The sequence below is a fragment of the Peribacillus sp. NPDC055009 genome (genome assembly GCF_053608705.1).
This window is the reverse complement of sequence record NZ_JBSGVZ010000002.1, coordinates 1-115,343: the sequence shown is the minus strand read 5'-3', so window position 1 is coordinate 115,343 and position 115,343 is coordinate 1. Positions and strand designations below refer to the sequence as shown.

113 protein-coding genes, 1 tRNA gene, 1 rRNA gene, 1 pseudogene and 1 riboswitch (1 of these 117 running past the window's edge) are annotated in these 115,343 nt (G+C 41.3%); of the genes and pseudogenes, 70 read left to right on the top strand and 46 right to left on the bottom strand.

Annotation, left to right across the window (positions count from 1 at the left end; translation table 11 throughout):
- The 5 genes in view from ACWF5P_RS04320 to ACWF5P_RS04300 are tightly spaced (at most 6 nt apart) and all read right to left on the bottom strand, a layout consistent with a single transcriptional unit that may run on beyond the window.
- A protein-coding gene (locus ACWF5P_RS04320; protein ID WP_101223618.1) for a Na+/H+ antiporter subunit E crosses the window boundary here: on the bottom strand, positions 1–328 show its 5' portion. 149 nt of this gene lie to the left of the window's left edge; only the first 328 of its 477 coding nucleotides appear in the window; it begins with the start codon at positions 326–328; the stop codon falls past the left edge of the window.
- A gap of 6 nt (positions 329–334) precedes the next feature.
- Positions 335–1,816, bottom strand: a complete 1,482-nt coding sequence (locus ACWF5P_RS04315; RefSeq protein ID WP_402943792.1) for a Na+/H+ antiporter subunit D — start codon at positions 1,814–1,816, stop codon at positions 335–337.
- Positions 1,809–2,150: a Na(+)/H(+) antiporter subunit C gene (locus ACWF5P_RS04310; RefSeq protein ID WP_076368129.1), complete on the bottom strand. Its 342-nt coding sequence runs from the start codon at positions 2,148–2,150 to the stop codon at positions 1,809–1,811. Before ACWF5P_RS04310 ends, ACWF5P_RS04315 begins: the two co-directional genes overlap by 8 nt.
- Positions 2,150–2,572, bottom strand: a complete 423-nt coding sequence (locus tag ACWF5P_RS04305) for a Na(+)/H(+) antiporter subunit B (protein WP_098371445.1) — start codon at positions 2,570–2,572, stop codon at positions 2,150–2,152. The genes ACWF5P_RS04310 and ACWF5P_RS04305 overlap by 1 nt, the downstream gene beginning before the upstream one ends.
- A complete protein-coding gene (locus ACWF5P_RS04300; RefSeq protein ID WP_452444649.1) occupies positions 2,569–4,974 on the bottom strand; it encodes a Na+/H+ antiporter subunit A in 2,406 nt (801 codons plus the stop codon). The genes ACWF5P_RS04305 and ACWF5P_RS04300 overlap by 4 nt, the downstream gene beginning before the upstream one ends.
- A gap of 332 nt (positions 4,975–5,306) precedes the next feature.
- Here ACWF5P_RS04300 and ACWF5P_RS04295 point away from each other — a divergent pair, with 332 nt between their 5' ends.
- Positions 5,307–5,864, top strand: a complete 558-nt coding sequence (locus tag ACWF5P_RS04295) for a DUF5366 family protein (protein WP_434168037.1) — start codon at positions 5,307–5,309, stop codon at positions 5,862–5,864.
- A gap of 38 nt (positions 5,865–5,902) precedes the next feature.
- Here the strand turns inward: ACWF5P_RS04295 and ACWF5P_RS04290 are convergent, their stop codons facing one another.
- Positions 5,903–7,762: a transglycosylase domain-containing protein gene (locus ACWF5P_RS04290; protein ID WP_452444648.1), complete on the bottom strand. Its 1,860-nt coding sequence runs from the start codon at positions 7,760–7,762 to the stop codon at positions 5,903–5,905.
- Between the two features lie 261 nt (positions 7,763–8,023).
- Between ACWF5P_RS04290 and kapD the strand changes: the two genes are divergently transcribed.
- A complete protein-coding gene (gene kapD, locus ACWF5P_RS04285; protein WP_260358701.1) occupies positions 8,024–8,647 on the top strand; it encodes a 3'-5' exonuclease KapD in 624 nt (207 codons plus the stop codon).
- Positions 8,648–8,687: 40 nt separating this feature from the next.
- Here the strand turns inward: kapD and ACWF5P_RS04280 are convergent, their stop codons facing one another.
- Positions 8,688–9,074, bottom strand: a complete 387-nt coding sequence (locus ACWF5P_RS04280) for a kinase-associated lipoprotein B (RefSeq protein ID WP_101223613.1) — start codon at positions 9,072–9,074, stop codon at positions 8,688–8,690.
- A 178-nt stretch (positions 9,075–9,252) separates the two neighbouring features.
- Between ACWF5P_RS04280 and ACWF5P_RS04275 the strand changes: the two genes are divergently transcribed.
- The 4 genes from ACWF5P_RS04275 (at position 9,253) to ACWF5P_RS04260 (ending at position 11,505) form a co-directional block, all read left to right on the top strand.
- A complete protein-coding gene (locus ACWF5P_RS04275; protein ID WP_098371439.1) occupies positions 9,253–9,843 on the top strand; it encodes a peptidylprolyl isomerase in 591 nt (196 codons plus the stop codon).
- 135 nt (positions 9,844–9,978) lie between these two features.
- Positions 9,979–10,203, top strand: coding sequence for a hypothetical protein (locus tag ACWF5P_RS04270; protein WP_101223612.1), 225 nt, complete (start codon positions 9,979–9,981; stop codon positions 10,201–10,203).
- A gap of 170 nt (positions 10,204–10,373) precedes the next feature.
- A complete protein-coding gene (locus ACWF5P_RS04265; RefSeq protein ID WP_101223611.1) occupies positions 10,374–10,850 on the top strand; it encodes a GNAT family N-acetyltransferase in 477 nt (158 codons plus the stop codon).
- A gap of 40 nt (positions 10,851–10,890) precedes the next feature.
- Entirely contained in the window at positions 10,891–11,505 is a 615-nt protein-coding gene (locus ACWF5P_RS04260) for a PH domain-containing protein (protein ID WP_048687662.1), read from the top strand.
- A 40-nt stretch (positions 11,506–11,545) separates the two neighbouring features.
- On the opposite strand, the gene ACWF5P_RS04255 is transcribed toward ACWF5P_RS04260, so the two are convergent.
- Entirely contained in the window at positions 11,546–12,403 is an 858-nt protein-coding gene (locus ACWF5P_RS04255) for a manganese catalase family protein (RefSeq protein ID WP_230176213.1), read from the bottom strand.
- A 142-nt stretch (positions 12,404–12,545) separates the two neighbouring features.
- Here ACWF5P_RS04255 and ACWF5P_RS04250 point away from each other — a divergent pair, with 142 nt between their 5' ends.
- Positions 12,546–13,301 (top strand): TraR/DksA C4-type zinc finger protein, encoded by a 756-nt coding sequence (locus ACWF5P_RS04250; RefSeq protein WP_434168035.1) that lies wholly within the window; start codon positions 12,546–12,548, stop codon positions 13,299–13,301.
- A 40-nt stretch (positions 13,302–13,341) separates the two neighbouring features.
- Here the strand turns inward: ACWF5P_RS04250 and ACWF5P_RS04245 are convergent, their stop codons facing one another.
- Entirely contained in the window at positions 13,342–14,526 is a 1,185-nt protein-coding gene (locus ACWF5P_RS04245; RefSeq protein WP_452444715.1) for a MalY/PatB family protein, read from the bottom strand.
- 92 nt (positions 14,527–14,618) lie between these two features.
- Here ACWF5P_RS04245 and ACWF5P_RS04240 point away from each other — a divergent pair, with 92 nt between their 5' ends.
- Positions 14,619–14,879, top strand: a complete 261-nt coding sequence (locus ACWF5P_RS04240) for a DUF1871 family protein (RefSeq protein ID WP_101223607.1) — start codon at positions 14,619–14,621, stop codon at positions 14,877–14,879.
- Between the two features lie 92 nt (positions 14,880–14,971).
- Here the strand turns inward: ACWF5P_RS04240 and ACWF5P_RS04235 are convergent, their stop codons facing one another.
- Positions 14,972–15,814 (bottom strand): alpha/beta fold hydrolase, encoded by an 843-nt coding sequence (locus tag ACWF5P_RS04235; protein WP_434168033.1) that lies wholly within the window; start codon positions 15,812–15,814, stop codon positions 14,972–14,974.
- A gap of 305 nt (positions 15,815–16,119) precedes the next feature.
- On the opposite strand from ACWF5P_RS04235, the gene ACWF5P_RS04230 reads away from it, so the two are divergent.
- Together ACWF5P_RS04230 and ACWF5P_RS04225 are read left to right on the top strand one after the other, a co-directional pair.
- Entirely contained in the window at positions 16,120–16,620 is a 501-nt protein-coding gene (locus tag ACWF5P_RS04230) for an Lrp/AsnC family transcriptional regulator (protein WP_101223605.1), read from the top strand.
- Positions 16,617–17,786, top strand: coding sequence for an aminotransferase (locus ACWF5P_RS04225; RefSeq protein ID WP_434168032.1), 1,170 nt, complete (start codon positions 16,617–16,619; stop codon positions 17,784–17,786). Before ACWF5P_RS04230 ends, ACWF5P_RS04225 begins: the two co-directional genes overlap by 4 nt.
- A gap of 158 nt (positions 17,787–17,944) precedes the next feature.
- Here the strand turns inward: ACWF5P_RS04225 and ACWF5P_RS04220 are convergent, their stop codons facing one another.
- Complete coding sequence (locus ACWF5P_RS04220; RefSeq protein WP_260358697.1) at positions 17,945–18,298, bottom strand: helix-turn-helix domain-containing protein; 354 nt, start codon at positions 18,296–18,298, stop codon at positions 17,945–17,947.
- Positions 18,299–18,438: 140 nt separating this feature from the next.
- Positions 18,439–19,782, bottom strand: a complete 1,344-nt coding sequence (locus ACWF5P_RS04215; protein WP_260358696.1) for a sodium-dependent transporter — start codon at positions 19,780–19,782, stop codon at positions 18,439–18,441.
- Between the two features lie 350 nt (positions 19,783–20,132).
- On the opposite strand from ACWF5P_RS04215, the gene yugI reads away from it, so the two are divergent.
- A complete protein-coding gene (gene yugI / locus ACWF5P_RS04210; RefSeq protein WP_063234086.1) occupies positions 20,133–20,537 on the top strand; it encodes a S1 domain-containing post-transcriptional regulator GSP13 in 405 nt (134 codons plus the stop codon).
- A gap of 156 nt (positions 20,538–20,693) precedes the next feature.
- On the opposite strand, the gene ACWF5P_RS04205 is transcribed toward yugI, so the two are convergent.
- Positions 20,694–20,927, bottom strand: a complete 234-nt coding sequence (locus ACWF5P_RS04205) for a DUF378 domain-containing protein (RefSeq protein WP_063234087.1) — start codon at positions 20,925–20,927, stop codon at positions 20,694–20,696.
- Between the two features lie 203 nt (positions 20,928–21,130).
- Here ACWF5P_RS04205 and ACWF5P_RS04200 point away from each other — a divergent pair, with 203 nt between their 5' ends.
- The 3 genes from ACWF5P_RS04200 to ACWF5P_RS04190 all read left to right on the top strand — a co-directional run bounded on the left by ACWF5P_RS04200 (position 21,131) and on the right by ACWF5P_RS04190 (position 24,412).
- Positions 21,131–22,294, top strand: a complete 1,164-nt coding sequence (locus ACWF5P_RS04200) for an iron-containing alcohol dehydrogenase (protein WP_434168031.1) — start codon at positions 21,131–21,133, stop codon at positions 22,292–22,294.
- Positions 22,295–22,441: 147 nt separating this feature from the next.
- Positions 22,442–23,788 carry a glucose-6-phosphate isomerase gene (locus tag ACWF5P_RS04195; protein ID WP_452444647.1) on the top strand — a complete coding sequence of 449 codons (1,347 nt, stop codon included), beginning with the start codon at positions 22,442–22,444 and terminating at the stop codon, positions 23,786–23,788.
- 219 nt (positions 23,789–24,007) lie between these two features.
- Entirely contained in the window at positions 24,008–24,412 is a 405-nt protein-coding gene (locus ACWF5P_RS04190; protein WP_133351323.1) for a YugN-like family protein, read from the top strand.
- Here the strand turns inward: ACWF5P_RS04190 and ACWF5P_RS04185 are convergent.
- Together ACWF5P_RS04185 and ACWF5P_RS04180 are read right to left on the bottom strand one after the other, a co-directional pair.
- Positions 24,409–25,677 carry a potassium channel family protein gene (locus ACWF5P_RS04185; RefSeq protein ID WP_452444646.1) on the bottom strand — a complete coding sequence of 423 codons (1,269 nt, stop codon included), beginning with the start codon at positions 25,675–25,677 and terminating at the stop codon, positions 24,409–24,411. The two genes, ACWF5P_RS04190 and ACWF5P_RS04185, sit on opposite strands and share 4 nt — an antisense overlap.
- Positions 25,646–26,932: a glycosyl hydrolase family 18 protein gene (locus tag ACWF5P_RS04180; RefSeq protein WP_101223597.1), complete on the bottom strand. Its 1,287-nt coding sequence runs from the start codon at positions 26,930–26,932 to the stop codon at positions 25,646–25,648. The genes ACWF5P_RS04185 and ACWF5P_RS04180 overlap by 32 nt, the downstream gene beginning before the upstream one ends.
- 165 nt (positions 26,933–27,097) lie before the next feature.
- Between ACWF5P_RS04180 and ACWF5P_RS04175 the strand changes: the two genes are divergently transcribed.
- A complete protein-coding gene (locus ACWF5P_RS04175; protein WP_057278019.1) occupies positions 27,098–27,301 on the top strand; it encodes an alpha/beta-type small acid-soluble spore protein in 204 nt (67 codons plus the stop codon).
- 60 nt (positions 27,302–27,361) lie between these two features.
- On the opposite strand, the gene ACWF5P_RS04170 is transcribed toward ACWF5P_RS04175, so the two are convergent.
- The gene (locus ACWF5P_RS04170; protein WP_434168028.1) at positions 27,362–28,111 is read right to left on the bottom strand and encodes a glycerophosphodiester phosphodiesterase; all 750 of its coding nucleotides are present in this window, start codon (positions 28,109–28,111) and stop codon (positions 27,362–27,364) included.
- A gap of 147 nt (positions 28,112–28,258) precedes the next feature.
- Here ACWF5P_RS04170 and ACWF5P_RS04165 point away from each other — a divergent pair, with 147 nt between their 5' ends.
- From ACWF5P_RS04165 to ACWF5P_RS04150, 4 genes are all read left to right on the top strand, one after another.
- Complete coding sequence (locus tag ACWF5P_RS04165; RefSeq protein ID WP_101223595.1) at positions 28,259–29,086, top strand: undecaprenyl-diphosphate phosphatase; 828 nt, start codon at positions 28,259–28,261, stop codon at positions 29,084–29,086.
- A gap of 375 nt (positions 29,087–29,461) precedes the next feature.
- On the top strand, positions 29,462–30,784 hold the full coding sequence (locus tag ACWF5P_RS04160) for an APC family permease (protein ID WP_452444645.1): 1,323 nt from the start codon (positions 29,462–29,464) through the stop codon (positions 30,782–30,784).
- Positions 30,785–30,931: 147 nt separating this feature from the next.
- On the top strand, positions 30,932–32,122 hold the full coding sequence (locus tag ACWF5P_RS04155) for an MFS transporter (protein ID WP_230176222.1): 1,191 nt from the start codon (positions 30,932–30,934) through the stop codon (positions 32,120–32,122).
- A gap of 99 nt (positions 32,123–32,221) precedes the next feature.
- Complete coding sequence (locus ACWF5P_RS04150) at positions 32,222–32,551, top strand: hypothetical protein (RefSeq protein WP_101223592.1); 330 nt, start codon at positions 32,222–32,224, stop codon at positions 32,549–32,551.
- 109 nt (positions 32,552–32,660) lie between these two features.
- Here ACWF5P_RS04150 and ACWF5P_RS04145 read toward each other — a convergent pair whose 3' ends face one another.
- The gene (locus ACWF5P_RS04145; protein ID WP_157831056.1) at positions 32,661–32,804 is read right to left on the bottom strand and encodes a hypothetical protein; all 144 of its coding nucleotides are present in this window, start codon (positions 32,802–32,804) and stop codon (positions 32,661–32,663) included.
- 145 nt (positions 32,805–32,949) lie between these two features.
- Here ACWF5P_RS04145 and ACWF5P_RS04140 point away from each other — a divergent pair, with 145 nt between their 5' ends.
- The 3 genes from ACWF5P_RS04140 (at position 32,950) to ACWF5P_RS04130 (ending at position 37,035) form a co-directional block, all read left to right on the top strand.
- Complete coding sequence (locus ACWF5P_RS04140) at positions 32,950–33,813, top strand: STAS domain-containing protein (protein ID WP_434168026.1); 864 nt, start codon at positions 32,950–32,952, stop codon at positions 33,811–33,813.
- Between the two features lie 174 nt (positions 33,814–33,987).
- Positions 33,988–34,425, top strand: a complete 438-nt coding sequence (locus ACWF5P_RS04135) for a hypothetical protein (RefSeq protein WP_434168025.1) — start codon at positions 33,988–33,990, stop codon at positions 34,423–34,425.
- A 240-nt stretch (positions 34,426–34,665) separates the two neighbouring features.
- Positions 34,666–37,035, top strand: coding sequence for a penicillin acylase family protein (locus tag ACWF5P_RS04130; RefSeq protein ID WP_434168024.1), 2,370 nt, complete (start codon positions 34,666–34,668; stop codon positions 37,033–37,035).
- A gap of 54 nt (positions 37,036–37,089) precedes the next feature.
- On the opposite strand, the gene ACWF5P_RS04125 is transcribed toward ACWF5P_RS04130, so the two are convergent.
- Both ACWF5P_RS04125 and ACWF5P_RS04120 read right to left on the bottom strand, forming a co-directional pair.
- Positions 37,090–37,308, bottom strand: a complete 219-nt coding sequence (locus ACWF5P_RS04125; protein WP_101223589.1) for a hypothetical protein — start codon at positions 37,306–37,308, stop codon at positions 37,090–37,092.
- On the bottom strand, positions 37,301–37,924 hold the full coding sequence (locus ACWF5P_RS04120; protein ID WP_434168023.1) for a sigma-70 family RNA polymerase sigma factor: 624 nt from the start codon (positions 37,922–37,924) through the stop codon (positions 37,301–37,303). The genes ACWF5P_RS04125 and ACWF5P_RS04120 overlap by 8 nt, the downstream gene beginning before the upstream one ends.
- A gap of 156 nt (positions 37,925–38,080) precedes the next feature.
- Between ACWF5P_RS04120 and ACWF5P_RS04115 the strand changes: the two genes are divergently transcribed.
- The 3 genes from ACWF5P_RS04115 (at position 38,081) to ACWF5P_RS04105 (ending at position 39,976) form a co-directional block, all read left to right on the top strand.
- Complete coding sequence (locus ACWF5P_RS04115; protein ID WP_434168022.1) at positions 38,081–38,245, top strand: YvrJ family protein; 165 nt, start codon at positions 38,081–38,083, stop codon at positions 38,243–38,245.
- A 412-nt stretch (positions 38,246–38,657) separates the two neighbouring features.
- A complete protein-coding gene (locus tag ACWF5P_RS04110) occupies positions 38,658–39,476 on the top strand; it encodes a GNAT family N-acetyltransferase (protein ID WP_434168021.1) in 819 nt (272 codons plus the stop codon).
- A 41-nt stretch (positions 39,477–39,517) separates the two neighbouring features.
- The gene (locus tag ACWF5P_RS04105) at positions 39,518–39,976 is read left to right on the top strand and encodes a DinB family protein (protein WP_434168020.1); all 459 of its coding nucleotides are present in this window, start codon (positions 39,518–39,520) and stop codon (positions 39,974–39,976) included.
- A gap of 242 nt (positions 39,977–40,218) precedes the next feature.
- On the opposite strand, the gene ACWF5P_RS04100 is transcribed toward ACWF5P_RS04105, so the two are convergent.
- Positions 40,219–40,704, bottom strand: a complete 486-nt coding sequence (locus ACWF5P_RS04100) for a DUF2798 domain-containing protein (protein WP_434168019.1) — start codon at positions 40,702–40,704, stop codon at positions 40,219–40,221.
- A 452-nt stretch (positions 40,705–41,156) separates the two neighbouring features.
- Here ACWF5P_RS04100 and ACWF5P_RS04095 point away from each other — a divergent pair, with 452 nt between their 5' ends.
- Entirely contained in the window at positions 41,157–44,975 is a 3,819-nt protein-coding gene (locus ACWF5P_RS04095) for a bifunctional 2',3'-cyclic-nucleotide 2'-phosphodiesterase/3'-nucleotidase (RefSeq protein WP_452444644.1), read from the top strand.
- Between the two features lie 109 nt (positions 44,976–45,084).
- On the opposite strand, the gene ACWF5P_RS04090 is transcribed toward ACWF5P_RS04095, so the two are convergent.
- Positions 45,085–45,543, bottom strand: a complete 459-nt coding sequence (locus ACWF5P_RS04090; RefSeq protein WP_232782953.1) for a TspO/MBR family protein — start codon at positions 45,541–45,543, stop codon at positions 45,085–45,087.
- Positions 45,544–45,686: 143 nt separating this feature from the next.
- On the opposite strand from ACWF5P_RS04090, the gene ACWF5P_RS04085 reads away from it, so the two are divergent.
- Complete coding sequence (locus ACWF5P_RS04085; RefSeq protein ID WP_434168017.1) at positions 45,687–46,553, top strand: DUF4349 domain-containing protein; 867 nt, start codon at positions 45,687–45,689, stop codon at positions 46,551–46,553.
- A gap of 44 nt (positions 46,554–46,597) precedes the next feature.
- Here ACWF5P_RS04085 and ACWF5P_RS04080 read toward each other — a convergent pair whose 3' ends face one another.
- The 4 genes and pseudogenes from ACWF5P_RS04080 to ACWF5P_RS04065 all read right to left on the bottom strand — a co-directional run bounded on the left by ACWF5P_RS04080 (position 46,598) and on the right by ACWF5P_RS04065 (position 50,296).
- Entirely contained in the window at positions 46,598–47,965 is a 1,368-nt protein-coding gene (locus tag ACWF5P_RS04080; RefSeq protein WP_101223582.1) for an amino acid permease, read from the bottom strand.
- 373 nt (positions 47,966–48,338) lie between these two features.
- Positions 48,339–48,416: pseudogene (locus ACWF5P_RS04075) on the bottom strand (ribonuclease); the annotation flags it as partial.
- A gap of 241 nt (positions 48,417–48,657) precedes the next feature.
- Positions 48,658–49,005 (bottom strand): phage holin family protein, encoded by a 348-nt coding sequence (locus ACWF5P_RS04070; protein ID WP_452444643.1) that lies wholly within the window; start codon positions 49,003–49,005, stop codon positions 48,658–48,660.
- Between the two features lie 400 nt (positions 49,006–49,405).
- Entirely contained in the window at positions 49,406–50,296 is an 891-nt protein-coding gene (locus ACWF5P_RS04065) for a TetR/AcrR family transcriptional regulator (RefSeq protein ID WP_101223580.1), read from the bottom strand.
- 124 nt (positions 50,297–50,420) lie between these two features.
- Between ACWF5P_RS04065 and ACWF5P_RS04060 the strand changes: the two genes are divergently transcribed.
- The 4 genes from ACWF5P_RS04060 (at position 50,421) to ACWF5P_RS04045 (ending at position 55,364) form a co-directional block, all read left to right on the top strand.
- Positions 50,421–50,549, top strand: a complete 129-nt coding sequence (locus ACWF5P_RS04060; RefSeq protein ID WP_434168016.1) for a hypothetical protein — start codon at positions 50,421–50,423, stop codon at positions 50,547–50,549.
- Positions 50,550–50,898: 349 nt separating this feature from the next.
- Entirely contained in the window at positions 50,899–52,353 is a 1,455-nt protein-coding gene (gene katA / locus ACWF5P_RS04055) for a catalase KatA (protein ID WP_101223579.1), read from the top strand.
- Between the two features lie 204 nt (positions 52,354–52,557).
- The gene (locus tag ACWF5P_RS04050; protein WP_452444642.1) at positions 52,558–54,090 is read left to right on the top strand and encodes a glycosyltransferase; all 1,533 of its coding nucleotides are present in this window, start codon (positions 52,558–52,560) and stop codon (positions 54,088–54,090) included.
- 80 nt (positions 54,091–54,170) lie between these two features.
- Positions 54,171–55,364 carry a M14 family zinc carboxypeptidase gene (locus ACWF5P_RS04045; RefSeq protein WP_434168014.1) on the top strand — a complete coding sequence of 398 codons (1,194 nt, stop codon included), beginning with the start codon at positions 54,171–54,173 and terminating at the stop codon, positions 55,362–55,364.
- A gap of 441 nt (positions 55,365–55,805) precedes the next feature.
- Here the strand turns inward: ACWF5P_RS04045 and ACWF5P_RS04040 are convergent, their stop codons facing one another.
- Positions 55,806–56,132, bottom strand: a complete 327-nt coding sequence (locus tag ACWF5P_RS04040) for a hypothetical protein (protein ID WP_434168013.1) — start codon at positions 56,130–56,132, stop codon at positions 55,806–55,808.
- A gap of 268 nt (positions 56,133–56,400) precedes the next feature.
- Between ACWF5P_RS04040 and purT the strand changes: the two genes are divergently transcribed.
- The 10 genes from purT to rpsN all read left to right on the top strand — a co-directional run bounded on the left by purT (position 56,401) and on the right by rpsN (position 64,000).
- Positions 56,401–57,558: a phosphoribosylglycinamide formyltransferase 2 gene (purT, locus tag ACWF5P_RS04035; RefSeq protein ID WP_434168012.1), complete on the top strand. Its 1,158-nt coding sequence runs from the start codon at positions 56,401–56,403 to the stop codon at positions 57,556–57,558.
- A gap of 754 nt (positions 57,559–58,312) precedes the next feature.
- Positions 58,313–59,680, top strand: a complete 1,368-nt coding sequence (locus ACWF5P_RS04030) for an alkaline phosphatase (RefSeq protein WP_434168011.1) — start codon at positions 58,313–58,315, stop codon at positions 59,678–59,680.
- Positions 59,681–59,702: 22 nt separating this feature from the next.
- Positions 59,703–60,350, top strand: coding sequence for a DUF4352 domain-containing protein (locus tag ACWF5P_RS04025; RefSeq protein WP_230176236.1), 648 nt, complete (start codon positions 59,703–59,705; stop codon positions 60,348–60,350).
- Between the two features lie 103 nt (positions 60,351–60,453).
- Entirely contained in the window at positions 60,454–60,606 is a 153-nt protein-coding gene (locus tag ACWF5P_RS04020) for a YpzG family protein (RefSeq protein WP_072272311.1), read from the top strand.
- A 206-nt stretch (positions 60,607–60,812) separates the two neighbouring features.
- Positions 60,813–61,193 (top strand): nucleotide excision repair endonuclease, encoded by a 381-nt coding sequence (locus ACWF5P_RS04015; protein WP_170946990.1) that lies wholly within the window; start codon positions 60,813–60,815, stop codon positions 61,191–61,193.
- Between the two features lie 154 nt (positions 61,194–61,347).
- A complete protein-coding gene (locus ACWF5P_RS04010; protein WP_434168009.1) occupies positions 61,348–61,518 on the top strand; it encodes a hypothetical protein in 171 nt (56 codons plus the stop codon).
- 422 nt (positions 61,519–61,940) lie between these two features.
- Complete coding sequence (locus ACWF5P_RS04005) at positions 61,941–63,134, top strand: GTP-binding protein (RefSeq protein WP_434168008.1); 1,194 nt, start codon at positions 61,941–61,943, stop codon at positions 63,132–63,134.
- Positions 63,135–63,155: 21 nt separating this feature from the next.
- The gene (gene rpmG, locus ACWF5P_RS04000; protein WP_034310390.1) at positions 63,156–63,305 is read left to right on the top strand and encodes a 50S ribosomal protein L33; all 150 of its coding nucleotides are present in this window, start codon (positions 63,156–63,158) and stop codon (positions 63,303–63,305) included.
- A 66-nt stretch (positions 63,306–63,371) separates the two neighbouring features.
- On the top strand, positions 63,372–63,680 hold the full coding sequence (locus tag ACWF5P_RS03995) for a hypothetical protein (protein ID WP_434168007.1): 309 nt from the start codon (positions 63,372–63,374) through the stop codon (positions 63,678–63,680).
- Positions 63,681–63,730: 50 nt separating this feature from the next.
- Positions 63,731–64,000: a 30S ribosomal protein S14 gene (gene rpsN / locus ACWF5P_RS03990; RefSeq protein WP_402943918.1), complete on the top strand. Its 270-nt coding sequence runs from the start codon at positions 63,731–63,733 to the stop codon at positions 63,998–64,000.
- 338 nt (positions 64,001–64,338) lie between these two features.
- Here rpsN and ACWF5P_RS03985 read toward each other — a convergent pair whose 3' ends face one another.
- Complete coding sequence (locus tag ACWF5P_RS03985; protein ID WP_434168006.1) at positions 64,339–65,991, bottom strand: alkaline phosphatase; 1,653 nt, start codon at positions 65,989–65,991, stop codon at positions 64,339–64,341.
- A 165-nt stretch (positions 65,992–66,156) separates the two neighbouring features.
- The gene (locus ACWF5P_RS03980; RefSeq protein ID WP_101223570.1) at positions 66,157–66,561 is read right to left on the bottom strand and encodes a VOC family protein; all 405 of its coding nucleotides are present in this window, start codon (positions 66,559–66,561) and stop codon (positions 66,157–66,159) included.
- Positions 66,562–66,864: 303 nt separating this feature from the next.
- On the opposite strand from ACWF5P_RS03980, the gene ACWF5P_RS03975 reads away from it, so the two are divergent.
- The 3 genes from ACWF5P_RS03975 (at position 66,865) to ACWF5P_RS03965 (ending at position 69,561) form a co-directional block, all read left to right on the top strand.
- Positions 66,865–67,134, top strand: a complete 270-nt coding sequence (locus ACWF5P_RS03975; RefSeq protein ID WP_101223569.1) for a DUF1292 domain-containing protein — start codon at positions 66,865–66,867, stop codon at positions 67,132–67,134.
- A 384-nt stretch (positions 67,135–67,518) separates the two neighbouring features.
- Positions 67,519–67,947, top strand: coding sequence for a cell wall hydrolase (locus ACWF5P_RS03970; RefSeq protein WP_063234126.1), 429 nt, complete (start codon positions 67,519–67,521; stop codon positions 67,945–67,947).
- Between the two features lie 147 nt (positions 67,948–68,094).
- Positions 68,095–69,561 (top strand): PAS domain-containing sensor histidine kinase, encoded by a 1,467-nt coding sequence (locus ACWF5P_RS03965; RefSeq protein WP_452444641.1) that lies wholly within the window; start codon positions 68,095–68,097, stop codon positions 69,559–69,561.
- Between the two features lie 37 nt (positions 69,562–69,598).
- Here the strand turns inward: ACWF5P_RS03965 and ACWF5P_RS03960 are convergent, their stop codons facing one another.
- A complete protein-coding gene (locus ACWF5P_RS03960) occupies positions 69,599–70,591 on the bottom strand; it encodes an NADPH:quinone oxidoreductase family protein (protein ID WP_452444640.1) in 993 nt (330 codons plus the stop codon).
- Positions 70,592–70,753: 162 nt separating this feature from the next.
- Between ACWF5P_RS03960 and ACWF5P_RS03955 the strand changes: the two genes are divergently transcribed.
- The gene (locus ACWF5P_RS03955) at positions 70,754–71,194 is read left to right on the top strand and encodes a peptidylprolyl isomerase (RefSeq protein WP_095679904.1); all 441 of its coding nucleotides are present in this window, start codon (positions 70,754–70,756) and stop codon (positions 71,192–71,194) included.
- Between the two features lie 74 nt (positions 71,195–71,268).
- Here the strand turns inward: ACWF5P_RS03955 and ACWF5P_RS03950 are convergent, their stop codons facing one another.
- Together ACWF5P_RS03950 and ACWF5P_RS03945 are read right to left on the bottom strand one after the other, a co-directional pair.
- Positions 71,269–72,207, bottom strand: a complete 939-nt coding sequence (locus tag ACWF5P_RS03950; protein ID WP_434168004.1) for an oxidoreductase — start codon at positions 72,205–72,207, stop codon at positions 71,269–71,271.
- 105 nt (positions 72,208–72,312) lie between these two features.
- Positions 72,313–73,083, bottom strand: a complete 771-nt coding sequence (locus tag ACWF5P_RS03945; protein ID WP_137020268.1) for a sulfite exporter TauE/SafE family protein — start codon at positions 73,081–73,083, stop codon at positions 72,313–72,315.
- Between the two features lie 214 nt (positions 73,084–73,297).
- Here ACWF5P_RS03945 and ACWF5P_RS03940 point away from each other — a divergent pair, with 214 nt between their 5' ends.
- On the top strand, positions 73,298–74,080 hold the full coding sequence (locus ACWF5P_RS03940; protein WP_101223564.1) for a TrmB family transcriptional regulator: 783 nt from the start codon (positions 73,298–73,300) through the stop codon (positions 74,078–74,080).
- A gap of 63 nt (positions 74,081–74,143) precedes the next feature.
- Here ACWF5P_RS03940 and ACWF5P_RS03935 read toward each other — a convergent pair whose 3' ends face one another.
- Positions 74,144–74,497, bottom strand: coding sequence for a hypothetical protein (locus ACWF5P_RS03935; RefSeq protein WP_101223563.1), 354 nt, complete (start codon positions 74,495–74,497; stop codon positions 74,144–74,146).
- A gap of 183 nt (positions 74,498–74,680) precedes the next feature.
- Here ACWF5P_RS03935 and nagZ point away from each other — a divergent pair, with 183 nt between their 5' ends.
- A complete protein-coding gene (gene nagZ, locus ACWF5P_RS03930) occupies positions 74,681–75,919 on the top strand; it encodes a beta-N-acetylhexosaminidase (protein WP_452444639.1) in 1,239 nt (412 codons plus the stop codon).
- Between the two features lie 89 nt (positions 75,920–76,008).
- Positions 76,009–76,197, top strand: a complete 189-nt coding sequence (locus tag ACWF5P_RS03925; protein ID WP_034310424.1) for a hypothetical protein — start codon at positions 76,009–76,011, stop codon at positions 76,195–76,197.
- A gap of 177 nt (positions 76,198–76,374) precedes the next feature.
- Here ACWF5P_RS03925 and ACWF5P_RS03920 read toward each other — a convergent pair whose 3' ends face one another.
- Both ACWF5P_RS03920 and ACWF5P_RS03915 read right to left on the bottom strand, forming a co-directional pair.
- Positions 76,375–76,776, bottom strand: coding sequence for an SET domain-containing protein (locus ACWF5P_RS03920; protein ID WP_034310428.1), 402 nt, complete (start codon positions 76,774–76,776; stop codon positions 76,375–76,377).
- A gap of 274 nt (positions 76,777–77,050) precedes the next feature.
- Positions 77,051–78,676, bottom strand: coding sequence for a M4 family metallopeptidase (locus tag ACWF5P_RS03915; RefSeq protein ID WP_260358667.1), 1,626 nt, complete (start codon positions 78,674–78,676; stop codon positions 77,051–77,053).
- A gap of 443 nt (positions 78,677–79,119) precedes the next feature.
- Between ACWF5P_RS03915 and ACWF5P_RS03910 the strand changes: the two genes are divergently transcribed.
- From ACWF5P_RS03910 to ACWF5P_RS03900, 3 genes are all read left to right on the top strand, one after another.
- A complete protein-coding gene (locus ACWF5P_RS03910) occupies positions 79,120–80,601 on the top strand; it encodes an amino acid permease (RefSeq protein WP_101223558.1) in 1,482 nt (493 codons plus the stop codon).
- A gap of 239 nt (positions 80,602–80,840) precedes the next feature.
- Positions 80,841–81,941: a CoA transferase gene (locus tag ACWF5P_RS03905; protein WP_434168000.1), complete on the top strand. Its 1,101-nt coding sequence runs from the start codon at positions 80,841–80,843 to the stop codon at positions 81,939–81,941.
- A 483-nt stretch (positions 81,942–82,424) separates the two neighbouring features.
- Positions 82,425–82,949 carry a hypothetical protein gene (locus ACWF5P_RS03900; protein ID WP_191930761.1) on the top strand — a complete coding sequence of 175 codons (525 nt, stop codon included), beginning with the start codon at positions 82,425–82,427 and terminating at the stop codon, positions 82,947–82,949.
- Between the two features lie 118 nt (positions 82,950–83,067).
- Here the strand turns inward: ACWF5P_RS03900 and ACWF5P_RS03895 are convergent, their stop codons facing one another.
- Entirely contained in the window at positions 83,068–84,528 is a 1,461-nt protein-coding gene (locus ACWF5P_RS03895; RefSeq protein ID WP_434167999.1) for an aldehyde dehydrogenase family protein, read from the bottom strand.
- A gap of 115 nt (positions 84,529–84,643) precedes the next feature.
- On the opposite strand from ACWF5P_RS03895, the gene ACWF5P_RS03890 reads away from it, so the two are divergent.
- A complete protein-coding gene (locus tag ACWF5P_RS03890) occupies positions 84,644–85,522 on the top strand; it encodes a LysR family transcriptional regulator (protein WP_101223554.1) in 879 nt (292 codons plus the stop codon).
- A 53-nt stretch (positions 85,523–85,575) separates the two neighbouring features.
- Here the strand turns inward: ACWF5P_RS03890 and ACWF5P_RS03885 are convergent, their stop codons facing one another.
- The gene (locus ACWF5P_RS03885; RefSeq protein WP_452444638.1) at positions 85,576–86,679 is read right to left on the bottom strand and encodes a 5-methyltetrahydropteroyltriglutamate--homocysteine S-methyltransferase; all 1,104 of its coding nucleotides are present in this window, start codon (positions 86,677–86,679) and stop codon (positions 85,576–85,578) included.
- Between the two features lie 83 nt (positions 86,680–86,762).
- Positions 86,763–86,864, bottom strand: a riboswitch (SAM riboswitch).
- A 417-nt stretch (positions 86,865–87,281) separates the two neighbouring features.
- Between ACWF5P_RS03885 and ACWF5P_RS03880 the strand changes: the two genes are divergently transcribed.
- From ACWF5P_RS03880 to ACWF5P_RS03835, 10 genes are all read left to right on the top strand, one after another.
- The gene (locus ACWF5P_RS03880; RefSeq protein WP_434167996.1) at positions 87,282–88,226 is read left to right on the top strand and encodes an SUMF1/EgtB/PvdO family nonheme iron enzyme; all 945 of its coding nucleotides are present in this window, start codon (positions 87,282–87,284) and stop codon (positions 88,224–88,226) included.
- Positions 88,227–88,240: 14 nt separating this feature from the next.
- Entirely contained in the window at positions 88,241–89,251 is a 1,011-nt protein-coding gene (locus ACWF5P_RS03875; RefSeq protein ID WP_427573722.1) for an ABC transporter substrate-binding protein, read from the top strand.
- 100 nt (positions 89,252–89,351) lie between these two features.
- Entirely contained in the window at positions 89,352–90,128 is a 777-nt protein-coding gene (locus tag ACWF5P_RS03870; protein WP_452444637.1) for an ABC transporter ATP-binding protein, read from the top strand.
- A 14-nt stretch (positions 90,129–90,142) separates the two neighbouring features.
- Entirely contained in the window at positions 90,143–90,970 is an 828-nt protein-coding gene (locus ACWF5P_RS03865; protein WP_452444636.1) for an ABC transporter permease, read from the top strand.
- A gap of 16 nt (positions 90,971–90,986) precedes the next feature.
- Positions 90,987–93,242, top strand: coding sequence for a sulfatase-like hydrolase/transferase (locus tag ACWF5P_RS03860; protein ID WP_434167992.1), 2,256 nt, complete (start codon positions 90,987–90,989; stop codon positions 93,240–93,242).
- Positions 93,243–93,450: 208 nt separating this feature from the next.
- Complete coding sequence (locus ACWF5P_RS03855) at positions 93,451–93,870, top strand: hypothetical protein (protein WP_452444635.1); 420 nt, start codon at positions 93,451–93,453, stop codon at positions 93,868–93,870.
- A 165-nt stretch (positions 93,871–94,035) separates the two neighbouring features.
- Entirely contained in the window at positions 94,036–94,578 is a 543-nt protein-coding gene (locus ACWF5P_RS03850; RefSeq protein WP_452444634.1) for a glycerol-3-phosphate responsive antiterminator, read from the top strand.
- A gap of 226 nt (positions 94,579–94,804) precedes the next feature.
- On the top strand, positions 94,805–95,629 hold the full coding sequence (locus ACWF5P_RS03845) for an MIP/aquaporin family protein (protein WP_427573733.1): 825 nt from the start codon (positions 94,805–94,807) through the stop codon (positions 95,627–95,629).
- A gap of 22 nt (positions 95,630–95,651) precedes the next feature.
- On the top strand, positions 95,652–97,142 hold the full coding sequence (gene glpK, locus ACWF5P_RS03840; RefSeq protein WP_230176250.1) for a glycerol kinase GlpK: 1,491 nt from the start codon (positions 95,652–95,654) through the stop codon (positions 97,140–97,142).
- A gap of 312 nt (positions 97,143–97,454) precedes the next feature.
- Positions 97,455–99,107: an FAD-dependent oxidoreductase gene (locus ACWF5P_RS03835; RefSeq protein ID WP_434167990.1), complete on the top strand. Its 1,653-nt coding sequence runs from the start codon at positions 97,455–97,457 to the stop codon at positions 99,105–99,107.
- 336 nt (positions 99,108–99,443) lie between these two features.
- Here ACWF5P_RS03835 and ACWF5P_RS03830 read toward each other — a convergent pair whose 3' ends face one another.
- From ACWF5P_RS03830 to ACWF5P_RS03815, 4 genes are all read right to left on the bottom strand, one after another.
- Complete coding sequence (locus ACWF5P_RS03830; protein WP_452444633.1) at positions 99,444–100,664, bottom strand: PucR family transcriptional regulator; 1,221 nt, start codon at positions 100,662–100,664, stop codon at positions 99,444–99,446.
- A gap of 129 nt (positions 100,665–100,793) precedes the next feature.
- On the bottom strand, positions 100,794–102,263 hold the full coding sequence (gene putP, locus ACWF5P_RS03825; protein WP_452444632.1) for a sodium/proline symporter PutP: 1,470 nt from the start codon (positions 102,261–102,263) through the stop codon (positions 100,794–100,796).
- A gap of 166 nt (positions 102,264–102,429) precedes the next feature.
- Positions 102,430–103,971, bottom strand: a complete 1,542-nt coding sequence (gene pruA / locus ACWF5P_RS03820; RefSeq protein ID WP_452444631.1) for an L-glutamate gamma-semialdehyde dehydrogenase — start codon at positions 103,969–103,971, stop codon at positions 102,430–102,432.
- 57 nt (positions 103,972–104,028) lie between these two features.
- Complete coding sequence (locus tag ACWF5P_RS03815) at positions 104,029–104,946, bottom strand: proline dehydrogenase family protein (protein ID WP_137019574.1); 918 nt, start codon at positions 104,944–104,946, stop codon at positions 104,029–104,031.
- 410 nt (positions 104,947–105,356) lie between these two features.
- Between ACWF5P_RS03815 and ACWF5P_RS03810 the strand changes: the two genes are divergently transcribed.
- On the top strand, positions 105,357–105,521 hold the full coding sequence (locus ACWF5P_RS03810; RefSeq protein ID WP_230176254.1) for a hypothetical protein: 165 nt from the start codon (positions 105,357–105,359) through the stop codon (positions 105,519–105,521).
- A gap of 262 nt (positions 105,522–105,783) precedes the next feature.
- Here ACWF5P_RS03810 and ACWF5P_RS03805 read toward each other — a convergent pair whose 3' ends face one another.
- Positions 105,784–106,320 carry a cupin domain-containing protein gene (locus tag ACWF5P_RS03805; RefSeq protein WP_101223542.1) on the bottom strand — a complete coding sequence of 179 codons (537 nt, stop codon included), beginning with the start codon at positions 106,318–106,320 and terminating at the stop codon, positions 105,784–105,786.
- 25 nt (positions 106,321–106,345) lie between these two features.
- On the bottom strand, positions 106,346–106,984 hold the full coding sequence (locus tag ACWF5P_RS03800) for a methylthioribulose 1-phosphate dehydratase (RefSeq protein ID WP_397315661.1): 639 nt from the start codon (positions 106,982–106,984) through the stop codon (positions 106,346–106,348).
- A 979-nt stretch (positions 106,985–107,963) separates the two neighbouring features.
- On the opposite strand from ACWF5P_RS03800, the gene mtnK reads away from it, so the two are divergent.
- On the top strand, positions 107,964–109,196 hold the full coding sequence (mtnK, locus tag ACWF5P_RS03795) for an S-methyl-5-thioribose kinase (RefSeq protein ID WP_452444630.1): 1,233 nt from the start codon (positions 107,964–107,966) through the stop codon (positions 109,194–109,196).
- A gap of 188 nt (positions 109,197–109,384) precedes the next feature.
- Entirely contained in the window at positions 109,385–109,543 is a 159-nt protein-coding gene (locus ACWF5P_RS03790) for a hypothetical protein (protein WP_434167987.1), read from the top strand.
- Between the two features lie 40 nt (positions 109,544–109,583).
- On the opposite strand, the gene ACWF5P_RS03785 is transcribed toward ACWF5P_RS03790, so the two are convergent.
- Entirely contained in the window at positions 109,584–109,814 is a 231-nt protein-coding gene (locus tag ACWF5P_RS03785) for a helix-turn-helix domain-containing protein (RefSeq protein WP_101223539.1), read from the bottom strand.
- A 276-nt stretch (positions 109,815–110,090) separates the two neighbouring features.
- Between ACWF5P_RS03785 and ACWF5P_RS03780 the strand changes: the two genes are divergently transcribed.
- The 3 genes from ACWF5P_RS03780 to ACWF5P_RS03770 all read left to right on the top strand — a co-directional run bounded on the left by ACWF5P_RS03780 (position 110,091) and on the right by ACWF5P_RS03770 (position 112,392).
- A complete protein-coding gene (locus ACWF5P_RS03780; protein ID WP_101223538.1) occupies positions 110,091–110,486 on the top strand; it encodes a VOC family protein in 396 nt (131 codons plus the stop codon).
- Positions 110,487–110,510: 24 nt separating this feature from the next.
- The gene (locus ACWF5P_RS03775) at positions 110,511–110,882 is read left to right on the top strand and encodes an MmcQ/YjbR family DNA-binding protein (protein ID WP_434167986.1); all 372 of its coding nucleotides are present in this window, start codon (positions 110,511–110,513) and stop codon (positions 110,880–110,882) included.
- Positions 110,883–111,189: 307 nt separating this feature from the next.
- Positions 111,190–112,392 carry an aminotransferase class I/II-fold pyridoxal phosphate-dependent enzyme gene (locus ACWF5P_RS03770; RefSeq protein WP_434167985.1) on the top strand — a complete coding sequence of 401 codons (1,203 nt, stop codon included), beginning with the start codon at positions 111,190–111,192 and terminating at the stop codon, positions 112,390–112,392.
- Between the two features lie 286 nt (positions 112,393–112,678).
- On the opposite strand, the gene ACWF5P_RS03765 is transcribed toward ACWF5P_RS03770, so the two are convergent.
- Positions 112,679–112,751 (bottom strand) — tRNA-Ala (locus tag ACWF5P_RS03765).
- A 114-nt stretch (positions 112,752–112,865) separates the two neighbouring features.
- The gene (locus tag ACWF5P_RS03760; protein WP_101223535.1) at positions 112,866–113,573 is read right to left on the bottom strand and encodes an MgtC/SapB family protein; all 708 of its coding nucleotides are present in this window, start codon (positions 113,571–113,573) and stop codon (positions 112,866–112,868) included.
- Between the two features lie 151 nt (positions 113,574–113,724).
- Here ACWF5P_RS03760 and ACWF5P_RS03755 point away from each other — a divergent pair, with 151 nt between their 5' ends.
- On the top strand, positions 113,725–114,624 hold the full coding sequence (locus ACWF5P_RS03755; RefSeq protein ID WP_397315660.1) for a DMT family transporter: 900 nt from the start codon (positions 113,725–113,727) through the stop codon (positions 114,622–114,624).
- Positions 114,625–114,656: 32 nt separating this feature from the next.
- Here ACWF5P_RS03755 and ACWF5P_RS03750 read toward each other — a convergent pair whose 3' ends face one another.
- Positions 114,657–114,842 (bottom strand): hypothetical protein, encoded by a 186-nt coding sequence (locus ACWF5P_RS03750; protein ID WP_101223533.1) that lies wholly within the window; start codon positions 114,840–114,842, stop codon positions 114,657–114,659.
- A 434-nt stretch (positions 114,843–115,276) separates the two neighbouring features.
- Between ACWF5P_RS03750 and ACWF5P_RS03745 the strand changes: the two genes are divergently transcribed.
- A 16S ribosomal RNA gene (locus ACWF5P_RS03745) occupies positions 115,277–115,343 on the top strand; the annotation flags it as partial.

Genomic DNA, 115,343 nt, shown 5'->3' with positions numbered 1-115,343 from the left:
TTAGATTCGATAGTATCGTAATTTCCCAATCCTTGGTCAGCACGGTTTCAAATGCGAATATGCCGGGTCTCATATCCAGGTTCGGTTTAAGCACGGCCTTAAGGACGCTAATGTTGGAAAGTATGAGTTCCCTTGCGAATATGAGCAGCAATATAAAGACGGCATTCACCCTTTTTAAGTAAAAACGATCATTGAAAAAATGACGGAAGACGAACATGATGCCGAGCCCCAATATATATCCGATGATAAAAGTGCTCCCGTTAAACTCATTTTTCAAAAACATCCAGATAACCGCAAGGAACACATTCAGTAAAATTTGGAATGACATCAGGCACTACTCCTTTAAAACCGCTTTGTTATAGATTTCGGGATTCATTAATGAATCTACAGCTTGCGTTATGAATGGGTATATTGATTCTGTTCCTACTCCGAATAAAACGGAAATGATGACAAGGAGTACGGCAGGAACCAGCATTTTATTTACCGTTTTATTAGTTAAGGCATAATCAGCTTTTGGAGTTCCCCAAAAGCCATTCATGAATATTTTCATGACGGAATATAGGACCATCAAGCTCGAAAGCAAGACAACGGCCATTCCTAAGTAGGCCCCATTTTCTGCTGCTCCCTGAAGAATCAGGAGCTTGCCGGCAAAACCGCTGAACGGCGGAATTCCCGCCAATGATATGGCAGCTATGAAGAAGGTCCATGCGACGGCCGGGTATTGCTTGATCAGGCCGCCCATGTTCCGTAGATCATCCGATCCGCTGATTTTGATCATGATGCCAACCAGCAGGAAGAGTGCAGCCTTGATCAGCATGTCATGAATGATATATAGAATGGATCCCGATAAAGCCTGTTCATTCATGACGGAGATGCCGAATAGGATAACCCCGACTGCGATGATGATATTGTAAATGATGATTTTTTTTACATCCCAATAGGCTACCGCACCAATGACACCGATGATGATGGTCAAGATAGCAAGTATCGCAAGGAAAGTATGGGTGAAATCCTGGTCATGATAAAACATGAGTGTATAGGTCCTGAAGATGGAATAGATCCCGACCTTTGTCAGCAATGCCCCGAATAGGGCCATCACTGGAATGGGCGGAGCATAATAGGAACCTGGAAGCCATTGGAAGAGCGGGAAAATGGCTCCCTTCAAACCGAATACGATCAGAAACCCAATCGCTATCACCGAGATGATACCAGGCTGGTTGACTTCCGCTATCCTCTGGCTGATGTCAGCCATGTTCAATGTGCCTAGAACTGAATAAAGATACGCCACCATAATGACGAAAAAGGAAGAGGATAGTACATTGACGATGATATACTTCAATGATTCCCTCAGCTGGATTTTCGTACCTCCCAGTACCAGCAGCACGTAGGAAGCCATCAGCATGACTTCGAAAAATACGAATAGATTGAAAAGATCCCCCGTTAGGAAGGCACCGTTCACTCCAATCAGTAAAAATTGAAATACAGGATAATAATAATGTCTTTCACGTTCTTCCCCTATGGAGTAAAACGAGTAAAGCAGTATTGCAAATCCAATGACATTCGTGGTCAGTACGAGCAGCGAAGAAAGCATATCTGCGACGATCACGATCCCGAATGGCGCATCCCAGCTGCCGACACCTAAAGTCAGGATCCCTTGAGTATGGACCGTAAATACTAGATATAGGGAAATCACAATCCCGATAAGAGAGGAAGTAAGGGATATCCCTCTTTGCAGCTTGATTTTTTTGGCAAAGAAAATGAGAAGGATGCCTGTGAAAAGCGGCCATAAAACAGGCAGGAAAGTAAGATTATTCATTAGCTTCCGTACCTCTCATTTCTTCCATGTCATCCGTACCGAGTTCCTGGTAGGTCCGATAAGCAAGTACCAGCAGAAATGATGTGACTCCGAAACTGATGACGATCGCCGTCAAGATAAGCGCTTGCGGAAGCGGGTCGACATAGGATGCAGCTTCATCACTTAGCAATGGAACGGAACCGCCTTTCAAACCGCCCATCGTCAAAATCAAAAGGTGGGCGCCGTGACTTAGAAGCCCTGTACCGATTATGATTCTTAATATGCTTTTGGAAAGCATTAAATAGGTCGCACACATAAATAGTATTCCAATGACAATGGCCATTAAAAGTTCCATTATTCACTCTCCCCTATCGTTTGAATAATGGTCATCGTTACACCAACAACCACAAGATAAACACCAAGATCAAAAAGTACCGCGGTATGAAGCGAGATATGCCCAAGAAGCGGTAAATCAACATAATGATAAACATGTGTCATGAGGGGCACCCCGAACACCAGCCCGCCGGCCACGGTCAGGCTTGATATGAACAAGCCTGACCCGATCATTAATTTATAGTCAATCGGCAAGATGCCGGTGACGGTTTTAATGTCGAAAGCGAGCAACAGCAGGACTATGGCGGCTGAAGTCATTAAACCGCCGACAAACCCGCCACCTGGCGAATAATGCCCGCCTAAAAAGATGGCCACCGCAAACAGCAAGATAACAAAGGCGGCGACTTTCGTAACCGTTTGGAGAATCAGGTCATTTTGCTTCATGATTTATCTTTCCCCCCTGTCAAACGCAATTTGATCATCGCGAATATCCCGAGCGCAGCGATGGAAAGGACACTGATTTCAAACATCGTATCAAGTCCGCGGAAGTCAACGAGAATGACATTTACGACGTTTTTCCCGCCTGCTTCCTTATAAGCATTTTCAAGATAGTAACTGGAGATGGAATCAAATAGTTTATTGCTATGTGCCGATAAGGCAATCAATGTCACGATGACTCCTACACCAATGGATATCAGGGCATTATTCAACTTGAATGTCATCCGTTCTTCCTTTCTGCTTGCCATTAACGGAAGGTGGAAGAAACAGAGCAAAAACAGCGATACCGAAATCGTTTCGATGACTAGTTGAGTCAAGGCTAAATCCGGTGCCCGCAGCAAAACGAAAAATAGGGAAATCGTATAACCGACGGCTCCTAAGATGATAATGGAAGTTAAACGGGATTTTGCAAACAGAATGGCGATCGAGCCAATCACGATGATCGCAGCTAATATCAATTCATATATGCCGATCGGGGCAAAATTCCCTGTATCCAATTTAAATGCATCCTTCCGATAGAGCGAAAAGCCCAAGGAAAGAATGAAGAAAAGGAAGATTGAAAGCAGATAAGTCCGAATCGAACCTGTCATTAACACTTTCATGACGATGGAAGCTGAGCGTTCGAGCCCTCTAACCCCGTTATCATACAACGCATTCAGGGATATACGTTCAGGAATCCACTGGGTGATCTTTTGCCACTTCGGAAGCGTTTTGTATAAAAGGATTCCAAATGCTATGATGCCGATGGTCATCCATACTTCAGGTTGGAATCCATGCCAGAAGGCGATATGGACTTGGAAGTCCGGTCCCGCTAAGCTTGGCTGTATGCCGGCTACCGCAGGTTTAATGATTGATGAAGATAGCAAGTTTGGAAAAATACCGAAAACGATGACCAACGAAGCAAGGATGATCGGGGATATCAGCATCCCGATCGGCGCCTCGTGGGGCTTCTTGTCCAATAGTTGTAACTGAAGTTTGCCTGTAAAGGGTTTGAGCACGACGATCATGCTATAAATAAAAGTGAATACACTGGCTACCCATGCCACCACAGGGAACAGGACCCCCCATGTCTCCATATTGAAGATATTCAATTCCAATACATTCACCATGCTGGCCAAGAACATTTCCTTGCTCAAAAAACCATTGAAGGGCGGAAGTCCAGCCATTGAAAAAGCACCTATGACAGCGACGGTGAAAGTGATCGGCATCAACTGCATCAATCCGCCTAGCTTTCTGATATCACGTGTACCGGTTTCATGATCAATGATGCCTGCAACCATGAAAAGGCTGCCTTTGAAGGTCGCATGATTAATCAAGTGGAATACTGCTGCAACAGTAGCTGCCAAGTATATATTTTCCCCTAAAGATTCATAGTGAAGGGCCGCCGCACCAAGTCCCAAAAGCGACATGATCAATCCGAGCTGACTGATGGTGGAAAAAGCGAGAATCCCCTTTAAATCAGTCTGCTTGATAGCAGAGAATGAACCCCAGAACAGGGTGATCAATCCGGCGATCGAAACGAGCCAGAACCATAATCCTGATTCTGCAAAAACAGGGCTTAATCGGGCAACCAAATAAATTCCGGCCTTGACCATTGTGGCGGAATGAAGGTAAGCACTGACCGGTGTCGGGGCTTCCATAGCGTCAGGAAGCCAGATATGGAAAGGAAACTGTGCGGATTTAGTGAACGCGCCAAGCAGCACAAGCAAAAGTGCAGGAACGAAGAGCGAGTGGTCCATAAGTTCCCCGCTTTGGGCAATCAATTCACGTATGCTGAATGTGTTCCCCATAACGGAAAGGAGAATGATGCCACCAAGCATGCTTAAGCCTCCAAGCACAGTGATCAGCAGGGATTTCTGCGCTCCATAACGTGAACGCTCCCTTTCATTCCAATATCCTATCAATAGAAAAGATGATAAACTCGTGAATTCCCAAAACGAATAAAGGACAATTAGGTTATCGGATAGGACGACACCAAGCATTGCTCCCATGAAAAGTAAAAGGAAGACGTAAAATTGGTTCAGCTTTTCTTTCTCTTTCGATAAATAGAAAATTGAATACAGAACGACGAGTGAACCTATACCTGTAATGAGCAAGGCGAACAAAAGCCCTAGTCCATCTACATAGAAATCAACATGAATTCCGAGAGAAGGAATCCATGTTGCCCTTTCCATAATGATATCCCCTTGTTTGGTCAAGGAAATGAACCTTGAAAAATAGGTGAAAAGGAGAATCGGTAAAATCAAAACAAACCATCCTGTATGTATTTGTCGAAATAGTTTGTACAATATCGGTACAATAAGTGCTAATAGAAACGGTGATAATACCGCCCAATGAAGTAAAGACATAAACTCCCCCCTTTTTTAAAACGAAGTCAGTCGTCTTATTATGCTTTTTTCGCGCAATCCTAGACGTTAGGAAATCTTCGTTGAATATGTATTTTATTATCGAATGCTTGTCTCGCTTAAAAGTATAACGCAATTTATGTGGGTTTGCATGGCATTAAAAACGGTGAAGGCCAACTTGAATGATGTTTTATATATAGGTAGAAAAGGAGGGGAAACTGACCTGAAAAATTTATTGAAAAAAGTTTTTCCAGGGTGAATTAGTAGAGTATCCATTGTGAAATGATGGATTATCTTGCATAATATAGGATAAAAGACGCGTGGATGGAGAAATCATGAAAAACACATATTTACTTAGCTATTTACCAATCATTTCAATTCTACTATTCAGCCTCTCCTTTGCCATTTATGGGGAAATGCAAATGCTCTCTTTATTTGGGAATTTGGGAATCTACCAAGGGATGCTGGAGTTTTTTTCTGAAACGGGCATTAAGCTGGCGCTGCTGATCGTATTGCTCTTATTATTCTTTATGGTTTTTGCCGCATTGAAGCTGATCTCAGATACGATATTGGAGCTGTCTTTATTATTCTTTTCCAAGGATTCTGAAGGTAAAGCCCTGAACAGTTTAAGAAAGGGGTCTGTCATATATGTGATTGGCGGTGCCTGTTCATTGTTCAGTGTTCAGTTCATCATCGGGCTTGGGTCCATCTTTATCGCAACGAATGTCGTTGCTTTAATTTATTTTGTCAATAAGTTAAGCCCGAGCCTGAACTTGTCGAGGTTAGTTGGATTGGTTTTCTTTCCAATCTTCGTTTGGACGGCACTGATTTCAATAGTCACTTATGCAGGATTGAAGCTTTATAACAGCGTCATTGCAAGCATTCCCATATAGCCATAAAAAAGAAGGTGCCATTGCGGCACCTTCTTTTTTCACTCGGCAGTCTGGCTGATATCTTTCCAAATCAATACATGGGGTGTATGTGAATAAATGGATTGTAGATTGGATGGCTTGTCCCTTCCAATCCAAACCCCCGTTGTATAGTTTGCTGTCAGGCCGACAAACCACATGTCTTTCACATCATTGGTCGTACCGGTTTTACCGCCGACATATTCTGTAGGAAAGTAGGCTTTGCGGGCTGTCCCGGAAATGATCGTTTCATGGAGCAGCTGCCGCATCTTGGCTACGGTGCTTTGGCTCCAAATCTCCTTGGGGCGCTCTTTCCATTTATAAAGGACTTTACCTTCTTGATCGGTGACTTTAATAATGGCGCGGGCCGGCTGATAGTTTCCGTCATTGAAGGAAGTATAGGCATTTGTCAGTTCAAGGGGACTCATGCCATATTCGAATCCGCCTATGGCCGAACTCGTATGGTGGTCTTTTTTGCTCACCTTTTTAAAGTCTAAAGCATCGAGGTACTTGAAACTCGTTTCCACCCCCGTCTTTTCAAAAATTCTTATGGCAGGTGTATTATAGGACTGAGCGAAGGCAGTTCTTAGTGTGACCATCCCATAGCTGTCACCGCTATAATTCTTTGGACAATAGCTATTGCTGCAATAGCTTGCACCGCTAACTAGCTGATTGATGTCAGCATCCGTTTCCTCCAAATAGGGAGCATAATCGAGAAGCGGCTTAATGGCTGATCCTGGCTGCCTATAGCTTTGGTATGCACGGTTGAAAGAATTTTTTTTATAATCTTTTCCCCCAATCAAAGAGACAAGCTCGTGCGTATGATGCTGTATAACCACTAAAGCTCCCTCGATATCATTGACACCGATTTTTGATTGTAAGGCAGTCTTTGACTGTGATTGCAGCTTGGTATCGAGTGCGGTATGGATGGTTACACCGGAATTCAAAAGCTTTTTGACCTTTTTATCCAGCTCAGCTTCCGCTTTCTTACGGATGGCGACTTCAGGGCTTTGCAGAGATTTATCAAGACCCTCGGAGGATGCCACCAGGTTTTTCAATTCCTGATGAACATATGTCACATAATCGGGATATAAGTCGACCGGGGTGGACAAGTCTAATTTAATCGTACTTTTGATAAGCTTCTCGTACTCGGCCTGTTCTAAATCACCTTCGGCCACCATTTGTTTCAGTAATCTTTCCTGGCGCTTTTTCGTCGCATCGAAATGTTTAAGAGGGTTATAGTTTTCCGGATTATTAGGGATTGCGGCCAGGAAGGCAAGTTCCGCCTTGGATAACTCTTCAGTAGCTTTACTGAAATAATATTGGGAAGCAGCTTCGATTCCATAAGCTCCATTACTAAAATATATGGCATTCAAATACAGCTCCATGATTTCCGGTTTTGATTTTTTTCGCTCTATCTGATAGGCGTAAATGAGTTCACTGAGTTTTCGGTTATACGTCCTATCATGTGAAAGATAAACATTCCTGGCCAGTTGCTGGGTAATGGTACTGCCGCCTTGTTCGATTGTTTTATTTTGCGAATTGATAAGAAGCGCCCTGCTTATGCCGGATAGGTCAACGCCTGCATGATCATAAAATTTCTGATCCTCTGTAACGATGAATAGATTTTCCAGGAATAGGGGGATGTCTTCAAGTTTAAGGTAAGTCCGTTTCTCACCAGTGGAAATTTCACTGATGACCTTTCCGTTTGCGGCCTTTATGTAACTATCCTGAGCCAGTTCTATCGATTCAATAGGAATTCGCTCGTCGAGTACATGATAGGGAGATTGCGCTAAGGACCACTCCTGATAGGAAAGGAAAATGAAAAGGATCAAGACGGGAATCAAGAGGGAAATCGTGATATAACCAAGATACGTGCGCATAGTTCAACTTCCTAACTAATATATTTTTAGTATGTCCTAGGATTGAAGGAATGAAAAAGTGGTACTTTTGATTCATTCATCCATCATAATCCAAATAAGGTAGACAATAAAGAGTTTTGGATAAATTAGGTATGACGGCAATAGCTATCCGGATGGTGTGTTACGAAAAACTTTCTAAATCTTCTGTTATAATAGTCTATGAGAAAAAAAACCATTTTTTGTTTATATGTTGATGTCACGAATATGAAGGGGGTCATAAAAATGGAGGAACAACAGCAATATGTATTCATTGATTTTGAATTTACGATGCCGGAAGGAAAAGCCAACCCAGTAGGGTTTTATCCGGAAATCATTGAGGTGGGCTTAGTCACCGTCATTAATGAGACCATTCAGGAACAATTCTCATCTTTTGTTAACCCAATGAAATTTCCAGTCTTAACGGGAAGATGCAAAAAGTTCTTGAACATTACCCAGGATCAGGTGGACCAGGGGATTTCATTTGAAGAGTTGGTTAATTTATTGAAGAAAATAGATGAGAAGCACCCGACGACGATTGTTACCTGGGGAAATATGGATATGAAGGTACTTCGCCAGAACTGTCAGAAAGCAGGATTGGATTTCCCTTTTTCAGGGAAACAAAGTGATCTGTGCCTGGAGTATAAACGCTTTTTCGGGGATCAAAATCAAACCGGGCTTTGGAAGGCTGTACAGGCCTATGGCAAAGAAGGGACAGGCAAGCATCACCGGGCGCTGGATGATGCGATTACGACATATAATATCTTTAAGTTAGTGGAGAAAGATAAAAGTTATATGAAAAATCATGAACCGACGACAATTGGCGATCGCATTGATTTATCAAAAGTATTGAATCATTTAGCGTTATAAAAGCCAAATCATATACTACTGATTTGGCTTTTATCATGCTTTATTTAAAATAATCCGTCTCTAGATCTTCAAGCAACTGTAAGCTTTTATCATTCCATTCTGTTTGGACTTCGCTTAAAGTGCCTTTCATTTTCTCAACAGCTTCTCTTAAGGATTCCTTATACTCAGGAATCTCCTCATTAAAGTTCCTGACCATATTCTTTGGTACATTGGTTTGCTCCCGGTAAGCTAGAGCACGCCGCTGATGGAACATGGACACTTCCGTTTGCTTCGGGTTATGAAGATCTCCCTGCATGGGATGCTTCAAGACAGCCAACACTTTAACAAGATATGCAGCAGGTCTGATATCGGTGACTTCCCCGATGTATTTTCCAGTTTTATATATGGCGGTAACCTTATCGCCGATTTTAAAATCCTGTTCTGACATTTCCCTACCACCTTTCTTTTAACTTCCTTCATGATACATAAGAACGACGATTTTTCACAGCGAATTTGTTCAATTTCGTAAAGATGCTTTTTTTATGAAAATCGTGTAAAGTGTACAAATGAAGATGAAAAATGGTGTTTCATGCCATTTAATTTTAAAAAGAAAGAGGTTATGAACAATGACAAACTTTCCACAATTAACAAGTGAAGTTTTGGAAAATGAAAAAGCGGTCATCATGCAAACGACGATGGGCGATATTAAAATTAAACTATTCCCTGAACTGGCTCCGAAGACAGTGGAGAATTTCTTGACACATGCTGAAAACGGTTATTACGAAGGAATCATCTTTCACCGTGTCATCAAGGATTTCATGCTACAAGGCGGAGATCCGACAGGCACTGGAATGGGTGGAGAAAGTATCTGGGGAACTCCATTTGAGGACGAGTTCTCCATGCAATTATTCAATTTGCGCGGAGCTCTTTCCATGGCAAATGCAGGCCCGGGAACAAACGGCAGCCAATTCTTCGTCGTACAAGCCCAGCATGTAGACAGCAGGATGGGTGAGCAAATGAAGCAAGCCGGTTATCCGGAAGAAATCATCAGTGCTTATATGGAGCAAGGCGGCACACCATGGCTGGATCATAAACACTCTGTCTTTGGACAAGTGGTCGAAGGCATGGACGTTGTTGATACGATTGCTAACGTAGAGACAGTTGCGGGAGACAAGCCTGCAGTGGACGTGGTCATAAAAGGGATCACCATTTTATAAATAAAAGAGAAGCGAGGGGCTCAGTGCCTCTCTTTTTTTTCGGGATTTAGTGGATTAAGCCCACTAGTGGATTGTTCTGGTAATTGATATAATGGGATAATGCAGTTTAATTCCCTATCAGGAAGGATGTATCGGATGGATTTTCTCAATCATGCTTTACTAGGTTTGTTTCTTTACTTTCCGGAAGACAAGACTGAATATATCTCAGCTGGTATAACTTGCTTCATTTTTTTAGTGGCAGCCGTTTTTACGATGAGGGCAATTATAAGATATTCAAAGAAGGAAGAAATGAAAACGAAGCAATTCGAAGATGAGGTCACCAAAAGGAACCAGCGTTTAAAGGATGATACCATCTCTTGAACCCGGAAGATGCCGTGCATCACTAGGGTGCCCCGTTTTTGAATATTGATTATCTGAATATGAATGGTATTATGTTTTGTTAGAAGGGCGTAAAGAATTAAATGTTCCCTTATCAGCATAAGCATTTTATACTATAAGCATAGAGAGAAATTTTGGGGGCGTAATTGGTTATGCAAATCGTAGCTAAAAGAATGATTGCGGCAGATACGGTCAAGGATTTTTTCATTCAGCACTGGGAGACGACCCAAGTCGTTTTTTCAAGAGGCTTGTTTCATTATGCGGAACTTGAGGGCTTTGGGGTAATGGACGAGAATGAAAAAATCACGGGGTTGGGAACTTACAAATTATCCGACCATGTATGTCAGATCATCTCTTTGAACAGTGAGCATGAGAATCAAGGTGTTGGCTCATCATTGCTTTATGTGATGGAAAATATCGCTAAGGAAAAAAATTGCCATACTATTAAAGCGATTACAACGAACGATAATTTAAAGGCATTGAAGTTTTTTCAAAAGCGTGGTTATGTCATATCGGAAGTCGTTAAAAATGCCGTGGAAGAATCACGGAAAATCAAGCCGGAGATTCCATTTTACAGTTTTGATGGAATTCCGATCCGAGACGAGATAATACTGGAGAAATACTTATAAAAAGGTGTAATTCACCTGGATATTGATAGGGGGAATAGGGATGTTCAAGAAAATGGCGGCAGATGCCCTTGGTCTTAGTGATATTGGAAGTGTGATTAGTCCTGCTGATTATGACAAGGTAGATGCAGATGACTATATCATGCATGAAGATGGGGAAAAAATTTATTTCCTGATTAAATCAAAAACGGATGAGTACTGTTTCACGAATCAAGCGTTCATACATTTGGACGGCACTAGTGCGATAAGCAAAAAGCGTACACTTACAAGATATAGCTACAGCCAGTATACTATATCAAATGCCACGCTTGAAACCGCAGGGACCGTGGATTTGGATGCGGAAATTAAATTTTCGATTGGTGCAAAGACTTTCTCCATTGATGTTCATAAGAAATTCATAGAAGAATTAAAGGACTTGTTCAAATCACTCGTGAAAATATCGGAAATTTGCCATGAGAATGAGTTTGCCCTTCAATATGCCCAACAAAGCGTAAACCTTGCTTCTTCCACTTTGAACCAGGTTCGCACTGATGGAAGCCAAATGGCTGCAAGCTTCAAGGAAATTAATTCCGCAGCTTTCGAATGGTTGATGGATAGCCGGAAAAAGTACCATGTGAAAGATTTTGGCTTTGTTTTTGAAAAATATATCAATAATTAAAAAAGAAGGCGAACACAGTATGATGTGTCCGCCTTCTTTTTTAATTGTTCAAATCACTCAAGCCAGGGCTATGTTCATTTGGCATATCCGGCATTTCAGGTACCGGGAATCCTTTTGGCGGCTCTGTAACAGCAAGGTTTCCGCCATTTCGGCTCGGTGTTTCCCCTTTGAAAATATCGCCGATTTGAGTTGGGTCCAATCTGAAATTGAATTGGGCATTATGGTAGCCTAAATCCACATATTTGCGGCATTCAGGATATTTGTTCAAATCATAATTAGGTACAGGGAAGATTTTCCCCCAGTCGACCCCAAGTGTTTCCAATGCCTTGGCAAATGCATTTTGGTGGGCATTGTCGCGAACCATTAAAAATGCCAGTGTTTCGCGCATTGTTTTATTGGAACTCATTTCATAAATCCTGGACTTTTGCAGGACACCAGTAGATTCAAGCATGACATTGTTCAAAAGGTTTGCCACAAGATTACCGTGATCATAAACCCATGATCCATTCCATGGATTGCCGCCAGCATCGACAGGTAGGGAAGCTTTTGCTCCGATGATGAAATGGTGAGGGTTTGCGCCGCCTTTGATGACTTCATCCAATGGGGCGCCGTCGGTAGCGACATCTCCAGGCATATCCCCGCCAGCACCATTCAGCAGCTGGTTGATGGTTGATTGGACAAGTTCAACGTGGCTGATTTCTTCCAAGAAAACACCACGGAGTAAATCACGATATTGTTTAGCCTTGCCACGGAAATTGGCGCTTTGGAAAGAATACTGCATCATCGTCCGCATTTCACCGAATTGCCCTCCAAGTGTTTCCTGAAGTACTTTTGCTGCATTCGGATCAGGCTTATCGGGAACGATCATATTGATTAAATCTTCCTTATAGAAATACAAATGGAAGTCCTCCTTGAAATTAAAATTTCTAATTTAGCTTCTGTTATCTGAATTAAATTATTCCTAAGGTAAAAAGTACCTTTATGGAATGGCGGGAAGAGAGAAATACTAGAGGGAAGAACGATTTGAAAGGATGTTGCACATGCTATCCAATCAGCAGCTTAAAGAATTTCAACAGCAATTGCAGCAAACGAAGCAAGAGTTGGAAGAGCGATTAAATGATTCAGGCAACTATGATTTAAGAAGAAGCCTGGAGGATTCGACTGGTGAGTTATCGAGTTACGATAATCATCCCGGAGATGAAGGAACCGAGTTATATGAACGGGAAAAGGATTTGGCCCTTTCCGAGCATGATCGGGATGAAATAAGGGATATTGAAAGGGCGCTTTCTGCCATCAAGACAGGTGATTATGGAAAATGCCAGGTTTGTTCAAAGGAAATACCTCTTGAACGTTTGAACGCCATCCCTACTACGACTTATTGTGTCGAGCATACCCCATCACAGGAAACTTCGGACAATCGGCCGGTCGAAGAGGAAGTTTTGGGACCGCCGTTTGGAAGGTTTGATTTTGACGACCGTCACGAATCGGTTGCGTACGACGCGGAGGATTCTTGGCAGGATGTTGCCAGTTATGGAACATCTGAATCGCCTTCCGATTTTGTAAATCCGCCAAACGATTATGAAGATATGTATGTGGAGTCCGAGGAAAATGTCGGCTATGTCGAAAATTATGAAAATTTCGTTGGTGTGGATATATACGGTAAAGAGATAACGGTTTATCCGAACTCGCAATATGAAGAATTGAAGGAAGAACTTTTTGAAGAAAATATCCAAACCTCATTTGGGGATTTGCCCCGATATGAGCATGATCCTTATGTGGGTGAAGAAAAAGATTGAAAAAGAAGAACCAGGATTCTAAGCCTGGTTCTTTTTTTATTTAAGAAAAAGCCAATTTCAAACGGTTTAGCCCATCCATCAGAACGCTGCGTGAACAACCGAGATTCATTCTGACGAAACCTTCTCCGCCAGGTCCGTATTTAGAACCAGGCTCCAATGCGAGCTTCCCTTGATGGATAAGTCGATCCTTGATTTCCTTGTCGGTCAATCCAAGGTCACGGCAGTCAATCCATAAAAGGTAAGAGGCATCCGGATGCATGACATGCAGTGAAGGAATTTCGGCTGCAATGAATTCCTCTGCCACTTTTATATTCTCCTCAATGTAGCCAATCATGTCTTCAAGCCATTCCAAGCCCTCCCGATACGCAGCTTCCATTGCTGTTAAGGCAAAGATGTTAAGACCATGGAAGGCCAGTTTCGTTTGAGCCTTTTGCAAAAGCTTCTGCAATTTTTCATTACTTGTGATCAGGAATGAAGCCTGAAGGCCGGCAATATTGAATGTTTTGCTTGGCGCCATCAATGTAACGGTTATGTCCGCTAATTTTTCTGAAAGCGAGCCGATCGGATAATGCTTTGATGTTGTATGGAATAAATCAGCATGTATCTCATCACTGACGATGACTACATCATATTTTTCACATAGCTCCCCGATCCGTAAGAGTTCATCCTTTGTCCAAACGCGTCCGCCGGGGTTATGCGGACTGCAAAAAAGGAATAGTTTCACTCCGCTTTTCAGCTTGTCCTCAAAATCAGTGAAATCGATCTCAAAGCGGTCATTTTCAATGATAAGGGGACTATTGACCACTTCCCGGTCATTATTTTTGATCATATCAAAAAATGGTGTATAAACGGGAGATTGTAACAATATTTTATCGCCCGGGTTCGTGAATGCTTGGATCGTTGTACCGATTGCGGAAACTACGCCGGAGCTGAATGAAATCCAATCTTTATCGATTTGCCAGGAGTGCCGGTCTCTAAGCCAGCTTTGAATTTCAGTGAAGACCGTTTCAGAAGGGACGGTATAACCGAAAATCGGATGATTCAAGCGTTCCATCAATGCCTTTTGAATGCCCTCAGGAGATGGGAAGTCCAAATCGGCAACCCACATTGGCAGAACATCCTCGCGACCATATAAGGATGTGAGGAAGTTTTTATCCCATTTTGCAGACCCTGAATTTTCCCTGTTGATTTGTTCTTCAAATATTGACTTGTTCAAAATATCCACCACCGAATAAAATTTGTCGTCTTCGCGAAAAGCCTGTTGTTATGATACTATGATATCATGTTCTTTGAAAATATTGAGCAGGTGATGATTTTATGGATACACAGCAAATGAATTTAGCATTGGTTGCCGTTTTGCAAGAATGGGACCCTTTCAAGATAGGATGGGATCTATATGAGCCGGAAATTGCCGATACGGTCGTAGCAATCCGGAATATAGATGATCCAAAGGAACTGGCGGAAAAGATAAAATCCATTTACGAGTTCTCGTTCGATGAATCCGTTCAGATGGATAAGTGCCTGGAAATTGCTCAAAAGCTGCTGATCATTAAGAATGATGCCAGCTGTTCGATCTAAAGGTGACAAAGGGTGTACCCAGAAATCAGGGGCACCTTTTTTACGGTTTTTTTTGCTCTTTACTCGAGAGTTTTGCTGTTTTACTCGTGAGTTTACGTTGGGGTGGCCACCCCAAGAAACCCCTTAATTAGTTGATACACTTCTTCCGGTTTCTCCTCTGGAAGAAGGTGCCCGGAATCCTCAATGACAACAAGCTCGGAATTAGGAAGGTCTTCATGGAGCCTTTCGCCAATACTCAAAGGCACCACTCGGTCATGCCTTCCCCAAATAAGCAGGCATGGCGTATGAATACCACTAAGGTCCTCCTTCAACAAATCGATTTCCTTATCTCGAAGCATCCTCCCCAATGCCCGGAAAATATCATGCTTCTTAATGAATGGCCCTAGGTATCCCTGCCGCATTTCATCGTCAATCATCGCCGGGTCATGGACGACATTTTTCAAGTTCTTTTCGATACCTGACTTTTGCAGATACCGTTTTATCCCGTATGAAAAGAAAGGCAGGTAACTGACCATCTTCATTTTTTCCGAATAGCCGGGCTGATAGCCTGAACCGGCAAGTAGAATGGCATGGTCTGCAAGATCAGGATATGACTTGATGAGCTGCAGGGAAATCTGCCCGCCCATGGAATGGCCGATGATACTGAATTTCCTGATGCCTTTTCCCTCCAAGAATAGAACGACGGATTTAGCGATGTTTCGGAATGAATATATATATCGATAATCTTTTCCGCTTTGCCCGAATGGCGGGAGGTCGATGGAGATCACATTGTATTCCTTGATTAAATAGGGGACTAATTTACGGAAACTGAAGCTCGATGACAAAAATCCGTGAAGCAGGACAAGGGTGGGGAGAGAATCATCGATTCGGTCATATTCAAAATAGATTTCGATATCACCCACCCGTTCGACACCTTTGATTGTATGACTTTCCAAAAAAAGCTCCTCCTCCGTTATTGGTCAATGATAAAAACCCATGTTAACCTGAATATTCCAAAAAAGGTCCTTTAATACTGTTGCATAACAGTAATTGTAATAATAACGATGAAAAAATACAATTACTATAACAGGTCACCAGCCAATTTTGATATAATAGTGTAAGTTTATCCTGACAGCATAGGACTTATTAAATTATATTGTCATATAGGTTTTTTAAAAAGTCTAATAAGGTAATTCGTGAGACTATCTGCCAGCCAAACCATCACAGCTAAATTAGTGAATTCCAAAAGGGGGGTTTTCCAATGCACTTGAATGAAGAGGAATTGGAAGTCTTGAGAATCATTGAAAATAACAGCCGGATTGATCTGAAGGATTTGGCTAAAATGACCGATCAATCAGAATCGGACATTGAAATAACATTGAAGAAATTAGAAGATATGCGGGTCATTGTACGTTACTTAACAGTCATTAACTGGGCTAAAGTGGATGAATACCATGGTGTCACAGCGATGATCGATGTAAAAGTCACTCCAAAACGCGGCGTCGGTTTCGATGATGTTGCAAAAAGGATTTACAAGTTCAAAGAAGTCGAGTCCGTTTATTTAATGTCTGGGGCTTATGATCTTTCAGTCATTGTCGAAGGACGTTCGATGAACGAAGTGGCAAGCTTTGTTTCGGAAAAACTTTCGACACTGGATTCCGTCATTTCTACGACGACTCACTTCATTATGAAAAAGTACAAGCATGATGGCACCATTTTTGATCAAACTGAAGAAGATAAGCGGATAGTGGTGTCACCATGATTAAAACGAGTTATGTTTCAAAAACGATTGCAGAGCTTAAACCATCAGGCATCCGCCGCTTTTTCGACTTGGCAGCCAATTTGGAAGGGGTCGTCTCGCTTGGTGTGGGTGAACCGGATTTCGTTACATCTTGGGCAGTAAGGGAAGCGGCGATCAACTCCTTGGAGGAAGGATATACCTCATATACGGCCAATGCCGGATTATTTGAATTAAGGTCGGAAATCAGCCGGTATATGGAGAAGCAGTTCCATGTTTCGTATAGACCGGACGATCAAATCATTGTCACGGTTGGAGCAAGCCAGGCCCTGGATATTGCCCTGAGGACCATCTTGAATCCAGGTGAAGAAGTCGTTGTCGTCGAACCTTGTTTCGTCGCCTATGCACCGCTTGTGACCATGGCAGGGGGAATACCGGTCACAGTCCAAACATCCAAGGAAGAAGACTTTAAGTTGACTCCCCAACAACTCGAAGCGGCTATCACACCTAAAACGAAGGCCGTTTTAATCTGTTCACCGAATAACCCGACGGGAACCCAGCTTGGGCAGGAAGAATTAGTGATGCTTGCTGACATCGTTAAAAAGCATGACTTGCTGGTGATTTCCGATGAAATCTATGCCGAACTTGCTTATGATGAGGAATTCACTTCTTTTGCTGCCATTGACGGCATGCTTGAGCGGACAATCGTCATCAATGGGTTTTCGAAAGGGTTTGCGATGACTGGATGGCGTCTTGGGTTCGTTTGTGCACCTAAGGAAATTTCGGAAGCGATGCTTAAGCTTCACCAATATGCGATGATGTGTGCGCCGACCGTTGCGCAGCATGCTGCATTGGAAGCATTAAGGAACGGTATGCAGGATGTGGAAGAAATGCGTCGCAGTTATCGGAGAAGACGAAATTATATCGTGAAATCATTTAACGATATGGGGTTGGATTGCCATAATCCTGGCGGGGCTTTTTATGCTTTTCCATCAATCGAGAAGACGGGGATGACTTCGATGGAATTTGCTGAAAAACTTCTGACGGAAGAACTTGTTGCCGTTGTACCGGGAGATGTGTTCGGGGAAAGCGGTGAAGGCCATATCCGCTGTTCTTATGCATCCTCGATGGAACAGCTTCAAGAGGCGCTTCGAAGAATGGAACGTTTCATGAAGAATCATTGTCAATAAAAGCAAAAAAATAGGGATCCGGCCTTTAGCAGCCGGATCCCTTTCCATAGGGGGAATTAGAAAAAAGAGTTAATCTAATGGATTAACATAGAAAGTGTTAATCATAGTATATCCAGTACCGTGAAAAAAAATACACATACTACGACCCATTTTTTGAATTAAGCTTGTGTATTATATAAAGTATGCATAACTTTCAGAATTTGTTCTTCGCTAAAGTCCTTAGCTGTTCTTAGAATGAGCTCCGCTTTTTTGGTTCCGATTTCTTCAATCAGTTTTTTTATGTCCTCGTCGATACCAGCTGGGTTACCGGTTTGGGCATCTTTCAGGAATTCTGAAGCCGGAATGTCAAGAACGGTGGAAAGCCGTAAAATGGTTTGTGTATCAGGAACCGATTCACCTGATTCATACTTTTCGATTTTCTTCGTGCCGATGCGCAATTTCAAAGCCAGTTCCTGTTGAGTGAGGTTGTGATCTTCTCGGTATTGCCGGATATTCTTCGCGATATTTGACATGGTCAGACACTCCTTTTTCAGGAAATATATTTTTATTATGTAATTATTTTACCATATTATTACTTAGGGGAAGTAACGGAATATGTAGGTTTTGTGAAAAAAATGCCGCATCGATAAATATCGAAACGGCATGTTGAATGTTAAATGAGATTAGTTGACTTAAGGAATACGAGTATGATCATAATCGGCACGATGTAGCGAATCAGGAAGTACCAAAGTTTAAAAAGTGATCGTCCGGAATCAGCGCCTGATTCGAACTCCTTTTGTACCTCGATCCTTTTCATTTGATAGCCGATGAAAAGGGATATGAACAAGGCGCCGACTGGCAGCGCGATATTGCTTGTCAGATAATCAGCGAAATCAAATATGGATAAATTGAAAATCTTCACATCCGAAAGCACCCCGAATGATAATGCGCTTGGAATCCCAATTAAGAAAACTGTGATACCAGCTATCCAAGAAGCCTTCTTACGCTTTGCAGCATCACCCTTTATCATGGCGGCAACGACGATTTCGAGAATGGAGAATGCCGTCGTAAGGGTGGCAAATAATAATAATATGAAGAAAATGAACATGAAGATCCCACCAAGAGCCATTTCATTGAAAACGGCTGGCAACACGACAAATACCAGTCCAGGCCCGCTCGAAGGGCTGAAGCCTAGTGCAAAAACAGCAGGGAAGATGACTAAACCAGCCAGCAAGGAAATGAAGATATTCAGTCCAACTACCGAAAAGGCCGATTTTGTAATATCTTCTTTTTTGCTTAAATAGGACGCGTAGGTTACCATCACGGAAACACCGACACTTAGTGCAAAGAAGGATTGGCCCAGTGCCAATAGGATCGTTTCCCCTGTTAATGCGGAAAAGTCCGGCTTCAAGAAGAATTTAACACCCTCCATCGCTCCATCCAGAGTCAAGGAACGGATAAGAAGAATGATGAAAAGGATGAACAAGGAAGGCATCATATATTTATTCGCTTTTTCAATTCCCTTGGAAACGCCGCCTTGCACGACCCAAATGGTAAAGACCATGAATAATAACTGAGCGATGACCGTTTCATAAGGATTACTGATTATCTTATTGAAGAAGTTTCCATATTCTTCTTGAGTCAAGTTTGAGAGGGAACCTGTAAAGCTTCTCGCTAAATAAGAGATGATCCAGCCTCCAACAACACTGAAGAAGGAAAGCAGAATGATGGAAGCGACGACACCGCCATATCCGATCAATGCCCAAGGCTTCCCCGGGGCGATATGTTTATATGCGCTAATGGCATCTTTCTGTGCATTACGGCCAATCGTGAATTCCGCTATTAATATCGGTGCACCGATAAGCAGGGTGAATAAAATGAAGAGTAGGAAAAAGACCCCTCCTCCATTTAGCCCAGTCATATATGGGAGCTTCCAAATGGCACCCAATCCAATAGCGGATCCCGCGGCTGCCAGGATGAACCCGAGTTTTGAAGTCCATTGATCTTGTTTTGACATGATGGAAAATCTCCTTTAGATGTAAAAAAAATATCTAGCTGCATATTACTAAATTTTTAAAACATTTTCTCATCTTACTATGATTATGCGGAATTGAATAGTGTTTTAATATTACAATCTTTAGAAAAATAAGTGAATAAATTAAGGGAAATAGAGGTTATTTGCAAATTATTAGGATAAGTTATAAATAAAGATCTTATAATATTTATTATTTCCAAAAAACAAACATTTTTAATGAGTAAAATCCTAAAAAGTATGGTATACTTAACTTTGATTATTTTCCAATTATGTGATATAATTTTTTATTGCGTGAAAAGACGAAAAAATATATATAAAATAGGAGTGTTACCATGTCTGAAAAATTCGAAATTGGTGCGGTAGTTGCTGGTAAAGTAACTGGTATTCAACCATACGGTGCATTTGTTGCTCTAGACGATTCAACTCAAGGTTTAGTTCATATTTCTGAAATTACTCACGGCTTCGTTAAAGATATCAACGAACATTTAAAAGTGGGCGATGAAGTGAAAGTTAAAGTACTTTCCATCGATTCAGCTGCTGGAAAAATCGGCTTATCGATCCGCGCTACAGAAGAAGCTCCTGAGCGTACTGAAGCTCCGAAAAAAGCTCCGAAAAAACGCCAAGCATCTGTTAAAGCGACATCTCACATCGAATCTACTGAAGGTTTCAACACATTGAAAGACAAACTTCAAGAGTGGATTGAACAATCTCAACGCGAAGACTTAATCAAAAAATAATTTTTTTTGAACCGGCCGATCCTTAGATCAGCCGGTTTTTTTTGTCCATTGTCATGGCTGGTAGCGGGGCATATGAATGAAATAAAGCCGGGTCATGTGTTTATCCATGGTCCGGCTTTATTTTATCGAACAGAGACATTGTCCATTGTCATGATCTCAACGAGTCGGTTTGGTTTCAGGCTCTCTGGAAATTTCAGGACTTGGTTTGAAGAGAAGACCAAGATTAATGAGACCGGCAATTCCAACCAATCCATAAACGATACGGGCCAATCCAGCATCTTGCCCTCCGAAAATCGAAGCGACTAAGTCAAATTGGAAAAAACCTATTAAACCCCAGTTGATTGCCCCAATTATTGTAAGAACAAGTGCAGTTCTTTGTATTCCACTCATTGTACAGCCTCCTTTTTTTGAAAAAATCAGTTCTTTACTTATCATGCTTTTCCATCATGTAAATATACATCTACTCAAAAGTTGCGGGCGGATATTTTGTATTTAAATGGAACATTGGTCATAATGAATAAAAGAAAAACTAGCACTTGGCACTGTCGACAATTCAAAAACGGAGTCAATGTGTCATAAAGGAGAGATATCCATTGGAGAATTTCACTTATAAAAATCCTACTAAAGTAATCTTCGGGAAAGGTCAGCTTGAAAGCCTTAAAGCTGAAATTCCTGCGTATGGCGATAAAGTCTTACTTGTATACGGCGGGGGAAGCATAAAGAAAAATGGCTTATATGAAAAAGTGGTCAATGTCTTGAAAGAAATCGATGCAGAGGTGCACGAACTTTCCGGAGTTGAACCGAATCCACGCATCTCAACAGTCCGTAAAGGTGTTGACCTTTGTAAAGAATATGGTATCGACTTTGTCCTTGCCGTTGGAGGAGGAAGCGTCATAGACGCTACAAAGGCCATCGTTGCAGGTGCTAAATATGAGGGAGATCCATGGGATCTTGTCATCAAGAAGGCGCCAGTCGAAGAGGCCCTTCCATTCGGAACGGTACTGACTTTAGCTGCAACCGGCTCTGAAGCGAATTCCGGATCTGTCATAACAAACTGGGAAACGAAAGAGAAATATGGATGGGGAAGTCCGTTGGTATTTCCGCAATTCTCCATTTTGGATCCTGAAAACACTTTTTCGGTACCGAAAGATCAAACGGTATACGGAATGGTCGATATGATGTCACATGTATTCGAAACGTACTTCCATCCGGAAACGCATGCGCCGCTTCAAGACCGTTTTTGTGAATCGCTGTTATCGACGGTGATTGAAACCGCCCCTAAGTTATTGGAAAACCTGGAAGATTACGAGCACCGGGCCACTATCCTATATGCTGGAAATCTAGCCTTGAATGGGTCGCTTGGGGTTGGTTACAGCGGTGATTGGGCAACGCATAACATTGAACATGCCGTTTCAGCTGTTTATGACATCCCGCATGCAGGAGGATTGGCCATCTTATTCCCTAATTGGATGAAGCATGTGCTCCATGAAAATGTCGCACGCTTTAAACAAGTTGCAGTCCGTGTTTTCCATGTAGATCCGGAAGGTAAAACGGATGAGGAGGCGGCCCTTGAAGGCATTGGAAGACTTAGGACATTTTGGAGCAGCTTAGGGGCGCCGACCAATCTTTCGGACTATGGCATCGATGACTCACAATTGGAAGTCATGGCTGATAAAGCGATGAACAGAGGGGAGTTTGGACGATTCAAAGTCCTGAACCGTGAAGATGTCCTTGCCATTTTACGGGCTTCATTATAAAAAAGTGATATGATCCTTTCTCCCGCCTTGCCAGGTGGGAGATTACTTTATAGTCATAATTCGTTATTTACTTGATCGATTTCTTGATTATGAGAATTACATCAGATAAAGTGAAAGGGAAACTAAAGAATCCAAGGAGGAATTTGAATGGCCCATATTCGTTTCGATTATTCAAAAGCCCTGCCGTTTTTCGGGGAGCATGAGATTACCTATTTACAGGATGCTGTAAAAGTGGCACACCATTCCCTGCATGAGCAGACAGGGGCAGGCAATGAATATCTTGGCTGGCTTGATTTACCCGCCAATTATGATAAAGAAGAGTTTTCAAGGATCAAGGAAGCGGCAGCGAAAATAAAAGAAGATTCAGATGTGTTGCTGGTTATCGGTATCGGCGGATCATACCTGGGAGCACGAGCGGCAGTTGAAATGCTTCAACATAGTTTTTATAACATTTTACCGTCGGATAAAAGAAATGCACCGCAAATTTTATTTGTGGGTAATAATATAAGCTCTACATATATGCAGGACGTAATGGACCTATTGGAAAATAGGGATTTCTCGATCAATGTCATCTCTAAATCCGGTACGACCACGGAGCCTGCACTGGCATTCAGGATTTTCCGGAAACTGCTGGAGCAAAAATACGGTGTTGAAGAAGCTAAGAGCCGCATTTATGCGACCACTGATAAAGAAAAGGGCGCATTAAAAACGGTAGCAACGGAGGAAGGTTTCCAAACTTTCGTCATTCCTGATGATGTTGGCGGACGTTACTCGGTCTTAACGGCTGTAGGTCTGCTTCCGATTGCGGTCAGCGGGGCGGATATCGATCAAATCATGGAGGGAGCCGAGCGTGCTAGGACGGACTTCAGTTCTTCCGAGCTAGGTGAGAATCAGGCATACCAATATGCGGCGGTTCGGAATATCCTTTACAATAAAGGGAAAACGATTGAAATGCTGATAAACTATGAGCCTGGACTTCAATACTTCTCTGAGTGGTGGAAACAATTATTTGGAGAAAGTGAAGGAAAGGATCAAAAAGGGATATTCCCTTCATCGGCCAACTTTTCGACTGACCTGCATTCATTAGGGCAGTATGTTCAGGAAGGACGGCGTGACCTTTTTGAAACAGTCATCAAAGTGGATAAGGCCCGTCATGAAATCTTGATTGAAGAAGCGGAAAATGATTTGGATGGCCTGAATTACCTTACAGGTGAATCGGTGCAATTCGTGAATAATAAAGCATTTGAGGGTACGCTGTTAGCCCATACGGACGGTGGCGTTCCAAACCTGATCGTAACGGTTCCGCAACTCGATGCTTATACTTTTGGCTACCTTGTATATTTCTTCGAGAAAGCTTGTGCGATGAGCGGATACTTATTGGGTGTAAATCCATTTGATCAGCCTGGAGTGGAAGCCTATAAGGTGAACATGTTTGCTCTTTTAGGCAAGCCTGGATATGAAAAGAAAAAAGCTGAGCTCGAACAGCGCTTATAATAAAAAAGGCATCAAGCTGGAATTGCATCCAGATGATGCCTTTTTTTCTGTTTGAAAAGCAAAAAAGCAGTGTCAGGTGAAGAGAAGGAAACTTCACAAAAGCGTAAGGATAGCTTGGAACGCCCATTCCTTTTTCCAATTGAAGGAACAATAAGGCCAGGTTTTTTTTATGGCACTTTGGTTAAGCTAATAGAAAATTAGCGAAAGAGGTTTTATACAATGATTAAAATTTCTTCTCAATTGGAAGGGAAAACATTCGGTTTGTTCGATCTGGAGACAAAGTTAAAACCGGAAGGATATGTGATAGGCGGAGGATGGGATTATGACCACGGGTCTTTTGATTATAAGATTGATGACAGTGATGGCTACCAATTCTTACGGGTCCCTTTCAAGGCTGTTGATGGTTCACTCGATCAGGACGGGGTAATGGTCGAACTCTTACAGCCGTTTTTGTTATCTCATAAGTACGAGGACGGGATTGATGATGAAGGAAATATTGGAAACCTCTCCGCTTCCTTCAATCAGTTTGCCGAGCCTGAAAATCCGGATGCCGAATTTCCGGAAAACTATATCTCATTAGGAAAGACGCTTGTCCGGGATTTGGAAAAGCTTTTATTACATTAATCATCAATGATGAGCAGGGTGTCATCACGATGTATGATTACATCTCCGGGGGGCTTGATTAAGGTCTTGCCTCCTGAAATGATGCCGACCAATAAAATGTCTTGATCGAATAGCTTAACGTTCAGCTGTTTGAACGTCAATTCCACCCATTCATCCTGGATGGGCAGCTGTTTGAGGCTCAATCCATCCCGCTCATTTTGTTCTCTGGCTTCCGTTATGATCCCCTTCGATAAGCAATCCTGCATATATTCACTCGCGAATTTATTCGTTTCGACTATACCGTCCGCTCCAGCCCGTAAAGCATTTTCCTTTTGTTCATGCGTCAATATTTCCACAAGACAATACACATGCGGATTCAGCCCTTTGACTGCCAGTAACGTTAAAATCGAGAACATATCCGTTTGCAGCTCGTCTTGCTTAAGGTCAGCCGTAATAAGGACGCGTATGGCTTGTTTAATATTGGCTTTCTGCAAAACGGAATCCAATGTTGCTTTTCCTTGGATAAAGTGGATATTCGTTCTTGGAAGCGGGTGCTTTTGCAGTGTATCATCGATAAGGACAATGGATTGATGGTGCTTACGATCATGAATGTTTTGGATGATTCTCTTGGAACGGCCATTCCAGCCCACAATGATAATATGTCCGCCGCCGCCGAATACTTTCTTTCCTGTTAGAAATTGCTGTTCATTGGATATGGAAATTTTAGCGATGTACGCAAAATAAGAAGTAATCAGGCCGGCCCCTGACAAAATGAGGACCATCCCAATGATTTTGCCAAGATTGGTCACGGGAGTGAAATCTCCATAGCCGACCGTTGACATCGTCACGATTGCCCACCAGATGCCATCAAGTAAGGTGGGGAATCTCTTTGGCTCCACAATGTGGATCAAGACCCCGAATGAAAGTAAAAATAATGCGATGATAGAAAGCAATCTGATGAAACGCGGAAATCTGGGAACGGTGCTGATGTATGGACCGATTCGAATCATTTTTTTCACACCCTTTGAGCTGTTCCTTATAGTATGGTCAAAAAAGGCTTGGCTCATAAGGGTCCGGACAGACAAACTTTGAAAGATGAATATCGGCATCTTGCCTATCGAATTACGGTAAATGATAAAAGCCCTCCGGAAGATGTCGGAAGGCTTTTGGTGCTGAGTCACGTATCCTGAATGGACTTCATGCTCGATGATTGATAATATGCCCGTTTGAGCTTCGGTATTCCTATATCTTTTGTTAAACCCTTCTCCGTACGTTGAAGTTATCACTGATGAGCAGCCAGTTTTGGGGGAAGGCTAAGCCGAGCTTCCAATAACTCATTCCCCTTAAGTTCAATTCTTTGAGTAAATCGAATTTTGCCTGAATCGATCTGGCATCTTCAAACCACACCTCATGCTTCCTATCCTCAATATCGGTATAATTGAAGTGCGGGGCCTGTGCGGTTTCATCATACTCGATGGAAACATCATTGTCCGCCGCAATCTGGATGGCCTGCTGCGGACTCACGGCCCTGGCAGTGGATCCCTGTACAAAAGGCAGGGTCCAATCATAGCCATATAGATTTTGCCCCATCATGATCTTGTTGGAAGGAATATCGGTGACGGCATATTCGAGAACATCCCGAACAGGTCCAATTGGTGACACTGCCATTGGGGGTCCGCCGCTATATCCCCATTCATATGTCATGATGATGACAAAGTCGACGATTTCACCATGTGCTTTATAGTCATGGGCCTCATACCAACGGCCTTTTTGCTCAGCACTTGTTTTAGGGGCCAGTGCCGTGGAAATGAACCATCCTTCCTTCTTGAAGCGATCCCTGGCTTTTCGGAGAAATTGATTATAGGCTTCTCTGTCGGCTGGGCGTAAATACTCAAAGTCAAAGTGGATATCGCGGAAACCATATTTCTTTGCTGTTGTAACGATATTGTTCAGGAACTTATTCTGAACGGAAGTATTCGTTAAGATGATTCGCCCGAGCTCATCGCTGAATTGGTCATTCTCCTGATTCGTGATCACCATCATCAGGACATTTTTATTTTCTCTGGCGATGGCAGGGAATTCATTGAGCAATGGCTCTTTTAAGGAGCCGTCTCGTAGCGCCTGGAAGCTAAAAGGGGCTAAGTAGGTTAAATAGGGTGCGGCTTCCCTGGCGGCCGTTTCAAGGGCCGGTGCAACCGTCGTACCCCTCGGCTCGACATAGCCGTTGAATTCGGCGGTCCTTTTCCTCCGAGCCGGAATATAGAGCCGGTATCCAACGGATAGGATTTGATTTTCGGAAATGCCATTTATATTTGCCAATTCTTGAACAGGGACATCAACCCTTTGGGAAATGGAATAAAGACTATCACCCGGTTGAACGAAATAATAACTGCCGACGATTGGAATGACAAGGGCCTGCCCCGAAACAAGATTATTTGGGTTAGGGATCTTATTTGATTCAACGAGCCTGTCAACGGTTACGCTGTATGTCTGGGCGATGCCATATAACGTCTGGCCTGGCCTAACCACATGTATTTGCAATTCTTTTCCCTCCTACTGAAAGTTTCCTAACAGTTTATGAGCATAAAATGGAATTCATGATAAAGAGCTAAGGATTGTGAGAAACACAGATGAAAAAATACAATAAATTGGCAATAATAATTTAAGCCTAAAATGCTAATTAATATTAGTAGGAGGTGAAAACACATGGCAAACAACAATAACAGCAATCAACTAGTAGTAGCTGGTGCAGAGCAAGCTCTACAACAAATGAAGAATGAAATCGCTAGTGAATTTGGTGTAAACCTAGGTGCTGACACTACTTCTCGCGCTAACGGATCTGTTGGTGGGGAAATCACAAAACGTTTAGTGCAAATGGCTGAGCAACAATTAGGCGGATATTCTCGTTAATTAACTGAATAAAAATGGATTAGAAAGAGAAGGAGCATCGCTCCTTCTCTTTCGCATTGTTCAGCTAGTTGCCTGCCTTGCCTTTAAAATCTTGATTGCCCTTTCAGGGAAATCGGTCATGATGACGTCGACACCCAACTCTGCGAGCCTGACGATGTCGGCTTCATCATTGGCGACCCAAGGCCGGATTTTATATCCAAGCTTTTTCGCTTTTTCATTAACTGCTGGAGTCAGGCTGTTTTTATCTGGATGGAAACCCAATTCTTTTTTATCACGTAAGATTTCTTCGAAGTTTTCAGGAAGCCCCTCGAACAATAATGCACGTTCAAGGTCTGGGGCAAGCATCTTCACTTTTTCAATGGATTGATGGTTGAAGGAAGAGAGGATCACCCGATTTTCCATTCCATATTGACGAATTGAATCAATGATCTTCTGTTCAATTCCTTTGTAAGCGAGTTTATCCGTTTTGATTTCGACATTCATCAATAAAGCATTTCCCATAGCCCAGTCGAAAACGTCCATTAAAAAAGGAATCCGCTCCCCAAGGAATTCATTGGAAAATTTGCTCCCGGCATCAGCCGTTTTCAGTTTTTGTGCCGAATGATCTTTTACATAACCAGTAAGGGTGGTCGTTCGATCAAGTGTTTCGTCATGGATGATGACCAATTCCCCGTCAGAACTGAGGTGGACATCGAACTCGATCCCCTCGGCCCCGATTTCTGCCGCCTTTTGAAATGCTGCCATGGTATTTTCAGGATGCGTACCCTTGGACCCTCTATGGGCGAAAATCAATATGTTTTGCAAAATCATCACTTCCCCTTTAAACTTTATCTTGAACCCTATCATACATGTACGCTTGAATTGTTTCAGCAATGTTTAATAGACAATATTTTAAACAACGAGTAAAATACATATGATATTTCCATAAATAGGTGTTCGAATTATGAGGTGAATAAAATGAATATGTGGGAAATTTTTGTTGCAGTTATCCTTGGTCTTGTAGAAGGATTAACTGAATTTGCTCCTGTATCGTCTACAGGGCATATGATTATCGTTGATGATTTATGGCTGAATTCGAAAGAACTTTTCGGGAGTGAAGTGGCCAATGCCTTCAAGGTGGTCATCCAGCTTGGTTCGATACTCGCCGTTGTCGTGCTCTTCTGGGGACGATTCATGGACTTGCTTGGTTTAAGGAAGCTGAAAGGCACATCGGCTGTGAACGGCCAAAAGCTTAACCTATTGCAGATCATTGTCGGATTGTTGCCGGCGGGCGTTTTAGGTCTATTATTCGAAGATTATATTGATGATCATTTATTTACGATGAAGACGGTTATCGTCGGATTGTTCTTAGGCGCATTTTTGATGATTGCTGCGGATAAATTCCGTCCAAAGCTGACTGCAGAGACGGTTGACCAAATCACTTATAAACAGGCCTTTGGTGTAGGGTTAATTCAATGTTTGTCACTATGGCCGGGATTCTCACGTTCAGGCTCGACCATTTCAGGTGGAGTGCTTTTGGGTATGAGCTATCGGGCGGCTTCCGATTTCACATTCATCATGGCAGTGCCGATCATGGCTGGTGCCAGCTTGTTGAAAATCGTGAAATACTGGGAAAGCTTCACACCTGAAGTTCTGCCGTTCTTTATTGCAGGTTTCATCAGTGCATTTATCTTTGCATTATTCTGTATCCGCTTCTTCTTGATTTTAATCAATAAAGTTAAATTGACTCCTTTTGCCATTTACCGGATCGTCTTGGCGGTTGTGCTTCTATTCATTATTTGGTAATACGAAATGAAGCTTGAAAGAGGAGAGGGACCACCCCGTCGATGCGGGGTGGTTTTTTTGTGTGTCCGAAAATGGGCAGGATTCCCATGGAATTCATAACGAATGATAATTGGGTTTTTGAGTTTTTAATTCGTTATTATTGAGTTTAATATCAATAATTCCTTTTATAATAAAAAAATATTCGGTTTTTAGTGTAGTTCCAGACATAATTAGTAAAAAAAATATAAATGTAATAAAGCTCCCTGAGCGTAATGGTACCAACGTGTTTGAGTATTTTTTGTAATATTCAAATGATTACATAAACTATTTCCATATAATTTATATGATATAATTTTAGTATAAATAAAGTACATGTGTACACCTGGGGAGGACAACATGGGAAATGACCAATTGAAGAAAACGATTGGCTTTTGGGTTGGAACATCTATTGTAGTTGGAACAGTTATCGGTTCTGGTATTTTTATGAGACCTGGTGACGTGCTTGAGTTAAGCGGTAATTCAACCATGGCTTTGTTAGCTTGGCTGATAGGCGGTCTGATTACCCTTGCAAGCGGGTTGACGATTGCAGAAGTGAGTACACGGATTCCTAAAACGGGCGGCTTATATGTCTATATGGAAGAAGTGTACGGTAAAGCATGGGGATTCCTATGCGGCTGGGTTCAGACATTGGTATACGGACCTGCAGTCATGGGCGCACTCAGTTTATACTTCGGGTTATTAGTTGCAGGAATATTTAAGATCGCATCAAGCTACTCTTTGGCGATAGGGATTCTTACGATCGTATTCATAGCAGGCATGAACTTGCTGGGTACAAAATACGGCGGTATCATCCAAACCTTATCAACCGTTGCTAAATTGATCCCAATTATTTTCATAGCGGTGTTCGGTATCGCACAAGGTGATATGCCTGTATTCAATGTCGATAGCGAAAGTTCAATGAAAATCAGTATGGCCGGTGCGATTTTGGCTACGCTCTGGGCGTATGATGGCTGGATGAATGTCGGCTTTATGGCAGGGGAAATGAAAAATCCGCAGAAAACGCTGCCGCGGGCAATCATAACGGGATTGGTCGTGGTCATGGTCGCTTACTTGGGTGTGAATCTTGCCATGCTTTCTGTATTGGGGGCGGAGGGAGTCATAGCGCATGGTACGAATGCAGCGAATGTTGCGGCAACGCTTTTATTCGGTGAATTTGGCGGGAAATTGATATCGATCGGAATTGCGATTTCAATCTTCGGTTGCTTGAACGGAAAGCTTTTGACCTTTCCACGCATTACCTTGGCGATGGCGACTGATAAAATGATGCCAGGCCATAAACAAATCGGAAAAATATCGCCCAAGTTCAAAACGCCTATAAATGCGACGGTATTGCAAGTGATCATTGCAATCATCATGATGGTTGCAACAGACCCTGACAAACTTACCAATATGGCCGTATTCTCTGTCTTCTGTTTTTATGGATTAGCTTTCTTTGCGGTCTTCATCTTACGCAGGAAAGATCCGGATGCAAAAACGTATAAAGTGCCGTTTTACCCATTCATCCCCATCGTGGCGATTGCTGGCGCAATATACATTGTTTTAAGCACATTAATCCAAACACCTTTAAATGCCCTGTACTCGGTGATCATCCTCATTATAGGTATGCCAGTGTATTGGCTCCTTAATAAAAGTGAGCGGGATGGTAAACGTTCATATTAATGAAAAACCCTTCACTGCGTGCAGTGGAGGGTTTTTGTGATTAGCTGGAACATAACTTTCCCTTTGGACAAAAGTGACGAAATAGACAACTCGGGAAGTTCGTATTAACATAGGGGGAAAGTTAAATAGTGAAGGGTCTGAACAAAAGTGAATTATATCGAGCCTGCTGGTAAATCATTCAGGAAAACAATCTTGGCTTTATTTCTTGGTAGCTTTGTAACGTTTGCGGATCTGTATAGTACCCAACCGGTCATTCCAGTTTTCGCAAAGCAATTCGGAGTCTCTCCTGCAATGGCAAGCCTTACATTATCTTTCGCAACAGGAACGCTTGCACTCTGTTTATTGCTTGTTTCTTTTTTCTCAGAAAATATCGATAGGAAAAAAATAATGGGGACGGCGCTCACCTTGTCTGCATTGTTATCCATATGTGTCAGCTTCATCCAGGATGATCTATACATCCTAATTGCGATACGGGCGATTCAAGGAGCCGTGCTTGCAGGTTTCCCGGCAATTGCGATGGCCTATATCAATGAAGAATTTCATCCGAAAAGCCTTGGCTATGTGATGGGAATCTATGTGAGCGGTTCGAGTATCGGGGGATTGGCTGGCAGGCTGATTGTCGGCGTGCTGACCGACCATTTCTCGTGGAACATAGCGATTGGAAGCCTTGGGGCTTTAAGTTTGATCATCAGTCTGGCCTTTTGGTGGATGCTTCCGCCTTCACAGCATGCCGTCCGCGCAGGAGTCTCTTTGTCGAGAATCAAAACCTCCCTGATCAATAACTTAAGGAATAGCGGACTAGTACTCTTATTCGGCATGGCCTTCCTATTAATGGGCTCGTTCGTTACCGTTTATAACTTTGTGGGTATACCTTTAATGGGACCGCCATATCATTTATCACAAACATTGATTGGCTTCATTTTCATAATCTATCTTGTGGGGACATTTAGTTCAACATGGATGGGAAAGCTCGCCGATCAATATACTCGAAGGATTGTACTTCTTACCGGAATCGCTATTATGCTGATGGGCGCCCTTTTAACCCTATTGGATCCACTTTTGCTGAAAATAATGGGGCTTGCACTGTTTACATTTGGCTTTTTTGGAGCACATTCAATTGCGAGCAGCTGGGTCGGAAGCTTGGCTGATAAGAGTGAAAAGGCACAAGCATCCGCTTTATATCTCCTGTTTTACTATGCGGGATCAAGTATAGTGGGGGCATCAGGCGGTATATTCCTGATGAAGTTCGGCTGGGGTGGGGTCATCTCGGCTGTCTCGATCCTGATCATCCTGGCTGCCGCTTGTGTGGTGATGGTTGAAAAGAGAATCGTTAAATAAAATGATCTTTTCTATCATGTTTTTTCGGAATGCTGAATATAATCTAGTGAAAATGGATATTGAATAATAGATTGATAAGAGAAGAGGGTAATAGATAGAGTGAATCGAAAAGCAGTAATTCTCATTGGGTTAATAGCCGTTTTAATTATATTATTCGTTGTATACTTAACAAGTCCGGGCAGATTGGAAAAGGTGGAGATTGTTGAAAAATACTATCCTCATTTCTCCGATGGCAAGGCAGTCGGTTTTAAGACGAACGAAGTCATTGATGTTACGGAAACCGAAGAGGGATCCAATTGCGCAATGAAATTCAGCAATGGGAAAACGTTGGAAATTGATTGTGACCGTTATTTAACATACAAAATTGATGAAACAGTCTATATTACCACTGAAGGAAACCATGTGAAGGAAATCCGGAGAAAAAGGTAGTGGCTTTTCAATAGTTAATGACGGGAGAGCTGAGATTGCTTAATACAACAAACTCAGCACTTTTATTTTATCCAATGAAAAAACCCAGACCATTTTGGACTGGGTTTTTTCATTTTTTATCTTTGCTTTTACTTTTAGCCTTTTTATTACGCCGTAGTACATCCAAGATTCTGCGGCTGTTATTTTTACTGTTTATGAGTTCTACTAAATCGCTCATGTTTTCAGATTCGAAGTCTTGTTGATCTTTTTTCATGATAATCCCTCCAAGTCATATATCATAATACCCTTATAAAAAAAAGGGTAAACGTCTATTATCATATTGGTAATAGAAGGATTTTATATCCTTAACCATTAATTATTTGATAAAATGTGATAAAAGCCCTGTATGGGAGGTCTACATGGAAGAATTAAGAATGATCGGTGAAAAAATTGAAAAATTTAAATATATCTTAGTGGAGCATATCGAGTTGTTTGAAGAAGAGGAACCGCTCTATGATTTTGAAACCAGTAAAGAGGTACGGTCAAAGCTTATTCAAATTCATGCAGATGCCTTGATTCATGGAAAGGCACAGGCAATGGAAAGTATGAAAATAACGGGTATGGAAATAGGTAAGCGCATCGTGGATATGGGCATTCCTTTAGATAAGAATATTGAGGAAGCTCAAGCGATGCGTAACCTTTTCTGGAGTTTCATTGAAGAAGAAGTAAGCAATCGCTATTACTCGATTGAAATTCTGCTAAAGGCAAGCTCGATAATTGATGCAATCCTGGACCAGTTCATACACTGTGTGAGTATCAGTTACGTGAATCATTATAAAGAAATGGCGAAAATGGCAAACGATTCTTTGCAGAAGATAAAAGAAAACCAAGAAGTCATGGAAGAATTGTCCACCCCGATCGTTCAGACCGTATTAAAGGATGTGCTGCTCCTACCGTTGATCGGACGAATTGACGATTGGAGAATGGAGTCGATGCAATCGACGGTACTGCAAAAATGTGCAGATCTGCATGCGGAAGTACTGATCATGGATTTCTCCGGAATTAACTTTACGAAGGAAAGCAATATGCTCTCCCTGTTGGATCAATTAGTGGGGGCACTGGCGTTGATGGGTACGGAAACGATGTTTGTCGGCTTTAACCCTGATGCCGTGAAAGAGATCGTCAAACTTGATTTCGCAAATCAGGTAAAAGCCTTCCTATCATTCAGGCAGGCACTGGAATATCTGTTTAAACAAAGAGGGCTGGCTCTTCAGCCAGTATGATGGAGGTACCCTATTTTAGGGTATCTTTTTTCTATGTCATGTAGTTCCCAGGAAGCTTTCATACTTTATCGTCCATCGATATTTCTTCATGATATAGTTAATGGCGTAAGGGCATGTTGATTTTCATTTAAGTAAAGTGAATAATGTAAAGCGTGTAAGGAAGGTGGACGAAGAGTGTTTTTTAAGAAAAATGAAGAACCTGATCATAACGAAAAATGGTATTGTGTAGGAATCATGACGGATAAAGGGTTGGAGGACGAAGAATATGATATTTTGTCCAAACGCATCCTCGAATCGGTCCAAAATGTCTCGGTCATATCGGACTTGGTAAGGGCCGAATGGGATCGGGATAAATTGCGAGCCTTGAACGAGCGTTTTCGGGACCCCTCATTTTCCGACCCATGTTTTATCATTAATGAATTCATACCAGAGGATATAAAAAAGGAAAGAAAACTTCTCGAGAAAACTCATAAATGGAAGAGGCTACTTGGTCTTCTTTCCGTGATTGAATACATGGAAGCCGAGACGAAGGCGGCCCATGACTTTGATAAAGCTCTCTTTTATACAGACGATGCAGATAAAGTCATTGAATACATTATTGCAAATAGCTAGAATTCCCTGCCACATCGATACATTGTATCGGTGTTTTTGCATTTGATTTAATGTTTATCGGAGCAATTTCGCGGTAGAAATTCGACCTTGCCCAGGAAAAATTCGTCCTTGAACCTTTCCAGCCTTACTGAAATAAAAAGAGAGAATGTAATGATGTTGGTAGGAAAGATGGGTGGAAACGCGGAATATCTTAAATAGAAAGAAAGAGAGTTTTATGGGGAGAGAGAGGGAGATGAATCGATGGAAGTTGCCGTACCTCAGCAAAAGCCAAAACGGAAGTGGAGAAAGCGGGTGCTATGGAGTTTTGGAATCATGATGATACTTTTGCTGTCTGTCTTGATTGCTGCAAATGTATTTCTTTCAAGATCCTTGCCGGAAACGAAGGGGGAAATATCGCTTCCAGGTCTTTTGAAACCGGTTACGGTGGTGAGGGATTCAAGTGGGGTCCCGCATATCAACGCAGCGAATGAACATGATTTGTATTTAGCCCAAGGGTATATCCAAGCACAGGATCGTTTATTTCAAATGGATTTAAGCAGGCGTCAGGCTTCAGGAAGATTGAGTGAAGTGATTGGTGAGAAAACCGTCAAAAACGATAAGTATTTCCGTACACTTGGGTTGAGGCGGGCGGCTGAAGCCTCTTATGCAGCGTATTCAAGTGACGGGAAAGATGCCTTGGATGTGTTTGCCGAGGGAGTAAATCTTTATATCAATGAATTGAAGGAGAATGGGAAATGGCCGGCGGAGTTCACTCTGCTTGGATACGAACCAGAGCCGTGGACACCCGTCGATTCGCTGACCATCGGTAAATATATGGCCTTTGATTTAGGCGGGAACTGGGAGGATCAGGCGTTTAGGCAGTATTTGCTGCAAACGTTCCCCAAGGAAAAAGCATATGATTTATTCCCTAATTATCCAAAGAGCGCTCCATATATCATCAGCAAGGAAGAACTGGATATTGAAAAAAGTTTTGCCGGGGCCGTTATTCCTTATGAATTCAACGGCAGCAATAACTGGGTAGTTTCAGGCAAGAAAACGGATTCCGGTCAGCCGTTATTGGCCGATGACCCCCATCTGGGATTAGCTACACCGTCCGTTTGGTATCAAATGCACTTGGAGGCCCCGTCGGTCAATGTGAGCGGTGTTATTTTTGCCGGGATTCCGGGAATCATCCTCGGTCATAACGAAAAGGTGGCTTGGGGTGTGACCAATACCGGTCCGGATGTACAGGATCTGTATATTGAGAGGAGAAACCCGGAAAACGAGAAAGAATTCTCCTACAAAGGCAACTGGGAAAAAGCTGAAATCTTGGACGAACCCATAAAGGTGAAGGGTGGTAAAACACTCGACTATAAAGTGACGGTTACCCGCCATGGACCGGTTGTCTCCGAGTTTGCTGGGAAAAGCGGAAAAGATACCGTGCTTGCATTAAGGTGGACGGCACTTGATCCATCTGCCGAGCTTGAAGCGGTACTGAATATGAATAAAGCGGGAAGCTGGAAAGAATTCGAAAAGGCCCTCTTGCAATTCGAAACGCCGGCCCAGAATTTTGTCTTTGCCTCAGTCGACGGGACCATTGCCTATAAGGCGAATGGGAAAATCCCAATCAGGAAAAAAGGCGATAGTATGCTGCCTGTACCTGGCTGGACGGATGAATTTGAGTGGAAAGGCTATATCCCCTTTGATGAACTTCCAAAAACGGTGAATCCGGAAGAGGGATTCATTTCGACAGCGAATAATAAAGTCATCTCAGATGATTATCCTTACCACATCAGTAATAACTGGGCACAGCCGTACCGTCAGATGAGGATACAGGAGTTTTTAAAAGCCAATAAAAAGCTTACGGCCGAGGATATGCAAAGCCTGCAGATGGATACAGTGAATTTGCAAGCTAAGGAGTTTGTTCCTCAATTCGTGGAGGTATTGAAAGGTCCATCTGGGAAAAAGGAAGACCAGGCACTAACGATTCTGAAAAAATGGAATCATATTGATTCCGTTGATGAAGCGGCACCGATGATCTTTAATGTCTGGATGCGAAAAATAGGTGATGTTCTGCTTAAGGAAGAAATACCGGAGGAAACCCTCAACCTCTTTAATGGAAGGCGGTCGGCCGTCGATGAACTACTAAGGCGGGCACTGGACGGTAAGCCGGGCCCTTGGATTGATGAGGCGGGCGGACTTGAGCAGGTGCTTGCCAAGTCGCTGCAGGAGACATTAACGGAACTGGGAGAATCACAAGGTGACGATATAGCTGATTGGGAATGGGGAGACTATCATCAGGTCAGGTTTAACCACCCGCTCTCGAGTGTCGCCCCATTAAATTATGTATTTAACAGCGGCGGCGGAATGCCGGTAGGCGGCAGCAGTGTCACCGTACAGGCGGCGGCATTTTTAGATGATGGAACCGTTAATCATGGCGGGTCCTGGAGATTTGTCATCGACCTGGCCGATATGAATCAAGGATATCACCTTGTTGGCCCTGGTCAATCAGGTAACGTGAAAAGTGAGTGGTACCACGATCAGCTTGACGATTGGGCAGAAGGTACTTATCATAAAACCACTTTAGACGACCCAAAAGGTGATACGCTGACATTGAAACCATCATACTGATATTCAGAAAAAAAGTACCAAGCCCAGCATCCTTGCTCTGGACTTGGTACTTTTTCATTGTTTTTGCTTAGTAAGGAATTCTGCAAGAAACTCCTCAAAATTAGGGGCCTCGATTGCTGCGATTTTTTCATATGATTCAATGATCTTAAGTTTAATTTCTTGCTCCAGATCATTCCGGTCTTGATAGTTCGTGTTTTTTAACGATTTTTTTATTTTAGGATTCAAAGAGTCGATTAGATCCATTAATTCTTCTTTTGACAGTTTTTTATCCACAATGGCTTTTCTCCTTTCTAACATATACCTCATCCATATAGTGCTTTCGAAGTTTTTTTAGAGCTTGTTTACGGATGCTTGAGATATTCTGTGGCGACTCATGGAAATAGGCAGCAATTTCCTTGTTGGATAGGCCGTAGGAAAAGTTCATGGTCAGCACCAGGTTTTGTTTGGCTGTTAACTTCTGCAAGGCTTTTATCATCTCTTCATCACTTATGTGTGAAGCGAGTTCATTCGTTTCCCCCATCTTTTCAAGGTGAACGTCCAAAGTGCCGATTAGATCGATCAATCCGCCAGTATCCCTTGGTGTCGCATCAAGTACCATTCGATAGCGTTCCCGCTGCTTCCGTGCCCTTTTATCAAAGTCAACAGAGAAAAAGTAAATTAAGGAGCACATGTATTTGTATACTTTAGCCCGGTAATAGAAAATTTTGAAAGTCTCGTTGAGATGGCAAATGTTGTGGGGAGAAGGGGAATCAAGAGTTTCAGTGAAAATCTTTAAATGCTCTGGGTTCTGTAAAAATACTTGAATGATCGGTTGCTCAAAGAAAGATGAGTACTGTTGCTGCAGAAACTCCAATGAATGAGAAAAAAAATGAGAAGTTAATTGGTTCATTGTTATCCCTCCTTTAATTAATAAAGTGATAGACAAGGGGAATAAATCAATTATATACGAACATTCGTTCTTTTTTCCATGAATCAATAGTGCTAGATTGATTTTTTTAAACAAGTTTCACTTTAGATATCAGATACAAGAAAAGGGGTGAAGAGGATGATGATTGAGGATGCTACTATGTGGGTTTCATTAGTTAGTGAATTTGGCTATCCACTCGTCGTTTCTATGTTTTTGCTCTTCCGCTTCGGTAAACAATTAAAAGAACTGACAACGGACGTAGAGAACTTAAAAAAGTCCGCTCATAAAACGAAAAAACGATAACCTCAGGACGTATGTGCCAGGTGATAAACACCGAATTTCGGATTCTATTCTAAAAAGGGTCCGGAATTCGGGATAAAAAGAAATCGGTACTATCTGAAAATCAAGACTATATTACATCCCTCCCTAAAACTCAAATAAAAAAATGATAAACCATTATTTGGAATATAGCACAAAATAGGTAAAAAATAATCCTCAAATGGAATCATTTTACTACTATAATTCATCCGTCAATGGAATTAGATAGGAAATCCTCCCCTCGTACGATTTTAGTTTTATGGATTAAAGTGAAAATACTTTTAAAAAAACAACATTCATCAATAAACTTATAGAAGTATGCGGCATCCGAGTAAAAGGGTGCTGCTTTTCTTATTGTTTGGTAATAAACTGATAATATGGAAAAGGGGTGGGGAAAATGAAGAGTCAACAGCTAGAAGATATTCGGATCCTGCAGCATGAATGTGAACTGGAAGGTTTTACTTTAAAGCTGAACTGGGAAACGCTTCGCAGTCGAAATGGTGTGAATAAGAATGACTTTTTTCACTATGAAGGATTGAAGCTTGTTGGTTTTCTCGGTCTATACGATTTTGGAAACAAAGTGGAGATGTGCGGAATGGTGCATCCTGATTACCGTAGGCAAGGCGTTTTTACAAAGCTGATGGAAGAGGCCATAAGGAGTGCCGCGGAGCGCAACTATAAGTTGATTCTCTTGAACTCACCTGCTCAATCCCATTCAGGGACAGGATTTTTGAAGCAGCTCAATTGTGAGTTTGCTTTTTCTGAGTTTCAAATGAAATGGTCCGAAACGGAGCTTGATGATTATGATGATGCAGTCGTTCGCCCTTCGCGGAGAGGGGATGAGGAAACGGAAATTCAGCTGGATATTCAATGTTTCCAATTTACGAAACAAGAGGCGAAGGATTATTATCAGCGCATCCTCTATGAGGATACTCTGAAAACCATGATGATTGAAAAGGGTGGCCGAGCGGTCGGTAAGATCCGTGTTGATCACTCTGGCCGGGAAGCTTGGATTTATGGATTTTCCATTTTGCCAAAATACCAGGGAAAAGGACTTGGCAGAAAGGCATTGAAAAAGGTCGTAGCCGAACAATGCCAGCTGGGATATGATATTTTTCTCGAGGTAGAGGCGACTAATGAGCATGCTTTAAGACTCTATGAATCTTGTGGATTCAAAACCATTCAAAGACAGGATTATTATCAATACAAAGGCTGAAGGATACTTCGATGACATTAAGTGTGAGGGGGATGGGGTGGATGTTGATCTTATTCAATTATAATTGGCAGGTCCGAAATGAGTGGCTCAAGTGGTGCCGGTCCTTACCGAATGAGGAGCTGAAACGGCAGCGCATAGGAGGGCTGGGGAATATATTGAGGACACTCGCCCATATTATCGATGTCGAATGCAGCTGGATCAGGGCCATACAAGGGAAGCCTGATGTCGCGATCGATTTGGAAGCTTATGATACGATCGAAAAAGTCGAAGATTTATCCGCTAGTTATCATTCTGAGGTCATTGACTATTTGAACTCGCATTCCATTGAAGATGAGAATGGAATGATTCAACCAGCTTGGATGGAGGGGACATACGAAAAAGGCAGGATACTGCGCCATCTGATAGCGCACGAAATTCACCATATAGGCCAGCTGTCCATCTGGTCGAGGGAGATGGGCATCGAACCGGTATCCGCCAGTTTAATAGATCGGGATTTATAGTCTTTATGTTTTAAAACTGGTAATAAAAAAGAGGATTATGGAAGGAGGACAAGCAGGGAATCCATATTGGATATAATGGTCGCTTCACAGGAAAACTCCTTGGTCTGGATGGGACAGGTCAATTCATGATATAAGGAATTTTTCGTCTTAACGCAGTAGGTTATAACATATTAAATAAAAAGGATTAGCGTATTAGCTTAATCCTTTTTATTTATTTGTCATATATATTAATATTTACGCACTCAAACTTTTGTTAATTTTGGCTTTTGTGTCGCTGGTTTAATGTATTTAGTTAATAACCAGCGTGAGATTGGTCCAACAATCAGTAACTGTGATGGTAGCGCCACGATAAAGTTTAGACCAACTGTTTTAAGGTAAGCTATGAAGATTGAACCCTCAATCCCAATCATTAAACTAGTTAAAATAAGCCCATATACTGACATAATAAGGACCATTACAGGGACCATGCAAAAGGCAATTGCAATAATAAAGTTGGATTCTTTCGATTTATCATAAGGCAGTGATAATGCAAGTTTACGCGCCTTCGGTTCAACTATTGACTCTGCAATAAAAGCGACGATAAATGTTACCGCAAATTGAATTACTGCACCCCCTACGGTAAACGATGACAAGCCGTGTAAAGCTGTGTTGTAAACTGACATAATAAGGACCATACCAAAACACATAAAAAGTCCAAAGATTATGCCTTCCTTTTTATTACTAGGCAAATAAAAACATCCTTTCTTTTAAGCGTAAATGTAATTATATATGCCGAAAAATTTTTACATAAGTGACATTTTTATGACTTTTATTTTGAGTTACGTTAAATTACACTTTTGTTTTGATGAAACCTTGTTTATAGAGGCTTGGCAAAAAAACGAATGAGAAAAATCAATAGATGAAGAAAACGATAAAGAATAGTAACGAATTTAATTTGTTTCAATGGTTTAGATGATTTATTGGATTCTTCAGTAAGCATTTCATTAAGCAGGTTGGCTCATGTGCATGGGCCAGCCTTTATATATATTTGAAGGAAAAAAGGTCCGTGTTCACTGAATGGAAATAGGTAAAAAGTACTGTTTATTCAAAATTCGTAATATTAAGGTAAATTTTGGCGTTTATTCGACAAAATCATGATATATTATTCTAGCATTTTACAAAAATAGAAGGGTTGTGAAGTATGTCGTTCAAAATGCATGTTAATAAGATGCTCGCCCCGATTCTTGCTGTGAGTTTGATTACAGCCCCATTTGCCGTGCCGGGGGAGACATCCGCCAAAGAGTCTAATAAGAAACCGGCCAAGACTGAACCATTTACGATTTCAGCTCCTACTGTTAATTACTCAAAAGGCACCAAAGCGACTGTAACGGTCACACCGAAAAAAGGGAACAAAGGAAATGAAACCGTTGTCTTTCAATTAATGAATGGGACGAAGGTCATTTCACAGTCAGCCATTGAGGCGGATATTAAATCGGCCCAAAAGTTCTCTGCGTACTTCAACTCGTACAAATCGGGTTATTGGATCAAAGTATCGGTTGTCTCCAAGTATAACGGCAATACGAGTAACTTCGGCAACAGCCTGGCAGCCTCCGTTTCGGATGCACCTTTTGAACTAAGGATCATGGAAACGACAGATATACACACTAATCTGGTGAGCTATGATTATTATAAGGATGCCGTATCGGACTCTGTCGGCTTTTCCCGCACGGCTTCTTTAATCAAACAGGCACGAAAAGAAGTGAAAAATAGCGTTTTAGTGGATAACGGCGACCTTATTCAAGGGACGCCGCTAGGTACGTACAAAGCGAAAATAGCGCCGCTGAAAAAGGGTGAAGTCCATCCTGTCTACAAAGCGATGAACTTGCTAGACTATGATGTGGCCACATTCGGCAATCATGAATTCAATTATGGTTTAGCTTATTTGGAAGAGGCCATCAATGATGCGAACTTCCCTTATGTCAATGCCAATGTTTATAAAAAAGATAAAGACAATGATTCAAAGAATGATAAAAATAAATATACTCCTTATAAAATCGTCACAAAGAAAGTAAAGGACATCAATGGAAAAGAAAAATCAGTAAAAATAGGCTACATTGGATTTGCCCCTCCGCAAATCATGGATTGGGATAAAACGAACCTTGAAGGTAAGGTCATTACAAAAGAAATCATCACGACTGCAAAAAAATATGTACCTGAAATGAAGAAAAAGGGCGCGGATGTCATCGTGGCGCTCACGCATTCCGGATTTAATGGCGATACCAAGAATACCGAGGATGTCATCTATTCATTAAGCAAGGTATCCGGCATCGATGCCATCACTTTCTCCCACACGCATAAGGTCTTTCCGGCACAAGATGAGGCTTCTTTAGACAGCCTATTCAAAGATAGCCAAGGAAAAGTCCTTAAAGGCGTGGATAATAAAAAGGGTACCATCAATGGTGTACCAGCCGTTCAAGCAGGATATGGCGGCAGTAATCTCGGGATCATCGATCTTGATATCCAGAATATCAAGGGGAAATGGAAAGTCGTCAATTCCGATTCATCAACACGTGCAATCAACGATAAAATAACAGGAAAAAAAGCTGCTGAAGATGCATCTGTCGTCAAAGCCGTGAAGAAGGATCACGAAGGAACGATCAAGTATGTCAACACGCCAATTGGAACGACTACAGCTCCAATTCATAGTTACTTCGCCCTTGTGCAAGACGATCCTTCCGTACAGGTCGTGACGAGCGCACAGAAATGGTATGTAGAAAAATACATCCAAAGCAACCGTCCTGAATACAAGGACTTGCCGATTCTCTCTGTAGGAGCCCCTTTCAAAGCGGGTCGCAATGGAGTCGAGGAATTCACCGAAATCAAGGAAGGCGGACTGACCATTCGCAGCGCCGGTGATTTATATTTATACGATAATACCTTGAAGGCAATCAAGATCAAAGGGTCAGTTGTTAAAGAGTGGCTAGAAATGTCTGCCGGGAAATATAATACAATCGATCCTGCCAAGTCTGAGGAACAGGAGCTGCTTAATGGAAAGTTTGCCGTTTATAACTTTGATGTGATTGACGGCGTTACGTATCAAATCGATGTCACCAAAGCTCCGCGCTATGATGAAAAAGGGATAAAAGTGTCGGATTCAAGCAGGATTGCAGATTTGAAATATAATGGTGAACCAGTGGACCCGAATCAAGATTTCATCGTAGTGACGAATAATTACCGTGCTTCGGGCGGGGGGAACTTCCCGGGAGTCAAGGGCAGCGAATATGTAGTTGACTCTGCGGATGAAAATCGCCAGATCTTGATGGATTACATCACACAAGAGGGTGAGATCAATCCAACTGCTGATAATAACTGGTCGATTGCCCCGATTTCAGGTAAGGTGGACGTTACTTTCACCTCATCACCTAAAGGTGCGGAATATTTAAATGAAGACAGCCCGATTTCCTATACAGGCAAAAAGGATGATAAAGGCTTTGGCATTTACAAATATAATTTGGGAAAAGAAAACGTTAAGGTGCAACTGCTCGGGATCAATGATCTTCACGGCCAGCTTGATACCACTTCCGATTTTGGCGGTATCAAACAAGGGCGTGCCGATTATTTAGCTGCGCACTTGAAGCAGCGTAAAGCTGAAAACCCTGAAAATACACTTTTACTTTCGGCAGGGGATGCTGTAGGTGCAAGTGCACCCGTTTCTTCTTTGATCCAGGACAAACCGACGCTTCAGTTTTTGAATGATATGAAATTCGATGTCGGAACTGTCGGGAACCATGAGTTCGACAAAGGGGTAGAAACCCTGATGGCTCAAATCAATGGCGGAAAGTCGCCAACATCCGATGTGGTATTCGATAAATTGAACTTTCCATATGTAGTTGCCAATGTCGTATATAAAGACACGAAAAAACCGATTTTGGACCCTTACGTCATAAAAAAGGTCGGCGGGGTTGATATTGGGTTCATAGGTGTAGTCACGAATGCCACACCTCAAAAAGTAAGTCCGGATGGCATTAAGAATGTAGAATTCATAGAACAGGCACCTGCCGTAAATAAGGCGGTTAATGAGTTGAAAGAAAGAGGCGTAAAATCGATAGTGATCATCTCACATGACCCAGGCACTGAAAAGGAAGGGGTCATTACAGGAGAAGTGGCTGATCTTGCTAATGCTGTGGATGATGAAGTAGATGTGATCTTAGCAGGAGATAATCATGCGAAGGTCAACAACTATGTGGATAATAAATTGATTGTACAAGCTTACTCTTATGGAACGGCTTTTGAAGATGTGGATTTGGAAATCGATCCAAACACAAAGGATATTGTTAAAAAGTCAGCTGAGATTGTCACGGTTACACAAGATGGCATCACACCGGATGCCGGGACGACGAAATTCATTAACGACTATCTAGACATGTTCCCCGAGTTGAAAGCCCCGCTTGGGACAACGGATGAGAAAATTTTAAGAACCAATGCGTATACGCAGGAAACGGGCCTTGGGAATTTAATTGCCGATTCCATGAAGGCAGATTTGAATTCCGATTTTGCCTTCATGAATCCAGGCGGAATTCGTGCAGATATTCCAAAGGGGGAAGTCACTTTTTCCGATTTAGCGAAAATCCAGCCGTTCGGAAATGTATTGGTTAAGCTGGAACTGACTGGAGCGGAAGTGAAAACGCTGCTTCAACAGCAATGGATCGTTGAAGGATCTCCGAAAACCTTGCAAATTTCTGGACTGAGCTATACAGCCGACTTCAGTAAACCTGTCACGGAACGCGTCACCTTATTGGAGAAAGCGGACGGAACACCTATCAAGGATACCGAAACTTACACGGTGGCCGTCAATGATTTCATGGCAAGCGGCGGTGATAACTATACCGTCCTGAAAGGAAAAGAGCGTGTGTTTGGACACGCTGACCTGGAAGCATTCGTTAACTATGTAAAAGAAACCTTTAAAGGCGGAAAGATCACGGCAGAAATTGAAGGCAGGATTACGAATATCAATAATTAATATAGGTTTACTCGTGAAAACTGAGCATTTACTCGTGAGTTTTCAATATTTACTCGTGAAACCTAAAAGAGAGCGCTCCTTAATACAAGGGGCGCTTCCTTTTTTGTGATTAATTATTCCTGAAGATGGAAAAGTTCAATCCCAATGCAAAGGTGACCCAAGCAATATAGGGAACCATCGCTAAACCGGATGTACGGTCTATTTTATAAAACTCGAATGCCGTTAATGTAATCAAGGTCAGCAGTGCAGCCATTTCAATAAAAGCTGTTCCGCGCAAGCCCCATTTGAAGAATAAAAAAGACCATAAGAAATTCAACCCTAGTTGAGTATCATAGAGGCGTTCAGCGGACTTCGATTCTTTTTCTTTGGATGCAATGCGATATTTCGCTATTCCCATGATTGTATAAAGGCTGGTCCAAGCAACGGGGAAAGTCCAGGAAGGAGGAGCAAAAGCAGGTTTCTTGAGTTTGTCATAAATTTCTTTTGAATTCCTTGTGGCGAATATCCCCACAAGTGAGCCTCCGACCACAGGTACCAATACACTTTTAGCTAATTTTCCGTAGTTCATAAAGCGATCCTCTTCTTTCTTCATTATTTGTATGTTCTTATACCTTTACCTTCTCATCTGAAAATAAAACATCCCCTTTAATCAAGAAGTGTAACTTTCTTCCAAACTTTACGTCGGTACTATTAAGAAAAGGGGGAATACCGATGAACCGTAAAATAGTGATGTTTATGTTCAGTTTGTTCCTTTTACTTGCTGGATGCAGCAGTAATGAAAAAAATGATTCTGCTTCTGAATCACATGATGAAAAGGCGGAAAGTAAAATGGACGCTTCAATTTCCGGGAATATGGTGCAACAGGAAGAAGCAGCGGAAAAGGAAGGGGTGACGGATGAAAGAAAGGTCATCCATCAAGCCCAGCTTGAGTTGAAGGTGAAGAACCTCGAAAAGGCACAAATGAAGATTGAGAATAAGGTGGCTGAATATGGCGGATATGTTGTCGAGTCCAATGTATACAGGGAAGATGAAGAACTGGTGGAAGGAACGATCACTGTTCGGGTCCCTGAAGCCCATTTTCAGGATTTTCTAGCCGATAGCGAGGGTGAGGCTTCAGAAGTGGTCGGAAGGAATGTGACAGGACAGGATGTAACGGAGCAATATGTAGATTTAAAAGCAAGATTGAAGTCAAAGAGAGCAGTAGAGGAAAGGTTGCTTGCATTCATGAAGGATGCTGAGAAGACCGAAGATTTGTTGAAAATATCATCCGATCTTGCCGTGGTTCAAGAAGAAATAGAGCAGCTGACCGGGCAAATGAAGTATCTTGAGAACCAGACCTCATATTCGACGGTTACCATCACGTTATCACAGGACCGGATAGTTGTGCCGGGCATTGATAATAAGGAATTGAATACATGGGAAAGAACGAAGAAACAACTTGCAACAAGTGCGAATCTATTACTTAAAGCGGGTTCAGGAATCATTGTTTTTATAATAGGAAACTTGCCTATCCTCATTATTTTAGGCGGAGTTGGTGCAGCGGTCCATTGGGTGATCATAAGAAGGGGTAAAAGGTGAAGGCAGAAAGAGAGGGTGCCAATTAGATTGGCACCCTCTGACATTTATCTTTTCCGTTTATGCAAGCCGGTCACATAATACAGGGCTACCAACAGTAAGATCCAAATCGGACCAACGATTAGAGCGATTCTTGTATCTGCTGAAAAACCGAGTACTACCATTACGAATACTAAAAAGGCTAAAGTTAAGTAAGAAGTGAATGGGAAAAGAGGCATTTTGTAAGACAAGCCTTGTTTTTCTCCCTGACTCATTTTCCGTCTAGACATGATCTGTGTGACAAGTATGGTTCCCCATGTCCAGAGTGCACCGAATGTAGCGACACTTGTGACGTAAGTGAAAACTTTATCGGCTTCCATGTAGTTAAGGTAAACACCGAAAAGAAGCACGATAGCCGAAACGATAATGGCAACGCCAGGAACGCCTGACTTTGTTGTACGTTCGAAACTTTTTGGTGATTCACCTTGCTGCGCTAGGTTGAATAACATTCTTCCTGTACTGAAGATCCCGCTGTTACAAGATGAAAGGGCTGCTGTCAGTACGACAAACTGAATGATTCCTGCTGCGCCTGGAATACCGATTTTATCAAACATCATAACGAATGGACTGTTTTCCCCATTCATTTCATCCCATGGAGTGATTGATAAAATGACTGTCAGAGCTAAAACGTAAAAAAGTAAAATCCGATAAAAAACGGTATCGATGGCTCTTTTTAAAGATTTTTCAGGGTTTTTAACTTCACCTGCGGTAACACCGAGCATTTCAATTCCCAAATAGGCGAACATGACCATTTGGAACGAGAGGATGACACCAGAAATTCCATTCGGGAAAAATCCTCCATTTTCAACAAGGTTGCCGAATCCGACTGCGATTCCGCCATTCCCCAGTCCAAAGATGATCATTCCAAAGCCAAGGACGATCATAAGGATGATCGTTACGATTTTAATAAGGGCGAACCAAAACTCCAATTCACCGTAAGCTTTTACAGCAAGAAAGTTAATCGTTGTCATGATGGCTAGTGCGGCTAACGCCCAAGCCCATTGCGGAGTATCAGGGAACCAAAACTGCATATAGATTCCGACTGCAGTAATTTCAGCCATACAAGTGGCGATCCAAACGAACCAGTAATTCCATCCGGTTATATATCCGGCAAGAGGACCGACAAATTCGCTTGCGTAGCGACTGAAAGAGCCTGCGACTGGATTTTTTATCGCCATTTCACCTAGTGCACGCATGATAAGATAGATCATAAGTCCGCCAATGGCATAAGAAATGATGATGGCTGGACCAGCTAATTTAATCGCAGATGCCGAGCCGAGAAATAATCCGACTCCAATGGCTGCGCCAAGAGACATTAATGCGATATGTCTTTCTTCCAAACCTCTATGTAGTTGAGATTCTTTGGAGTTTTGCATAATTTTCCCCTTTTCTATGTTGGAGTTTAATTTTCTCTATCTAGCATTTTATCACTAGTAGAGGAGAATACATATTATTTATTGATTTTTCACATAATATTACAACTAAATAATATATTTTAATAGGAAGAATGTAAAGCAAAAAATGAAAACGCTTACTACGAAAGTGATCCTTTAATTTTTCATCGTATAATAATCTTTCGAAACTAATTATAATGCTATACAAACAAAATAAAATTATGTGATTTTTCTAAAAATTTAGACATTTAACAGTGGACAAGCTGTCCCAAAAATAAGGAACAGCTTGTTCGTTTCATCATTGCCACATGGCGGAGGCCCATTCAGGATGTTCAATGAAAGGGTTGCGATTATGCTAATATTGATTATAAGTGATCTCATTTCGGTTACGCTCGAAGGCATCTACAGGATCCTGTTCATTCCACTCCGGTAAGAAGCCATTCCATTCCATGAATCGATTGATACTTATTTCCTGAGAAGTCGATTTGATTTGTATAGTTATGGGGAAAGTATTGTCAAAAAAGAGAAAACAGCTAGTGATGCTTAGCGAAATTTAGGGGAATAGCCCGGGAAATATCGAAGGCTGTTATGAAAATGAAAATGATACGAAAAACCGTCACCATTCGACTTACTGTTTCAGTATATAGATCCTAAAGTATGAAACCGTCAGTATGCTACTGACGGTTTTTTTTACTCTGTTTTATAAGAAGACTTTGAATGAAACTCAATAACAATGATCCGATTGAAGCTCCCCAAAAAGAATTTATTACAAAGCCACTGACGGCATAGGAAGTGATTTGGAATGTGAAGGCATTGATAATGAAAGAAAACAACCCGAACGTCAGGATGGTGATCGGCAATGTGATAAGCTGGAGAATGGGCCTAACCAGCAAGTTCATGATTGATAATATAAAAACCGCCAGCAAGGCTGTTCCGTAAGATTTAATCGTGATGGAGTCGAGAAGCCAGTCAATAACGAGCAATACCAGCCCGTTGATAAGAAAACGCATAATTATGTTCATGAAAAACTCCTCCTGAAGTCACCTTAACTACAAGTCATTATACTAAAATTTCATGAATTTCAGTTATATGTTTGCAGAATTGTCACAAAAAAAGAGGAATACGATATGTATTCCCCAAGATTGGAAAAAGGTCCATTTAAGGGTCTTAGAGCAGTTTATCTTTAAAAAAAGTCCAGTTGATTGGAACGGAAGGTACGAGACTCCTGCGGAAAGCGAGTGCCGTAGAGGAAATTAACGTTCCTATTTTACAAACCCTCAAAAAGAACGTTTCAGCTAGTTTTCTTCAATCCATTGAGGATTTAATAAAATAGTAAAAAACCATTTAGTATAACTTAGTTTTGTTGTGAAACCATGGTTTGGGATAAGACCATTCCGAACCCCATTTGTCTTCTTTTTCTATTTAATTGTTGGCAATGATCTTTTCGAATTCACTTAGTTCCAATGTGTTTTTCAATTTTGGATTGGTGTTTAAGGAAAGCAGGGCACTTTCAATTAGAAAGGTTCGCGGTTCAACGTTTTGTAATAATTCCTCTTGGATAAAGTGAATCAATTTTAGGTTTTTAACCCGTTCTGCTTCATCATCTTGGCATAGCCTTAGAATCATCTTTTTTAGGTCGTTTGCAGAGTGCAGGAGTGCAGTATGAAAATCCTGCTGTGAATGGAAGCACTCTGGCAGCCATTGCTTAATGAGATCGGGTTCCAAAAGCTGTGCATTTGACTGGCTGACATCTTCGAAAATCGATTTAATCCTATCGACGCAATAACGGATAATTTCAGTAGGGTTGAAATCTGGCTCTTTAGCCAAAGCATTAAAATGAATCGTTTGATGCATCATTCCCGAGTAAAGAATGGCACAGTCCAAAATATAGGGTTTTTTATCAGCACCGAAAATGTCCAGAAACCGTTTTGATAGCCAATGGATATGCTGGAATTTAGCATGTGTGATGAAGTTCTTAAGTTCGGTATCATTTGAAATCATTACTTCTTCATATAAGAAAAAGATTTTATTGTTTTTGTTGGAGTGCATTTGTAATTCTGATTGTTTGATGAAAATCTCAATATCTGCAAGGTTTTGCCCAATAAGCAATTCATTCCGCTCTTTTTCGAATTTTTCTTGCGAAGTTAGGAAGACTGCCTTAAGCAATTCGCTTTTAGAAGAAAAATAGTTATAAAATGTTCCTTTTGAAATGCCGCTATAATCTAAAATATCCTGAATGGAAGTTGCTTGATATCCCTTTTCAATAAATAATTGGTGTGCATATTTAACTACCAATTGCTTGCGCTCATTCATATATATCACCCTTACTCTTATTGGACGGTCATTTTAACGTAATAGTATCTTATTTTCTATACGAACACAAACCAACACAAACCAGTATGTTTACAATTTCTCTAGCAAAATAAGGGGGAAGGCCATGTACTGGAAGAGGTCTGCTGAAATAAAAGTCCACAAAAGCAATGAAAATTCGGTTTCTATGCATCCTTATATTATAAAGGCAGATGAAGTGAACAAAGTCACAGGAGAACACTTAGGTTTGTTATAAGATAAATAGAAGGAGATGGGTGAAGTAGCGCAAAGTATCTATGAATATTCGGCATCATTATCGATTACTAACCCATTGGTAGGAGAAATGATAAAATCACTCGGTGTGAAGGAATATTGGTTATAAGGGTCGTATACCATTATTAGGAATGTGATTATGGCAATATGCTGACCCTTCAACGGTTTATATCACTATACTTTTCCATATGTTGGGGGTTAGTGAAGTCATAATATAAATAAAAAAACAATGGATTGATTATTATATTAAAATTATTATAAATAAGTATTGATTTTTTTCTGAGAAGCTTTATCATTATATACATAAATAATAATGAAAAGGTGGTTCAATTATGACAAATAAGAAAAACCTTACTACAAGCTGGGGAGCACCAGTTGGAGATAATCAAAACTCGATCACTGCCGGCGAACGCGGCCCGGTGCTCATTCAAGATGTACACTTATTGGAAAAACTAGCCCACTTCAACCGTGAACGTGTGCCTGAACGTGTAGTTCATGCGAAGGGTGCCGGTGCATTCGGAACTTTCGAAGTAACGAACGACCTTTCTCAGTACACGAAAGCTAAACTTTTCAATGGTGTGGGCAAGAAGACAGATCTTTTTATCCGTTTCTCCACAGTTGCAGGTGAATTGGGTTCTGCTGATACAGTCCGTGACCCGCGTGGATTTGCTGTTAAATTCTACACGGAAGAAGGAAACTACGATATCGTCGGTAATAATACGCCTGTATTCTTTATTCGCGATGCGATTAAGTTCCCCGACTTCATCCATACACAAAAAAGAGATCCTAGAACACATTTGAAAAACCCTACGGCTGTTTGGGATTTCTGGTCACATTCACCGGAATCGCTGCACCAAGTGACGATCCTGATGTCCGATCGGGGCATTCCTGCTACACTCCGTCATACACATGGTTTCGGAAGCCACACATTTAAATGGGTGAATGCTGAAGGAAAAGGCGTTTGGGTGAAATACCACTTCAAAACAGAACAGGGCATCAAAAACCTTGATGTGGATCTAGCTGCAAAACTAGCAGGTGAAAACCCTGATTACCATACGGAAGATCTTTTCAATGCCATTGAAAAAGGGGACTTCCCTGCATGGAAATTGTATGTTCAGATCATGCCTTTGGAAGATGCGGATACATACCGTTTCGATCCATTCGATGTGACGAAGGTATGGTCTCAAAAAGATTATCCGCTGATCGAGCTTGGTCGTATGGTATTGAACAGAAATCCTGAAAACTACTTTGCTGAAGTGGAGCAAGCCACGTTCTCACCAGGAACATTCGTACCGGGAATTGAAGCTTCCCCAGACAAGATGCTTCAAGGACGCCTATTCGCATATGGAGATGCACACCGTTACCGTGTGGGCTCGAATCACAACCAACTTCCGGTTAACCGTCCGAAAGTGGAAGCGAATAACTATCAGCGTGATGGCTTCATGCGTGCTGATGACAATGGCAAGGGATCTGTTTATTATGAGCCGAATAGTTTTGGAGGCCCTGCCGAATCAACAGAAAATAAAGTCACTCCTTTCGAGGTGACTGGGCAAGCTGCACAAGTCGGTCATAATAGTGATGATCACTACACCCAAGCAGGTGACTTATACCGTCTATTAAGTGCCGAAGAGAAAACCCGCCTTGTTGACACGATCGTGGGCGCAATGAAACCTGTGGAATTGGAAGAAATCAAGCTTCGTCAAATCGGCCATTTTTACAAAGCCGATCCGGAATACGGAACGCGCATAGCCGAAGGTTTAGGTTTACCTGTACCGCAAGAAGCGTAAAATATGGGACTACCAATCTAGTGAAATGCAAACAGGCATCCATTCATGAATGGATGCCTGTTTTGGTTTATGCATGGCTCCATTATATAAATGACACCCGACAAGTTCGGTAAGAATATATAGTTATAAATGGTTTGTAAAAAAGTCATGCTGTCAGATTAATTGGGGGCAAGTTACTTAAATTATCGGTAAAGGGTGGAATTTATGGCTAGTAAAAAAAATCGGGTGTTAGTAGGCAGTCCGATTTACCAGAAACCAGATATTTTACAAAAGTTCCTGCTCTCACTTAAAAGGCTGGATGTGGAGGGACTGGAGCTTGGCATTTTCTTCATTGATGACAATGAAGATGAGCGATCAAGCAAAATGCTCGAGGGTTTCAGTCAGGAGCGGAGCAATGTCAAAATACTGGCATCCAATCAAAGCGATGTATACGTGTGTAATGGCATTACCCATTACTGGAATGAAAATCTGGTATGGAAGGTCGCTGATTTCAAAAATATGATGATCGAACACGCGATTAAGGAAGACTATGATTATTTATTTCTTATCGACTCGGACCTCTTGCTATACCCTCTGACCATCAAGCAGCTTATTTCTGCCAAAAAGGATATCATCTCTAATATTTTCTGGACAAAATGGCAGCCTGATGCCGAAGAACGGCCTCAAGTATGGTTATATGATGAATACACCCAATGGGAGATATCACGCGGTCAACCGTTGGCGGATTCGGAGATCACCACACGTTATCAGTCGTACATCCGACAGATGAGAACACCTGGTGTTCATAAAGTTGGGGGATTGGGTGCCTGTACACTCATCAGCCAAAAAGCGTTGAAAGCAGGTGTGAATTTTAAAATGATCGAGAATCTATCATTTTGGGGTGAAGACCGGCATTTTTGCATTCGTGCCGCAGCTTTAGGATTTTCCATGTACGTTGATACCCACTTGCCCGCTTATCATATATACAGGGATTCGGACTTGGACGGTGCGATGGAATTTCTTGATCGGACGGATAATAAGAGGGAAGCTTCAGGGGTATCCAGTCCCAAATTAACGCTGAGCATGGTCATCAAAAATGAAAGTGACCGTTATCTAAGGAAGGTTTTAGAGGAAGTTCGTGATTATATTGATGAAGCCGTGATTATTGATGATGGCAGCACGGACGATTCCGCAGAGGTTTGTTTAGAAGTATTGAGGGGGATGCCGGTAAGCATCATCAGGAATGATGTCTCCAAGTTCTCCAATGAAATAGAACTTCGTAAACAGCAATGGTCGGAGACGGTGAAGTCGAATCCCGAGTGGATTTTAAATCTTGACGCTGACGAAATGTTTGAAAAAAGATTCAAAGAGGTAGTCAAGCAGCTGATAAGTGACCAAGAAGTCGATGTATATTGCTTCCGGTTATATGACTTTTGGAATGAAACCCATTACAGGGAGGATGATCGCTGGTGCGCACACCGGTATTACCGGCCGTTCCTTGTCAGGTATCGGGAGGGGTTTGAATGCAAATGGAACGATAGGCCGCAGCATTGTGGGAGATTTGCAGAAAATGTCTTTGAATTGCCTCACAAGTTATCCGACATTCGCTTAAAGCATTTGGGCTGGGTCAAAGAAGAAGATCGGATAGCGAAATTCAAAAGATATCAGGAATTGGACCCTGACGGTAGGTATGGAAATACTGAGCAATATCTAAGCATTCTGGATGATGCCCCCAATTTGGTTCGTTTTGAGGAGTGACTTTTCTATGGGGGGAGGGTGCGTTGCGTTGGCAATAATTAAATCAAATCAGCATACATTTGCTTAAGAGGAGGTGCAGTATGGACGTTTTTGTGCGGAAGAATGATTCCTTGTGGTATTATAGCCAATTATTCAAGGTGAATTACCAACTTATCATTGATTCCAATAGTGGGATTGATCCACTTGCACTTATGATTGGCCAACAAATCAAAATTCCTGGCTTTACGACGACCGGCTATAGTATTAAGCAAGGCGATTCGTTATGGGCAATTGCAAGATCACGTAATCTTTCATTGGATGCCCTATTTTTGGCTAACCCCAATCTCAACCCGAATGCCCTGCAAGTCGGTCAGACAATTTCTGTGCCATTAAGGATTACTTGGAGGCTTATTCAAGGAAATCGGGAATATGATTATGAGACGATGATGACCGATGTAAGACGTTTGAAAACTATCTATCCATTTATTAAAACCTCCCCCATCGGGGACTCGGTGCTTGAAAGGGATATCCCCGAAGTGTTGATTGGGAATGGTAACAAACGAGTTCACTACAATGGTTCCTTTCATGCGAATGAGTGGATAACGACGCCTGTGATCATGACCTTTTTAAATGATTATTTACTCGCAATCACGAATCAGACTGACATCCGCGGTCTATCTCTGTTTCCTTTTTATCAACAGACGATGCTGTCGATCGTCCCAATGGTGAATCCGGACGGAGTGGAGTTGGTTCTTAAAGGCCCGCCTGCAGATGAGTCATTGAGACGACGGCTCTTGGAATGGAATAACGGAAGCGAAGACTTCTCTGGCTGGAAGGCAAATATTAACGGGGTGGATCTGAATGATCAATTTCCCGCCAAATGGGAACTGGAAAAAGAACGCAATAATGTAACGGAGCCAGGTCCGGCAAATTATCCCGGGGAAGGGCCACTTACACAGCCGGAAGCCATTGCAATGTCTGAGTTGACAAGAAAACGTGACTTTGGCAAAGTCCTTGCGTTCCATACCCAAGGAGAGGTCATTTATTGGGGTTTTGAAGGGTTGGAACCGCCCGAATCGGAAACGATAGTCAATGAGTTTGCGAGGGTCAGTGGATATGAGCCTGTCAAATCTGCCAATAGTTACGCAGGGTATAAGGATTGGTTCATTCAGGATTGGCGCAGGCCGGGGTTTACCGTGGAGCTGGGCAAAGGAACGAATCCCCTCCCTATATCACAGTTCGATGAGATTTATCAGAAGTCGCTTGGGATTTTCTTGGCAGGGTTATATATGTGAATTTTGACCAAATGAAAAAGCTCAACTCCGTTACCATGGGGAAGAGCTTTTTAGTCTTATACACCATTAGACTTGAAACGATGAGGGCTGCTGCAAAAAATAAGTAAAGTTATGCTTTACTTATCGATTGCATGATTAACTCGCTTTTTAGCCTAAAATTAACGGACATTCTCCATGTCCCAGTAATATTGCAGCCCCTACCAAAAGGAATACTAATAGTTTTGCGGTAAAGAAGATTAACTTCCTTAGCGCTAGTATTGGCCCCACCTACGCCAGATACTTTGACGGCCACGCATGCCATCCAACCTAATTTCATTATAATAGAAAGCGCTTACATTTTCAAAAATAATCGTATTGCAAATTTCGACATTCGCATAAATTGTCCCTTACCAGTAGGAGGAGAATTGGCGTATTACTGATAAGGGGCCTATAAGATTCAGGTTAATCTGCAATGAACTCCTGCAACTTTTTAGTTAGTCCGCCACTGCCAAATTTAATGAACTTTGTCTTTCCGGCTGCTTGTGCAGGGGGAGCAGCAAATTCCAAAAAGGCTAAAAGGTTGATCCTTCGGTAAAGTATATGGTCAATGCCATATTGATAGAACCAATTATCGATTGCATTGTAAACCCCTCTATTTAGGGCATATTGCTGCCGGCACCATTCGAAAAATAATCTGTCGGGCAGATTGATGTACTTCATATCCTCAAAGCGGCCATTTTTCTTCTCATTCAAAATAGGGAAAATGGGCTTCACCGATTCCTTTTGCATAGTGTATTTCCTCCCTTATTGATAAAAACGAAAAGGCTCCCTATTCATGTTGAATAGGGAGCCTCCAGTGAACTGGTCAGCTTATATATTTTCATCCAGCATAAAGCTTATTATTCCTATTTGTCAAGTGTGGTTTTAGAAAAACTCAAATTAAATAATTTTTTTAATGTTTTTGGTGTAATACAAATGAAAATACGAATAAATATTTATTTTTATTCGTTTATAGTTCGTATATAATGATTTTGAGGAATTAAGGAGGAGAGACTGAATGTATAAATCAAAAAAGATTTTATTATTGGGCTCAGGTGAATTGGGGAAAGAGGTCATACTTGAAGCACAGCGGCTTGGTGTGGAGACCGTTGCTGTAGACCGCTATGAACATGCCCCTGCCATGCAAGTCGCTCATCGCAGTTATGTGATCGATATGCTGGATGCGGAACAACTAAGGGAAGTTGTAGAAAAAGAACAACCCGATTTGATTGTGCCGGAAATCGAGGCCATCGCTACATCCGAATTAGTAAAGTTGGAAGAGGAAGGCTTTCATGTCATTCCGACGGCAAGAGCGGCTAAATTGACTATGGATCGTGAAGGAATCAGGAGATTGGCTTCTGAAACTCTGGAGATTCCGACAGCAGCCTACAAATTCGCCGATACATATGAAGAATTTGTCCAAGCTGCCAAGGAAGTTGGCTTTCCAAATGTCGTTAAACCGCTGATGAGTTCTTCAGGTAAAGGGCAAAGTGTGTGCCGCACGGAAGGTGATCTGGAGGATTGCTGGAAAATCGCGATGGAAGGCGGCCGGGTTCAAAATGGCCGGGTGATCATTGAAGAATTTATCCGTTTTGATTCGGAAATCACGCTGCTTACTGTTCGGGCTGTAAATGGTACCATGTTTTGTGCTCCAATCGGCCATATTCAGCAGGGCGGGGATTATATTGAATCCTGGCAGCCGCATAATATGACAGAAGCGCAAATAATGGAAGCGAAAAAAATTGCGCATGCCATTACTGATGAACTTGGTGGGTACGGATTATTCGGGGTTGAGCTTTTCCTCTCAGGGGATAAAGTCTATTTCAGTGAAGTTTCCCCACGTCCGCATGATACGGGGCTAGTGACATTAGTGACTCAGAATTTGTCCGAGTTTGCCCTTCATATTCGGGCGATTCTAGGATTCCCCATCCCGGAAATCAAGCTGATCAGCCCAGGTGCCAGCCGTCCATTAAAAGCTCAAGAAGAGTTATCGGAATATTCTATAGTTGGTGTTGAAAAGGCTTTGGCTTTACCTAATACACAAGTGCGCCTTTTCGGAAAACCTGTTACAAAGGCAGGCAGAAGGGTGGCAGTCGCCTTGTCATCTGCCGATTCAATCGAGGTGGCGAGAGTGAATGCGGCCCGTGCTTTGGAATGTTTAGCTGTAGAGAAATAATAGTGAAAATCCTACAGTTTTTTTCTTTTTAACGCGTTTAATTTGAACTGTCTACCAAGCCTCCTCGCCTTAAGCACCTTTGGTGTCTTCTTTAATTAAGTAGAAGTTTTGTAAAACAGTAAAAAACCATGAAGTATAAACTAGTCTTAAACAGTTCGGGATGAGACCAGTCTACAGTTTTTCTTTAAAAACGATTCCAGTTGATTGGAACGGAAGGTGCGAGACTCCTGCGGGAAAAGCGAGTCCAGGGGATCCCCCACAGGCGCAAAGAGCGCCGAGGGGGATCCCCGACCGTCCGGGGAAAGCGAGTGCCCTACGTTTCAATCAACGTTCCAGGTGATTTAAGAAATTTGCTCCCTTTCCGTCCCTAAACTTAGTTTCTTCGAATTTGTCTACAGTCTGACTCTGAAGCATCCTGATTGGATGCTTTATTTTCTTTTCCCCTTAAGCATTTTTAAAATCCTAACCACCGATTTGAAGACGTGGATCGTAAAGTACCCTGTTCAAAATCATTTACCCACGTTGGTGTTAACCAAATCTTTTTCATTCCTCTAAAGCCTGTAATATGCCCCCACTACTGATGATTTTCCTGAATAACCAACAACTTCATAAAAGTGCATACAATTTCGTGACATTGCTGTCTTTACCTTGTCTTAACAATTATCCTGCTGCTTTTTTACATAGCCTTGACATTGAGTTCATTTTCTTCACCTATAGTTAAATTAAATAGAAAAGATTACTGGAGGTCATTCATTTGAATAGCACATGGAGTAAAAAGGTTTTACCGATTACACTCGTTTCGGCATTAGCATTTGGAAGTTTATCATGGTCCGCTGCGGATCATGTTTCGGCAAAGGGTAACCCAAAAAAAGAACCGGAAATCAAGAACGTGATTTTCCTGATCGGTGACGGCATGGGTGTTTCCTATACCTCCGCATACCGGTATTTAAAAGATAACCCGGGTACGAAGGCGGCAGAACGGACCGAGTTTGATAAGTACTTGGTTGGCCAGCAGATGACTTACCCAGAAGACTCTGCACAAAATATAACGGATTCAGCTTCAGCCGCAACGGCAATGTCTGCAGGGGTGAAGACTTATAACGCTGCCATTGCAGTGGATAATGATAAATCCGAAGTCAAAACGGTATTGGAAGCAGCAAAGGAAAAAGGAAAAGCGACGGGATTGGTTGCCACTTCAGAAATCACTCATGCTACACCTGCATCTTTTGGCGCCCATGATGAAAATCGGAAAAACATGAATTCAATTGCAGACGATTATTATAATGATTTAATCAGGGGCAAACATAAAATTGACGTCCTATTGGGCGGTGGTAAGTCCAATTTTGTCCGGCCTGATGTCAATTTGGCGAAAGCCTTCGAAAAAGACGGTTACAGTTATGTGACTGATAAAAATCAAATGCTTAAGGACAAAAATGAACAGGTTCTTGGTTTATTCGCTTCTGAAGGACTCCCGAAAATGATTGACCGCCCAAGTGAAACACCTTCTTTGGCAGACATGACAAGTTCGGCGATCCAGCGTTTGAATAAAGATAAAGATGGATTCTTCCTTATGGTCGAGGGAAGCCAGGTCGATTGGGCCGGACATGATAATGATATCGTAGGTGCAATGAGTGAAATGGAAGACTTTGAAAAAGCATACAAAGCAGCCATGGAATTTGCGAAGAAAGACAAACATACATTAGTGGTGGCTACTGCGGATCACTCTACAGGAGGATTCTCGATCGGAGCCAAAGGAATATATAACTGGTACGGTGAACCGATCAAGGCAGCCAAACGCACCCCTGACTTCATGGCGGATGCCATTGTCAAAGGAGCCGATGTTGAAAAGACGTTAAAGCAATATATTAACCAAAATGAAGTGAAGCTAACTGATGATGAAATCAAAACGGTAACAGAAGCTGCAAAATCAAAAAATGTGACGAACGTCGATAATGCCATCGAAGCTATATTCGATAACCGGACCAATACTGCCTGGACTACTGGGGGACATACGGGTGAAGATGTTCCGGTCTACGCATACGGCCCATATAAAGAACGTTTTGCCGGGCAGGTCGATAACACGGATCAGGCCAAAATCATTTTTGATCTATTAAAGAAGTAATTACACTTCAGGGAGGGATTCAATGAACAGACTGATGATTGGTGCCCTGTTATTAACCGCATTTGGCGCTCTTAATACACAACCAGCTTACGAAGAAGAAACTACAGCTAAAGATAAAACAGAGGAAATTGCACGACCACTGGAAAAAAAGGATGTCTATGTTCCGAATCCACAGCTTCCTGATGATATAAACTTGAACCAGATCGGTCAGAATGTTTCTGATGCCAAAGGCGAATTAACTTTGAAGGCCTATAAAAAGGTTAATGAAACGCTCAATGTTGGCCCGATCGAGGTTAAAGTTAAAGAAATGAAAGTGATGCATGCCACTCCGGATTACAGCATGATTGATTTCTTCCACGGGTATACGCATGATGAAGATTTCGATATCGTAAAAGTGAACGTGGAAATCAAAAACAATTCGGATAAAAAAATTAAGTTTTCCCCAGTTGCTTTCCTTGAAACGGACAGGGGAGAACATCTGACATGGGAAGATGAGATCTACTTGGAAGAACTTACTGGTGAAATAGAAGGAAACGGTTCAAAAAGCGGAAACATTGGTTTCATTCTAAATGATGGAGACATATTGGGCATATCCCTCATGACAAGTGATGCGGTGGATGAAGAAGGGGAAGTCCTTGCAAAAGGCAAGTCAGCTGAATTCGCTTTTTAAAGAATATGTATAAATGGCTTGGAAAAATAAAATACTAGAACAAGTGATGGGGATTACTATCACTGAACGGAATATCCAAATCCTAATGATGAGGTGACACAGAATGAGCTATAAAGATCAATTAGATCCACATTCTCAAAAGTTTCACCATAATTGGACAAGACCTAAGCGTTCAAAATCTCAAGTTAATGGCCACACGCAAGAATCACAAACAAACATTATACTAAGAAGCAATGCAAAGGCTCACAGGTGGTAAAGGATATTTCCGACAAAGAAGGAGGCTCCCAGCGAGTCTTCTTCTTTATATTTAATCCAAAATCATCTAAACCGATCAAGGCATTCATGGCTTTTCACTGATAATTATGATACCATTTACCTTTAAGATTGAAGTGATGAGCATGGCGTGAAACTGGAGTTTCGATTCCGATTGAAAGTTTCACTTTATACAAATAGAGGACGTGAATTGTAATGATTAAAATTGAAATCCCTGCAGCGGATATAAGCATCAAACAAAGAAAGCAAGTTATAGAAGGAGACGAAGCTGTCATTCCTGAAATTTACGGGTTTATCGATTTTCATTTGATTCCCCGTGATAAAGGCGGCATCATCTTGTTTTACAATGAGAATGATGAACTGATTTTTGTCGGTAAAGCCCGTAAATTAAGACCAAGGGTCAAGAAGCATTTTGAGGATAATGTTTCTCCGATTAAAGAGCATCGTAATGAAGTCAAGAAAATTGACATTCTTTTAGTCGAAGACGCTATGGAACGTGAAATCTATGAAACGTACATGATCAATAAGCTTCATGCTAAATACAACGTCGACAAAGTGTTTTATAAATAAGAAACACCTATGAAAAGCTGACTGCATATGCACTCAGCTTTTTTGTGTTTATATATGTACAGAAATAATTTCGTACATTTACAGCAGCTACATGTTAGGTTAACAATGTTGGTTTATATTTAGAGTATTCCAATACATTCTCAGGAGGAAGCTATTGAAGAAAATACTTTGTAAAAAGGTGTTAGTTATCTCGATCGGGACAGTGATTGCCTTTGGGAATTTAACGTGGTCCATGTCACAAGCTTCTAAGCTGGCGAAACAGAGAGAGATTGAAACTTTTGAACAAAAGATAGTAACATCTTCAGGGTGGGAAATGGCGGAATAAGCTCAGTAACCAATAATTTTTTTCGAATTACAACAAAGAAAAATGTATTGGATATTGGGATGTTGTTGATGAACAGCAGCTTGCAATAAGGAAGTACAATGAATGATAAAACTGCAATGGAGGTTCATTACACATGATGTTATGTGTGATTGGGCTTCCATTTGATTTTTGTTTTTAGTTTCATTAAGAATGTCAGTACCTTTCATTTATCCGTGATTGCACATGCTGCAGGTGTCGGAGCAATAGTGATTACATTTGTTTTAGAAAAAGTTTTCGGAGGCAATTTTGAAAAAAACTTGCAAATAGTAATGATTACGTTTTATTATTAGAGAGTGTTTTTATATGAGTGATGGCTTCGGTGTTTAAATCGTAATCATTTTGATTTACGAATAGAAAAGAAATCAGGTAAAGGAGTGGTATGGATGGAGATGAAGAAAATTCCGGTTACGGTATTGAGTGGATACCTTGGGGCGGGAAAGACGACGCTTTTGAATCATATTCTTGAAAATCGGAATGACCTGAAGGTTGCCGTCATCGTTAATGATATGAGTGAAATCAATATTGATGCTTCGCTGGTCAAACAGGGAGGGTTTACCCGGACCGATGAAAAACTGGTGGAAATGCAGAATGGCTGCATTTGCTGTACGCTTCGTGAGGATTTGATGATTGAAGTGGAGAAATTGGCGAAACAAGGGGACATTGATTACATCGTGATTGAATCGACCGGGATAAGCGAACCGGTACCTGTAGCCCAGACCTTCACCTATGTTGATGAAGGAATGGGAATTGATTTATCGTTATATTGCCGGCTTGATACGATGGTCACCGTTGTTGATGGGTATAACTTTTGGCAAGACTTCACTTCCGGAGAAACACTTATTGACAGGATGCAGGCAACTGATGCTGCCGATGGCAGGGAAGTGGTCGATCTACTAATAGATCAGATAGAGTTCGCCAATGTCATCCTGTTAAATAAAATCGATTTAATGGATGATGACGCTGTTGAGGAATTAAAGGCGGTTCTTCATAAAATGAATATGGATGCAAGGATCATTGAAACAAATCATTCCAAGGTGCCGCTAAAGGATGTATTGAATACACATTTATTTGATTTTGAAGAGGCAAGCCAAGGAGCGGGCTGGATAAAGGAATTGAATGAAGAGCATATCCCAGAGACCCTGGAGTATGGGATTTCATCCTTCGTTTACAGAAGGAAAATACCGTTTCATCCCGAGAGGCTGATGGAGTGGTTAGAAAATTGGCCCGTACAAGTGGTGAGGGCAAAGGGCTTCCTTTGGCTGGCATCGAGAAATGATACGGCAGGCTTGCTATCGCAGGCAGGACCGTCATTAACTTTACAAGCCGCCGGTAAATGGATCGCAGCATACCCTGAGGAAGAACAGCGCCAAATTTTAAAGGAAGCGCCTGAATTATTGGAACGGTGGAATGAAGTATACGGTGACAGGATGACGGAATTGGTGATGATTGGCATTCAAATAAATCAACAGAAAATAGAATCTGAATTAGATCAATGCTTATTGACGGAAAAAGAGTTGCTACAGGATTGGTCTTTGTATGAAGATCGATTGCCTGCATTTACGGAAAGCGTTCATTAAAAACTTTAGGAGGAAATAAAATTGAGAGTAAACATTACGTTAGCATGCACAGAATCAGGGGACCGCAATTATATCACAACGAAAAACAAGCGGAATAACCCGGACAGGATCGAATTGAAGAAGTACTGCCCGCGATTAAAGAAACACACGCTTCACCGTGAAACGAAGTAATTTTGAGGTTTAAATCGTAATGATTATGTTTTATTGAAGAGGATGGATATAAAAGGAGGGAAGTTCATGTTGGAATGGATCATAATTGGCGGAGGCATTCAAGGTATCACGATGGCTGCATTTTTACTTAAGTCAGGAAAAACCACAGTGGACCAGCTGGCGATTGTTGATAGAAATGAAGAACCATTGGCAAGATGGAAGCATTGTACGGAAGTCATTTCAATGCCATATTTACGTTCTCCTTCCGTCCACCATCTGGATGTGAATCCATTCAGCCTACAGAAGTATGAGAAAAAGGAAGACTGGAACAAATTGAAATGGGACCGATTTCGAGGAATATATCGGGAGCAAGACAGGCAGCGGAACGAATTGTGAATAGTCTATAGATTTTATAAAATCAAGATTTTTAAAAAAGGAGAATTAAAATGGCGAAAAAATCCAAGGTGATAAAAGCGGAAAAACAGCTGGTAATGGTCGAAAAGTATGCAAAACTTAGAAAGGAATTGAAGGAGAAAGGGGATTATGACGCATTGGCCAAACTCCCTCGTGACTCTTCGCCGACAAGAGTTCACAATCGTTGTGGAGTGACGGGAAGGCCCCGTGGATATATGCGCAAATTCAACATGTCACGTATCGTTTTTAGGGAACTTGCTCATAAAGGGCAACTTCCGGGTGTCAAAAAGTCAAGCTGGTGAAGCGGGGAGTTCTAAATCATTCATTAGAAAAGGAGCCCTTGTTAATCAAGGGCTCCTCAGTTTGGCGACAAAAGGGGTATGGAGTCCGAATAAAGGGCAGTGTAGTGCTTTTTCCTTGTTTATACGGATGAAACCTCATTAGATTGAAGAAATTTGCGACACTCCTGCCGAATAACTGGCTAGCCGAGACCCCACAGCCGCTTGCGGTGAGGAGGCTTGGCAGACAGTCGGCGGAAAGGGAGCGGATTTCTTAAATCAACTGGGACTTTAATTAATTTGTTTACAGTCTGAGGAGCCCTTGTTAAAAACATGGGCTCCTTCCCATTCAAAAGTGTTGCTTACTTGACTGCCTTTAATGCTTGTTCAGATATATAGAAGTCTTTTCCGTTGTAAACGGTTATGGCATTTATTTCCTTTTGTTTAGTGGATTTAGGGGTCTTGCTGATAACGATATTCTTATTTGCAGGCAACTCTACTTTTTGCTGCCCCTTTTTCGCTACGAAAACCGGGTTATTCGGGTCTGTAACATCAATACGGGTTGAATATCCTTTTTTCTCAAAGGAATCTTTAGCATTCATGTATAGTTTATTCGATAATTTTTGTAAATCAAAGCCCATGAATTCGGCCATTTTTTTAGCGAGGTCTGTATTCTCCACTAATCCAGTCGGTTTTGAAGGGCCATAAGAATACAGGAATACGTCTTCCCCTGTATGACCACCTGTTGTAAAGCCAATGTTGGCACGGTTAGCAAGCAGCTTTGTCATTTCAGTACCTATGTTTTTAGAAGAGGTAAGTTTTGCTGTTTCTTCAGAATTCAGATCATCAAGTCCATACAGTGCTGCAATTTCTTTTAGATTGGAATGATCTGGTTTTAACTTACTTAAAGCTCCTTCAACAGTCATCTTCGCTTTCTTTAATGGATCGATATAGGCTGATACGGGAGTTTCCGGGTAGGAGGAGTTCGTGTTTACGTTACCCATTGTAATTCCGCTGTTCCCATGGTCCGTTACAGCAATGACCATCGTGTTTCCGTCATTTTTTGCAAACTTAAGGGCTTCGTTCACGGCATCATCAAAAGCTAAAGTATCACTAATCATTCCAATCGTGTCGTTTCCGTGAGCAGCCCAGTCAATCTTGCTTCCTTCGACAAATAAGAAGAAGCCATCTTTATCTTTTTTCAAGGTTTTAAGGGCTTTGTTGGTCATTTCAGCCAAAGTGGGCTCACTTGGCTTTGTTGTTTCACGATCAAAATCATATGCCAGTGCACTTGGTGCAAAGCTGCCCCAAATTTTATTCGATTTAGAGTTTAACAGCTCGTCACGGGTTTCAACAAAATCATACTTGTCTTCATCAAGCACTTCCAAAAGGTTTTCTCCATCAATTCTTGCATTTTTTGTTTTACCAGGTAAAAGGGATTCCTTGCCCCCTCCCAAAACGACGTCAATCCCCTGATAAACCTGCTGTTCCGCAATATCACCATAATTGCTTCGATGTGTCACGTGAGCGGAGAAGCCTGCGGGTGTAGCATGCTGGATTTCAGATGTAGAAATGATTCCAGTAGCCTTTCCGGCTTGTTTCGCACCCTCCAAAACGTTAGCGACTGGTTTATGGGCATTTTTCGGATTAACCGGATCGAGCCCTGGAGAATTAACGACGGCTGGCAGGACACCGACAAATTTATCATTGGATTTATTTCCTGTCGCAAGCGCTGTTGCTGCAGGAGCTGAGTCTGTAATGGCCGATTCAGCAGAATATGTACGCATGCCGCCAGACAGCATTTCGTCCATGGCTAGATTACCGCCTTTATACCACCTTGAAAGGGTTGTGGCTCCTGTACTTGTCCCATCCATCACCATCATGATGACGTTTGTTGGTTCTTTTTTCTTGTCTTTGGCCTGAACATCTTCCTTCATAGTTGAAATACCCAGTGATGAAATGGCTACCGCGCCCGCTAACGTAATTCCTGCTACCTTTTTGCTCATTTTCCCCAAAATGCATACCTCCAAAAATAGTATTACTTTTAGGATAAATGCAGAATATTAAGAAATTACTTCAGTTAAGTAAAGAAAGGTTTTTTATCTGTAAATTTTGCTAAAATATTGAAGAAGCGTTAAAAAAGCAGAAGTCTCTAAGACTCTGCTTTTTTAGTATGCTTTTTACCTTTGGAAAAATTCAATCCACTCTTTTTCCGGTCCATAAACGTAGAAATAGCGATAACCATTTGGAAGGGTGACGATTTCTTCATCAATCAGCTCGGTGTTATCCAAGCTTTTGATCCGGGCATATTCACCTTCGATATCATCCACGGTAATGGCAAAATGGTGGATCGTTGCTTCGGATGGCAGTGTGTCGCTATATCCCTGAATCAATTCTATTTCTGTTTCGTCAGACTCTTCGTAACCGAGGAATGCCAGTTCGATTACCCCATTAGTATGAGTCATGCGTGCTTTTAATTTTAATTCAAGCACATCTTGATAAAAGGCGATGGATTTTTCAAGATCTTTTACAACAACGCCAACGTGATCGACCCTCTTAACAGCCAAGAAATCTTCCTCCTTCATTAAATCCAGATTCAATTTGCTAATATTAGTATATATAAGATTATTCGGAATTAAATTACATTTTTATAGCCGTTTTTAGATGATTTTTTAAATGATGTTAATAAAGGGAAAGTATTGGTGAATAATGAAAAATGATAAATAGCTTATGGGATAATAGTTTTCTTCCATAATATCTATTGATTGATTCTTTTCATGTAAGAATGAAATTTAACATTTTCCAGGGCAAAAATTTGTTTCTAAATGGATTAGTAGATATACTATGGAAACAACTCCATTATTAATGGATATGAGAGGAGAGGTAGTATGGGAAAAATTCGTGAAGGTGAAATTTTCACCCTTACTGATGACAGTGATGAAGGTCATGAAGTTGAGGTTTTAGGTTCTTTGGATGTAGAAGGAACGGAATATGTTGCAGTAGGTTTGCTTGAAGATATTGAAGAGGATACAGATGAAGATATCGATATTTTCTTTTTCAGGGTCGAAGGCGAAGGTGAACTGCTCGATATCGAATCGGATGAAGAGTTCGAAAAGGTATCATTGGCGTTTGAATCGGCATTTGAATCTAAAGAATGACAAGATAAAAGGACTGCACAATGTGTGCGGCCTCAGTTTGCAGACAAAAAGGTTGCGGAATGACACCATTCCGCAACCTTTTTGAGTTAAGCGAGGGCCAGAAGGCAAATTGTACAAACCTTTAAAAAACTGTAGATAAACTCGAATTTCATCGAGTTTGTCTACAGTCCGAGACGCACATTATGTGCCGCCTTTTTTATATGTATAAAGAAAGTATTGGCCCCGCCTTCGCCAAATACCATGATAGCCACGCGTGCTATCCAGCCTTACTTAAGTATAGGGTTGTATTATTGATAGGACGTGTATCTCGTATGAAGATTTTGTTAATAAACGGAGTATTTTTCCATCTGCGAGGCATAGGATAAAAAAAGTGGAGGTGATGGAATGGCCGTTGTAAAGCACACTGATGCCGATATAGCCTTATTGGCAAGATTGCTTAGGGCGGAAGGCGAGGGCGAAGGTGATCAGGGCATGTTGATGATCGGTAATGTAGGGGTCAATCGGATTAGATCGAATTGTTCCGATTTCAAAGGGCTGAGGACGATTCCAGACATGATCTATCAGGAGCATGCCTTTGAAGCTGTACAGAAGGGGTATTTTTATCAGCGGGCAAGGGACAGGGAAAAAAGACTTGCACGCCGGAGTGTAAATGGTGAAAGGATTTGGCCCTCGAAATTTAGCCTATGGTACTTCAGGCCACCGGGAGATTGTCCGGCAACCTGGTATAATCAGCCCCTGGTTGGACGTTTCAAGCTTCATTGCTTTTATGAACCAACAGGTACAGAATGTCCAAATATTTATAATACATTTTAAGAAAGAGGCTGAACCTTATGGGGGTTTGGCCTCTTTGTGCATCAATCCTTAACTTGGAAAAAGCATATGATAAAACTGGCAAATGATTTACTGATACTGTAAAATTGAGACTGTAAATTTCCGGATAAGAAAGGAATAAAAAAATTGATGAGTAAAAGGCTTATTAATTATGGACAAGGGCAAATGGGGGAACAGACGGAGGATAATACCGAGAGATTTAAGTCTTTCATGGAGAACAACCCGGACGCCATTTCCATTGTTGATCTGGAAGGAAAGACCCTTCAAGTGAATGCAGCTTTTGAAGTGTTTTTCGGTTGGACGAATGATGAGCTCATAGGCATGCCGTTTCCAATTATTCCGGATTTCTTGAAGGAGTCAGTCAATGAGTTGCATGACCAGATTAAGGCAGGGGTACAAAGGAAAGGCTTTGAAACGGTCAGGTTAAGGAAGGATGGCCAGTTAATCGATGTAAGCATTTCCCTGTTCAATATCCTTAATGATGAAAATGAGCCGAGTGCCCTCGTTTTCGTTTATCGGGACATCACGAATCAAAAACTTGCTGAAGCTGCCTTGAAGGAAAGTGAGCAAAGGTATCGAAGTTTAGTTGAAGTGTCACCTGAAGCGATTTTTGTACATCGCAATGGGATAATAGAGTACATGAATCCCATGGGGGCAAAAATGCTTGGGATGGATAGTGTCGAAGATATTATCGGTAAATCGGTTTTTCAGTTCGTTCACCTGGAGTCCCGGGAAAGTGTACAAAAAAGAATCGAGATCATGAGGGACGATCATCAGGCTGTTGGTTTACTGGAACAAATGTTCATCCGACTTGACGGACAAGTATTTTATGGAGAAACACTCGGTCTTCCGATTATATATAAAGGTCAACCCGCCATACAGGTATTTTGCAGGGATATTACGGAGCGTAAAAAGACCGAAGAGCTGCTCTGTAAATCCAATATGTTATCGGCGGTAGGACAGATGGCTGCGGGCATCGCACATGAAATAAGAAATCCATTAACTACGGTCAAAGGATTTTTACAATTATTAAGGGAAGATCCTGAGCAAAAGGACTATCTTGAAATGATGGTCAGTGAAGTAGAAAAAATCGAAAACCTAGCCAATGAGTTTTTAAGTTTAGCAGAGCCTGAAGCGAAGGTTTGTGAATTCATTCAGCTTAACGATATATTGGATAGTGTAATTACGTTAGCTGAGTTTCAAGCGATATTGAATGATGTCGAAATCATCAAGGAATATAATACGGATTCGGCATCTGTCTTTGGTGAACCGAATCAGTTAAAACAAGTATTCACGAATGTCGTCAATAATGCGATAGAAGCCATGCCGAATGGCGGCAAACTTCATATAGAGTTAAACCATGAAGGTGACTCTGCAATGATCCGGTTCATTGATCAAGGCTGCGGAATCTCAAATGAGCGCATGAAGCATCTAGGCCAGCCTTTTTATAGCACTTCTGAAAAAGGAACAGGGTTTGGGCTCATGGTCAGCACTAAAATCATCCATGAGCATAACGGGGAAATTCATTTCAGCAGCGAAGTGGGAGAAGGGACGATTGTAGATATCAGTCTCCCTATCAATGAAAGTTCACAATGAAAAGTGACGAGAAGCCATGCTCTCGTCACTTTTTGGATTATAGCTTAACGATCGTTCTGCCTCTTGCTTCCCCTTTTAATAGGGTAGGAAGGACGTCAGGCAATTCTTCAAGTGTAATTTCCTGTTGAATGAGCTGTTCTAAATGCTCGAGTTTAAAATCGGTGGCAAGACGATGCCAAACTTTCAATCTTGTATCCATCGGGCAATTGACCGAATCGATCCCAAGAAGATTAACCCCTCTTAGGATGAAAGGAAAGACGGTGGAAGGAAGGCTTGTACCAGCTGTCAATCCACTGACCGCCACAGCCCCGCCATACTTGATTTGGCTAAGGACCGATGCTAACGGTTCACCGCCGACGGGATCTACCGCGCCGCTCCACTTTTGCTTGCCCAGTGCCCGCAGCTTGCCATCATATACATCTTCTCGTGATACAATGGTCGCCGCACCGATTTTCTTCAAGTATCCATGTTCCGATTCTTTTCCTGTACTCGCCTCAACGGAATAGCCAAGTTTGGAAAGGATCGAGACAGCGAAACTGCCAACCCCGCCAGTTGCACCAGTGACGAGAACGCTCCCTTGCTCAGGAGTGAGGTTATTTTCCTCCAATCGCAGAACCGATAGTGCTGCAGTGAAACCGGCCGTTCCGATGATCATCGCCTCTTTCATTGTAAGGCCATCAGGTAACGGGACGATCCACTCTGCAGGAACACGAGCAAACTGACTATAGCCTCCTGATTGGGAAACGCCAATCCCATAGGAGGTCGCAATGACTTCGTCTCCTTCTTTAAAGCGGGATTCCTCAGATGAAACGACAACACCAGCCATATCAATGCCCGGAACGATCGGATAGCTGCTGACGATGTTTCCGTTCGGAATGGCTGCAAGGCTATCTTTATAGTTCACACCGGAATAATGAACGCGGATGAGCACTTCGCCTTGAGGTAGATCATCAAGTGATAGTTTCTGAATGTTAACGGTGAATTGATCATCTTGCTTGTTCACGACTAAAGCATCAAATTGCTGAATCATGGTACGTTCCCCCTTATAATAATGAATCTACCCCATTATAAAAGAAAAAATATAGGAATGTATAATGATACAATTCGAAATAAGTAGCGCTTGCTTTTCTTTCTGCTTCTAAAAGTGGTACTATAAGATTTGATTCAGTTCATATTAAAGGAGATGTTTTACATGGCTAAAAAAGGATACATACTTATGGCAAATGGGGAAAAAATCGAATTCGACCTTTTCCCGAACGAAGCACCGAACACAGTGGCTAACTTCGAAAACTTGGCAAACACAGGATTTTATAATGGTGTGGTCTTTCACCGTGTAATCCCTGGTTTCGTAAGCCAAGGCGGAGATCCAACAGGTACAGGCGCAGGCGGAAGCGGCACGCAAATCAAATGTGAAACAGAAGGAAACCCTCACAAACATGAGGCTGGAAGCCTCTCAATGGCACATGCCGGAAAAGATACAGGCTCAAGCCAATTCTTTATCGTGCACGAACCACAACCACATCTTAACGGTGTTCACACAGTATTCGGTAAAGTGACATCTGGATTAGAAACAGCCAAAGCTATGAAAAATGGCGATAAAATGGAAAAAGTCGAAGTTTTTGACGCTGAATGATGAAGCGAAAAGAGGGGGCATTATGCTCCCTCTTTTTTTTGCACCGTTCATGAAAAAACAGGGGAAATATAGACTCATTTTGGTGTGATGCTTTCAGTGAAACGATATTTGACCTCTGTCAAGGTTTCTGAAATATCCCATAATCTTTTTGAAGTTTCTTCATTATATAAGGTATCGATGATATCGTCTTTTCTAGGAAAGCCTTTTCTGCTCTTCTTTCCATCGGGTCCGATGTACTCCCCGCCTGTTAATGTAGGTTCCGTTGCGGCATAAAGGGTAGGCAATGCTCCCATACTTGCCGGCTGGGTGATGGTTTTCGAAAGAAAGTGCACGATTCTATTTATGGGTTTGCCAGATCCGCGTGACATGAGATTAGTATGGGAAAGGCCAGGATGACAGGCAACACTGATCTGACTTGCACCATGCTGGGTGAATTTGTTCTGTAATTCGCGGGCGAAGAGTAGATTGGCCAGCTTGCTTTGCCCATAGTATTTCATTGGTTTATAACCGTTTTCACCATTTAAGTTTTCGAAGTCTATATATCCATTGATGGCGGCCAAGCTGCTCAATGTGACCACACGCGATTTTGGCGTAGAAAGGATTAGCGGAAGAAGGAGACCTGTCAAAGCAAAATGACCGAGATGATTGCTGCCGAATTGCAGCTCGAAACCATCCTTCGTATTACTGTATGGCGGAATCATCACACCTGCATTATTGATGAGGACGGAGAGTGAGTCATAGTTTTCCTGAAATGAATCAGCAAAATGCCGAATGCTGCTTAAATCACTTAAATCCAGCTGCATCACGCGTACATTTGCCTTAGGGTGGACCCCTAAGATTCTATCGACCGCCTTTTCTCCCTTTGAAGCATTCCGGACAGCAAGGATGATTTCTGCCCCCTTACCCGCCAGTGCAAAAGCCGCTTCGAAGCCAAGCCCACTATTGGCACCAGTAATCACAATGGTTTGCCCTGATGCATCTGCCATTTCTTCGCCATTCCACTTTTCAATCATCCAACCACACCTTTCCACACAGTCTATACCTATCATATACCCAAATAATTCCTATATGTCACATACTGTGGCGGGAATCAGGTGCTGAATTCTATTTTTTTAAAATTAGCCGCCCATTAAGTAATCCATTATATTTTTCATGATCAGAATGACGGTTACTATGATAAATAATACTCTTACATAGGCCACTCCCTTTTTAATAGCAAATTTAGAACCGGCCAACGCTCCTGCTATCATGGAGATCCCCATCGGTATTCCATAGGAAAAATTGACGGTATCAAGGAATATGAACATGATCAGTGCTGCCAAATTACTTCCGAAGTTCAAAAATTTTGCATTTCCTGCAGAGTGCAAAAAATCAAAGCCAATCATTAAAAAGGCAAACAAAATGAAAGATCCCGTTCCAGCCCCCAAAAATCCATCATAAAAACCAATCGCAAATATAGCGAACGCAAATAGTGCAGCCTTTTGCCATGTGAGTTTATGGTAAGTCGATTTCTGGCCCCAGTCCTTTTTAAAAAAGGTATAAATGGCAATAGCTATTAATAGAACCAAGATCATTGGCTTTAATAATTCAGGCGAGACGAAATTGACAACCCAAGCTCCTAGCAGGGAACCTATGAAAATCAATGGGAAAAGTTTGGAAACCAATTTGAAATCAACCTTACCTGAGCGAATGAAGGCAATGGTACTTGTTAAAGACCCCATGGAACTTGCTAACTTATTCGTTGCGATCGCTGCTGACGGGGAAAGTCCTGAAAATAATAAAGCGGGTATCGAAATCAAGCCGCCGCCGCCGACCACAGAATCAATGAATGCTGCCAAAAATCCGAAAAACATCAGCAGCAAAAGTGTTGAAATTTGTATATCTTCCATCTAAGAAGCCTCCGTATCAATGGCATTCAGGCTGGATTGCTTGTTTTGCAGAAGCCATAAGCCGTTTTTATTAGTCACTATTTAGATAGTAACTAATAGAAACCATTCTGTAAATAAGAATATTATGAGTCATACCAATTTGAATTCGAAATAGATTTCGATAAGAGATTTGGTATGATAGGCATATAACTTACTAAAAGCACTAGGAGGTACTATGCAAGATATCATTCAAAAACTACAGTCTCTCGGGTTTAGTCAATATGAAGCAAAGGCTTATGTTTCTTTGGTTCGCCAAGGCCCAGCCAGTGCCTATCAAGTAAGCAAGGAATCAGGAATTCCGAGGGCCCGCATCTATGAGATATTAAATGGACTGCAAGAAGAAGGAATCGTCTTAAAAGAGGAAATCAATGACTCGATAAAATATTCACCGCTGCCAGTCGATGTTTTTTTGGAATCGGTTCAATCAAAATGGAACAATACCTATCAATCCATCAGCCATACACTAAAGCAATTCGAGAAAATCGAACCGATGTCCGACAATCGTGTAATGACGCTTAAGGGTGAAGGGCACATCCTATCCTTCTGCCGTACTTTGATTCACAAAGCCGAGAAAAGGGTGGTGGTTTCCTTATGGGACGAGATGTATGAAAAACTTGAACAAGAGCTAAAAGGGGTCGCCGCGCATTGCACTCTCAAGGGGATTGCATTTCAGGTTGAAAACCCATTATCAGGTATAGATATACATCGCAAAACTAGCTATGTGGAAAATATCGGAGAAAACAAATGGTTCATCTTATCCATCGATGGCAAGGAGACGATTTACGGCCCTTCGCCCGAAACGAGGGAAACGGCGTTCTACACAGATGATCCCATTCATATCAATTTTCTCGAAAATTACATTTGGCATGATATCCTCGTTAACCGGTTGGTTAAAAAGGATGAAGAAGATGCAGAGAAATGGATTTCAAGTGAAAGAGACCGTTTTTTCTCCCTATAAGATTGAAAAAAGCTGATAACCACATATGCAGGGGATATCAGCTTTTTTATTTTTGTAACGAAGTCATTCGGATAAAAGGGTTTTAGGAAACCTAATGGCCGTGGGCAAGCTGGATTTATCTCGATAAGACCTGTAAGACACAATCGGATGATTATGCGCTTGAACATCCAACTGGAGAACCTGTGAGCTTTTCATTTCCAAATAGTACGTAACGTCTTCTTTTTGTAAATGATAAAAAGAAAAAGGTATACCTAAAAGGTTTTTCCTGATTAGTTTTGTTTCAGGCTGATTGATGATGTGCTCACTCAATTCCGCTATCGTAACAGAAGTTGATCCTGTAAAGGCCGTTATTTTTTCTTTTGCATAATCGACTGCATGACTGAAGGTGACGGCAATATTCTTCAAGATTCCGTTCATGGGGGCATCTCCTTTTATTTAGGCTATGTTTTGTAGTATGGTACGCAGCTAATGCTTTATTCAAAAAAATCAGCAATGATGATATAGAATTGTCACTTTATGAACATGATTAAGATGTGTACAGCGAAATCAATAAAAGGGCTATCAAGGAAGGACAGAGAAAATGTCAATGAAGGTCAAAGCATGAAGAATAAAAAAAATATATATTGGGGTCTTTTCCTCATCGCAATCCTCGGTTTTACAGTGGTGTTCATTCAGTTGAATATGGATGTGAATTACAGAGCGGAAAAAGGGAAAGAAGCAGGTTCGGATAACCATGAGAGAATAGAAAAATTGCTGAAAAAAATGACGCTTGAAGAAAAAATCGGACAGCTTATGATGGTCGGTTTCAAGGGAACCGAAAAGAGCAGTGAAATTACGGAGCTTATCGAACAAAAACATATAGGGGGCGTCATTTATTTTGACCGCAATATGAAATCCCCTAAACAAGTGGCCAGGTTATCCAATTCGCTTCAGCAAATGGCCAATCAAAGTACCCATTCACTCCCGTTGATGGTTGCCATCGATCAGGAAGGAGGGGACATCATTCGGATGAAGGAACGGGTATCGCCCCTCCCTGCACAACAGGACCTTGGAAATAATGCATCCGTTACAGACGTGTACAAAGTGGCCAAATTGAATGGTACAGAACTGGGCTCCATGGGGATTAACATTAATTTTGCCCCTGTTCTTGATCTATCGAAAACGGATAAGCGTTCATTGGGACAAGATCCGGAAAAGGTGTATCAATACGGAAAGAAAGCCATTCAAGGCTTGAACGATGTATCGATAACTGGTGCATTGAAGCACTTTCCTGGAAACGGACGCAGCGAAATCGATCCACATGTCGAAACATCATCCGTGGAGGCAAACCAACTTGATCTGGAAAATTCTGATATTTATCCTTTCAAGCAAATCATAAGTGAACTGGATAACCAAAATTTTTTCGTGATGGTTACCCACATTAAATATCCAGCCTATGATAAAGAAAAACCAGCAAGCCTTTCTAAAATCATCATCGAAGACCTGCTTCGGGGGAAACTCAAATATGAAGGACTTGTCGTTACAGATGATTTGGAAATGGGTGCTGTGAACAAGTATTTCTCTTATGAAGAGATGGGGAAGCAGGCAATTCTTGCAGGAGCTGACTTATTACTTGTCTGTCATGAATATGCCCATGAGCTTGAGGTATATAACGGATTACTGCGAGCAGTAAAAGCAGGGGAAGTTCCAATGGATAGAATTGACGAGTCAGTGAAAAGAGTGCTGACATATAAACTTTACAATATGAAGCAAACGAAAGCAGATCCGGATGAAGCTGAAAAAGTCGTGAAAAATCCCGAAAGCCTAAAGTTTATCGAAAGCCTGAGCAAGGATAAATAAAAGCGGAATCGCTCTCCCAAGTATGCTTTTGTTTAAATCAGTCCATAGAGGGAATACTATATAGGACTAACTTGAAGGAGGAAACTAACATGCCATCAAACAAAATGCTTGGAACCGTCCTGATAGGAGCAGCTGCATTTTTAATGCGCAATAAGAAAACCCGTGAAAAAACGATGAGTCAAATAAGATCCCTAGCTACACCCGAAACCATTGATAAGGTTAAGAGCCAATTCCAATCAATAACCAAAACAAAATCAAGTAACCCATCCGTACGTTAAGGTGAAATGACCCCATTAAGTTATTCTTAATGGGGCTTTATTTATTGCGTATGATCCTTTTAAAATCCAGCAGTGAATTCATCAAGCCGGTGACAGGAAAAAGGAAAAGCACTTATACTTTCGAAAAACCTTGGACAGGTTTTAAAAAGTACAAGTGCTTTCATGAATGATCAATGATCATTCAGCTTCATCTTCACCATCATTTTCTTTATTGAACCAAAGCGGATCCTCATTATCGACTTCACCATTATAATTAATCAGGATTTCTTCTCCTGCCTTTATGTCGGTGTAAGCAAAGAAATCAAACGTATGATTCTTGAAGTTTATGTCATACGTAGCGTTGGGTGTATAAGAATGATTAAACAGCATGCCATAGCCTAAAAGCATGGCAGTATGGTTTATTCCATATTCAAACGCATAGTCAGCCAGCAATGTCTTCTCTATGAAAACATGCTCCTCGTTTGGATATGCAATGACAGGTGCCTCATGCAAAAGCTCACCTTTTTTAATATCTCGTGTTGCGAATACGCCTCTATTGAACTCACCATCACTGAGTGTGGAAGTTTTAACTTCAATCATGTTCGTCACCTACTTGTTCTATTCAATATAGTCCAGATTATCTAAGCTTGACAGTTAATAAGAAGAAAAGCAACTATTTTACGGAATTAATCATTTTTAGCAAACGACAAGATTGTTTTTATTGACGTTCTCCCCGTACCAAAGGACGGAATTCCACACAATAAGGCCGAAAGAAGGCAGCGAACTGCTGAAATGATCGGGGTAGCCCCGCATAAGAAAAAACACCTCCGCTAGAGGTGAAGCTAGGGAGGTGTTTATCATAAAGGTGAATCTCTTAATTCACACCGACAGCTGTAAAGGCATTTTTGACGGCCGTGACTTCTGCACTGCTTGAACCGTATAAATCAGAGGCCGATTGTATGACCGCCGCTCTGGCTTGCGAAAAAGTCGACGAGGAAGTTAAATATGTTGTATTTGCCCTGTAAAAGATGGTTCCTAGTTTATCGATGCCGATTCCGGATACACTCACGCCATGGTGGGTTCCGCCTGCAGAGATTAAATAAGCTGCCTTATTAATGATTCCGCTGTTCGTGTGGACTCCGCCATTATCACCCGTTCCTGTATAACGGTTCGAATAATGGTCAGGGTCACCATTCAATGTTGGATTAGCCATCGAGCGGAGTGCATCACCGGAAATGTTAGGTGTGTAAATATCTTCCCCGACCAAATAATCGGCTTTGGCACTTTGATTCTTAAATTCCACAACGGTGCCAAAAATATCAGATATCGCTTCATTCAAAGCACCGGATTCATATTGATAGGTAAGGTTCGATTCCGAGGAAGTGACGGCATGAGTCAGTTCATGCGCAACGACATCGAGCCCGCCGGACAATGGGATGAACGTCGTGCCATCTCCATCACCGTAAACCATTTGGGTGCCATCCCAGAAAGCATTATTGTATCTTGAGCCATAATGGACGGTTGATTTCAGGATGGTTCCATTACCATCATAGGAGTTCCGGCCAAATGTGGATTTGTAATAATCATAGGTTTTACCCGCATAATAATGAGCATCCACCGCAGCTTTATCGGCAGAAGCAGTAAATGCATTTGTTGTGTTTGAAAAGAGTGTACCAGGCAATCTTGAACGGTTATTGGCATTATACGTGTAGATGCCTTTACCGCGTGTATTGTCTTGTAAGTAGTATTGACCGTTGGATAAGGTAGTGTTCAGCGACACGGTATTGTTTAAGACGCCAGTGCCCGTTCCGACGGAGTTGGTCCCCGTTACTTCATCCAGTGTATTATATTTATTCAGGATTTTACCCGTTTTGACTGAAATGAAATAATTATGATTTCCTGGTTCCGGACTTAAGAATTTCAAATTGACTTTATATACATAATCGGCCTTGCCTTCATTTGCATATACATATAGGTCAGATTCAGGTGATTGTTCGTAGGCAGGTGTGAACCCTAGATCCGCTTCAGCTATTTTGATAGCTTGGGATTCACTGATGCCTTTTTTAGCCTTTTTCCCTAATTTCGTGTTTAGATTGGCTTCAACCGTACCGGACACGACGGTCAATACACCTTTAGCGTCAATCAATACTGCTTGTGTGGAATTCCATACAGGTACGCCTTTATAGGTTTGTTGCAATCTAAGGACGGTATTGCCCAGTTCATCCTTGCTTTCTTTCTCGATAGTGAAGGAGTCTTTCGCCTTTTGCTTTTCTAGCTTGTAAGACTTTTTGTTTTCATCAAAAAAGGTAAGAATGATATCTTCTGCCGTTTGCTTTGAGGGATCCGTAAGTTTCCCAGACTTGTATTCTAGCGAATCCTTATGCTTATTGTACTTTTCAACACTTAACACATTTTTTGCTGCTAAAGCTTCTTGATTGGGAATAGCAGAAAATAATAGACCGATGGATAGTGCAGTTCCTAAAAATACCTTACCTTTCATAACACTCAACTCCTTCATGAGAATACCTCATTTTTACATCGTTTCATAATTATTATCAAATGGAGAAAACTCGCAAAAAATATGACATTTAAAGGAATAAAATGGAGAAAAATGGATTTTTATAGAAATATTCTTTGAATATATTCTTTTAGTAATATTTGGAATGTATTTAAATTAAACCAAATGAATAAATGTGCAAAAAAACATGGCATAATGTGCAAAAAAACATGGCGTAAAGTGCAAAAAAATTTGTCTATTTAAGGCGATTTTTTTGATGATTTGTTGAATATTGCGTTTTATAAACTTGGCATGAAAATTGCATATATTCAGAAAAGGAATTCGAATTGTAAATTAGGTCTATTTGAAAGTCTATGAAATAGGAAAATTTATTAAATGGATTTCTCCATATATGAAAGCGCTTATATAGAAAGGGATGAAAATTTATGATACCAAAACAAGAACATGACATCTTGCATCCTCCACAGCAAGAAGGACAAGAACTAAAGCGCGGTTTAAAATCCCGCCATTTAACGATGATTTCCATTGGCGGGGCTATTGGCACCGGGCTGTTCCTCAGCAGCGGGGCAGCCATTCATACAGCTGGACCAGGCGGTGCATTACTTGCTTATGCCTTAGTTGGGGCAATGGTGTACTTTGTGATGACGAGCTTAGGGGAACTGGCAGCATTCATGCCGACAAGCGGCTCATTCAGTACCTATGGATCGAAATTCGTCGATCCGGCATTTGGGTTTGCTTTGGGATGGACTTATTGGTTCAATTGGTCGATGACGATAGCGGCAGAGTTGGCGGCCTCGACAATGATCATGAAATTCTGGTTTCCGAATAGTCCATCATTGTTGTGGAGTTCATCATTCTTGGTGCTCATTTTCCTATTGAACTATTTATCCGTTAAAGGATATGGTGAAGGGGAATACTGGTTTTCCTTCATAAAAGTCACGGCCATCGTTATTTTTATAATCGTCGGGCTGCTAATGATCGTCGGCATTATGGGCGGCGAAGCGGTAGGCTTTAAAAACTTCACCGTCGATGAGGCCCCTTTCCCGGGTGGGTTCATGGGTGTCTTCATTGTATTCATAGCGGCTGGCTTTTCTTTTCAAGGTACTGAAATTGTCGGTGTGGCTGCCGGTGAGAGTGAAGATCCAGCAAGGAATATACCGAAGGCCATTAAAAGTGTATTCTGGAGAATCCTGCTCTTTTACGTATTTGCAATCTTCGTAATAGGACTGCTTATCCCTTATACGAACCCAAGTTTACAAGGCGATAACGTCATGGTAAGTCCATTCACGCTCATTTTTGAAAAAGCTGGAGTGGCCTTTGCTGCTTCGCTTATGAATGCAGTCATTTTAACAGCGGTATTATCAGCAGGTAACTCCAGTCTATATGCATCAACGCGTATGTTATATTCAATGGCAAAAGATGGGCAAGCACCGCGTATTTTTGCAAAACTTAATAAACGCGGAGTACCGGTTGCAGGAATGATTTTGACATGTTCCATCGGCATGTTAGCCTTTTTAGCCTCCGTATTCGGTGATGGTAAAGTGTATATTTGGTTAATGAATGCCATTGGAATTACAGGATTCATCTTTTGGCTGGGCATTTCCATCAGCCATTACCGTTTCCGAAAAGCATTCATCGCTCAAGGCCATTCATTGGAGAAGCTGCCATATAAGGCATTATGGTTCCCGATAGGTCCGATCTTTGCCATATTAATTGGCATGATCGTCATCCTGTCCCAAAATATCCAAGCCTTTTTCTCAGACCAGATCGATTGGGGCAGTGTTATAGCTGCATATCTGGGAATCCCGCTTTTCCTTGGTCTATGGTTTGGCTATAAACTAATAAGAAAAACTAAATTCGTTAAACTTGATGAAGTCGAATTTGACTTTGACAAAAAATATGAATGAACAACCTTAAAGTGAAATCAGCCGGACAATGCAGTATTGAATTGTCCGGCTTTTACTTGTTAGGCTCATTATCAAAAAGCTAGGAAGCCGATTCCTAGCTTTTTATTTTTGTTAAATGGAAATTTATACATATCCGATGAGAGGTGTTATATGATAATCGTAATCTCTGCTAAATTGAATTTACAGAACGACGCGGAAAGCTTTTAATATTTTCAATGGAAAGGGAAGGTGCACGGCTGATGACCTTATTGACTCATTTAAAAGTATTGGACTTTTCAACGTTACTGCCAGGCCCATTTGCCACTTTGATGCTAGCGGATTTAGGAGCGGATGTTTTGAAGGTAGAGAGGCCGGGAGCAAAGGATTCATGGGGTGTGAACCAATATCTTAACAGATCGAAGAAGTCGATCACACTGGATTTAAAACAATCTGAGTCAATCGAATCCGTAAAAAACCTAGTGAAGGAATACGATATCGTCATTGAACAATTCCGTCCAGGTGTAATGGAACGTCTGGGACTGGGGTATGAGGCATTAAAATCGATCAATCCAAAGCTGATTTACTGTTCCATCACGGGCTTCGGCCAGACTGGTCCCTATAAAGACCGACCGGGACATGATATCAATTATATTTCGATTGCAGGCTTATCAGGCTATTCCGGTACGAAAAAGGGCGGACCGGCAAAAAACGGAACCCAAATAGCAGATCTTGCCGGAGGCTCATTGCATGCTGTTATCGGTATATTATCTGCAGTCATTCACAGGGAAAGAACGGGATTCGGCCAAGCCATCGACATCAGCATGACCGATTGCAGCTTTGCCTTGAATGCCATATCCGCACCTTTGAATTTACAAGGGGGCCTCGAGCTTGAACCAGAAAAACTGATGTTGAACGGAGGGTCCTTTTATGACTTTTACGAAACGAAAGATGGACGTCATTTTTCGGTAGGAAGCCTTGAGCCCCCTTTTCGAAAAGCATTATGTGAAGCGATCGGTGCACCCGAATTATATGAACTGAGCATGAATAGCGATGAAGAAAGCGGAATCAGGTTTAAAACGGCCATCCGACTTGCTTTCCTTGAAAGAGATTTTCAAGAATGGCAGGGAATATTCGCTGATTTCGAGGCCTGCGCAGAACCAGTGCTGACCTTCACCGAAGCGGCCGAACACCCCCAATTGAAGGAGAGAGGAATGATCGTCGAGGTACCTGACGGAAAAGGAAATGTCCAGAAGCAAATCGCCTGTCCAATCAAAACATCGGTTTTCACCCCTGAATATAAACATGCTGGCTTGAGGCCAGGACAAAACAACACAGAAATTCTTCGCACCCCCAATCGTTAAATAAAGATGTAAAGGCTATCACTTTTCCGGAACTTTTGGGAAGGAGATAGCCTGTTTTTTTTGAAGGCCGGAAAAAGCATGAGGAAGGTCGAATTAATCGGTGGAAGGCCGAATAAAGCAGGAGATAGGTCGAATAAAGCAGGAGATAGGTCGAATTAATCGGTGGAAGGCCGAATAAAGCAGGAGATAGGTCGGATTAATTGATGAAAGGTCGAATAAAGCAGGAGGAAGGTCGAATTAATGGGTAGAAGGCCGAATAAAGCAGGAGATAGGTCGGATTAATTGATGAAAGGTCGAATAGAGCAGGAGATAGGTCGAATTAATCGGTGGAAGGCCGGATTAAGCAGAAGAGGACAAATTATCCTCCTATCAGTTGTGGAAAGCAACATATTAACACTGTGAAAATTTACTAGTTATAACTAGTGTGGGCAGGGTATCAGAGTAGCATCCTGATAATGCTCTGGTAAGGAGGGTTGATTAAACATGTTTGGTCTCTCTGATATCATTAAATTTCTATTTTCCTTTTTTTTGATCATGCCGATCGTTACGCTGATACATTTGAGCGGGCATATTTTCTTTGTTACGATCTTTGGGGGATCAGAAAAGAAAATCTTGATCGGTTGTGGTAATAAACTTTTCGCCTTTCGGAACATAGAGGTGAGGAAATATTATTTTTGGAATGGGACTTGCGAGTTCAAGGGATTGAAACATGATAATCGATTGACGAATACGCTTATATATTTAGGCGGGTCTATCTTTAATTTGGTCAGCATGCTGATCATATATAGCTTAGTGTATCAGAATATCCTGGACAGCTCGGTAATCTGGTATCAATTTATCTATTTTTCTTTCTATATTATGTTTTTCTCCTTGTTTCCGATGTATTTCGCGGACGGATCGCCTAGTGACGGGAAGGCTGCGGAATTGGCCTTGAGGAACAAGCTGGAAGATAGGGTGACGGATGATATATTTGTGAAAAAAATGGATGATGATGATAGCTGCAAGTAAAAAGGGGACGTGCTGGTGGCCGTTCTTTTTTTGTGACCTTTCCTTAGTACGTAATTACTGAAAAAAGGCATCTGTATACATCCTAAAAGGTTGTATCAGATGCCTGATGATTTAATGGTTAAAATGGATATTCACGATATTGCGTTTGAAGGGAAATCCATTTCGTAACAGTGAATTCTTCGACAATCCATGGGCTTCCGAATCTGCCTAAACCACTCATTTTGTTCCCGCCGAATGGTATGTTCGTTCCATCATTAACGGTTTGATCATTGATGTGTGTCATTCCGCTGTCGATTTGCAACCCCAAGTGTTCGCCCTTTTCCAGATCAGAAGTGAAGATAGCCGAGCTTAAACCATAAATGGTGTCATTGGCGATATCAATGGCTTCTTCATCTGTTTCTGTTTGAATGATGGACACGACAGGGGAAAACATTTCTGTTTGTGCGATTTTATCCGAGTTCTGTACATCCCGGAAAATAGTTGGTGTCAGTACATTGCCAATGCGTTCTCCCTCAAGTGCTACATTGACCCCAGCAGCTTTAGTTTCCTCGATGATTTGTTGTACCTTTTCTAATTGACGCTCGTTCACAAGTGGTCCAATGATTGTTTTAGGATCTAATTGGTCACCAAATGGAAGAGCTTTTGCACGTTCAACGAATTTTGCAGTAAATTCTTCGTAAAGGTCTTTATGCACGATTATGCGGTTAATGCACATACAAATCTGTCCTTGGTGAATGTACTTCCCAAAAATTGCAGCATCAACGGCACGGTCCACATCTGCATCAGATAATACAATGAAAGGATTATTACCGCCGAGCTCCAGCGCAACTCGTTTTAGGTTTTTCCCTGCAATGGCCCCGATGTGCTGTCCTACAGGAGTAGAACCTGTGAAGCTGATTAATTTGGGGATCGGGTTTGTCAGCATGCCATCACCGATTTCTTCCAGGTCAGTTAGGATCATATTAAAGACGCCTTTTGGAAGACCGGCATATTCAAATGCTGCAGCAATGATGATTCCTCCAGCAAATCCAACTTGAACGTCCGGTTTGTGAACGACTGCATTTCCTAATGCAATGGCTGGTGCGATGGTTCTCATTGACAAGTTCATCGGAAAGTTAAACGGAGATATTGAAGAAATAACTCCTAGTGGCAGTCGATGTATATGATTGACTTTATGATCTATAGCTGACGGAACCTCATGCATTTGATATATTTCATCCACCATGTTAGTAGATTCTTCGACTATTTCCATAGTAAGCTGAAATTCAACATTTGTTTTAATAAGCGATCCACCCGTTTCACGGGAAATCATTTCAACGATTTCATTCCGGTTTTCCTGTAGGAATTCACCAACTTTAAGCAGGACCTGACGACGTTTTTCAGCTGATGTTTTTGCCCAACCTTTTTGAGCATTTTTTGCTATTTCAAATGATTCTTCGAGCTGTTTTGATGTAGCCAAGCTCACATTTGAAATCACGGCATTATTGTATGGGTTTAAAATATTATATCTGCGTTGACTTGAGCCTTCCATCCATTCCCCATTGATGAAGCTTTTGTTTAGATCCTTGAATTTCTCCATTTTGAACACCCCTTTATATTGTAAACAAATATATTTTACTGCTGTTTGTATCATATTTAAAATATCTATATAATTAAGTTTATATACGCTTTACATATATATTAGAGGTGCCAAAATGGATATTAGACAATTACGATATTTTCTTATTCTTGCAGAAGAAGGCCAGGTTTCCCGTGCAGCAAAAAAATTGAATATGTCACAGCCGCCATTAAGCCAGCAGCTCCGCCTTATGGAAGAAGAATTAGGGACTACTTTACTTGAGCGAAAAAGGAATGGTAAAAGTATGGAATTGACCGAAGCTGGGAGGGTACTTTACGAGAAGGCTAAGAATATGCTGCAATATTTCGAGGACTCCTTGCTCGAAGTGAAGGAAACGGGTGAGGGAATTAAAGGTACCCTTTCAGTAGGTTCCGTACTTGCCTATATGTCTTATTTACCTGATAAAATTAATGATTTTAAGAAAAAATATCCTTCCGTTTCCTTTAAAATATTCGCAGGAGATCCATATGAAATAAGTAATTATTTGGAGAATCAGGATATTGAACTTGCTATTGTTCATTTACCTGTCGAGATGAAGGGTCTTTCCATTTTGAACATAGGACAAGTGCCGAATGTTTTTGTTGTACCTGAGGTTTGGGACAGTTTCACTTCAAAGAGTAGGGTTCATTTAAAGGATATTGAAAATATCCCATTGCTTTTAGTGCATAGGGAAAAAGGACAAGGGATTTACGAAGAAATTATCGAGGAATTTAAAAAGCGGGAAATACAGCCAAATATTTTATGCGAATGCCATGATGTAAATGTTCTGCTCTCTCTGGTTTCAGCTGGAGTTGGGGCGAGTATTGTTCCGAAATCAGCTGTTTCACCTCATATTATAAAAGGAGTGAAAGTGTTGGATATTATCGATTCTTCAATTCAATCGAATATAGCTTTGGTTTTTAGACAAGATCGTTATCTTTCCAAAACGGCAAAACATTTTATTGAGCTGTTTTGAAGAAAAGCTAGGCCTGCCTAATGCCTAGCTTTTACGTTACATTTAAAGATGAATCATTCCCACACTTCTTTTGCTACATCAACGACGAATTTCAGCTTTTCCCATTGCTGTTCTTCGGTCAGCTTGTTGCCGTGATGGGTGGAGGCGAAGCCGCATTGAGGGCTTAAGCATAATTGTTCGAGAGCAACGAAGTTTGAAGCTTCCTTGATGCGTGCCTTAACTGCTTCCTTGTCTTCGATTTCTCCATTTTTTGAAGTGACGACACCCAGTACGACCTGTGCACCGCCATTTGGAATGTATTCCAATGGTTTGAAATCCCCTGAGCGTTGATCATCATATTCCAAGAAGAATCCATCCACTTTTTCCTTTGCCAATAAAGTTGGGGCGATACGGGCATAGCTTCCTTCAAACGCCCAAGTCGACTGATAGTTTCCGCGACATAGGTGGGTAGTGACGACAAGGTCTTCTGGTTTGCCTTCCAATGCTCCATTAATGACACGAAGTGCAAGATCAATTAACTGTTCCCTCGTATATTTTCCATCTTTGAACTGGAAATCTGGAGCTGAAAGTCTGGCAATATATACATCATCCAATTGAAGATAACGCACACCTGCTTCATAAAAGGCTTTCAAAGCATGCTGATACGCCTTGATGATATCATTTGCATAATCTTCAATATCAGGGTAGATGTCTTCATTATGAATACCTGCAGCAAATAACTGATTCGGACTGGGAATGGTTTGCTTAGCAACGGCACGACCGTTCACGATTTTGTTCAATTCAATGAAATCACTAATGAAGGGATGTTCAGGATTGAATGAAACCTTCCCGGTATTGCGAACGTTATATCTCTCTGTTTCCACACCATCGAATGTGAGACCTTTTTCAGTCACATATCCCTCGATGCCATTTAAATGTTCGAGGAAGTCAAAGTGCCACCATGTTCGTCTGAACTCGCCGTCCGTAACAGCCTCCAATCCAACTTCAATTTGTTTATCGACAATCCGTTTGATTTCTTCGGTTTCAATTTCACGAAGGCGCTCTGCTGAAAGGGTACCCTCCCTAAATTGCTTTCTGGCAATATGTAAACGTTCCGGTCTTAATAAACTTCCGACGTGATCGGCCCTGAATGGTGCTTTCGTTAATGTGATTGACATGTTGCATTCCTTCTTTCCTTTTAAAAATAAAAAACCTCTTCTTAAAAAATAAGAAGAGGTGTTGGCAACAAAGCTATATACTCTTCTTATCTTCAAGTTTTTACACTTCTGGAATTAGCACAGTACATGATCAGTCTGTTGCTGAGGCATCAAAGGGCCAGTCCCTCCACCTCTCTGGATAAGAGTTGTCTATTAAATTAATTATGACTATACAGGTAGTTTTTACAAAGGTCAAGCGCTGGAGGTTGAATATTTAGAATATACCGTTTATTACTCGGTTCCTGGCATGATCATTTTCTGTATTCGGCTTTTTATACCACTTTTTAGATAAGGTTTAGACGTGGTTTTTTAAAACAACGATTAGTAGGGAAGACTGAAAAAAATAAATAAAATAATTAAACCTACTTGATTAATGAGTATTTATGTTTTATTGTTAAATTGCATAAAGAAAAGAGAATAAAATTGGATTATCCAATTGGTCAACCAAAGGATACTGAATTGTTGTTCATTACAACATTTCTGTGTCCTTTTTTGTTCGAAAAAAATTGTGATAATACAGGCATAAGCAGTGCCTAGGAGAAGATTCATTGGAGAGTGGAAACATGAAAACAACAAATATGAAATCATGCTGTACTGTATTGAAAAGACGGAATTTTCTTTCAATTGAAACTGACCTTGATTCGATCCCGACAAACAAAAACGATTTCTATAATATGTCTTTGATACAAGCAGGTGAATTTTTACTAGGATCAAGTGATGAAGATAGTTCAAGAGAAGATGGTGAATATCCACCACGAACAGTAAAGATTGAGTCCTTTTACATGGACCGATACGCCGTAACAAATGAACAATTCTATTGTTTTATAAAGGATACCGGTTATGTAACAGATGCGGAGAAATATGGATGGTCTTTTGTTTTTAACTTGTTTGTCAACAAACGAATGGAACGGGATATGGTGGGGGCAGCCGAAAAAACACCTTGGTGGATAGCTGTTCGAAATGCTTGCTGGAAGCATCCGGAAGGGACGGATTCCTCAATCGTGAATCGCTTTCACCATCCGGTCGTCCATGTGTCATGGAATGATGCCAAAGCGTTTTGTAGATGGGCTGGAAAAAGACTTCCGACAGAAGCGGAATGGGAATATGCTGCTGCCAGTGGAGTGGTAAATCGTAAATATCCTTGGGGGGATGAGTTGCACCAAGGGGGAAAGCATCACTGTAATATTTGGCAAGGCAATTTTCCAAACGAAAATTTGGGAGAAGACGGATTTTTAGGAACGGCTCCTGTTGATACCTTTGAACCGAATGATTTTGGCCTTTATAACATGTCGGGGAATGTGTGGGAATGGTGCGAGGATACATTTTCAATTCAACATGGAAGTGAAGTCCTCGATCCCGATCCTTTTGCAAAACTGATAAAAGGCGGATCCTATCTATGCCATCGATCATATTGTAATCGTTATAGGATTTCAGCCCGTACTTATAATATGATTGACAGCTCTACAGGGCATATGGGTTTTAGATGTGTTGCCAACTTAAAAAAATAAGTGCCATAGGGGATATGAACATGAAAAATTTGAGGTCTTTATTGGTTGTTATTTCGATGTTAAACATTTTATTTATCGCTGGATGTTCCTCATCTCCTTCAGAAGATGCTGGTGCACCTAACAGTGACGTTATAAGGATGGCTATTGATACTGCAGCAGGTGGTTCACTTCAATTCAGGGCGGCAGAGATACAGGGATACTTCTCAAATTACGGCGTAGAAGCAAAGCTTACCAATTTTGCCATGGGAATTGACACGGTTAATGCTGTATTAACAGAACAAGCTGATACTGGAATAGCTGCAGATTACGCCTTGTTAAACTCGTTAGGTAAAGGGGATATGGTGATTTTAGGAACACTTACAAGAGGGAAAGAGGATTCCTCCAAGGAAACCCAGCTACTTGTTAAAGGGGATATTGAATCGGCAAGTGATTTAAAAGGGAAAAAGTTAGGAGTTTCAAAAGGAACTGTCTATGAATATGTGTGGGCTAAATACTTAGAAGCTAATAAAATCAATGAAAAAGATATCACATATGTTCCATACAGTACGCCTGACGAAGCGATTATTGGAATGAAAAAAGGCGATATTGATGCTGTTTGGGTTAGTGGTGCACTTACAGATACATTTAAGGAAATTGATGAAGTAAATCAACTTGATAATTTGGTTGGTGCAGGAGTGACGATTGATAGCTACCTTCTTGCAAAAAGATCATTTGTTGAAAAAAATCCAAAATCTCTTGAACATGCATTGAAAGCCTTATCTGAAGGAGTTGACTATGTGGATGGCCATAAAGGGGAAACTGCAAAACTGGCATTCGAACAGCTGAAAATACCAGAAGAAGATGCACTTAAGGATCTAGAAAGAACAAATTATGTTTTAGGATTTACAAAGGAAGATGCCGTTCACCTCGAGGATATGAGAGTATGGCTTGAAGAAAAAGGAATATTACAAGATTCGTATGAATTGAAAGAAAAATTAGCTCTTGAGCCATTAAAAAAAGCATTGCCTGAATCCGTCACTTACTAGAAAAATGCAGCCATATCTGTCGTTGATATTCTCGTTTATGACATGGTTCAGGATGTGCTGCATCAAAGTTTTTTCTGTCAATTAAAAGGAGTGAAGTGATATGAGTACAGTAATTGACGAAGTAATGAAGTCACCTATTGCGATTTCAATTTCCGATTTATCGAAATCCTTCAATGAAAATAGTCATTACGTCCTTGAGAATATAGATTTGACGATAAAAAGCGGTGAGTTCTTTATCTTACTTGGGCCAAGCGGATGCGGAAAGTCCACTTTATTGAGCATGATTGCTGGATTCATTGAAAAAACTTCCGGGAAACTTATCGTGGACCGAGAGGAGGTAAACAATACCGGAAGCAATCGAGGTGTTGTTTTCCAACAAGCAGATGCAGCTCTATTTCCATGGCTGACTGTTAAGGAAAATGTCGAATTCGGATTGAAAATGAAGAAAACACCTAAATCGAATCGTGAAGAGAAATCTTCTTATTTCATTGAACTTGTTGGCTTAAAGGGTCATGAAGGGAAGTTCCCTAAAGAGCTTTCTGGAGGGATGAAACAGCGCGTGCAATTAGCAAGGGTATTAGCTAATGATCCTGACATCTTATTAATGGATGAACCTTTCGGGGCACTCGATGCAATGACCCGAAGAACGATGCAAAAAGAATTGATTCGAATTTGGAAAGAAACAAATAAAACGGTCATCTTTGTAACACATGATATTCAGGAAGCATTATTACTAGGTAATCGCATTGGTGTCATGTCTGTTGGTCCATCCTCCCGAATTACGGATATATATGATATTCCCTTGCCATATCCAAGAATGTTCACCGATAAAGAATTCAATCTTTTTTATCAAAACATTCAAGCACATTTTGATTGATAGGAGATAAAAACATGAGTGTATTGGGACAGGAAATCATAAAAAAAGAGGCATCTCAACCTTGGAAAAAGAAGAAGGTTCCTGCCTTCTTTAAGAAATTAGTGAAAAGTGGAATGAGCGCCTGGGCTATCGTTCTTTTGATTTGGAGCATGGCTGCAAGCTTCTCTGACCCTCAATTTTTACCGAGTCCCCTAGCCGTTTGGCAAGGTGCCATCGATCTTAGTAAGGATGGTTCCCTGTTTTTATATATGTGGGTAAGTTTTTTAAGGGTCATTACAGGTTGGACGTTAGGTAATATCGTGGCAATCCCGATTGGGTTATTAGTAGGGCGCGTTCAGGTTATCCGAGCACTATTTGACCCCATAATCAATTTTGTTCGCTTTATCCCCCCCCTGGCATTTATTACGTTATTCATGCTTTGGTTTGGAATTGGTGAGCAATCGAAAATCTTTCTGATTATGTATGCAACTTTCTTTATTGTCGTAATCAATACAATGACTGGTGTATTGGCGATAGAAGAAGATAAACTTCGTTCAGCGAGAAGTATGGGGGCATCGGAATTACAAATCATGTTCCATGTCATTATACCTGCGTCCCTCCCATATATCTTCACTGGAGCAAAATTGGCGATGGGATCCTCATTTATGGCCATTGTTGGTGCAGAGATGGTTGCGGCAAATGAAGGAATCGGGTACATGATCTGGAATGCACGATTGTACTTTAAAACGGATTGGATTTTCGTTGGTCTAGTCATACTTGGCTTGATGGGATTCATTATGGACCGAGTGTTTACCCAATTTGGAAAAATCGTATTGAAGAGATATGACGTTGTAAAAAAATAAGGGATGAGGTATGAAAATGAGTACGTATCAAGATGAAACATTTCTAGGTAAAATAGCTAAAACAGTAGAAGAATCGACTCCATGGTGGCCTGATACTTCAAAGACCTCAGATAAGAAACCAAACGTTGTGGTCATTCTCTTGGATGATCTTGGATTTTCGCAATTAGGATGCTATGGGTCTTCTATTTCAACACCCAATATTGATCGTTTGGCTTCCGAAGGGCTTGTCTATAACAACTTTCATACAACCGCGATTTGCTCTCCGACCAGGGCGGCCTTATTAACAGGAAGGAATCCCCATTCTGCAGGTGTATCCTTTGTAGCTGAATATGATAGCGGCTTTCCGCACAGCCGTGGGAAGGTTAGAAAAGATAGTGCCTTACTAAGTGAAGTGCTTGTGGAAAACGGTTATAACACATTTGCCGTGGGGAAATGGCATCTAACTCCCGGAAAAGAGCATACGAATACGGGCCCCTTCGATAACTGGCCGCTCGGACGGGGATTCGAAAGATTTTATGGTTTTTTACCAGGAGCTACGAATCAATGGAACCCGGATTTAGTGGAAGACAACCATCGGATCCGCCAACCCAAAAAGGCAGAGGATGGATACCATATTACAGAGGATTTAACGGAGAAAGCAATCTCGTATATTAAAGATCAAACATCTGAAACTCCAAATAAACCATTCTTCACTTATTTGGCATATGGGGCACCTCATGCACCACACCATGCGCCTAAAGAATTTATCGATCATTATAAAGGTAAATTCGATGAGGGGTGGGATGCGATTCGTGAGCAATGGTTCGAACGTCAAAAAGAGTTGGGTATTGTCCCTGAAAATGCAATATTACCAGAACGGAATCACGATGTTAAAGCATGGGATGCGCTGTCTGCAGATGAGAGGAAACTGTATGCACGTCTTCAAGAAGCATTTGCCGGCTTTTTGGAACATACTGATTATCACATCGGTCGCTTCGTTTCATTTCTGAAAGAAATCAATCGCTTGGATGACACTATATTCATTTTGCTTTCCGATAATGGTGCATGTGCTATGGGTGGAGAGGAAGGTACTGTTAATTCCTGGCATGGTGCAACGGAAACGTTAGAATCCAAACTGACCCGTCTGGACGAAATCGGCGGACCGATGGCGAATAATCATTATCCGAAAGGTTGGGCTTTTGCGGGCAACACGCCTCTTAAATGGTATAAATCATATGTCCATGAAGGCGGGATAAGAGATCCTCTAATTATCAGATATCCACGGAAAATCAAACATCCCGGAACGATTCGTACACAATATCATCATGTAACGGATATCGTCCCTACCATTTTAGAGTTACTGGAAATAGATATGCCTGAACAGGTCAAAGGAGTCAAACAGCAGCCTGTTCATGGAACAAGCATGCTTTACACATTAGATAGTGAAGAAAGAACCCATAAGGAAACCCAATATTACGAAATGATAGGGAATCGTGGGATTTGGCATAATGGCTGGAAAGCCGTTGCCGCCCATACTCCTAATGGTGACTTTGAGAATGACAAGTGGGAATTATATCATTCAGACGAAGACTTCACGGAATTGAACAATTTAGCTTCGATTTATCCCCAGAAGCTTAAAGAGCTAATTGACCTATGGTGGAAAGAAGCAAAAAAATATGGTGTGCTGCCTTTAGATGGCCGCTCATTAGATAAGAAACTTGAAGGCATGATCAAGCTGAAACCTCAATCTTCTGAGCCTGCTTTCAAAGTGTTTTATCCATCAAGTGTCCCTTTTCGGGGTTCGGTTGCACCGGATTTAAGAAACAAAAACTTTGAAATCACAGCAGAAGTACTTATGGATTCAGGAACGGAAGGCGTCATTTTTGCACACGGTGAAAATAGCGGAGGGATCAGCATCTTCATTAAGGAAGGGAAACTGCATTTTTATTTTAACCATAAAAATGTTAAAAAGTATCTCGTTCGTTCTGAGGGAAGTCTGGAAGCAGGATATCAACAACTTAAGGTCGAACATGAAATATTGAAAAGCAATCAAGGAGAAATCCGCTTATATTCAAATGATATACTTATTGGAAAGGGAATTATTGGAGATATTGATTCCATTGGATTCTTTGATGGGCTACTTCATATTGGACATAATGAATCAAGCTATATTACCCCTCATTATAAAGAGCCATTTTCACTAGTTGATCGACTCAAAAAGGTGAGTATCCATACCGAAAAATATCAAAGAAACCTAAAGGAAATCATAAAAAAAGAATTAGCGATCGAATAACCTATAGGGAAAAGAGCCGGCCATTCATTTTGAGTGACTGGCTCTTTGTTTTGTTAAATTCGTCAACCTGTTATGAATAAGTATTGGCAACCTCTCCGTTTGGTAAAAATTTATTATATGATCAGGAAGATGAATGTTAACTGCATCGGGAAACCCGGCATATGCTATAACCGACGTTTTATATGCATGGCAGGAGGGGAATGCAAGGATGAGTCCATTCAAAAGTGGCATACTGATAACGGTAACTGAAGCCATGGTAGAGAGAATCATAAAAATGAAATCATCTGGTCTGGATATTAAAGTCGAGATTACGCCGAAGCATATTGTGCTTTCCGGAACGATGGAAGTGAAAAAAATGATGTTTAAGAAAAACGTAGCTTTCCGGATTACATTAAAACCGGTTCATGTGGAAAAAAGAACGATTTCATTTGAATTAGTGGAAATGGAACCAGTTGACAGGAATTTCATCAACCAAAGGATATTTAACAGACCGCCATTTTTTGAATTTGAAAAAAGAACGATCAAAATGAATGTTAATGCTTGGAATATCGTGAGAAAAATTCCGGTTGGCACAATTAAATCGTATGAACTTGTCGAAGGTGCATTGAAAATGAAACTTTCTTTATGAGTTAAGGGATATTTTACATACAACCTTATCCGCAAAGGGAGTGAAGGGTATGTTAGTGTTATGGTGAGATTGGTCATGAAAAAAATGTGATTGATAAATCAAGCTCTTTAAAATATACTAAATAACTTGAAGTTTTGAGTTTTTCTGGGAATGAGGAGGATAATGATGGATCAAAAGATTTTGCCTGCTTCAGCAAACATGAAGGATTTTGAAAGATTTCTAGAAAGTTCCTATGAAATAGGTGTGTTTCTTGATTTGCATATATCACAATTGAAAAATGTAAGTATGATGGCAAAACAACATAATAAGAAAATGATTTATCATGTCGATTTGATCCATGGCATAAGAAGTGATGAGTACGCGACAGAATTCATTTGTCAGGAATATAACCCCTATGGGCTGATTTCGACCAAATCAAGCGTTATATTGAAGGCGAAGCAAAAGGGGGTCATTGCCATCCAGCGAATCTTTTTAATAGACTCACATGCGCTTGAGAAAAGTTATAAGCTGGTGCAGAAAACCAAGCCGGATTATATCGAAGTATTGCCGGGCGCCATGCCATGGATGATAAAAGAAGTGAAGGAACGATTGCAGACACCGATTTTTGCAGGCGGCCTCATACGTACTTCGGATGAAGTCCTGAATGCCCTTGATGCCGGCGCCTCGTCAATCACCACTTCAAAAACTGAATTATGGGATATCGTCTAATAGGGAAAAATTGAAAAAAATTACAGAAAAATAGATTAATTTTTCACAAAATATTGACAGCGTTTTCATAACCTAGTATATTTTACAGTACAAGTTAATATATGTGACGGAGACTAGGAGATTCACAACAGATCTATTCATAATTTATTTATGAAGATAGTTCTGCTGTGGATCTCCTTTTATTTGTTGGCAAGGTTTAATAATTTAACAGGGGAGGGGTTTTATCATGACTCCATTTTGGGGAGAAGTGTTAGGCACGATGATATTAGTTGTATTCGGAGCAGGTATTGGGGCTGGTTCATCCTTAAAGGGTTCCTATGCAAAGGATGCCGGATGGATTGTTGTCACGATTGCGTGGGGGTTGGCCGTTACCATGGGGGTTTTTGCAGTAGGGTCCATAAGCGGGGCGCATTTAAACCCGGCTGTCACAGTAGGTTTTGCCATTATTGGAGAATTTCCTTGGAGTGATGTGCCCGGTTACATCGTTGCCCAAATGATTGGCGCAATCCTGGGCGCGACTCTAGTATTCCTGCACTATTTGCCACACTGGAAAGCTACGGATGATCCAGGAGCGAAGCTTGGTGTGTTCGCGACTTCACCTGCGATCCCGCACACATTTTCAAATCTATTAAGTGAGATGATTGGAACTTTCATCCTTGTTCTTGGATTATTATTTATAGGTGCCAATGATTTTACAGAGGGCCTAAACCCATTTGCAGTCGGGTTATTGATTGTCGTGATTGGGATGTCTCTTGGCGGAACGACAGGATACGCCATTAACCCGGCCCGCGATCTGGGGCCGCGCATCGCTCACTTTTTGCTGCCGATACCCGGTAAAGGCAATTCCAATTGGGGCTATTCATGGATTCCGGTCATTGGACCGATAGTTGGGGGTTCACTTGGTGCCGTTTGTTATAAAGCATTCTTTATGGGGGAAATAACAGCAGGATTTTGGTCTGTTTTGGGTGCAAGCCTGGTACTATTGATATTAGCCTATGCTTTTGGTAAAAAACAGTCACATGAATTGGAAAGCAGAAATATCGCCAGTTAAATTAAAAGGAGGGGCATACACAATGGAAAAATACATTTTATCATTAGATCAGGGAACAACTAGTTCGCGGGCGATTTTATTTAACGAAAAGGGGGAAATCGTCCATTCCTCCCAAAAGGAATTCACGCAGCATTTCCCTAAACCAGGCTGGGTCGAGCATAACGCCAATGAGATTTGGGGATCAATCTTGGCGGTGATTGCCGGTGTACTATCTGAATCCGGTGTAAAGCCTGAGCAAATTGCCGGTATCGGGATCACTAATCAGCGTGAAACGGCAGTCGTTTGGGATAAGGAAACAGGTACCCCTGTTTATAATGCGATTGTATGGCAGTCCAGGCAAACAAGTGAAATCTGTGATGATTTGAAGGAAAAGGGACTTAATGATCTATTCCGGGATAAAACGGGATTGTTGATAGATGCCTATTTTTCCGGAACGAAAGTGAAATGGATCCTCGATAATGTAGAAGGGGCACGACAAAAGGCGGATGAAGGAAAGCTGTTATTCGGTACCATCGATACTTGGCTGATCTGGAAGCTATCAGGAGGCAAGGCTCATGTAACGGACTATTCCAATGCATCCCGGACATTGATGTACAATATCCATGAACTGAAATGGGATGAAGAACTGCTCGAGATATTGACTGTTCCAAAGTCGATGCTGCCGGAAGTGAGGCCTTCCTCTGAGGAATATGCACGTACGATCGAATATCATTTCTTCGGCCAATCGATTCCGATTGCAGGGGCAGCCGGTGATCAGCAGGCAGCATTATTCGGCCAAGCCTGCTTTAATGAAGGAATGGCTAAAAATACGTATGGAACAGGCTGTTTCATGCTCATGAATACAGGAGCCAAGGCTGTCAGCTCCGAACACGGACTATTGACGACCCTTGCTTGGGGATTGAATGGGAAGGTCGAATATGCACTGGAAGGCAGTATATTCGTAGCTGGCTCCGCTATCCAATGGCTGCGCGATGGACTGCGGATGCTGCATGATGCCAAGGACAGCGAAGCCTATGCAAAACGGGTGGAAAGTACGGATGGAGTATATGTGGTACCGGCTTTTGTAGGACTTGGAACTCCATATTGGGACAGCGAAGTGCGGGGAGCCGTTTTTGGTTTGACGCGCGGCACATCCAAAGAGCATTTCATTCGTGCCACACTTGAATCACTTGCGTATCAAACGAAGGATGTCCTTGATGCAATGGAGGCGGATTCAGGAATCGAGCTGCAGACATTAAGAGTGGATGGCGGGGCAGTCAAGAATGACTTCTTGATGCAATTCCAAAGCGACTTATTACGTGTGCCCGTCGAGAGGCCTACCATAAACGAAACTACAGCATTAGGTGCTGCATACTTAGCTGGCCTTGCTGTCGGGTATTGGAAGGATCAAGAAGAAATCTCCCGGCAATGGGCGGTAGATAAAACCTTTAAACCATCCATGGAAGAGCAAGATAGTGAAAAATTATATGAAGGCTGGAAAAAAGCTGTACATGCCGCTATGGCGTTTAAATAAAAAACAAGATGTATTCTTTCTCAAATGAGCTGGAGTATGCTATAATGAAATCAAGTTAATAACACGGCCGGAGAACAGGAGAGACCATGAATGCGTTATCGTTAATTCGATAATGTGCATTTATGGTCTCTTTTTTTGTTTTTAATGGCAGATTAGGGATATTAATATCTATATAAACTATGCGAACAAATGAACCAATTGAATATAAGTACCAAAATTTACGAATTCACGAGTAAACCGCACGAATTCACCAGTAAACGCAGAATTCATACAAAAAACAATAGAATGCAATGCTTAAAGGAGGAGCCAGGGATGAGGTTTTCAAATGTATATCGGAAAGAAACGATCGAACTTTTGAAAAAAGAGAAATATGATGTGGTTGTCATTGGTGGGGGAATTACCGGTGCAGGGATTGCCCTGGATGCAGCGACCCGTGGAATGAAAGTGGCTTTGGTTGAAATGCAGGACTTTGCAGCAGGTACTTCAAGCCGCTCGACAAAACTTGTTCATGGCGGATTGCGGTATTTGAAGCAATTTGAAATAAAAATGGTTGCCGAGGTTGGTAAAGAGCGAGAAATCGTTTATGAAAATGGACCGCATGTGACCACACCGGAATGGATGCTGTTACCGATGCACAAAGGTGGCACCTTCGGGAAATTCAGTACCTCCATTGGACTTCGGGTATATGATTTCCTTGCTGGGGTTAAAAAAGCTGAACGCAGGAAAATGCTTTCTGCGGATGAAACACTAAAAAGGGAGCCACTCGTCAAGAAAGCGGGACTGAAGGGCGGAGGCTACTATGTTGAATATCGGACAGATGATGCACGTCTTACGATTGAAGTCATGAAGGCGGCTGTCGATAAAGGAGCAACACCGATAAATTATACAAAAGTAGAAAAATTGTTATATGAAAATGGTAAGGTGAACGGCGTCCAAGTTGCCGATTTACTTTCAGGTGATGCTTATGAAATATACGCAGACAAAGTCATTAATGCAGCGGGACCGTGGGTGGATTCCATTCGTGAGAAGGACCAATCGAAACAAGGGAAAACGCTGAAGTTATCCAAGGGTGTTCATGTGGTCATCGACCAATCGAAGTTCCCGTTGAAGCAGGCGCTTTATTTTGATACGCCTGATGGCCGGATGATTTTTGCCATCCCGAGAGCCGGTAAAGCTTATGTAGGAACTACGGACACTTTTTATGATGGTGATCCTGCTGTGCCGACTGTTACTTCCGAAGACCGTGCCTATCTATTAAAGTCCATACATTATATGTTTCCGGAAGTGAACATTACGGATGATGATATCGAATCTAGCTGGGCTGGGGTAAGGCCGTTGATTCTTGAAGAAGGAAAAGATCCTTCTGAGATATCAAGGAAAGATGAAATATGGGAGTCCGATTCTGGCCTTATCACGATTGCGGGAGGGAAATTGACCGGTTATCGTAAAATGGCAAAAACGACGGTCGACCTTTTGGCAGGGAAGCTTGCCGAGCAATCCAATAAAACTTACCCAGCCAGCAGCACTAAAGGCATGCCGATTTCCGGAGGGGATGTCGGGGGATCAAGCAACTTCTCCGATTATATCAAGCAACATATTCAAATGGGAGTAGACTCAGGACTCGCTGTAAAGGATTCCGAAGCGATATTGGCCATGTACGGGTCCAACGCACCTGTGTTATTCGATATCGCAACAAGCGAAGGAGACGGAGTAGCCATCAGCGGCCTTCCAAAGAAATTATTCGTACAGCTGAAATACGCACTAGATCATGAAATGGCCGCAACTCCAGTGGATTTCTTTTTCCGCAGGACGGGGACACTGTTATTCGATATCGATTTAGTCCAAACGCATAAACATGCAGTGATCGATTATATGGCTGGTTATTTTGGATGGACGGAATCAACAAAAATGGAAAGAACCAATCAATTGGAACAGGAAATATTGGGTGCGATTAAAGTATCTTGACCAATATGCAAAAAAACATGACGCCGGCGGAATCGCTGGCGTTTTTTTCATTAGCCCTTTTCTTCTTTCTCTCATCATCTTGGCGGCACACCGAATAGTGGAAGAACCATTGAAACTCTGGGTCTTAGCAAACTATCAAAAGAGGAAATCATGGATTTCGTTCGTACTGGGCCGCCTAAAGTTTCCGTATAAGGTGAGTCCAGAAAAATCGTACTAACCCTTTAGAAAGACGATAGGTGAAACATGTATAAGGAGAGAAGAATACGGCAGACCTAGCCGCGTTTCTTCTCTCCTTAGCTTATTTAATCTCCCGGACCCAAAAATTGGCGATGCTCTTTAAAATCTCTGCTTTATAAGCTGTAAATCGATGTATAGCTGCATTCTCGAATGAAAGTCATCAAAATCGATGGAGGTGAGATCGGTTATTTGATTCAATCTATATTTCAATGTGTTGGTATGAATATATAGCTGTTCAGCTGTCGGTTTGATCCGGCAATTGTTCAACAGATATATTTCCAGTGTTTGAAGGAGTTTGGTCTGGCTTTCCTGGTCCTTCTTTTGAAGAAGCTCTAAATCCGTATTGATATAATTCGTTTTAGTATGATGGTTGGAGATCATTTCGAGGTAACGGAAAATCCCAAGCTTGCTATATTGGAAGGGAAGCTGTTCAGGTTCACCGATGAACTTGGCTGCGTTGATAACTTCCAGGGCTTCGAGATAGGATTTTCTTAATTGAAGAATCGAAGAATACTCATTTCCGATTCCCGGGAAGACCTTTTTGTCATTAAATTGGGAAAGAACGGTGTTGGTTAAATCATTGGCGCTATCGGTAAGCAGGTCTTTCCCTTTTCCGTTGCTGCCAATCAAAACGATGATCTTCAATTGGTTTGTGAATACATGGGTAAAATGATTTAATGCATTGGCGAATAGACTTACAGTATCAGCTAATTCATCGAAATGTTCCGCATCGGATTGAGCGATTGTAAAGACATTGACAAGGAAAGTTTCCGGAATGAGAAGACTCATATTGGCGGCTTCCCATTTTATTTGATTTTCCGTTTGATAGACTTCGTCTATGACCTTTTGATAAAATTCATTTTTTTCTTCATCTTTTTTCATGTTTATCTGTTTTTTCTGATAAAGGAGCTTGCCGATATGATGGGAAACTTCATGTAAAAATTCTAAATCGGATTCAGTCATCATTTCCGTTTCTTGGACCCAAATGAATCCGAAGACCTGTCCTTTGTGAACGGCGCTTACAACGACTCTTTGATTTAAACCGATTTCCTCCATTTGTTTCACCCTAAATGGATGCTCCACGGTTTTAAGCTGTTCGACAATGCCCTCATCCATGAATTTTTCCAGAATTGGAATCGGCCAATGCTTTGTGAAGATGGTTTGCCGATTGGCTTGGTCGAAGTGTTCGATATAATATGAACTATATGCCAGCAATAAAAATTGGTCATTTTCGATGACGACTGGTTTTTTTAAATAAGTGCTGACCATATCCGTTATATCGTTGATGTTTGTGATAGTCAGAATTTTTTCTAATGACATATATGGCCCCCTGTTATTTTTTGAAGTATATGACAACTTAGTTTAATAATACTTTTAAACGGATGATGTGTATAGGGGGAAGAAAAAAGAAGGAACGGTATATGAAAAATACCGTTCCTTTTAGGGGTTTTATTTTTGTTTTAAAGTTTTTTCAAATTCTTCGAATTTCTCTTCTACTTCTTTTGATGGTTTCGCTGTTAGAAGACTGACCACGATGATGGCAATCAAGCTTGCTCCAAAACCAGGAATCATTTCATACATAATATCGGATAATCCTGCCATCGACCAGAAAATTACAGTAGCGGCACCAACGATCATCCCGGCTAAAGCGCCCCATCTTGTCATTCGCTTCCAGCAGAGGCTCAGTATGACCAATGGACCGAATGAAGATCCGAATCCAGCCCATGCATACCCGACAAGTCCAAGGATCGTGTCATTCTGTTCCCAAGAGAGAATGAGCGCTATGACGGATATGGTCAGTACGGAAAGCCTGCCCAGGAAAACAAGCTCTTTATCTGAAGCGGAACGACGGAAGAAAGTTTTGTACATATCCTCCGTTAAAGAGCTGGCCGTAACCAAAAGCTGCGAAGAAATCGTGCTCATGATAGCTGCCAGTATCGCTGAAATCAAGAAACCAGTGATAAGAGGGTGGAATAGTATTTCCCCTAACTCTATGAAAATCGTTTCAGGATCAGCTAACTTCAGGTTGTTCTGATGGAAATACGTGATACCGATGAATCCAGTCAGCATGGCACCGATACTGGAGAAAATCATCCAGCCCATTCCGATAGTACGGGCTTTCTTGATTTCTTTAATAGAACTGATCGCCATAAAGCGGACAATGATATGCGGCTGTCCGAAGTAACCCAGTCCCCAAGCAAATAATGAGATGATGCCTAAAAAGCTTGTCCCCGTGAAAATATTCAATAGAGCTGGATCAATGGAACGTGGCGTATCTATGGAAGGACCGAAACCGCCAACATGGAAAAGGGTGACGATCGGTACAAGAACCAAGGCGACAACCATGATGATCCCTTGAACAAAGTCTGTCCAGCTTACTGCCAGGAATCCACCGAATAAAGTATAGGCAACGGTGACGCCTGTTAAGATCCATAGACCTGTATGGTAATCAAGGCCGAATGTACTTTGGAATAAGACTCCGCCGGATACCATTCCGGAAGAAACGTAAAAGGTAAAGAATACGAGGATAACTAAAGCCGAAATGAGCCTTAAGATCTGTGAGCCCTCGCCAAAACGATTTTCCAGGAAAGCGGGGATCGTAATCGAGTTATTGGCGACTTCCGTATAGGTTCTCAATCTAGGTGCAACATACAGCCAGTTCATATAGGCTCCTAATGTGAGACCGATTACAATCCAGATTGAACTTAGTCCTGTTGCGAACATGGCACCAGGCATACCCATTAAAAGCCAACCGCTCATATCAGCGGCACCGGCGCTTAATGCAGTGACGGCAGGTCCAAGACCCCGGTCGCCCAGCATATAATCATTTAAATTGGAAGTCCTTTTGTAAGCGAAGTAACCGATGAGAAGCATGCCAGCCATGTAAATGCTGATCGAAATTATTAATGCGTAATCCATAAAAGACTCCCTTCGTGATGAAATATATAATTTTTTGTTTTAAAAGAGGAAGCAACCTATTTGTCACTTCCTCCATTTAACTTCATTTTGGTTTCCGTATCAAGAATGAAAGATACGAAAACCATAGGGGTTTCAAATCATCTTCAAATAGCTCAATGGAACATTATCAGAATGTTTCGGATGTTGTTTTTGCTTGCATATGAAGCTGCAAGTAGTCCGGTCCGCCAGCCTTGGAATCAGTTCCTGACATGTTGAACCCGCCGAATGGCTGATAACCTACGATTGCACCAGTACAGCCGCGGTTGAAATACAAGTTCCCGACATGGAACTCTTCGCGTGCTTTTTCCATGTTAAGGCGATTTGTCGTAATGACAGCCCCAGTCAAACCATATTCAGTGTTATTGGCAATCTCAAGAGCTTCGTTAAAGTCCTTCGCTTTTGTGAAGGCAACGACTGGTCCGAAGATTTCTTCTTGCATCAAGCGGGCTTGCGGATCGACATCAGCAACGATTGTCGGTTGAACGAAGTAGCCTGTAGAGCTATCTCCTTCTCCTCCAGTCAGAATGCGTCCTTCTTGGTTCCCGATTTCAATATAGCTCATGATTTTGTCAAAAGCAGCTTGATCGATAACTGGACCCATGAAATGGTTTTCTACAGGATTACCAACTGTAAGTTGTTTTGTTAATTCAACAGCGCGATCTAATACTTGATTGTATACATCTTCTACGATGACAGCACGTGAACAAGCAGAACATTTTTGTCCAGAGAAGCCAAATGCAGATTTCACGATCGATTGAGCGGCCAATTCAAGATCTGCCTCTTTGTCGACAACGATAGTATCTTTTCCGCCCATTTCAGCAATGACACGCTTCAGCCAAATTTGGCCTTCGTTCACTTCTGAAGCACGTTTGTAAATACGCAGACCTACATCACGTGAACCTGTAAAGGAAATGAAACGTGTTTTTGGATGATCAACCAGGTAGTCGCCCACTTCGGCTCCGCTTCCTGGAACGAAATTCAACACACCTGCCGGAAGGCCTGCTTCAAGCATCACTTCAACGAATTTAGCTGCAACGATAGGAGTAGTCGAAGCTGGTTTCAACAGGATTGTGTTACCAGTGACGATAGCGGCAACAGCTGTACCTGCCATGATAGCGAATGGGAAGTTCCAAGGAGAAATGATGATGCCTACCCCTAATGGAATATAATCATAGCGGTTAAATTCTCCCGGACGGCTTTGAACAGGCACACCATCTTTAAGAGTCAGCATTTGACGGGCATAGAATTCTAGGAAATCGATTGCTTCCGCTGTATCCGCATCAGCCTCATTCCAAGGTTTTCCCGCTTCTTTTGTCAATAACGCAGAGAATTCATGCTTGCGTCTGCGAATGATGGCAGCCGCTTTGAACAAAACGTCAGCGCGGATTTCAGGTTTCACTTTTTTCCAGCTTTCAAAAGCGGTAACAGCTTCCTGCATGGCTTTTTCAGCAAGATCCCTATTCGCTTTCGATACTCGGCCGATGACCTCTTGCTTATCTGCAGGGTTATATGAAACGATTTTCTCATCAGTCGTCACTTTCTCTGCCCCGATATAAAGAGGGTAGTCTTGCCCTAAGTAGCCCTCAACGGTTTGAAGTGCTTCCTGATAAGCTTTTTTGTTTTCCTCGTTTGTAAAATCGACAAATGGTTCGTGTTTATATGAAATCATTGATAATCACACCTTTTAATAGATTTTTTGTAGCAATTAATAATGTTGAATGTATATTTAGCTTCTGACCATCCCTTTGAAGGCAAAGGCAATATTGGATGGCCTTTCTGCAAGCCTTCTCATGAAGTATCCATACCAATCCAGACCATATGGTACATAGACGCGCATTTTGTAACCTTGCTTGACCAATTCATATTGAGTTTTGTTTCTCATGCCATAAAGCATTTGGAATTCGAATTGTGTATTTGGAATGTTGTGCCTCTTAGCCAACTCTTTTGTATACTCGATGATTTTGTCATCATGTGAGGCGATGGCCGTATAATTACCGTTAAGAAGACTTTGCTTGATCAACTTTTTATAGTTTTCATCTACATCATCCTTTTCGGGAAAAGCAACCTCGGGAGATTCCTTGTAGGCACCCTTTACGAGACGCAGGAATGGCTTATATTGGGCAAGGTCCTCCAAATCTTTCTCTGTGCGGAATAAATATGCTTGCAGAACAGTACTTATGCAGCTGTATTTTTCCTTGAACTGCCTGAATATATCGATTGTCGCCTGACAGCGAACTTCATCTTCCATATCGATCGTGACCATGACTTTATGTTTTTCGGCTGTATCAAGAATTTTCGTCATATTCTCAATCACGAGTTTATGATCGATATCAAGTCCCAAGGAAGTCATCTTCAGAGAAACCTGTGAATCAAGTTTTTCCCTGCTGATCATTTCGATGGTTTCGATGCATTCTGCCGTACGTTCCAGGGTCACTTCCTTGGAATCAACGAATTCCCCAAGATGGTCGACTGTAACCGACAAGCCGCTATTATTAAGTTGTTTAATGAATTTAATGGAACTTTGGAAATCAGTTCCTCCAATGATCTTTCCAGCAGCAAAATTTCCTCCGCTTTTTTTAGCAATATTATTAAGCAGATTATTTTTAGATAAAAATAAGAAAAAGTCCCTTGTAATGGCTTCCATATAAAGCGCACCCCCTAAGAAGATGTATTTCAATAAATTAAGCTTACGGTTTTTCGACAATATTCTCAATGTTCTTAAAAAACAATAATTCTGTCATTTGTTTGTCGGTTTTGGACAAATGAAAAGGTTTACAATTTTTCTTGAATGTTCGAATGATACGAAGGTTTATTTTTAAACCTTTATAGAAACGCTAGAAATAAAGCCTTTATCAGGAAGCGATGATGTGAAAGACATCAATGAATGCGTGTAAAAGTGGCAGCTCGACCATAATCATCCAATGCGTTATAATGAACCTTATTTAACAGAATCGGTCAATGCTCGAAGAAAAAACGATAAATGAAGCTTTCAGAAGTAAAATGGATGTAAAACCGTAAAATTAAGTCGCTTCGGCAAGCCGGGGAGGATAAGGAATGGATGCTGTACTTGAAGAACTTAGAGAAACATCAGGATTGATAATAGGATTAATAATAGCCCTGATAATTATGGGGCTGATCGGTTATGCCCTTACGAATGTACATGAATCCATTGTGTCACCTGTGGTTCAGTTCATAAAGAAAATGGTTAGTCGAAAATAGCACAAGCGCAATACATATTTGTCGCTTTTAAACAATCCCTGCAGGGTTTGTCTAAAAGCGACAAAAGAGCCGCAAGCTAAAAGCATATTATCCGAGAATGATGAAAATCCCCCGCTTCTAATGGAAGTGGGGGATTTTCATGTGTTCAAGAACAAGAAAAAAACCTTGCAGTATAGGGTTTACACGTATAGAGCATAGGGGGGGCAAACAATTGGACTTCAGGCTGCCAGAGATGGGTTAGATTAAATCGATGGATCAGTTTCTATTCCGACTTGAAATCCGGATCATCATAATGGTGGGCAACCCAGCCGGAAGCATCAATAAACAATCGAACGGCCACTACTTGACGGTTTTCCAATAAAGTAAAGAAGTGGGGGATGTTAACGGGAACAGAAATCACATCTCCAGCAGATAATTCTACGTCGAAATAACCAGAATCACCCTTGATAGTAAAGATGCCATTTCCTGCAGTGATGGCACGAACTTCATCTTCGGTATGAACATGTACTTGTTCAAATTTCTTTAGAAGCTCGTCTAAATTAGGAGTGGCATCGGATAATGCAACAATATCCCATTCTTTATAGCCACGTCGATTTGCAAGGGATTTAATTTCCGCATCAAAGACGTTAAGAATTTCTTCTTTTTTCTCGTCGGAAAGTATAAATTCATCACAAAGATGCTTGGGTAATTTTTTCATATCCCAATGTTCGTAAAGGACTCCTTGTTCATCCAAAAATCTTTTAACCTCTTGTTCTTCTGTTAATCTTTTATTGGTAGTACGCATGCGAATTGTTGCCATCGTAAAATTCTCCTTTTTGAAAATTTTAAAAAGTTTGGTTGAATTTTTTCAGAAAAAACATTTTAATTTGATATTCAAATAGAAATTCAAATGCCTCTAAATGACGCTTAGCAGTAAATTCACTATCTCCCCATACATAGATTCCATGGTTGCGGATTAATACACCTGGTACCCCGGGTTGGATAACTCCGCCGATTTCTTCTGCTAATTTAGGAATGGAAGCATAGTTTTCTACAATTGGAACTGTTATGGAAGCATCTTCTTTCCAAATATCAAATGCTTTAATGATTTCATGTTTTGTGAAGGTAACTTTTCCTTGATCGCCATAAAGATCTGAAATGAGATTATTGTAAATAGTGTGGACATGGAAAACAGCTTCACAATTAGGGATTAATTGATAAATAGCAGTATGAATCAAGGTCTCGGCAGAAGGTTTTAAGTTGGTAGGAAACACAAGATTCCCATGCGAATCAATTAAAATAAAATCTTCTGGAGTATCAATCGATTTGTCTTTCCCGCTAGATGTTATTGCTATAATAGGTTGATCAAGCTCTAACGAAGAGTTTTTTACACGAATGGACAGGTTCCCGCTGGTTGCCGGAAACCACCCTCTTTCCGATAGGCTTCCTTTAATTGTTTGTAATGTTTTAAAGGCCTTTTCGATTGATTCGAGGGTGATTTTTTCAAAATCCTTTTTAGCTATGGGTCTTCACCACACTTATTGGTAATTTGGTTTAAATTTTAATCACATCAAAAAATGATTCAAATTCTTTACAAGGAAGAGACTGCTCTTTGCATTTTTGTAAAAGAAAATCTCGTGCAATAACAAGTTCCAGCCAATTTGGCAATCGCCAAATCTGTGATACTATCTCCAATTACAACTTTCATATAATCGGTAGTTGAAAGCGAACGAAATATAGTAGGTTTACAAATTCCACAGTCTTTGTTGCAGTTTGAATCACAAGAAAAGGGCCATATGATTTTGATTTGTTTGTCATTAAAATCACTGGCATTGCAATAGATATCATATTTGGGGATAGGGTAACGATAAAATAGGGAGAACGAAATATCAATTCCGCTTGTTGCCTCCTGAATTCGTTCCTCTTCGGCAAGAAACACTATTCGACCATATGCCTCTCCATGCTTACAAAATCCAATTCCCGGACCCAGGGCAACTTTTACATTTTTTCAATATCGTATCAGCAAATTTCTTATTGGCAGCCAGGCGAAGTAGGATCCTTTAGGAGCTGGAGCATGCCGATTGAATTTTTTAGCTCTTCAAAAAGGCATTATCGTAATTCGTAAGTATCCACAAGCTCTTGAACGCCTTCTTGTGAGAAGGTCAGGGATGCCTTGTCCAAAATTAATAACAACATACCCCGCATTAATAAGCCCTTACACTTTTCCGAATAATAGAGAAAAATTGATTTGGCAGGCGATTCTTTAGGTTGGTTGCTTTGATTATAAAATTGTTATTTTGAATATTAATCACCCCTCTCTTAAAAACAACATATGATGACATAACCCTTTTAGTGAGTAAATACAAAAAAAACAATTGTTTAACTTACTTATACTAGTGTTGTTGCACACACCTAGTTGAATTTACTCAGGAAAAGAGCTCTTAGAAAGGGGAGAGGGGATTAATGACAAATTTAAATTATCATATACTTAGTGAGCTAGAAACAATGCAATATATTAAAAAGATTCCGGGTTTATTTTCGGAGAATGCTCAACTAATTTGCAAGGAAATGGGGGATGGGAATCTAAATTTAGTATTTCGTATAGCGGAACAAGATTCGTCGGAAAAAAGTGTAATTATAAAACAAGCACTTCCTTATGCGCGCGTAGTTGGGGAGTCTTGGCCATTAACATTAGTCAGGTCACGTATTGAGAGTGAAGCATTGATGATGCAAAATGGAATTTGTCCTGGTTCAGTTCCAAAAGTTTATCATTATGATAAAGTATTGGCGTTAACTGTCATGGAGGATTTATCTACACATATCATAATGCGTAAAGGCCTAATTGCCCGTAATCGTTATCCTTATTTTGCAAAACACATTGGTGCTTTTCTAGCTAGAACTCTGTTTTTAACTTCCGATTTAGCGTTAGATCCTGAATGTAAAAAGCAAAAAGTAATTCAGTTTATAAATCCTGAAATGTGCAAAATTACAGAAGATCTTGTGTTTACTGATCCATATTACGATGCAAAAACGAATCAATTCAACCCGCTAATTAAGGCAGTCGTAGAAGAAATTTGGAGTCATGACCGGCTTAAACTTGAAATCATGAAGTTAAAGGAAGGATTTCTCACTCGTACTCAAGCACTTATCCATGGAGATTTTCATACAGGCAGCATTATGATCACGGAAAAGGACACGAAAGTGATTGATCCAGAGTTCGCCTTTTATGGACCGATGGGTTTTGATGTTGGAGCTGTGATTGCTAATCTATTACTCAACTATTGCTCTCATGAAGGACATACTCTCATTCAAAAGGAACGGATTGAATACCAAGAGTATTTATTAAATACAGTAGAGGAAATTTGGACAACCTTTGAAGAAGAATTTAGAACTTTGTGGAAGGAAAAAGCAAGCGGTTCTTACGTGTCCATACAGGGATATGAAGATGATTATTTGCTGCGTTTGCTTCAGGATTCTTTTGGATACGCGGGGTGTGAAATGATGCGTCGAGTGGTTGGTTTAGCTCATGTTCCTGATTTGGAAAGTATAAATGATCCCAAATTAAGAGCAAAAGGAGAAAGATTAGCCCTCGCCATTGGGCAACAGCTGGTATTGGAACGGGAAACAGCCGGGAAAATTTGCGACCTAACATCCTTAATCAAAAAAGTTAGAAATCGGGAGGTGGATCAGGATTAATAAGTTTATTCAATCCATTCAATGAAAAATGATCAATGTTTTATCCTGATAAAGCAGGTCAATATATGTGTAAACAAAAATTAAAATGAAGGTTGTTTTTTACAATTAGGATGGCGATTTACTGGTAGATACAGTAGATCATTTTTTTTAATAAGCTTACTCGCATGGAAATTCAAGTGTTTAAATCTTTGATTATGTTTTCCGATGAGAGGCCAATAACAACAGACGAAGTAATGCCTATCACGTTCATCGAACGAGAGGGTACACAGCCCCGGATTAAATTAACGAAGACTGGCGATGTTGGCTGGGTACCTTCCAAAGCAGTACGCAAGATAAGCGGGGAATAAGACAAAGCCCTGACCCTTGATGTTTGGGCTTTATATTCGTTCATAAATCAAAATAATCATCTGCCTTTGCGTCAGCCTCTATACTTCGAACCGCCTTCATGATTTTCTTTAAAACTCCGGCTGACGGCACATACTTAGGGTCACTGCAAACTCTGCTTATCGTATTGCGTGAGATACCGGACGCACTTACAAACTCCTCTTGTGTATATCCGTGCTTATCTATTAATTTACCGACCTTGCTCCGCGGCTTACTCTTCCCGAATCTAAACATTTTGATAACCTCCTAGAATTATTTACTAGCAGTCTCGTCCAACTTTCACAAAAATATACGCATAGTTTCGCAAATATTTGGTATACAAACGGTTGGTCGGAGCAAACGAGATTTAAAAAGTGGTTCCTGTTGTCTTTCTAAAAAGTTATATAGGATGTATGATGTTCTTTGAATTTATTTCCATTTAAAATATAATGATAAATGGGTTATTGTAAGCGAACACTGACTGAATAATTTAAGGATACGGTTAATTCTTGTGTGAATTAGGAGGAAATCATGGGAAGAATAGTTCATTTCGAAATTCATGTGAATGACATGGAACGGGCAAAGAAGTTTTATGGAGAGGTATTCGGATGGTCATTTCAAGACTGGAGTGAATATGCAGGAGTGCCTTACTTTGGAGCAGTAACTGGCAATGAGAATGAACATGGGATCGATGGTGCTTTGATGCAGCGTCATAGTGCTCCGCCGGAAACACACCAAACGTTAAATGCATTTGCCTGTACCATGGGAGTGGAAAATTACGATTTAACGGAAGCTAAAATTATTGAGAATGGCGGCAAGGTCGCATTGCCCAAATTTGCCCTGCCCGGAATGGCATGGCAAGGATACTATATTGATACCGAAGGCAATACTTTTGGAATTCACCAACCCGATGTGAATGCAAAATAGAGTTGATAATAGGTGAATTAAAACATGAAATCACAAGAAACGGCAGCCATGCTTGAAAATGTACGCAATATCTGTCTTGCGCTGCCCGAAGCTGTTGAACATATTGACGGATTCGGTCACAACACTTTTAAAATCAATGGGAAATCCTTCGTGATTTCAGGTGAAAGCGAGAAAGGATTCAGCTTGTCGTTCAAGTCAGATAGAGAAACTCAAGAATTATTGCTACAGAAAGAGAATTTTTTCAAAACTCCATATATAGGACATCACGGTTGGGTCTCTATTCAAAGTCCGGATGGGGAAGACTGGGATGAATTGACCTATCTAATTCAAGAAGCCTATTTACGTGCGGCACCGAAGCGATTGGTTAAGAAATGCCATGAGTTGCATAAAAAGTGAAGAAAGGCGGACGATCTGCCTTTCTTTATTTTTTCGTTCTTTAACCAGCTTTACAGATACTGATGACAAAAATCACGACCTCATCCATACACACATAATTTATGATTGCATTGGAGTGACCAAGAAAGTTTTTGTAAAAGGGACTCCAGAATTTGCAAAGAGTGATTATTTTATCTCATTAGAGAAATTTTAAAATTAATTTAGAGTGTTTCTACAATAGATTTATGCTTATATAAAATAAGGGAGCTATCTTCAAAAATCACGAGTATCAATTAAGATTTCATTGACGGAAAGGTGTATGGTTGAAGTGAATGTTGAATCATTTTTTTCTGAAAACATTAAAGCGGCACTTAAGAATGATCCGCCCGGTGCATGGATGCCAAATCTGCCGGATGGCTGTATTCGCTTGAGTTCAGGCTATCCTGATCCTGCACTCGTTCCTGCTGGGGAGCTCAAGGCAGCTGTAGCAAAACTTCTTGATGAGGAGCAGGATTTGCCGCTCCATTATCTTGGAAGTCCACGAATTGCAAAACTGAAGCAGCAAATCCAGAAAAGATTGGCAGAGCGTGGAATTTTGATTTTAGAAGAACAGCTTTTGATTACATCAGGAGCTTGCCAGGGGATTGATCTCATTGCCCGCATTCTCCTTGATGATAAAGCGGTTGTAGCGGTAGAGTCTCCCACTTATATGGAGGCTTTAGAAATTTTTCAAAACTATACGAAGCATATTATCAGTATACCTATAGATGAACAGGGGATCCAAACATACCGATTAAAAGAAATACTGGATCAAAGGAAGCGTACAGGTCTAACCCTCCCGCGTTTTCTTTATACTATCCCAAGCTTTCAAAATCCAACTGGCACGACTATGACAATTGAGCGCCGAAAGCATTTATTGGAGCTTTCCATCGAGTTTGATTTTCTCATTCTAGAGGATGATGCGTACGGAGAATTATCCTTCGATAAAAATCCGGTGCCAATAAAATCCATTGATGAACGCGGGCGGGTCCTCCACGTTGGGTCCTTATCCAAGGTTGTTGCGCCAGGAATGCGGATTGGATGGATAGCGGGAGAAAGTGAATTCATTAAGGTTTTAGAGTGGTTTAAAAAAGATTTAGACCATCCATTTGCTCAAAGTACAATGGCTGTATACTTAGAAAACGCCGATTTTGATAAACGGCTCGACCTACTAAAAGATGTGTATCGTTCTAAATGTAATGCGTTAATCCGTTCGATGGAACAATTTCTTCCAGAATCCGTTTCATGGTATGTACCAGATGGTGGTTACTTTGTATGGGTGAGAATTCCAGGTGTGGATACGTCGCATTTGTTATCACAGGCTCTTGCTGAGGGTATTTCATATGTTCCAGGGAAATACTTTTTCTTGGATCAAAACGATGGAACCGAGTTTCTCCGGCTTTCGTTCAGTTATCCCAATGAGAAAGAAATAATCGAGGGAGTTCGAAGACTAGGACAGCTTATCGCATCTTTTTTGAATAGATTGTCCTGAAGGAATGTTAGTTGATTAATCTATAAGTTATTTCGATGCTTTTTTGAAAATGGATTTGAATGAGCCTACTTCCTTAAAGGAGGTAGGCACTTTGTTAATGAGAGGATTCTTTAACTCCTTCGCGATGATTTTATCTTAAATTGTTTAAGCACCGTAGATAAAGCCCACTGCTGAAGCACACAACCTAAAATGTGTATATGTAGATTGTGATTATTCATATGGTCACAATGAAGTATTTTTTTTAAGCCAAAGAAAAAAACCCTTGCTACGCAAGGGTTTTCGGATATGGAGCATAGCGGGATCGAACCGCTGACCTCTACGCTGCCAGCGTAGCGCTCTCCCAGCTGAGCTAATGCCCCGAGTTGAGGTACAATAACTATTTTATCGGATTTTAGCGAAAAGTCAATATAAAATATGAGATTTTTGCAAAAATGATAAAAAAACCGTTTGAGGGTAATCAAACGGTTTTTTAATTATGCATTTTCGATTTCTACTCTTTCAATCTCCTTAAGGTTGGAAACAGTGTAATACACTTCCGATGTTCTGACTTTATGATCGACCAGCACTTTAAGTGTCAAAAGGTGATTGTCATTTGCGACATCTTTGATTCTAAGGTTTTTGATGAATATTTTTTCGTCTTTGATTTTTTTCAATACGACGGCAATGTCATCTTTATTTTGTACGACCAGCTGCAGAAAGATTTCTTTTTGCCGTAACTTCATCGGTCCTAGCCAGGTGACGATTGCGGGCACCAATTCGACACTTATGATCAATAGGATGACGCCTGCAATGGCCTCGAGGAAAAATCCAGCTCCAACGGCGATTCCGATTCCTGCAGCTCCCCAGATGATGGCGGCTGTCGTTAAACCGGATATGCTGTTGTTGTCCCGCCGGAGAATGACGCCAGCACCGATAAAGCCTACGCCAGAAACGATTTGGGCAGCTAGACGCAAGGGATCCATTGTGATATTTACGTCATCGCTCCCTGGGAACTTATAAGCGGATTCCATGGAAACGATCGTTAATAAACAGCTCACGATTGAAATGACCAGGCTTGTTTTTAATCCTACGGGTTTTCGCTTCATTTCTCGCTCGAGTCCGATAATTAGTCCAAGTAGAGCTGAAATTCCCAATTTGATAAGGATTTGCAGTTCCGATTGAGGGTCGAATGTCCATTCCATTTTTTTCACCACTTCCGAATTATTATCGAAGAATAAGATCGTCTGTTGCCATATACCCGTTTTTCAAAAAAAACTACCCTAATGATTTTAACATAGTAAAATAGAGTTCAATGAAATGTAATTCCATTTGAAAGGAGGAATTTGAGTGCAAATGCCAAAAGTGAATCCTTATGTAGCGTTGGCAATCGGTGTGGCATCCGTATCGTTTTCGGCCATCCTTGTTAAATTGGCCACCGCTCCATCGGGTGTTATCGCTTTTTACCGTTTATTATTTACCGTCTTACTTATGTTGCCGTTTTTCTTGATGAAATACCGTCATGAACTTAAATTCATTGAAAAAAAGGATTGGCTATATTCGATTGCGGCAGGAGTGTTTTTGGCTTTTCATTTTATTTTATGGTTTGAATCGCTTAATTACACGTCGGTCGCGAGTTCAACTGTGCTTGTCACCCTCCAGCCTTTATTCGCTTTTGCCGGAGCTTACCTGTTTTTTAAAGAAAGATTTTCAATGAAGGCGATATTGAGCGGCATCATTGCAATAGCAGGTAGCCTCGTCATTAGCTGGGGCGATTTGAGAATTAGTGGTATGGCGCTTTGGGGAGATATTCTTTCGCTTATCGCATGTGCGCTGGTAACCGGTTATTTACTGTTTGGTCAAAATGTTCGAAAACGTATCTCTTCTATAACATATACATTTGTCGTGTATGCAATCAGTGCTGTTGCATTGTTTTTCTATGTGATCTTCAAGGGAGAGGCATTGGCGCCTTACCCTGCTTCCGATTGGGTTTATTTCGTTTTGCTTGCGATTTTCCCGACTTTATTAGGTCATTCTTTATTCAATTGGTCACTAAAGTGGTTAAGCACTTCGACGCTTTCGATGGGAATCTTACTTGAACCGGTGGGGGCTACAATTCTGGCTTACTTCATATTAGATGAACCGATACTCTGGACTCAGGTCCTGGGAGGCACCATCATATTGGGTGGTTTGATGATGTTCTTAAAAGATGAAAAGAAAAGCAAGGTACATGAAGAAGCGCAAGTTTCCGTATAAAAGCAGTAAGTCTCCCGACTTACTGCTTTTATTTAATAGGGGTGAAACAAATAGGTGATCCGTGTGAAAACCAAAGCGAAAGTAAAACTGAATAAAAACGTCGTACCATTCACCTTGCCTTTTTCTCTGCTGAACTTGATGGCTTCATAATAAGCGGTACTGAATAAGTAAAGGGTCATACTGTAGGAAATGAGTAATCCGATTAATGGCAGATTCATTGCTTCACCTCATGGAAAAAGATATCTATATATGACTATTTGTGTTTCTTTGGAAATATGCTTCGTTTATTCATAAACCATTGAGCTTGGTCCAGAAAGCAGGGATAAGGGTGTGTTGGTGTAAAGGATATATAGAAGAAAATAGGTAAAACGTTTTTTTTTGAAAAAGTTTTAAAAAACGTATTGCAAACATTTTTTGTACATGGTATATTATTTCTTGTCGCTAAGACAGCAACTTAAACAGCTAACAAGCTGTGAAAAACATTTTAAAAAAAGTTGTTGACGAAACGTGACGGAATGTGTTACATTATAGAGGTCGCTTCTAAGAGAAACGACAACAAATTGCTCTTTGAAAACTGAACAAAACAAAGCGCCAACGTTAAATTTTAAGTGAGCACACACTATCAAAAAAGCAAATGAGCAAGTCAAACATTTCTTCGGAGAGTTTGATCCTGGCTCAGGACGAACGCTGGCGGCGTGCCTAATACATGCAAGTCGAGC

Excerpts from the sequence above, each read along its gene's own strand:
- ACWF5P_RS04090 (WP_232782953.1), bottom strand. The coding sequence starts at position 45,543 with ATGAACTACGGAAAATTAGCTAAAAGTGTATTGGTACCTGTGGTCGGA.
- putP (WP_452444632.1), bottom strand. The coding sequence starts at position 102,263 with ATGGATTACGCATTAATAATTTCGATCAGCATTTACATGGCTGGCATG.
- ACWF5P_RS04190 (WP_133351323.1), top strand. The coding sequence starts at position 24,008 with ATGATTAAAATTTCTTCTCAATTGGAAGGGAAAACATTCGGTTTGTTC.
- ACWF5P_RS03750 (WP_101223533.1), bottom strand. The coding sequence starts at position 114,842 with ATGAATCTGCCATTAATCGGATTACTCATTTCCTACAGTATGACCCTT.
- ACWF5P_RS03940 (WP_101223564.1), top strand. The coding sequence starts at position 73,298 with ATGCAAGATATCATTCAAAAACTACAGTCTCTCGGGTTTAGTCAATAT.
- ACWF5P_RS03905 (WP_434168000.1), top strand. The coding sequence starts at position 80,841 with ATGACCTTATTGACTCATTTAAAAGTATTGGACTTTTCAACGTTACTG.
- ACWF5P_RS03920 (WP_034310428.1), bottom strand. The coding sequence starts at position 76,776 with ATGATTGAAGTTAAAACTTCCACACTCAGTGATGGTGAGTTCAATAGA.
- ACWF5P_RS04250 (WP_434168035.1), top strand. The coding sequence starts at position 12,546 with ATGCTATCCAATCAGCAGCTTAAAGAATTTCAACAGCAATTGCAGCAA.
- ACWF5P_RS03865 (WP_452444636.1), top strand. The coding sequence starts at position 90,143 with ATGAGTGTATTGGGACAGGAAATCATAAAAAAAGAGGCATCTCAACCT.
- ACWF5P_RS04165 (WP_101223595.1), top strand. The coding sequence starts at position 28,259 with ATGAATATGTGGGAAATTTTTGTTGCAGTTATCCTTGGTCTTGTAGAA.
- ACWF5P_RS04205 (WP_063234087.1), bottom strand. The coding sequence starts at position 20,927 with ATGAGTGGAATACAAAGAACTGCACTTGTTCTTACAATAATTGGGGCA.
- ACWF5P_RS04305 (WP_098371445.1), bottom strand. The coding sequence starts at position 2,572 with ATGAAGCAAAATGACCTGATTCTCCAAACGGTTACGAAAGTCGCCGCC.
- ACWF5P_RS04290 (WP_452444648.1), bottom strand. The coding sequence starts at position 7,762 with ATGCGCACGTATCTTGGTTATATCACGATTTCCCTCTTGATTCCCGTC.
- ACWF5P_RS04220 (WP_260358697.1), bottom strand. The coding sequence starts at position 18,298 with ATGTCAAATATCGCGAAGAATATCCGGCAATACCGAGAAGATCACAAC.
- ACWF5P_RS04280 (WP_101223613.1), bottom strand. The coding sequence starts at position 9,074 with ATGTCAGAACAGGATTTTAAAATCGGCGATAAGGTTACCGCCATATAT.
- ACWF5P_RS03875 (WP_427573722.1), top strand. The coding sequence starts at position 88,241 with ATGAACATGAAAAATTTGAGGTCTTTATTGGTTGTTATTTCGATGTTA.
- ACWF5P_RS03815 (WP_137019574.1), bottom strand. The coding sequence starts at position 104,946 with ATGGAAGCCATTACAAGGGACTTTTTCTTATTTTTATCTAAAAATAAT.
- ACWF5P_RS04270 (WP_101223612.1), top strand. The coding sequence starts at position 9,979 with ATGGATTTTCTCAATCATGCTTTACTAGGTTTGTTTCTTTACTTTCCG.
- ACWF5P_RS03855 (WP_452444635.1), top strand. The coding sequence starts at position 93,451 with ATGAGTCCATTCAAAAGTGGCATACTGATAACGGTAACTGAAGCCATG.
- mtnK (WP_452444630.1), top strand. The coding sequence starts at position 107,964 with ATGACAAATTTAAATTATCATATACTTAGTGAGCTAGAAACAATGCAA.
- ACWF5P_RS03885 (WP_452444638.1), bottom strand. The coding sequence starts at position 86,679 with ATGTCAATCACATTAACGAAAGCACCATTCAGGGCCGATCACGTCGGA.
- ACWF5P_RS04275 (WP_098371439.1), top strand. The coding sequence starts at position 9,253 with ATGACAAACTTTCCACAATTAACAAGTGAAGTTTTGGAAAATGAAAAA.
- ACWF5P_RS03995 (WP_434168007.1), top strand. The coding sequence starts at position 63,372 with ATGTTGGAATGGATCATAATTGGCGGAGGCATTCAAGGTATCACGATG.
- ACWF5P_RS04145 (WP_157831056.1), bottom strand. The coding sequence starts at position 32,804 with ATGAAAAAAGATCAACAAGACTTCGAATCTGAAAACATGAGCGATTTA.
- ACWF5P_RS04295 (WP_434168037.1), top strand. The coding sequence starts at position 5,307 with ATGAAAAACACATATTTACTTAGCTATTTACCAATCATTTCAATTCTA.
- ACWF5P_RS03970 (WP_063234126.1), top strand. The coding sequence starts at position 67,519 with ATGGCCGTTGTAAAGCACACTGATGCCGATATAGCCTTATTGGCAAGA.
- ACWF5P_RS04130 (WP_434168024.1), top strand. The coding sequence starts at position 34,666 with ATGGAAGTTGCCGTACCTCAGCAAAAGCCAAAACGGAAGTGGAGAAAG.
- ACWF5P_RS03835 (WP_434167990.1), top strand. The coding sequence starts at position 97,455 with ATGAGGTTTTCAAATGTATATCGGAAAGAAACGATCGAACTTTTGAAA.
- ACWF5P_RS03945 (WP_137020268.1), bottom strand. The coding sequence starts at position 73,083 with ATGGAAGATATACAAATTTCAACACTTTTGCTGCTGATGTTTTTCGGA.
- ACWF5P_RS04265 (WP_101223611.1), top strand. The coding sequence starts at position 10,374 with ATGCAAATCGTAGCTAAAAGAATGATTGCGGCAGATACGGTCAAGGAT.
- ACWF5P_RS04240 (WP_101223607.1), top strand. The coding sequence starts at position 14,619 with ATGGATACACAGCAAATGAATTTAGCATTGGTTGCCGTTTTGCAAGAA.
- ACWF5P_RS04050 (WP_452444642.1), top strand. The coding sequence starts at position 52,558 with ATGGCTAGTAAAAAAAATCGGGTGTTAGTAGGCAGTCCGATTTACCAG.
- ACWF5P_RS04120 (WP_434168023.1), bottom strand. The coding sequence starts at position 37,924 with ATGAACCAATTAACTTCTCATTTTTTTTCTCATTCATTGGAGTTTCTG.
- ACWF5P_RS03775 (WP_434167986.1), top strand. The coding sequence starts at position 110,511 with ATGAAATCACAAGAAACGGCAGCCATGCTTGAAAATGTACGCAATATC.
- ACWF5P_RS03830 (WP_452444633.1), bottom strand. The coding sequence starts at position 100,664 with ATGTCATTAGAAAAAATTCTGACTATCACAAACATCAACGATATAACG.
- ACWF5P_RS03870 (WP_452444637.1), top strand. The coding sequence starts at position 89,352 with ATGAGTACAGTAATTGACGAAGTAATGAAGTCACCTATTGCGATTTCA.
- ACWF5P_RS03950 (WP_434168004.1), bottom strand. The coding sequence starts at position 72,207 with ATGATTGAAAAGTGGAATGGCGAAGAAATGGCAGATGCATCAGGGCAA.
- ACWF5P_RS04095 (WP_452444644.1), top strand. The coding sequence starts at position 41,157 with ATGTCGTTCAAAATGCATGTTAATAAGATGCTCGCCCCGATTCTTGCT.
- ACWF5P_RS04160 (WP_452444645.1), top strand. The coding sequence starts at position 29,462 with ATGGGAAATGACCAATTGAAGAAAACGATTGGCTTTTGGGTTGGAACA.
- ACWF5P_RS03895 (WP_434167999.1), bottom strand. The coding sequence starts at position 84,528 with ATGGAGAAATTCAAGGATCTAAACAAAAGCTTCATCAATGGGGAATGG.
- yugI (WP_063234086.1), top strand. The coding sequence starts at position 20,133 with ATGTCTGAAAAATTCGAAATTGGTGCGGTAGTTGCTGGTAAAGTAACT.
- ACWF5P_RS04260 (WP_048687662.1), top strand. The coding sequence starts at position 10,891 with ATGTTCAAGAAAATGGCGGCAGATGCCCTTGGTCTTAGTGATATTGGA.
- ACWF5P_RS04040 (WP_434168013.1), bottom strand. The coding sequence starts at position 56,132 with ATGCAAAAGGAATCGGTGAAGCCCATTTTCCCTATTTTGAATGAGAAG.
- ACWF5P_RS04115 (WP_434168022.1), top strand. The coding sequence starts at position 38,081 with ATGATGATTGAGGATGCTACTATGTGGGTTTCATTAGTTAGTGAATTT.
- ACWF5P_RS04140 (WP_434168026.1), top strand. The coding sequence starts at position 32,950 with ATGGAAGAATTAAGAATGATCGGTGAAAAAATTGAAAAATTTAAATAT.
- ACWF5P_RS03900 (WP_191930761.1), top strand. The coding sequence starts at position 82,425 with ATGTTTGGTCTCTCTGATATCATTAAATTTCTATTTTCCTTTTTTTTG.
- ACWF5P_RS03880 (WP_434167996.1), top strand. The coding sequence starts at position 87,282 with ATGAAAACAACAAATATGAAATCATGCTGTACTGTATTGAAAAGACGG.
- ACWF5P_RS03860 (WP_434167992.1), top strand. The coding sequence starts at position 90,987 with ATGAGTACGTATCAAGATGAAACATTTCTAGGTAAAATAGCTAAAACA.
- ACWF5P_RS03915 (WP_260358667.1), bottom strand. The coding sequence starts at position 78,676 with ATGAAAGGTAAGGTATTTTTAGGAACTGCACTATCCATCGGTCTATTA.
- ACWF5P_RS04225 (WP_434168032.1), top strand. The coding sequence starts at position 16,617 with ATGATTAAAACGAGTTATGTTTCAAAAACGATTGCAGAGCTTAAACCA.
- ACWF5P_RS03810 (WP_230176254.1), top strand. The coding sequence starts at position 105,357 with ATGGATGCTGTACTTGAAGAACTTAGAGAAACATCAGGATTGATAATA.
- ACWF5P_RS04025 (WP_230176236.1), top strand. The coding sequence starts at position 59,703 with ATGAACAGACTGATGATTGGTGCCCTGTTATTAACCGCATTTGGCGCT.
- ACWF5P_RS03890 (WP_101223554.1), top strand. The coding sequence starts at position 84,644 with ATGGATATTAGACAATTACGATATTTTCTTATTCTTGCAGAAGAAGGC.
- ACWF5P_RS03925 (WP_034310424.1), top strand. The coding sequence starts at position 76,009 with ATGCCATCAAACAAAATGCTTGGAACCGTCCTGATAGGAGCAGCTGCA.
- ACWF5P_RS04110 (WP_434168021.1), top strand. The coding sequence starts at position 38,658 with ATGAAGAGTCAACAGCTAGAAGATATTCGGATCCTGCAGCATGAATGT.
- katA (WP_101223579.1), top strand. The coding sequence starts at position 50,899 with ATGACAAATAAGAAAAACCTTACTACAAGCTGGGGAGCACCAGTTGGA.
- ACWF5P_RS04175 (WP_057278019.1), top strand. The coding sequence starts at position 27,098 with ATGGCAAACAACAATAACAGCAATCAACTAGTAGTAGCTGGTGCAGAG.
- ACWF5P_RS03935 (WP_101223563.1), bottom strand. The coding sequence starts at position 74,497 with ATGAACGGAATCTTGAAGAATATTGCCGTCACCTTCAGTCATGCAGTC.
- ACWF5P_RS04085 (WP_434168017.1), top strand. The coding sequence starts at position 45,687 with ATGAACCGTAAAATAGTGATGTTTATGTTCAGTTTGTTCCTTTTACTT.
- ACWF5P_RS04045 (WP_434168014.1), top strand. The coding sequence starts at position 54,171 with ATGGACGTTTTTGTGCGGAAGAATGATTCCTTGTGGTATTATAGCCAA.
- ACWF5P_RS04105 (WP_434168020.1), top strand. The coding sequence starts at position 39,518 with ATGTTGATCTTATTCAATTATAATTGGCAGGTCCGAAATGAGTGGCTC.
- ACWF5P_RS03965 (WP_452444641.1), top strand. The coding sequence starts at position 68,095 with ATGAGTAAAAGGCTTATTAATTATGGACAAGGGCAAATGGGGGAACAG.
- ACWF5P_RS03850 (WP_452444634.1), top strand. The coding sequence starts at position 94,036 with ATGGATCAAAAGATTTTGCCTGCTTCAGCAAACATGAAGGATTTTGAA.
- ACWF5P_RS04315 (WP_402943792.1), bottom strand. The coding sequence starts at position 1,816 with ATGAATAATCTTACTTTCCTGCCTGTTTTATGGCCGCTTTTCACAGGC.
- ACWF5P_RS04065 (WP_101223580.1), bottom strand. The coding sequence starts at position 50,296 with ATGAATGAGCGCAAGCAATTGGTAGTTAAATATGCACACCAATTATTT.
- ACWF5P_RS04300 (WP_452444649.1), bottom strand. The coding sequence starts at position 4,974 with ATGTCTTTACTTCATTGGGCGGTATTATCACCGTTTCTATTAGCACTT.
- ACWF5P_RS03845 (WP_427573733.1), top strand. The coding sequence starts at position 94,805 with ATGACTCCATTTTGGGGAGAAGTGTTAGGCACGATGATATTAGTTGTA.
- pruA (WP_452444631.1), bottom strand. The coding sequence starts at position 103,971 with ATGATTTCATATAAACACGAACCATTTGTCGATTTTACAAACGAGGAA.
- ACWF5P_RS03755 (WP_397315660.1), top strand. The coding sequence starts at position 113,725 with ATGCCAAAAGTGAATCCTTATGTAGCGTTGGCAATCGGTGTGGCATCC.
- ACWF5P_RS04170 (WP_434168028.1), bottom strand. The coding sequence starts at position 28,111 with ATGATTTTGCAAAACATATTGATTTTCGCCCATAGAGGGTCCAAGGGT.
- purT (WP_434168012.1), top strand. The coding sequence starts at position 56,401 with ATGTATAAATCAAAAAAGATTTTATTATTGGGCTCAGGTGAATTGGGG.
- ACWF5P_RS03910 (WP_101223558.1), top strand. The coding sequence starts at position 79,120 with ATGATACCAAAACAAGAACATGACATCTTGCATCCTCCACAGCAAGAA.
- nagZ (WP_452444639.1), top strand. The coding sequence starts at position 74,681 with ATGAAGAATAAAAAAAATATATATTGGGGTCTTTTCCTCATCGCAATC.
- glpK (WP_230176250.1), top strand. The coding sequence starts at position 95,652 with ATGGAAAAATACATTTTATCATTAGATCAGGGAACAACTAGTTCGCGG.
- ACWF5P_RS04195 (WP_452444647.1), top strand. The coding sequence starts at position 22,442 with ATGGCCCATATTCGTTTCGATTATTCAAAAGCCCTGCCGTTTTTCGGG.
- ACWF5P_RS03760 (WP_101223535.1), bottom strand. The coding sequence starts at position 113,573 with ATGGAATGGACATTCGACCCTCAATCGGAACTGCAAATCCTTATCAAA.
- ACWF5P_RS04080 (WP_101223582.1), bottom strand. The coding sequence starts at position 47,965 with ATGCAAAACTCCAAAGAATCTCAACTACATAGAGGTTTGGAAGAAAGA.
- ACWF5P_RS03960 (WP_452444640.1), bottom strand. The coding sequence starts at position 70,591 with ATGATTCAGCAATTTGATGCTTTAGTCGTGAACAAGCAAGATGATCAA.
- ACWF5P_RS04020 (WP_072272311.1), top strand. The coding sequence starts at position 60,454 with ATGAGCTATAAAGATCAATTAGATCCACATTCTCAAAAGTTTCACCAT.
- ACWF5P_RS04230 (WP_101223605.1), top strand. The coding sequence starts at position 16,120 with ATGCACTTGAATGAAGAGGAATTGGAAGTCTTGAGAATCATTGAAAAT.
- ACWF5P_RS04215 (WP_260358696.1), bottom strand. The coding sequence starts at position 19,782 with ATGTCAAAACAAGATCAATGGACTTCAAAACTCGGGTTCATCCTGGCA.
- ACWF5P_RS04060 (WP_434168016.1), top strand. The coding sequence starts at position 50,421 with ATGTACTGGAAGAGGTCTGCTGAAATAAAAGTCCACAAAAGCAATGAA.
- ACWF5P_RS03780 (WP_101223538.1), top strand. The coding sequence starts at position 110,091 with ATGGGAAGAATAGTTCATTTCGAAATTCATGTGAATGACATGGAACGG.
- ACWF5P_RS03785 (WP_101223539.1), bottom strand. The coding sequence starts at position 109,814 with ATGTTTAGATTCGGGAAGAGTAAGCCGCGGAGCAAGGTCGGTAAATTA.
- ACWF5P_RS04070 (WP_452444643.1), bottom strand. The coding sequence starts at position 49,005 with ATGAACATAATTATGCGTTTTCTTATCAACGGGCTGGTATTGCTCGTT.
- ACWF5P_RS03955 (WP_095679904.1), top strand. The coding sequence starts at position 70,754 with ATGGCTAAAAAAGGATACATACTTATGGCAAATGGGGAAAAAATCGAA.
- ACWF5P_RS03980 (WP_101223570.1), bottom strand. The coding sequence starts at position 66,561 with ATGAAGGAGGAAGATTTCTTGGCTGTTAAGAGGGTCGATCACGTTGGC.
- ACWF5P_RS04310 (WP_076368129.1), bottom strand. The coding sequence starts at position 2,150 with ATGGAACTTTTAATGGCCATTGTCATTGGAATACTATTTATGTGTGCG.
- kapD (WP_260358701.1), top strand. The coding sequence starts at position 8,024 with ATGGAGGAACAACAGCAATATGTATTCATTGATTTTGAATTTACGATG.
- ACWF5P_RS03805 (WP_101223542.1), bottom strand. The coding sequence starts at position 106,320 with ATGGCAACAATTCGCATGCGTACTACCAATAAAAGATTAACAGAAGAA.
- ACWF5P_RS04005 (WP_434168008.1), top strand. The coding sequence starts at position 61,941 with ATGGAGATGAAGAAAATTCCGGTTACGGTATTGAGTGGATACCTTGGG.
- ACWF5P_RS03975 (WP_101223569.1), top strand. The coding sequence starts at position 66,865 with ATGGGAAAAATTCGTGAAGGTGAAATTTTCACCCTTACTGATGACAGT.
- rpsN (WP_402943918.1), top strand. The coding sequence starts at position 63,731 with ATGGCGAAAAAATCCAAGGTGATAAAAGCGGAAAAACAGCTGGTAATG.